The organism is Campylobacter sp. P0103 (assembly GCF_002139545.1).
Taxonomy (GTDB): domain Bacteria; phylum Campylobacterota; class Campylobacteria; order Campylobacterales; family Campylobacteraceae; genus Campylobacter; species Campylobacter devanensis.
Genome location: NZ_MJKG01000002.1, coordinates 182,958 through 280,997, shown reverse-complemented (window position 1 = coordinate 280,997; position 98,040 = coordinate 182,958). Strand labels below are relative to the sequence as shown.

Genomic DNA, 98,040 nt, shown 5'->3' with positions numbered 1-98,040 from the left:
TTGGGTATTTTATAATTTTTAGAGTGGAATTTAGATTGGATTGGGTGAGATATTAAAATATTATGGGGTGTAATTAAATTTGTGGGTTTTAGAAATTTGGGGAGGTTAATGGGTTGACTATGGGATAAGAGTGAATTCGATAGTTTTTGGTTTATATACTATATTGGATTATAATAAATTAAAAAGAAAATGAAAAACGGATGTAATTAAAGAAAAAAGCAATAAGAAAATTTAATTATAAATTTTGCTTATTGCTAAAATATTAAAGATGATTATTAATCAAAATCCTCTTCATCGCTACTTGAGCTTAGTAGTGTAACTTTAAGAGCTCCAATACTTGCTCCATCCATTTTAACAACTTCGTATAAACAGTTTTGATCCTCTATAGTATCGCCTACTACTGGTAGACGCTCAAATAAATTAAAGACATATCCGCCAATCGTAAGCTGCTCAGTCTCTTCATCAAAGTGAATTCCCATAATCTCCTCAACACCTTCAAGCTCAAATCTACCATTAAATTCATATGTATCATCGGAGATTTTTTTATAGTTTTGATCTTTATCATCGTGTTCATCGTTGATATCGCCTACGATCTCTTCAATGATATCTTCCATAGTTACTAATCCAGCAGTTCCGCCATACTCATCAACAACTAGCGCAGCTGAGATTCTATCTTTATTCATCATTACAAGAATCTTTGAAATTGAACTATTTTCAGGTACAATAATAAGCTTTCTTACTATTTTATCAAGATTTTCTATCTTGCCATCTAGGTCATTTTGTAATATATCTCTAATGTGAATCATACCCAAAACGCTATCTTTGCTACCATCTATATATGGAAATCTAGTATATTTGCTTTGGCTTACAATTCTCATATTCTCTTCAAAGCTTAATCTTTTATTTAAACAGATCACATCTTTACGAGGCGTCATAATCTCTTTGGCTACTGTATCGCTAAAATCCACAGCATTTTTGATTATTTCGCTCTCCATACTATCTAAAACACCACCTTTTAAGCTCTCTCCGACTATGATTTTAATCTCTTCTTCTGAGTGTGCTAACTCGCTCTCTCTAGCAGGTCTAATACCAATAAGCTTTAAAAACATAGCCGCTACAAAATCAAATGTGCGTATAACAGGAAAAAATATAAGCCAAAAAAAGTATAATGGTCTAGCGACCAAAAGCACGGCTTGTTCGGCTTTGGCGATTGCTACTGATTTTGGTACTAACTCACCTAAGACAACATGTAAAAGAGTGATGAAACTAAAAGCAATAACAAAAGATACCGTGTGTAAAGTAGTGGTATTATCAATATCAAATATAATTTTTAATGGCTCTCTGATGATATCGGCCACAGCTGGCTCGCCGATCCAACCAAGTGCAAGAGAGCTAAGTGTAATGCCAAGCTGCGTGGCACTAAGATAGGTATCTAGGGAATTTGACATTCTTAGAGCGAGTTTGGCATTGGGGCGTTTTTCTTTGACAAGCTCTTCTAAGCGTGATCTTCTAACCTTAACAATACAAAATTCAGATAAAACAAAAAAGCCATTTAAAAGTATAAAAATGGCCGCCAAAATTATCATAATAATGGGGTAAGTATCCAATTCTTTTCCTTAAAAAAATTTAAAATGGCTCAATTATAGCATATTTAGTTGAAATTTAATTTAATTTTGCGAATTTGCATTTATGCCTAAAAGCTCTTTAGTTTCCTCATCGCTCTCATACTCAAATCCACCGCCAAAGGCCTTAAATACGGCAACTACACTATTTGCAGCCTCTAAATTTGCACTTGTTAAACTAAGCTTTGCTGATAATAAACTTCTTTGAGAGTCCAAAAGCTCTAGATGGCTACTATATCCAGCATCATAGCGACTTTGAGCTATATCATAGACCTTTTGTTGGCTAGCGACTAAATTTGCCGTGCTTTGGGCTTTTATCATTGAGTTTTTTCTACTATCTAGAGCCGTTCTAATCTCGCTAAAAGCATTTTTAACCGCTTTATCATAGGCTAAAAATGATGCGTTTTGTTCTAAATTTGCAAGCTCAACACTATTATATGTTCTTCCAAAATCAAGAAGTGGCCCAATAAGACTTCCGCCTACGCTCCAAATAGATTTATTAACGCTTATTAGATTATCTAAATCTGCACTTGAATATCCAAAGATACCAGTAAGTGATATTTTTGGTAGCCACTGAGTTCTAGCTACACCAACTAGATAATTGCTCGATTTTAGCCTCTCTAACGCACTTGCGACATCAGCCCTTTTTAATAATATATCTGAACTAATCCCACTTGGAACTTGTGGTAAATTTGGCAATCTAGTTGCGACATTTATATCAGAGTATAAAATTTCATCTAGACTTCCGCCAACTAAAATAGCAAGGGCTGAATTTGCTTGTGAAATTTGAGTTTGTAATCCGGCTAGCTGGGCCCTAGCTTCATCTGCGGTTGCTACTGTTTGGGCATATACTAGCTCATCTATTTCACCACTAGCTAATTGCATAGCCCTATACTCTACACTTTGGATATATGAGATTAGGGTATCTTTTAAAATTTGCTCTTGTTCTCTTAATGAAATTAGCAAAAAATAGGCATTAGCCACACTACTTGCTAGGCTGATTCTAGCGCTTTCATAATCAAATTTAGTAGCATTATATATAGCTTCACTAGCATTAGCTTTATTTCTTACTCTACCCCATAAATCCAACTCATAGCTTAATACTGCACTAAGAGAGAATTGTTCAACAGTAGAATTATTATAGCCTTTATCGCTCTTGCTAGCTTCACCTTGCAAAGATATATTTGGTAAATACTCTATTCTATCAAGTCTTAGACTAACTCTAGCTTTTTCTATATTATTTAGTGCTATTAATAAATCACTATTATTTTTTAAAGATTTTTGGATTAGAGCATTTAGCCTCTCATCACCAAAACTCTCCCACCAACTCTCATTGATGCTATAAACATCCATTTGATATCTATACTCTTGCTGTATTTCAATCATATCAGGACGAAGAGAGCAGCCACTTATAATAGCTGCTATTAATATTGTAATAACCTTATTCATCTTTTGCTCCAAATTTAGCTCGTTTTCTATCTAGCCACTCATTGAAACTTTCTAATATATAGAAAAATAGTGGCACAAAGAATATCGCAATAGTAGATGCTGCTATCATACCACCGATAACGCCAGTGCCTAATGCGTGGCGTGATGCTGCTCCAGCGCCGGTAGCTAAGGCCATAGGCAATACCCCAAGAGTAAATGCCAAAGAGGTCATAACAATCGGCCTAAATCTCATCTTAGACGCACTAATGGCAGCGTCTTTTATACTTTTGCCTGCTAAATGCTCTTGCATCGCAAACTCAACGATCAAAATCGCATTTTTGGCTGCTAAACCTATTAAAAGAAGTAACCCAATCTCAAAATAAACATCGTTGCTAAGCCCTCTTAAATATGTAAATGCTAACGCTCCAAATACAGAAAATGGCACAGCTGTTACAACTGCTAGTGGCATTAGCCATCTCTCATACTGTGCTGCAAGAATCAAAAATACAAATATAAGTCCAAACGCAAAAGCTTGAGCGCCTTTGCCAGTACTGCTAACTTCTTGATATGCCGATCCTGCCCAGCCTATATTATACTCTTTACCAAGCTCCTCTTTAATGATTCTTTCAATCTCTTTAATAGAATCACCTGAAGTGTATCCAGGTCTTGGCTCACCCATAATCTTAGCTGCTGGGAAACCATTAAATCTATCAACATTATCAGGCCCCAAACCTCTTGTAAGAGTCATAATAGAATCTAATGGTACTAAATCACCGCTTCTACTACGTACATAAAGCAACCCTAAATCTTCAGGCGAATCTCTATAACTCTCATATGCTCTAATATTTACTTTATATGTTTTACCAAGAATATTAAAATCATTTACATAATACTGACCGATAGTTGAATTTATCGTATCAAATATATCGCTAAATGAGATTCCCATCATCTTGATTTTCTCTCTATCTAAAGTTAAATTATATAGAGGGAAATTTGTATCTAGCGTAGTTCTAACTTGAGTTAAAACCGGACTTTGATTTGCTTTAGCCACAACTCTTTGCACATCAGCTTCTATTTGATTATAGTTTTTACCTGTGATATTTTGCGCATAAAGCTCAAATCCTCCAGTCATTGATAATCCCATAATAGGAGGTGGAGTCGTAACAAAGGCTAATGAGTTTCTATCAGAACCATATAGAGTTCCCATAAACTGCCCTGCTATTGTCGCAGCTGCATTCTCTTTACCTGGACGCTCATCCCACGGCTGAAGTGTGATAAACATCATACCAGCATTTTCTCTAAGCGATCCAGCCATCATATCATAGCCTGTTAGTGTAGTAACACTTTTTACATTTGGATTTTTAGATACTATACTCTCTATAAACGCAGCATCTTCAAGCGTTCTAGGTAGAGTAGATGCTGGAGGTAGATTGATAATAGTTAATACACTACCTTTATCCTCAGCTGGTACAAGCCCGCTAGGAATAACCTTAAATAGCTCAATCATCATAAATATAATAATCGCTACACTAATCAAACTAATAATAACATGACGTAAAATCTTAGCTACACCAGCAGAGAAAATCCTAGTCGAAAAATCAAAAAATTCATTAAATTTACGAACAAACCAAAATGGTGGTTTCTCTTTTTTGCGTAAAATTATTGCACAAAGCGCAGGTGTAAGAGTAAGTGCTACTAACCCAGAAATACATACAGAGACAACTAGTGTAAGCGCAAACTGCCTTTGTATCACGCCTACAAAGCCCTCCATAAATGCAACCGGAATAAATACCGCTGAAAGTACCAAAACGATAGATATCACTGGTGCCATAATCTCATCCATGGCCTTGATAGTTGCGTCTTTTACACTTAAATTTGGCTCTTCGTGAAGTATCCGCTCGACATTTTCTATAACAATAATAGCATCATCAACGACAATTCCAATTGCTAAAATAAGTGCAAAAAGTGTAATTAAATTTACCGAAAATCCCATTACATAAATTCCAGCAAACGCACCTAAAATTGATACTGGAACAGTAAGCAGTGGAATAAATGTGGCCCTAATATTTCCAAGGAACATATAAATAACAATTACAACTAAAATAATAGCCTCTATAAAAGTCTTAACAACCTCGTCAATTGAAACTTGAACAAACTCAGTCGTATCATAAGCCACTCTATAAGTCATATCTCCTGGAAAATTATCTTTTAACTCTTCAACTCTGGCTTGAACTGCTTGGGCGGTTTCTAAAGCATTGGCTCCACTTTGTAAAAATATAAGTACTGGAACCATACTACCGCCATTAAAGCGTCCAGAAAATGCATAACTTTGAGCTCCAAGCTCAACATTAGCAACATCTTTTAACCTAATAATATTTCCGTTTAAATCAGCTCTAATTATGATATTTTCAAATTCACTAATTTGAGTTAGTCTTCCTTCTGGCTTAATAGAATATACATATGGATTTCCAGTAGCCATAGGTTGTTCGCCTATCTTTCCAGCTGCATATTGTGAGTTTTGTTCTTTGATAGCATTAATTACTTCATTAACAGTCATATCATAATGCTTTAATAAATCTGGCTTTATCCATACTCTCATAGAGTACTCTTTATTACCAATTACAACAGCATCACCTACACCCTTAACGCGTTTTAACTCATCGGCAACATTGATACTTACATAATTAGATAGCTCAGTATCGTTCATCTTTTTACTTGGGTCATAAAAAGCCAAAACCTCTAAGATATTACTACTTCTCTCATCTACTTTTACACCGACTCTACGAACTTCTTCTGGAAGTTTTGATAAAATTGGACTTACTCTATTATTTACATTAACTGAAGCAGTTTGAGGATCTGTGCCAATCTCAAAGAAAATATTTAAGCTCATTGTACCAGCTGAACTTGATGTACTTTGCATATATATCATATCATCAACGCCATTTATAGCCTCTTCTAATGGAGCTGCAACTGCACTTGCGATAGTTTGAGCATCTGCGCCACTATATGTAGCTTGCACCACAATTTGTGGTGGCGTAAGCTGTGGATACTCCTCTATAGCAGCATTTTTAAGACCGATAAGACCTGCTAAAACTATAATAATAGATATTACGCAGGCAAAAACTGGACGATTGATAAAAAATTTAGAAAACATCTACTCGCCTTTTGTTTCTACTATTTGGACTGATGAGCCATCTTGAATCTTTTTAAAATTATCCAAAATTACCTTATCTCCATCTTTTAATCCACTTGATACAACAACACTAATGGCATCTTGAGAGGCTATTTTAATAGCTCTTTTTGATACTTTGCCATTTTCTACTACATATACAAACGGATTTACTAAATCTTGTAATACTGCAATTTGTGGGATTTTAAATCCATCTTTTTGATAAAATCCATATACTTTTACAGCAGCAAATACGCCTGGGCGAATTTGAGTTTGATTATTATCAAATTTAGCTTTTGCTTTTACAGTGCCGCTTTTTGAATCTACTACGCTATCAAGAAAGCTTATAGTTCCATTATACTCATTACCATTGGCTAACTTTATCTGCACTGTTGAATGTAGCTGTTTCCACTGTCCACTTTTGCTTTTTTCATCAATATCAAGCCTATCACGATCTGATATTCCAAATTCAACAAATATTGGATTTAGTTTTGTGATTCGAACTAAATCATTATCAGTAGTGCTAACATATGAACCAACATCTTTAAGTGTATCGCCAATAACTCCATCAAAAGGTGCAGTCACCACAGAGTAATCTAAATCAATTTTAGCGTTATTTAAATTTGCTAAAGCTGAGCCGTATGCGCTACTAGCTGCGTCAAATTCCTTAGCCGATATTGCATTTTTAGCTTTTAGATTTACTGCTCTATCATATTGAGCTTTAGCGTTTTTAAAATTTGCTAATCTATCATTATAGATTGCTCTATATTTTGATTCATCAATTTGATATAGTTTATCGCCTTGCTTAACCATACTACCTGGAGTAAAAAACTGCTTTTCAATAGAGCCAGTTACCTTGCCTTTGATTATTACATCCATCTCGCTTACAACTTGACCATTAAATTCAAGATTAATAGGAATATCGCCCATTTTTGCTACAGTTACACTTACTGGAAGTGCTCGAGCGGCTTGTGGAGCATTGCTTTTTTTGCTATCACTGCAACCTACTATCATCAAAGCAGCAAAGCCAAGAGTTAAAAATTTGCCAAATTTATTCATAATAATAACCTTTCAAATTGCGTATTTGAACTGAATTAAATTTCGACATTTTACAAAAATTTTGTTAAGAAAAAATTAATATGGTAAATTATTTTTGATATTCATTATCTAAAAGGAGAGCAATTAGTCTCCTTTTAGGTGAATTTATTTTGATTGTATAGCTTTTTCTAGCTCAATTTGCTTAGGATATACAAAGATAGTTTTACGATCAACACTAATTGTCTCCTTAGCATCTTTGGCATATGCATTAATTGTAATATCTATTGGAGTATCTCGTCTTGTATCATCTACTAGCGTCTGTGTTGTGCTTAATACCACAATTACTTTTTTCTTGCCACCAGCTTTTAATTTAATAGGCTCAAGTGGTCTATCGATTTTAATTCTAGTCTCATTGATATCAAAATAGTATGAATGCTCAACATTATCAGTATTTTGTATTAAAAATGTATATGCATTTTGCACTTTTGGTGTATTATCATCAAGCACCTTAATACTATAAAGTTGAGTAGCCCTATTTATATTTAATAACATATGCTCTTTTTTGGTTGTCATTAACCCTAGTGCAATCACAGCAATAGATAATGCAATCATATAGCCAATTGTTCTAAATCTAAAATATTTAACCTTACTTCTAGTTTTAATAGCCTTAGCGCTAGTCCAATTAATTAAGCTCTCTTTGCCTAGTTTGCCCATTACCTCGCTACAAGCATCACTACATTCAAGACAATTAATACACTCAAGCTGCATACCTTTTCTAATATCTATATGAGTTGGGCATACTCTTACACAAGCCTCACAACCTATACACTCAGCACCTGGAGTAGTTGGCTTTTTACCTAATTTTGTATGGCCATCATATAATTTACCTCCACGATTTTCATCATAAATCACCTGAATTGTATCATTGTCAAACATAACGCTTTGCACTCTAGCATACGGGCAAACATATATACAAAAATTCTCAGCCAAAAACACCACATCAAAAACTAAAAATGTTGTAATACCTATTAAAATTCCAACTAAAAGCTTATGCTCGGCTGGATTAGCAAGATAAGTAAAAAAATCCTCAGGTGGCACAAAATACCACATAAAATTACTAGCAGCTACAAATGCAAGAGCTGCCCAAATAATTACTGAGATAGTTTTTTTAATGATATTTTCATCAAATTCTTTTTGTTTATCTTTGATATTTTTGCGAATTTTAAGAATTTTAGTACAGATCAAATCCCTATAAATTACACGAAAAATTGTCTGCGGACAGCTCCAACCGCACCAAACTCTACCGCCCAAAGTAGTGAGAAAAAATATACTTAAAAATAAAATAATAAGTAAAAAAGGCATCAAATAGAGCTCTTGCATATCAAAAGCAGTAAAAAATAGATGGAGTTGCTTTTTATCAAAACTAAGCAAAAATAGATGATTGCCATTAATGCGGATAAATGGAAGCACCAAAGCGACAATCGTAACGATCAAATACCCAATATATCGCCGTTTGGTATAGTGTGTAGGCGTACAAGACATTGATAATTCCTTATTGATTTTTGGCGTAATTATAACCTTATTATATTAAAATATAGTTAAATCAAATTTTATTATTTGTTTAAGAAATTTAAATTTAAGTTATTTTTGGCTATAATTACCGCTCAAATTTTAACGAAAGGTGGTGAGGATCGTGCCAGGAGTTAAGGTACATCCAAATGAGTCTTTTGATGAAGCATATAGACGCTTTAAAAAACAAACTGACCGTAACTTAGTAGTTACTGAAGTTCGTGCTAGACGCTTTTTTGAGCCTATGACTGAAATTCGTAAAAAACAAAAAATCTCAGCTCGTAAAAAAATGCTTAAAAGACTTTATATGCTTAGACGCTATGAGTCAAGACTCTAATGCCATAAAGATCGCTTCGGCGGTCTTTTTATTATTTAAATAATCCATATAAATTAAAACTTTAATATATTTTTTATAATTCATGGCGGACAGAGAGGGATTTGAACCCCCGAAGGCTTTCACCTTACACGCGTTCCAGGCGTGCTCCTTCAACCACTCGGACATCTGCCCAAAACAATAAGTAAAATAAATACTGGTTAAAAACGGATAAAACACCCACTCAAAAGAGCGAGTGTCTTTACAAAAAGGAGGTTATTTGTTTAGGAACTTTAATTATATAATTAATTTTTTAATATATAATAAATATAAGATAAAGTGAAAATAATTAAGATAAAATTTGATATAATCAATCAAAAAGGATCAAAATGCTAACACATTTAAATGAAAAAAATATACCCAAAATGGTAGATGTAGGCGATAAAGATACCACCAAAAGAGTCGCAATCGCTAGTGGCACTATCACAATGTCGCAAGAAGCTTACACAGCTATTAAAGAAAATACTGGTAAAAAAGGTCCTGTTTTACAAACTGCAGTAATAGCTGCTGTTATGGGGGCTAAACGCACTAGCGATTTAATCCCAATGTGCCACCCTCTTGCTTTAAATTCAGTCGATATCGATATAGAAGATATGCCAAATTTGCCAGGTTTTAAGCTCATTTCTAGGGTTATAACTCATGGCAAAACAGGCGTAGAGATGGAAGCTTTAAGCAGTGTTAGTATCGGGCTTTTGACTATTTATGATATGATAAAAGCTATTGATAAATCCATGGTAATTAGCGATATAACCCTAGAATCTAAAAGTGGCGGTAAAAGTGGAGAATATAGGAGAAATGATGGCTGAAATTTGCGATTTTAATAATAAAAAACCAGAAATAATCTATCCAATATTTTGGGAATATAAGGTAATATTTGATAGTTTAAGCGATGAAAAAAGCATTATAAAAGAGTGCGTAGGCGATAGAGAATACAAACTTCAAAGCTCTCACACTAGCAAAAATGCTAAATTCAAAAGCTTTAATCTAAGCGTATTAGTAAATAACAACACAGAGCGTTTAGAGCTATTTACTCTACTTAAAAAACACTCTAAATTTGTATTATAACTCTAGCCAATCGGCTAGAGCTTATTTGATCATATCTTTAGCGATATTAGCTACATTTGTAGCACTAAATCCAAAATATTTAAATAGCTCATCAGCTGGAGCCGAAGCACCAAATGAGCTCATTCCAAGCACATTATCAGCAAATTTATACCACTCAAGCGCACTTGCTGCCTCTACGGCTAAAATTTTAGTATTAGGCGAAAATATACGCTTAATATAATCACCATCTTGCTCGCATAAAAGCTCAAAGCAAGGCGCAGAGACGACATTTACGCCAATACCGCTATTTTCTAATAATTTAGATGCTTCAAGGCATAATCCAACCTCACTACCGCTAGCTACTAGTGTAATTTGCGGATTTTGGCTCTCTTTGATGAGATAAGCACCATTTGCCACGCTACCAAATTTAGGCTCATCTAATGGATTTAATCCCTGTCTTGAACAGACAAAAGCACACGGCGCATTGAGCCTAAGCGCAACCTTCCAACACTCTACATTTTCCACGCCATCAGCTGGGCGGAATGTATAGAAATTCGGCATTGCCCTAAATGTACTAAGCTGCTCAATTGGCTCATGTGTTGGGCCATCTTCACCTACTCCGATACTATCATGCGTCCAGATAAAATAGTGTTTAAGCCCCATTAACGCCGCAAGTCTAGCTCCAGCTTTAAGATAGTCGCTAAATATAAAAAATGTCGCACTAAATGGGATGAAAATTCCATACCTAGCATAGGCATTACAGATCGCAGCCATAGCGTGTTCTCTGATACCAAAGTGTAGATTTTTGCCGTTTGGATAGTCGCCAAAGCCCTTTAACTCTGTTTTATTACTAGGTGCTAAATCCGCACTACCACCTATAAAACCTGGCAAAGCAGCGGCGATAGCATTTAAAATTTTACCATTACTATCTCTTGTAGCTATCTTTTGAGCGTTAAAAACAGGAAATTCTATCTTGCTAAAATCAGGATTTAAGAGTGAATTCAACAACTCTTTTTTATCTTGACTTAACTCGCTTACTTTCTTATCCCATAAAGCATTTGCCAAATCACCCCTTTCTAAGGCTAGATTAAACCAAAATTTTACATCATCATCTACAAAAAAACTCAAATTCGGGTCAAATCCCGCCGCTTCTTTAGCCTTAGCGATAATTTCAGCACCAAGCGGAGCGCCATGAGCGTGGTGGCTGCCTTCTAGCTCGCCAGCACCTTTAGCGATTTTGGTTTTAGCAATTATTAGATATGGCTTTGTTTTGTTTTTAGCTTCATTTAGGGCAAATTCGATCTCATCATAGCAATGACCATCTATCTTAGCAACTTCAAATCCAGCCGCTTCAAATCTAACCTTAACATCTTCAGCCCAAGCTATAGATGTATCGCCTTCTATTGTGATCTCATTGCTATCATAAATTATTACAAGGTTATCAAGATTATGCTTGCCAGCTAATGCACAGGCCTCGTAGCTAATCCCTTCTTGTAAATCGCCATCACCACATAGACAATAGATCTTGTGATTTATGATATCGCTACCTAGCAAATTCGCAGCCGATTTAGCCGCCATAGCAAAGCCAACAGCATTTGCCACGCCCTGGCCAAGTGGCCCAGTAGCAATCTCTACTCCTGGAGTCTCGATCTCTGGATGGCCTGGAGTCTTAGAGTGGAGTTGGCGAAATGCCTTTAAATCATCCAAGCTAATATCATATCCACTAAGATATAAAAAGCTATAAACCAAGCTACTAGCATGACCGCCGCTAAAGATCAATCTATCTCTATTTAACCAAGATGGATTTTTGGGATTGTGATTTAGATGAGTGCTTAAAACCGCAATTATATCAGCTAGCCCCATTGGTGCGCCTGGGTGACCTGAATTTGCTTTTTGTACCATATCGGCACATAAAAATCTTATTGTATCGGCCTGTTTTTTATACATTTTTATCCTTTTAGGTATTTGTTTATTAAGTTTGAAACCAACTCTTTTACATCTTGATTTTGAATTTGATTGATAATTTGCTTTTCTAGCTCATCTCTAGCTTCTATGGCTTTATCAACACCAAGTAAATTTGTAAATGAGTTTTTGGAACTATCATTATTTGTAGGTTTTCCAGCTTTATCGCTACTACTTGTAGCATCTATTATATCATCGTGAATTTGAAATGCAAGACCTAGTTTTAAACCGGCCTTATATATATCATTAGACTCTTCATCACTTGCACCAGCTACTATTGCACCAATTTGCATACTTGCAGCAATTAATGCACCTGTTTTATGCAGATGTAAAAACTCAAGCTCATCTAAGCTTAATTTTTTATTTTCAAAATAGCAATCAATGGCTTGACCAATTACCATTCCATCAAGGCCGCCATTTTTACTTAATACTTGTATGCATTTTATAGCAATGTGTGGTGGTAAATTTGAATTTGCTATCACTCTAAAAGCTTCAGTATTTAAAGCATCGCCAACCAAAATAGCCGTAACCTCATCATATTTTACATGCAAGGTTGGCACACCACGGCGAAGATTAGCATTATCCATCGCTGGAAGATCATCGTGAATGAGCGAATATGTATGCAAAAGCTCCACAGCTAAAGCTGCTGCATATGGATCGCACAATGGATTAATGGCCTTTGCAGTGCCTATAACTAATTGGGCACGAAAATGCTTTCCTCCAGCTTTTAAAACCCAAGCAAGAGCCTCATTAAAATATGGATGAAAACTCTCTACGCTAGGCAAATTTGATTCTAGATACTCTAGAAAGCTCATCTATTTACTCGCACAAAAAACTGAAAATCATCTCTAGAAACCAAAATATATACTAATCCACTTTTATTTTTCATTAACTCATCTATTTTAGAAATACTTTTAATTGCTACGCCATCAATTTGCATAATCTTATCACCAGCTTTTAGTCCTAATTTTGCAGCTTTTGAATTAGCCTTAATGCTTGTAATAACTAATGATTTATTCAAGCTAGCACCAAATTCAGATGAAAATTTAGACTTTGGCTGTGTTTTTTTAATTGCAGTTTTATTGCTCTCAGCTTCTTTTATATCTAAATTTTTAACTGTAATATTTGCCATTTTTACATCGTAGCTTAGTGGTTTTCCATCACGCTTTATCTCAAATTTAAGCACCGAACCCTTATCGGCAAATAGCACCATCTCATTTATTTCTCTTAAATTTTTTGGCGTTTTGCCATTTACTGAGACGACTATATCAGAGCTTTTAAGCTCCTTGCCTGAACCAAATGGATTTACACTTTGAACTTTTATAGTAGCATTATCTTCGCTAAATTTAACTCCAATATCACCATAATACACATCGTCATATCGCATAAAATGCTTTAAATATCTATTTGGAATAAATTTATCATCGCCTAGGCTAATTCCTACCATTGAAGCGCAATCGCATACTAGCATTCCAACCTTGCCTGTTTTAAAGCTAAGCTCATCAAATTGACCTAATTCGCTACCAAAACTCTTAATATGCCCCATATTTGTAATGTTTTCTTGTAGCGTCATAACCCACATATCTTGCTTACTATCGAGTTCATCAAGCATAAATGCACCACGCAAAGAAAACCCTGGTCTAACCAAATATAGCCCTAAATATGGGTCAAATTTAATATAATCCTTTTTATTTAGTGGATTTGCCTTATCATAAACAACAGCAGCATATTCGCCATTTAAAGAGATTGCTGTTTGATCTTTGTAGTTAAACTGCGACTCACGCATTTTATCATAAATCGCCGTTCTATCAGCGATTGTCGGCTCTGGGGCGGCATGCAAAATCGCTCCAACCACTAAAATAGCAGCCAAAATCTTTCTCACCTTATACCTCCAAAACCGCCAAGTAAAGATGCGGCTGCATTTTGCTTTTCATCATTAGCTAGTTTAATAGCATCATTCACAGCTGAAATTAGCAAAATTTGCAAGCTATCCTTATCTTCAAGCAAAGAATCATCTATACAAATATCTAGAATTTCAGCCTTGCCATTAATCTTAACACTAATTAATCCACCGCCTGATTTACTCTCAAACTCTTTTGCAGCAATCTGTGCCTCAAATTCGCTTGCTTTTTGCTGGGCTTGAGCCAACATTTCACCCATTTTTGAAAAATCAAAATCCTTAAACATATTTAACCTTTAAATTTTGGCGATTATAACAAATGAGCCATTAAATTTGGCTTTTTTAGTCATCTATTTTATTATTTGAATCTACATGAACAATAGTTGGTTTAAATTTTTTAGCCTTTTTTACACTCATTGTAGCATAACTAACTATTATAATAATATCACCTATACAAACCTTTCTAGCAGCTGCTCCATTTAAACATATTTCGCCCTCTTTTTCCCCTTTTATCACATAAGTTGCAAATCTCTCACCATTATTTACATCTAAGATTTCAACCTTTTGAAATTCGATTAAATTTGCAGCCTTCATCAGATTTTCATCAATTGTAATAGAGCCTACATAGTTTAAATTTGCATCAGTTACTGTGGCTCTGTGAATTTTGCTAGCTAGCATCTGTATTTTCATTTTTATCCTTTATTGCTTAATATTTCTTTTACTATTTTTTGATCGCTAAATGGATACTTTATCCCATTTATCTCTTGATAATCCTCATCTCCCTTGCCTAAAATGAGCAAAACTTCGCCATTTTGTATATCTATTGCCCTTTTAATGGCCTCTTTACGATCGGTAATTTTAATGGTATTTGGCGGCATTTTAGAAGCGACTTGTTCTATTATTGAATTTGGATCTTCGCTACGAGGGTTATCGCTTGTTACGATTGCAACCTTAGCATATTTTGCAACTATTTGTCCCATTATAGCTCGCTTACTTTTATCTCTATCACCACCAGCACCAAAGACTACTATCAACTCTCTTTCTGTTATGGAGCTTAAAACTTTTTCTATCCCATCTGGTGTATGTGCAAAATCTACAATAATATCAGGAGATACTATCTCCATTCTACCAGCTACTCCACTAAAGCCTTTTAGAGCATTGCAAATAGATTGCATGTCTAAATTTAGCAACTTCTTGCTTGCAGCAATAACGCCAAGAGCATTATAAAGATTAAATTTGCCATGCAAATTTAGGCTTAAATTTGCTATTTCGCTCTTGCTTTGTATAGTTGCTATTATGCCATCTTTTAGCTCAAAATTACTAGCGATTATGTTGCCGTTTTTTAATGAGTAGGTAAGTGCATTTAAAGTATTATAGCTAATATTTTTATCGTCGCAATTTATAATTTTATCGCTTGAATCTGATAAAAAGCTTGATTTTACTCTAGCGTACTCATCGAAGCTTTTATGAAAATCTAAATGGTCTTGACTTAAATTCGTAAAAATTTTTAAAGCAAATTCTAGCCCTTCAATACGATTTTGCACTATAGCATGAGAGCTAACCTCCATTATAAAATATTTACAATCACATTCAACTGCTTCTTTTATATAGCTTAGAGTCTCTAGAATCTGACTAGTTGTCAACCCTTTTTTAGCAATCTGCCTACCATCTACAAATGATCCACATGTCCCGCTAATAGCACATTTATAGCCTAAATTTGAGAGGGTATGAGCAAGTAAAAACGCCGTTGTAGTCTTGCCATTTGTACCTGTAATTCCAATAATTTTTATACGTTCTTTAAGTCCTAAAATCTCTATAGCTTGTCGTGGGCTAATTAGTTTTGCTCCAGCATCTAGTGCATCATCTGCATATTTTGAATTTGAATTAGTAACTACAAAATAAGCCCCAGTCGTAACATCATTAGAATTATCAGTTAAAAATCCATTATTTAAGGCTATTTTCATCTTTATCCTTAATCTTTTCTAGCATAATTGCTAAGCGCTCATCTCCTGCAAACATCTTAGTTGAACCCTCTAAATACTTTAGTCCAATTTCCGTAAATCCATTATCTACAAGGAAATTTACCAGCTCAAAAAGCTCATCTTTATGCATAATTATGATTTTAGTTGAAAATAAAATGCTCTCAAATAGACTTTTAAAATTATTTTCATTTAACAAATTTTTAAAATCAGCATAAGTAATAGCATTTTGGCTTTCAATCTCCATATTGCTCTCTTGGGCTGAGCTTTGCATAATCTCAATCATCTCATTAAATATTTGCGTATTGTCATCTTGAGCTGGATCAAAGTATATCGCAAAGAGCGAGAAAGCATCATTTGGATTATCCTTTGCTATATCGCAAAACTCAATAAATGCAAGCAACTCATCGCTTGGCAATTTATTATACGCCATGCTAAGGCTTATTTTAGCTAGCTCAAATTGACCTTGCTTAAATAATTTTATCGCAATTTCTTTGTAATTTTGCTCCATCTATTCCCCTGGATATAGCATAAATTTAAAAAAATTTTGACTAATTATACACAAAATATAAAAAATTTAGATTAAATAGAGCCTATTTTTAGGCTCTATTAATAGAATTTATAAGTAGTTCTAAAGTTTGTGCTATAGCTTTTATCATCGCTATTTACATCGACTCCTAGGTTTAAATCTCAACTTAGATTTAGTTGCACTAGTAGATGCTATAACCACACACGCCAAAAGGGATAATTCAAAATTTACCATTTTCACTGCTTAAAACTAAAAGTACAGCAAAATCTCCACTATCTTTTATAAAATATAATAAATTTTATTTCAATTTAGTTTGAAACATTGTAAGATTTTACATCTTTGATATATCAAATTCTTGACCGATTGGAATATTTACTACTGTCAATTCTGGATGAATATCGTTGCGAATCTGCTTTTCAATCCCAAATTTAAGCGTCTGACCACTTGCAGAACAGCCGTTACAATGTCCTATTAATTGCACATACACAACTCCATTTTTAATCCCCAAAAGCTTCATACCGCCACCATCACGCTCAAGCATAGGCATTACAACTTTAAGGCTCTGCCAAACTGGTTCATATAGCTCCTCATCGCTAAATGGTATCATTTTTATCCTTTTGTATTTTTAATAATTATATAGCAGTATAAAAAATTTAGATTAAATGGAGCCTATTTCTAGGCTCTATTTATTAGAATTTATAAGCAGCTCCAAAACTTGTGCTATATATTTTATCATCGCTATTTACATCAGCTCCTAGGTTTAGATTTAAACTTAGATTTTTGGTTGCATTATATGCAATTCCAGTATCAAGTGCAAAATTTGTATGTTTTTTATCATTGCCTTTGATATTAAATCCAGCACTTGAACCTGCAAATGAGCTTCTAGTAAATCCTTCATCATTGATTAAGTCTCTTTTAATTTTAGCATTAGCATATATTGAAATTTCATCAAAGTTTTTAACCATTTCAAGACCTAGTTTAGCTTTTAAATTCTTAACTGTATTGCTCTGTACTTTTTGAAAGTCTGCTCCGGTTTCATCTTTTAGAGTGTAGTTTTGAGTTTTAGAATATAGATAATCTGCTCCAATATATGGTTTAATACTTGCATTATCATTGATGGCAAATCTATAACCATAATCTAATCCTAAAGCAATATATGATGAGTTAAAATTAGACTGCAATATTTTATTTGTCCCAAAGATATTTTGAGTATAGCTTAAATCATTTTTACCATAACCTCCAGCTATATTAAAGCCAAATTCATTATTATCTAAAAAATATCTAGAATAAAGGCCAAGTTCATAGACATCGCTATCAAGCTTGATATTTTCAGTTTTGGAATTTGTATATGAGAAGTAACCACCAATTAGCAAGTCATCTATCATTCTATCATAGCCTAAAATTGCGCCGTAGATTTTTGGATTTGTGCCATCTTTAAAGTCGCCTTTAGCACCTAAGGCATTTAGATAAAATGAGTTTTGATACGCAGCCATCTCATCAGCCATCATTGAAAGAAGTACACCGCTACTAACATCAGCAAATTTTTGCCCCTCAAGAGATTCGATGAAATTTGCAAGTTGGCTCGCATTTGAGCGAGTTGTAACATTTGAAATTCTTTTGCCTACTTCATTTTTTGTAGCCAAGTTAAATGTATTTATCAAATTTGAAGTAGCATTTATAGAGTCTTGCGAGTTCTTTTGAATAGCTTTGGCGGTTTTAGATATTATTTGAGCAGCTTCTTGATTGCCCTGTGCAGCTTGAGCAGCTAGCTTTATGCCCTCAGTTGCTATTACACCATTGCCTTTAGTATCTTCTATAGTAAATAGCGATGTGATAATATCTAAGTCTTGGGCGGTTAAATTTATGCCTAATGCTTGAGCAGATTGAGCTATAAAATCGATTTTATCGTTAATTGGTTTGTTTTGCATATCACCAGACATTAGAATAACGCTATTAATATATGTTGAGCGTTGAGCTAACCCGACTTTAGAGTTAATAGGTAAAATAACGCCATGATGATCGTTGGTATGAAGGATAGTTAAATGATGAATTTCATCATTTTTTGTTACGCTACAACCAGCAAATAAAATTATTAGAGCAGATATTATAAATATAATCCCATTTGATTTTTAAAATGTATGGTTTGTAAATTTAGAATACTTAATTAAGCAACTTGCTAGGATCTCTCCTAGCAAATAATTTTATTCAGATACTAGCTCGATATAAGCCATTTCAGCTGCGTCACCTTTTCTGGTGCGTGTTTTGATGATTCTAGTGTAGCCACCATTTCTATTTGCATATTTTGGTGCGATTTGAGTAACTAATTTGTTAGTAGCTTCTTTATCTTGTAAAGATGCAAATACAAATTTATGAGCGTTAAAATCGCCTTTTCTAGCTCTTGTAATTAATTTTTCTACGTAGCTTCTTAGCTCTTTTGCTTTTGGCAGTGTAGTTTCAATTCTACCAGCCTTAACGATTGCGATCGTAAGGTTTTTAAGCAAAGCAGCACGGTGAGAGCTAGTGCGGCCTAGTTTTCTATATCCGTGATTGTGTCTCATTATCTTTCCTTCGCTTTTATGATTTTAACTCAGCTATCTTTTTTCTGAGTGATTCTTTGCTATCGCCTAGCTTATTCTCGCTAAATGGATAGCCAATTTCAGCCATTACAGCCTTAATCTCATCAAGAGATTTTTTACCTAAATTTTTAAGCTCTTTTAACTCGCTCTCTTCCATCAAAGCAAGCTCACCGATAAATTTAATCTCAGCCTTATCTAAGCAGTTAAAACTTCTAGCTGATAGATTTAAATTTTCGATGCTCTCTAGTAATTTTGAATGCTCACTAGAACCTTGAGATGATGTCATAGCCATATTTACGTCTATACTTAAAATATTATTAAATATTGCCATTTGCTTGTACATAGCCTCAATTGAGTTTTTAAACGCCTCTAAAGGTGACACCTGACCATCAGTAGTTATAGTTAAAACTATTTTTTCATAGTCTGGATTATCCTCAACTAGGACATTTTCAATCTCATAAACTGCATGTTTAACTGGTGTAAAAAACGCATCAAGAGCGATATAGCCACTCTCTACACTCTCTCTAATCTCTTCACTAGGAACATAACCGATACCTTTTTCTATTACCAGTGTAAATTTAAGCTCAGCATCTTCATTGATTGTTGCTAGATATGCTTCAGGATTTACTATACTAACGATATCGTTACATAAATCAGCACCAGTTATCTCTTTTGGCCCTTTGAAGCTATACTCGATAACTTCATGTTCTGAGTCATTTTTTAGCTTAAATCGTAAATTTTTGAGATTTATGATAAATAGTGTTACATCTTCTAGCATACCACGCATACTATCGAATTCGTGCGATACGCCCTCGATTTTAACAGCAGTTGGAGCAAATCCAACTGTACTTGTATAAAGTAGTCTGCGAAGCGGATGAGCTAGAGTAACTGCATAACCAGTTTCAAATGGATATGCTACTATTTTAGCTACATTTTCACTTACTGGGATAACCTCTATATCAGTAGGCATGTAAGCTGATGTTGTTATCTTTCTCATCATACTCTCCTTATTATTTAGAGTAAAGCTCGACTATATATCTTTCCTCAACTGGAATGATAACCTCTTCTCGTTCTGGAATTCTAGTGAAAATTCCATATTTTTTATCTTTTTCTACATCAACCCAAGCCACCATGCCTGTTTGATTAGTAAGCTCTATAGCACGAACGATTTGTGGGTTTTCTTTGCTTTTCTCGACAATTTCTATCTTTTCACCGGCTCTTACTCTGTATGAAGGGATATCAACTCTTTTGCCATTTACTAAGATATGGCCGTGAGTTACTAGCTGTCTTGCGAATCTTCTAGTAGATGCAAAGCCCATTCTATAAACTACATTATCAAGTCTTTGCTCTAATAAAGAGATAAGAAGTGCACCAGTATTTCCCTCTCTTCTTGCGGCTTCGGCAAATAATCTTCTAAATTGTTTTTCACTTACGCCATACATAAATTTAGCTTTTTGTTTCTCTCTTAATTGTAAGCCATATTCGCTTACTTTAGCTTTTCTTTGTCCATGTTGGCCTGGAGCGTATGGTCTTTTTTCTAATGCGCTCTTGCCAGCTAGTCTTCTTTCGCCTTTAAGTGCAAGAGATACACCTAGGCGTCTTTCTAATTTTTCAACTGGTCCTCTATATCTTGCCATTATAATTCTCCTAAATTCTATCTACAATTACACGCGGCGGCGTTTTGGTGGTCTGCAGCCATTGTGAGCTAGAGGAGTTATATCTTTTAGATATAGCACCTTAATTCCTTCTACTGCGCCGATACTTTTAACTGCTGTTTCTCTACCACTACCTGGGCCTTGAACTTTGATGCCTACTTCTTTAATGCCATGCTCTTTAGCTTTATTTAATGCATCTTCTACAGCTTGTTGAGCTGCGTATGGGGTTGATTTTTTGCTACCTTTAAAGCCTAAGCCACCAGCACTACTCCAAGCAATAGCATTACCCATCTCATCAGTAACCGTAACCATTGTATTATTAAATGTAGCAGAAACATATACAATGCCTCTAGCTATATTTTTTTTAACTACTTTTTTCTTAATTACTTTTCTCTTTGCCATATTTTATCCTTATTTAGTAGCAGCGCCAACAGTTTTTCTTCTGCCTTTTCTAGTTCTTGCGTTTGTTTTTGTTTTTTGACCACGCACTGGCAGACCTTTTCTGTGTCTTAAGCCTCTAAAGCTACCTAAATCCATTAAAGCCTTAATATCCATAGCTACACTTTTTCTTAGGTCACCTTCAACCATATAGTGCTCTTGGATCTCTTTTCTGATCGCAGCGGCTTCATCTTCACTTAGCTCATAAACTCTCTTGTCATAAGAGATACCTACAGCATCAAGAATTTTTCTTGAAGTATATAGCCCTATACCATAGATATATGTAAGGCCATACTCAACTCTTTTTTTCTTTGGTAAATCAACACCTGCAATACGAGCCATACCTTATCCTTGTCTTTGTTTATGTTTTGGATTTTCGCAAATTACATGAACTATGCCTTTGCGTTTGACAATTTTACATTTGTCACACATCTTCTTTACAGAAGGACGAACTTTCATCTGAGTCTCCTAAAAATTATTTACCACTTTTACTAGACTGCACTTAGGTCTAAGAACACGCCTAAACCAACTATTTTCAAAACAAGTGGCACGCTTTGAAAACACTTCTTTATCCAGTTTGGATGCAAAGCGCAAAATTGTATCTAAAATTGGCTTTAAAATTTATAAATTTGAATTTAAATCAAAATGGGATTACGCTTAACAGAGCCGTAGCCCTGTTAAAAACTTAAGAGTTTAAAAATTTCTCTAAATCCGCTTTTGGATCTTCGCTGATTAGTGATAGATTATATTTTTCTACTAAGAAATTTAATATCTCACTATTTAAAAATTTTGGCAAGCTAGGCCCTATATGGATATTTTTTACACCTAAATATAAGAGTGCTACTAATATTATTATAGCTTTTTGTTCCATCCACATTAACACTATTGAAAGTGGCAAGTCATTGATAGCTATTCCTGTAGCTTCGCTTAAAGCCATAGCTATTTTTACTCCGCCATTGCTATCATTACACTGACCCAAATCTAAATATCTTGGGATATTTGTCCCTTCAATTAAGCCAAAATCTATATCATTAAATCTAAATTTACCACAACTTGAAGTCAAAATCACACAATCCTTTGGCACGCTAAGAGCTAGCTCTCTATAATACTCTCTACCCTTGCCCGGCGCATCACATCCTGCTATAACAAAAAATCTACGAATTTTACCACTTTTAATTGCCTCTAAAATCTCACCAGCCATAGGCAAAACAGCCTTATAGTGATGGCCTGTGCTGATTACTTCATCGCTATCAAAGCCGCTTACATCATCAAGCTCTAAAGCCTTATTAATTAATGGAGTAAAGTCGTCGCCATTAATATGAGCTATGCCTTTAGTGCTAGCAATATCATATCCAAACAATCTATCGCTATACTTGGCACTTTTGCGAAGTGGGACAATACAATTTGTAGTCATCAAAATAGCCCCGTTGAATTTATTAAAAAGCTCAGTTTGGTCAAACCAAGCTTTACCTAAATTCCCTTTTAAATGAGGATACTTTTTAAGCTCTGGATAGCCATGAGCTGGAAGCATTTCAGAGTGAGTATAGATATTGATCCCTTTGTCTTTGGTCTGTTCTAATAGCTCTTTTAGCGCATGAAGATTATGTCCGCTTACTAAAATAGCTTTGCCTTCTGCTCTGTTTTGAGTGATTTTTACAGGAGTCGGAATACCGAATTTGCTTGTATGAGCATTGCTTAGAATATCCATAACTTCTACTCCGGCTTTGCCTACTTTTAGCAATTGTTCAATATGCTGATCAAAGTTAAAATTCATATTTGTAAGTGTAAAATACAGGGTTTGAGCCATTACATCATCTACATTTTTTGTATTAGCCCCTAATTCATTTGCGTGGTGGCGATATGCGCTTAGACCCTTTAGGGCAAATATCATCATATCTTGTAGTCTTGCTAGCGTGGCGTCTTTACCACAAGTTCCCATACTTTGCCCTTTAGAGCCACATCCATCATTAGCACTCATCTCGCATTGATGACAAAACATCTCTAAATCCATAAAAATCCTTTAAAATAAATTAAATTTGGATTTTATAGAATTTTTATATTTTTGTATGTAACCGCTTCACACAACTAAACAAATTTCACCTCTTGATAGGGTTAAAAATCCATTTTTTTCTAGCTGTTTGAGGTTTTTAGATACGCTCTCTCTTGTTACGCCTAGATGATTTGCTATTTGCTGATGAGTTATTTTTATGCTGTTATTTATAGCATTTTTATTGATAAATTCAATCAGCCTATCACGAAATGGTATGGTTTTACTTTTTGAGGCTACTTCTATGCTCTTAGCAAATTGCTTGGCAAAAATAGTCAAAATATACTCACTAAGCTTAGGATATTTCTCCCTTAAATTTCTAAAAATATTATCTGGGATTGCGATAATTTCTAAATCACCAAGAGCTTGAAGATTTAATTCTAATTGAAGTGATTTTTGAGTACAAATTTGGCATATTACCCATTCATCACCCTTTTCAAGGGTGAGAATTGTCTGTTCTTGAGAGCCAAAAATAGTATAAACTCTAAGAGACCCAGAGCCTATCATCAGCAGTCCATAATGGCTCTTTGCAAGGGGGCTACCATCGCTAAATTTTTTAATTTGTAAAGATTCTTCTATCTCATCTAAATCTTGCGAAGATACGCCAAATCTTTTAAGCTTATCTTTTAAAATCTCTATCATAGATTATTTATAACGATATGTGATTCTGCCTTTATCTAGACTATATGGCGTAAGCTCCACTTTAACCCTATCACCTGGCATTATTTTGATATAGTGCATTCTCATCTTGCCTGCAATGTGGCATAAAATCACATGCTTATTATCTAATTCTACTTTGAAAGTGGCATTTGGTAGGGCTTCAACTACATTACCATCAATCTCTATAACATCATCTTTTGCCAAATTTATTCCTTTCGTTATTATCAGCTATTACAAATTTAAAGAAAATTAAATTGAATTTAAATTTCTTTAAACTCAAAGCAACCTTTAGCTAACGCTACTTAAAATTTCAGCCTTGCCATTTATCACAGCTACGCAGTGTTCATAATGGCTAGTGCGCATACCATCTACGCTAGTAACAGTCCATTTGTCTGCGGCAATCTTTGGGGTGCCATCTTTTTGACAAATCATCGGCTCGATACAAAAGACCATACCATTTCTAATCTTTGGCCCAGCTTTTGGGGTTGTCCCTTCTAAATAATTTGGAATTTCAGGCTCTTCATGTGGTTTGCGACCTATACCATGACCGCAAAAGCCCTTTAAAGGCACATACCCACGAGATAGTATAAATTGCTCTAACTTATAGCACAATTCTTTAAAATGCATACCAACCCTAATCTCATCAATAGCATAATACAAAGCATCTTTACTACAAGCTATCAAATCTTCATCACTTTTTGAGATATTGCCTACTGGATATGTCCTAGCACTATCACCAAAAAATCCATTTAAATTTGAACCAATATCAACTGAAACTATATCGCCATCTTGTAAAATATAGCCATTTGGAATTCCATGAATTACAACCTCATTTACGCTGATACAAGCTGTATTTGGAAAGCCGTAAAGTCCTTTAAAAGCAGGTTTAGCCCCAGCAGAAACTATCATATCTTCGCAAATTTTGTCAATTTCAAGTAGCGAAATTCCAGGCTTAATAATAGTATGGAGATGATCTAGAGTAGCTGCGACTATCTTATTAGCCGCACGCATACTCTCTATCTCTTTTGGAGTTTTTATACCTATAGCCATTTTATAACCCAACCGCACTTAGAGTTTGATATTTACTCATATAAACTTGAGCCTCTATCTTTCTCATAGTATCAAGCGCTACTTGAACTACAATCAATACAGATGTACCACCAAAATAGAAAGGAACTCCCATAAATTTAACCAAAACCCAAGGCAAAGTAGAGATAAGACCAAGATATATAGAACCAGTTAAGGTAAGTCTGCTAGCTACTTCATTTAAGAAGTTAGCGGTGCTTTCACCAGGTCTAACACCGGGAATAAATCCACCTTGTCTTTTTAAATTTTCGCTTATGTCTTTTGCGTTAAATGTGATTGAAGCATAAAAATATGCAAAAAATAGAATAAACAAAAATGTTAAAATATTGAAAAAATAGCTATTTGGATTTAAAAAATCATTGATAGCTAATATAAACTCATTTGTACTTGCTTGTAAAATTGTCCCTGGGAACATCAAAATAGCACTAGCAAAAATCGGTGGAATAACGCCACTTAAATTTACTTTAATAGGGATGTAATTCATTATTCTCTTATTTTGATTTTGCATAACAGTTTTACGAGAATATGAAATCGGCACCCTTCTTTCGCCCATCTCTACATATATTACCACACCAACAGTAGCTAAGATAATCAAAGCAATTGCTATAACTACTAAGAAATTTAACTCGCCGGTGTTGACTAGATCAATTGTCCCGCCAATAGCACTTGGAATACCACTTACGATACCAGCAAAGATTATAAGACTGATACCATTACCAATACCTCTTTGAGTGATCTGCTCACCTATCCACATAAGCAACATCGTGCCAGTTAGCATAGATACGCAGCTAATTCCGATAAATAAATTCATATCTATCATTATCGCACTAGATCCATCTTTACCAGTTAGACTTTGTAATCCGATACTTACCCCAATTGCTTGTATCACGGTAATTACTATAGTAGCATAGCGGATAATCTGCATATATTTTTGCATACCATCACGCTCTTTTTTCATCTTGCCTAAATTTGGAAATGTAGCAGCTAAAAGCTCCATAATAATTGAAGCTGTAATATAAGGCATAATGCCTAGCGAAATAATGCTTAGACGCTCAGCAGCGCCGCCGCTAAACATATTAAACATACCAAGTGCATTTGAGCTATTTGAAGTAAAAAATTCCCTAATAACATCAATATTTACACCAGGTACTGGCACATAAGCCAGCACCCTGTAAGCAAACAAAAATCCAAGCGTAATTAATATCTTGTTGATTAATGCTCTGTTCATTAGTTAATTCCAGTTGCCTTTATATTCTCATCTTTTATTTTACTTGCTAAATCTTTAGCACCAGCACCAATGAGCTTAACTTTTTTAATGCTGTTTGAGAATTTATGTACTGTTTTAAGAGTATCGAGCGTAATTTCGCTTAACTCTTTAATAGCAGGATTTTTATCAACGCTAATCGCATATGGTTTTTCAAATTTAGAAGTAAAGCCTACTTTTGGTAGTCTTCTTTGAAGTGGTTGTTGGCCACCTTCAAAGCCTCTTTTTTCGTTATAACCTTTTCTAGCTGTTTGACCTTTGCCACCTTTTGTAGCTGTTTTACCCCAGCCACTACCTTGACCACGACCGATTCTTTTAGTGTTGCGAGTTGAGCCAGCAGCTTTTTGTAAATTTTCTAGTCCCATGCTCTCTCCTTAACCTTTTAGCATACTTAATGCTTTAATTGTAGCACGAACGACATTTGCAGAGTTGTTTGAACCAAGAGATTTAGTAAGTATATTTTTGATACCTGCCAACTCTACAACTGGACGAGCACCACCACCAGCGATAACTCCGGTACCTTCGCTAGCTGGTTTTAGTAGAATTCTACTTGCGTTGTATTTAACTTCGATATCGTGAGGAATTGTATTGCCTTTTAATTTGACTTCTACAATGTTTTTAAACGCATCATCAGTAGCTTTTCTCATCGCATCTGGCACCTCTTTGGCTTTACCAAATCCAAATCCAACACGACCTTTTTTATCACCTACAACAACAAGAGCTGTAAATCTAAATCTTCTACCGCCTTTTACAACCTTAGTAACACGACCGATATCGACGATTACTTCTTCAAATTCTTCTCTATTATACTTTTCCATCAACAATCCTTGCGTTATAGCTTAATGCCATTTTCTCTTAGAGCTTCAGCAAATGCTGCAACTACACCATGATAAAGATAGCCATTTCTATCAAATACCGCTTCTTTAATTCCGGCTTTTTCTAGTTTTGAAGCAATATCTTTAGCTAGCACTGCCGCACCGGCTTTATTTGCTTTTATGCCTAGTTTTCTGCCATCACTAGCACAAAGCGTAGTAGCGTTGATATCTTCTATCGCTTGGACATATAGAGTTCTATTAGATTTGAATATAGAAATTCTAGGGCAAGACGCAGTACCGCTAATTTTAGCTCTTATTCTTCTTTTTCTCTTAATTCTTAGAGATAATTTTCTTTTTAATACATTTGCTACCATTGCTTACCCTTATTTCTTAGATGTTTTACCGGCTTTGCGGATTATGCGCTCTTCAACATATTTGACACCTTTACCTTTGTAAGGTTCTGGTGGTCTAAAGCCTCTTACTTCAGCTGCTACTTGGCCTACTACTTGTTTATCACTACCCTTAATAGTGATAATGTTTTTCTCAACACTTACTTCTACACCTTCAGGAAGCTCATAATTAATAGGGTGAGAAAAGCCTAATGCTAGCTCTAATACTTTGCCTTTTGCTGCAGCTTTATAACCAACACCATTGATCTCTAACTGTCTAGTAAATCCAGCAGTTAAGCCAATTACTATATTATTAGCCAAAGCACGATATGTACCCCAGTAGGCTCTGCTTTGTCTATCATCGCCCTTGCTAGCAAAAGTGATAAGACCATCTTTAACTTCTACATTTACATTGCCTTTAGTGTCTAGTTCTTTAGTAGCGTTGCCCTTTTTAAACACTAAAACTGCACCATTTAAACTAACATCTAAACCGCTTGGGATAGATATTGGCTGTTTTCCAATTCTTGACATATTTTTCCTTTTTACTTGTCTAGGGTATTTCTACGCTATGCGAATGGATACCCAATACCATAAAAAGATTAGCCTTTGAAATTTAAAAAGGCTAATTCCACTCTTACCAAACTGTACAAAGCACCTCACCGCCAACACCAGCTTTGTGTGCTTCATCATTGCTTAAAACACCTTTACTTGTGCTAACGATAATTGTCCCATAACCATTTTTAAATCTTTTAATCTCGTCTTTGCCTTGATAAACTCTACGGCCTGGTTTTGAAACTCTTTTTAGCTCATTGATAACACTTCTACCACGCTCGTCATATTTTAAAACTACATTAATGAATTTTTTATTATTCTCTTCAATAACATTGTAGCTTTCAATATAACCTTTTTGTGCTAGAATTTTTAAAGTCGCCTCAACAACATTTGAGTGTAGAAGTTGAGTAGTCTCTAATCTTCTCATAGCCGCATTTCTAATGCGTGTTAATCCATCTGAAATTAAATCATTTATCATCTTGCTTCCCTTACCAACTTGCTTTTTTAAGACCTGGTATTAGTCCTTCGTTAGCCATTTTTCTTAGGCACACACGGCAAATTCCAAAATCTTTATAAACAGAGTGTGGGCGACCACAAATTTGACATCTAGTGTATCCACGCACGCTAAATTTAGGTTTGCGTGCTGCTTTTGCTATCATTGATTTTTTTGCCATATTACTTTCCTTTTGCAAATGGAATGCCAAAGAGTTCAAGTAGCTTGAACGCTTGTTTGTCATCGTTAGTTGTTGTAACTATAGTTATATTCATACCATGTGTTCTTAGAATTTGATCAAATACAACTTCTGGAAACATTAGTTGCTCATTTAAACCAAAGTTATAATTACCACGACCATCAAATCCATCTCTAGGCAAACCACGGAAGTCTTTTACCCTAGGAAGTGCGATGCTAATTAGCTTATCTAAGAATGCATACATTTGCTCTTTTCTTAGAGTTACTTTTATACCCACTGGGAAGCCTTCTCTTACTTTAAAGCCAGCAACTGATTTTTTAGCATTTGTAACAACTGCTTTTTGACCGGCTATTAAAGATATTGTATCAGCCATATTTTGAAGCAATTTTTGATCCTTAGCACCCTCGCCAGCTCCGACGCTAATCACAATTTTCTCAATCGCTGGAATAAGCATAGGATTTTTGATATCAAATTCTTTAACCAAAGCCGGTTTAATACTCTCTGCGTATTTAGTTTTTAATCTCATACTTAGCCCTCAACTTTGCTTACATTTGAAATATCAATAGGCATCTCTTTGCTTATAAAGCCACCATTTGGATTTTTCTCGCTTGGTTTTACAGCTTTTTTAGCAACTTTTACACCCTCTACTATCACTTGACCTTTTTTAGGAAGTACTGCTAAAACTTTAGCAACTTTGCCTTTATCATCACCTGCGATTACTTTTACTTCATCGCCTTTTTTGATTTTATATTTTACTGCCATTATAGAACCTCCGGTGCAAGAGATACGATTTTCATAAAATTCGCATATCTTACTTCTCTACCCACTGGGCCAAATATACGAGTACCTACTGGCTCTCTTTTGTTATCAAGTATAACAGCAGCATTTTCATCAAATCTAATTAAAGATCCATTACCTCTTTGAACCTCTTTTTTAGTCCTTACTACTACTGCTTTTACCACTTGACCTTTTTTAATTTTGCCATTTGGTAGAGCTTTCTTAACTGAGCAAACGATAACATCACCTAGGCTTGCATATCGTCTTTTGCTACCACCTAAAACTTTTATACACATTAACTCTTTTGCGCCACTATTATCTGCTACTGCTAGTCTTGTAAAACTTTGTATCATTATTCAACTCCTGTTTTCAAAACTGATTGTAAGCGGAATTTTTTTCTAGCACTTAGCGGTCTGCACTCAACAGCTGATATAGTATCTCCCACTTTTAGCTCATTTTTTTCATCATGAACTAGATACTTTTTAAAGCGTTTTACGAATTTATGATATCTTGGGTGCATAACTCTTCTTTCAACTAATATAGTTGCAGTTTTATTCCCAGCTATCGTTACTACGACACCTTGAATTTCTCTTTTCATTTCTACTGCCATCATTTACCCCTTACTTCGCAGCACTAATTGCAGTATTGATCCTAGCGATATCTTTTTTAGCTTCACGGATCTCATTTGGGTTAGTTAGCTGCATAGTTTTTAGCTTTTGTCTAAGTGTAAATAAAAGCACCTTTTTCTCTTTTAACAAAGCGTTAAGTTCGCTTAAATTTTTTCCACTTATATCAGTATATTTCATTTTCGCTCTCTCTTGTTACAAACTTAGTTTTAAATGGTAGTTTGTGCATAGCTAATGTCAGAGCCTCTCTAGCAAGCTCTTCAGATACTCCAGCCATTTCAAATATTATTCTACCTGGTTTAATATTCATAACCCACTCTTCAACACCACCTTTACCTTTACCCATACGAGTTTCTAATGGTTTTTTGGTTATTGGTTTATCTGGAAATACTCTAATCCAAGTTTTAGCCTGTCTTTTAACATGACGAGTATATGCTTGACGAGCAGATTCTATTTGACGAGAGTTGATTCTACCAGCTTCTACAGCTTTTAATCCAAATTCGCCAAGTGCTAGAGCTGTACCACGAGTTGCGTAGCCACGATTGCGGCCTTTCATCATTTTACGATATTTCGTTCTTTTTGGTAATAACATTATTTACCCCTTCTAGCGCGTTTTGCTTTTTTAGAAGTTGTCTCTTCACTCTTATCAGCTTGGATACCTTTTTGAAGTACTTCGCCTTTAAATATCCATACTTTGACACCTATATTGCCATAAGTTGTGTGAGCTTCAGCAAAACCATAATCTATTCTAGCTCTTAAAGTATGCAAAGGCACACGACCTTCAAGATACCACTCTGTTCTAGCCATTTCAGCACCGCCTAAGCGACCTGCTACGCTTACTTTAATACCTTTGGCACCAGCTTTTTGAGCACCTTGGATTACCTTTTTCATAGCACGGCGGAATGCTACACGACGCTCAAGTTGCATTGCTACATTTTCAGCTGCTAATTGAGCTGAGCTTCCTGCTTTACGCTCTTCTTTGATATTGATAGCTACATCTTTATTAACTAATTTAGCAACTTCTAGTCTTAAATTTTCTACTTCGCCACCTTTTTTGCCGATGATGATACCAGGACGAGCCGCAACTACTGTAACTCTTAGTTTTTTAGCTGTTCTTTCAACTAAAATTTGGCTAACACCAGCGTAATATAGCTTAGCTTTTAGGAATTTTCTTATTTTATAGTCTTCGCCTATGTTTTCTGGAAGAGTTGCTTTTGATGGAAACCATCTAGACTCCCAGTTTCTGTTTATACCTAGTCTAAGACCTATTGGATTAACTTTTTGTCCCATTTTATGCTTCCTTCTCTGTTTTTGCTGGTCTAGCTACTTCTACTAATATATGGCTAGTAGGTTTGCGAATTCTACTTGCGCTTCCTCTTGCTCTTGGGCGGAATCTTTTTAAGACAGGACCTGCATCTACTCTACAACTTTTCACAACTACCTCTTCAGGCTCAAATCCGCCATTAGCTACAGCTGAGCTGATAGCATTTGCGATATATTTTGCGCCACGATTTGGCATAAAGCTAAGGCTAGCTAATGCTAATTCAGCATTCATGCCTTGAACTTCATCAGCTATTAATCTAGCTTTTGTTGGAGATAGTCTGATGAATTTAATAATCGCTCTACTCATAACTTCCCCTTATTTACCTATTTTTTTCTGAACAGAGCCTTTGTGACCCTTAAATGTTCTTGTTGGAGCGAATTCGCCTAGCTTGTAACCTATATGATTTTCTGTTATATATACAGGGATAAAGCTTTTGCCATTATGCACATTAAATGTCAAACCTATCATTTCAGGTGTAATTGTGCTTCTTCTTGACCAAGTTTTGATTGGTTTATTATCATTAGCGGCTTTTGCAGCGATGACTTTTTTCATTACATGGTCATCTACAAAAGGACCTTTTTTTAGCGATCTAGCCATCGTTATTTACCCTTTCTTCTAGAAATTATAAGTCTATCACTAGCTTTTTTACGGCGAGTTTTAGCACCTTTAGTTGGTTTGCCCCATGGAGTAACTGGGTGGCGACCTGAATTTTTCTTACCTTCACCACCGCCGTGTGGGTGATCTACTGGGTTCATCGCACTACCTCTAGTTTGTGGGCGGATACCTCTATAGCGATTGCGACCTGCTTTACCGATAGTTACATTTGCCCAATCTTCATTACCAACTACGCCAACTGTAGCCATACATTCAGCTAATACTTGTCTCATCTCACCGCTTGGTAATCTTAGGATTACATATTTTTCTTCTTTACCCATAAGTTGAGCATATCCACCCGCACTTCTTGCCATTTGGGCACCTTTGCCTGGTTTTAGCTCGATATTATGGACGATTGTACCAACTGGAATGCTTTTTAACTTCATAGCGTTGCCTGGTTTTATATCAAGACCGGCTTCGGCTGCACTGATAACATCACCTACATTTAAGCCACTAGGGCGGATAATATATCTTTTTTCGCCATCTACATATGAGATTAGAGCGATACGGCAATTTCTATTTGGATCATACTCAATAGCTTCAACCTTGCCTGGAATTCCAAATTTACGACGCTTAAAGTCAATTATACGATATAATTTTTTAGCACCTGCTTCTTTATGGCGACTTGTGATTCTACCATTGTTATTTCTACCAGCTGCGGCAGGAATTTTAACAAGTAAGCTTCTTACACTAGCTTTAGCTGTGATATCTTCGCTGCTAAGACTTGTCATAAATCTTCTACTTGGGGTATAAGGTTTAAAACTTCTTATTGCCATCTTATGCCTCCTGACTTGCTAGGCTTACGCCATCTGGTAATTTGACATAGAATTTTTTATAGTCGTTTCTTACGCCAACTCTACCTCTAAAACGCTTAACTTTGCCGTCTATTCTAAGTGAATTTACTCTAAGTGGCGTTACACCAAAATACTCTCTTAATACCTCTTTTAGGCCATTTTTAGTCATTTTTGGTGAAGTTTGGATTACTACTACACCTTGTTCTTGAAGGCCAAGAGTTTTTTCTGTATATACTATAGTTTTGATATCTGTTATATCTGCCATTTTTAGCCCTCTTTTACTATTGATTGTAGTGCTGATTTCTCTGCTATAACCGCACTATAGACTGAGACTAAATATGCATTTACTTCACTAGCATCAATTACATAGCAATTTGCTAGGTTTCTAAATGCTAAAAGAGTCTTAGCATCAAGCTCATTTTTGATGATTAACGCATCTCTAACGCCTAGTTTTTTGATGATAGCTGCTGCGTCTTTTGTTTTGCCACTTTCGATAGCGATGCTATCTACTGCGTAAAATTTGCCATTTGCTACTTTTTCGTTTAGAGCAAATTCAAGCGCTAATCTTTTTTGTTTTTTATTAACTTTTTGATTATAATTTCTATTATTTTTAGGACCAAATGCCACAGCACCGCCAACCCAAACATTTGTTCTAGTTGAACCAGCTCTTGCGCCACCACGGCCTTTTTGACGCCAAGGTTTTTTACCGCCACCACTTACATCTGAGCGACCTTTTGTGTGGGCTGAGTTTGCTCTCATACTAGCAAGGTAGCTTTTGACATAGAGATATAAATTGTGCGAATTCACTTCAGCGTAACTAGCTGGAAGCTCTAATTCACTTGTTTTTTCAAATTTATCATTTAAAACTGCTATTTTACTCATTTAACTATCCTTACTCTACCCATCGCACCATTAAATCCCGGAACTGAGCCTTTTAATACTAAAATTCCATTAGCACTATCAAAGCTTACAACTTCGTTTTTAACGGTAGTTTTTTCATTACCATAGTGTCCGGCCATCTTTCTACCTGGTTGGACACGGCCTGGCCATTCGCAGTTACCTATAGAACCTGGTCTGCGGTGAAATCTCGAACCATGACTCGCAGGACCACCTGAAAATCCATGTCTTTTTATAACACCTTGGAAGCCTCTACCTTTTGTATTAAAGCTAACTTTTAAAACTTTTGCTTCATTTAGTGGAGTAGTATCTAAATCCCCAGCTTCGCTATTTGCTACGCTTAGAGTCGCAAATTGGTTAAATTCACTACTTAAACCATATTTTTTTTGCTGACCTTTTATGGCTTTGTTATTTGCTTTTGTGTGTGCATAAGCTACGATAGCTCTGCTATTTTCGCCTACTTCGCATACTTTAGCTGGTAAAAGTCTAAGCAATGTAACAGGAGTGCTTGGGTTTGAGATAGTTCTGCTCATACCTATTTTTTCTACGATATATTCCATCATCTCTTCCTTTTATGCTTACTTGCCCATAGCGCGAACTTCGACATTAACTTCTGGAGCTAAGTCAAGCTTTGTTAGGCTATCAACTGTATCAGGCGTAGCTGCTACGATATCTAGCATACGAGCGTGAATTCTCATCTCAAATTGCTCACGAGAATCTTTATTTACATGTGGAGATTTTAACACTGTGTAGCGTTTAATCTTTGTAGGCATAGGTACTGGCCCACGAACATCGGCACCAGTGCGTTTGACAGCTTCTACGATGGCTGCAACTGTGCGGTCTAGAACTCTGTGGTCATAAGCTTTTAGCTTAAGCCTAATTCTTTCCATATTTTTTCCTTTAAAAATAACTTATCGCCAACTTGCGACCTTTTGATATAATGCTCTTGCAGAGGCTTATTATTAATCTCTCAAGCATGCAAGCAAAGCTTACGCTCCTCATCAAAAGACGCGAATTATACCTAAATAAAGTTTTAAAATCAAATTTTAAGGCTATTTTGTTAAAATTTATCATATTTTTTTCCTTTTTATAAGGAATATTTTAATAATTAATGGTAAGATATGAATTTAATAATTATCCTTTTAGTTTTTAAAATTAGATTTTTAAATTATTAAAATATTAATAAAATACCAACCATAATTATAAAAAATAATAGTGGGTTGTATTTCTAAAATAAGCAACCTGGTTTGGCTTGTTTATTGTAGAATTCTAAAAAAGTATCACTATCTTTTAATACATCGTCTAAAATACCAAGTTGCTTTATGCCTTTAAAAAGAGCTACGCTTTTAGCTTGACAAGAGAATGATTTACTTGGATTAAATTCAATATCAGTAAAATAATCATAGCCATCAAGCTCATCTGATAGCGCCTTATTTTGTATTAATGCAGTAATATATAGCCAATCATAAAAATATGTAGTAGGATTTATGCTATACTCTTTATCAAACAATCTAAATCCTTTAAAATAACCACTATCTTTTAATTTGCCATATTTCTTAGGATGTATCTCATCTTCAAAAATTATTTCCTCAAATGGACCACCTTTTTCAAAATATTTAGAACCTTGAAAAAATCTTTCAACCGTAGTTTTAACATTATGCATTCCGTTATTTAGTACAAGTTGCAAATTAAATGCGCTAAGCTTTTGTCCCAAATAATTTGGACTTGCTTTACTAATCTCCAAAATTTTTACATTACCGTATTTTTCCAATATTGTATTATGCATACTATTAATGCTTTTAAGCTTTTGCTCCTTTGCAAAACCGCTAAAATAAGTAAATGAAATATTATCGCTTCCAACTATTGAATTTAAATTTTTAGTTACGTAAAAGCAAGGTCTAGTCGCTGTCGCCATATTTTTCTCCTTATTATAAATCACTTTCTGTTAATTCTTTTTCATATGTTATATACTCAATTGGTATATGCCTTTTTACCATTACTTCAGCCTGTGAAACTGAATGCTCTTTTGTTCCTTTTTTATAGCCTCTATTGCTAGTTAAAATATTAAAATCTAAATTTAATATCTCTTCTTTATTAGTAATATTATAAATTTTTGCATCATTTCCAGTCGAATTCATATGAGTAAAATATATAGTATTATTATCTATATTTTCCAAAAGTTGCTTTACATCTATTGATAATAATATAATTCTTTTACCACTTTTTAAGCTACCAAAGGTCATTGGGGTGATTTTTTTAAAAGAAAGCTTTATAAAATCTTGAGTATTTTTTCTTACATCAAGCTGATGCGATAAACTACTAGACATAAAATCTACATTATAATTATTTTGTTTTACATAGTATAAACTGTATAACCCCCCCCTATTCTGTATGCTTTTCCAGTTTTTTAGAGAAGTAACGTGATATAACTTTGTAATGCCTTTGGATTTTAGAATATTTACAATAGGATTATTTGAATATATTGAATGCTTTCTTATTTTCCTTAAAAAAACCTCTTCCTCTTTAGGATCAACTTTAACAAAAGTTTTAATAATGCTCTCTTTTTTAGACTTATTCTCTGACTGACTTGGTTTTAAATCTTGCAAATTATTTTGCTTTTTATTCTTGGAATACGAACTAGATGATCCGAATAAATGTATTATTATATCTAATAAATATATTATTATACCTATTATTATAAGTAAATATACAAAAATTTCCACATACACTCCCTATGACAATTATTTAATACCTGAAATTATACAATATTTAGTTTTAATACTTAGTTTTTTGTAATTAAATTCTTTTTATATTTCAAATTTAAGAGATTATATAGCTACTCTTACCATATTTTATAAGTTTGTCACTTTTAATAAGCTTATTAAATATGGTTGAGACACTTTGGCGTTGGGCACCTAAGAGATTTGTGATAAGGTTGCAATAGAAAATGGAATCTCAACGAGCTTTTTATCTCGCACCATCATATGCTGTTCATCTGCTAAGTTATGCAAAAAGCTTACAATCCTGCTTTCTAAACTACCAAATACTATATCAGCTACAATCTGGCGTGTCATTATCGTAGTGTGAATGAGAGAATTTATCATTGCCATACTAAATTTCTCATTTTCAAAAAGCCCTTTTACATCACATAGGTTTAACTCCATTGCCTCAGAATCGCTTAAAAACTCCAAAACACTATCGCTATCGATTAAGACAATTGATCCTTTATTGATAAAAATTTATGATAAATTCATTTGCGCCATTTATATAGCTTAGCTTTGCTTGGCCGCTTTTTAGGATTATAAATTTAATATTTTGTGTGTAAATTAACTCAGATTTATAATATTTAGCCTGACGAAATAGAGCTAAATCCTCACTGCTAAGCAGCTCAAAATCGGCATAATTATCTTAATCAAATCTACCAATATTCATCGCATGCCACCATTTAAATTTTTCAAATTTAGCATAAATTTAATCTCCCTCTTTCCAAGAGAGAGATTAAGATTATTAGCTATTTTTTTGCACCTTTTTACCTGTAGTATATAGGTGATGTGCATACCAAGCATCATAGCTGTATCTGTATTTGGTCTTGGAGCAATCCATTCTTTTACTATAGATTACTAGGAAGCATTGGAGCAAGACTTAAAGCTGCGCCTAGTTTTAAAAATTCTCTTCTATTGGTTTTCATTTGATATCTCCTTTTGAAGCTTTTTGTAGATATTGAATTATTAGCCACTCATCTTTTTTATCAATTGGAGTACGAGATAGCATTGATTTAAATAGCGATGGCCACTGATTTGGATTATATTGACTCTCTTTGTACAAATGATGGTAGATTGAACAGCTCTCTTGATATCTACTTAGCTCTATCTAGCATAGGTTTTAGATCTTTTTCTAGGTTATCTTTTGCAGTATAGGCTATTACTTCGTCCCACTTGCCAGAATCATTAGCTTTTACGGTAATATTACCAATAGTTACGCCATTTATCATTAGATTTTTAATACTACCAGCGCTAACCACATCGTTAAATATTTGAGTATTATTAACTTCAACTCTTACACCAGTTTTATCTGATACGCCATTCATCATCTCAGCTTGCATCATTACCATTAGATATGGCTTGACCTAAAGAGCTAGAGAGTGAAAATATCTACTGTGATTGATTTAAATGAATATATAAAAATAAATTAAAAGCCTAGCTAGCAAATGCTAGCTAGATAGAATTATTTAAGTGTAGAGATATAGTCATTAACTGCTGCCATATCAGCATCGCTTAAAGTAGCCATTTGACCTTTCATGATAGCACCCATGCCAATTTTGCCTTTACCATCATTTAGGGCACCAGCTTTATAAGCTTTCATATCAGCCAATCTTTGAGCTGGATCTGCATCAACTAGAGCTGGAACTTTATTTAGATATTTTTTCTCAGCTTTAGCACCATGACAAACTGCACATTTTTTGTAAATGTCAGCACCATCAGCAGCGAATGCGCCAACACAGGTTAATGCAACTAATAGAACTATTTTTTTCATTTTATATCCTTTTTTGAGAGATTTTAAAAGAGTATTATAGTGGCAATATTCTGAATTTTAGATTAAATACTAGAATTAAATTTTTAATTTTTAGTTAGCGATTATTGGATAAATTCATCTATATTAAGTGAATTTAAACTAAAAATAGATAAAATCAACCTATGGAAAAGATTAAAGCACTATTTTTAGATCGTGACGGGGTGATAAATAAAGATCCTGGTTATGTTTATCGTATAGAAGATTTTGAGTTTATGCCTGGAATTTTTGAGGCTTTGGCTGGATTTATGATGCTTGGATATGAGATTTTTGTAGTTACAAATCAATCTGGAATTGGTAGGGGATATTATAGTGAAGATGATTTTGCAAAGCTTAGCAAGTATATGATTGATGAGTTTAAATCTTATGGTATTGAGATTAAAAAAATATACCATTGCCCTCACACTCCAAGCGATGATTGTAATTGCAGAAAGCCTAAACCTGGAATGATATTGCAGGCTTTAGATGAATTTAATATTAGTTTAAAAGATTCATTAATGATAGGAGATAAGCCAAGCGATTTAGAATCAGCACGAAGAGCTGGAGTAGAAAGAGGCTATTTAATCGGCGATGAATTTAAAAGCGTATTAGAAGTTTTAGAGCATATAAAAGGACAAAAATGAAGATATTAATAACTGGTGGAGCTGGATTTATAGGATCAAATTTGGCTAAATATTTTATGGATAAACATGAGGTTTTAGTAGTGGATAAATTTCGCTCTAATGAAACTTTTAGTAATGGAAATTTAAAAAGTTTTGGTCATTATAAAAATTTGATCGGATTTAAAGGCCAAATTCATTGCGGAGATATATGCGATAGAGATACTATTAAAAAGATGAGAGAGTTTAAGCCCGATGTGATATATCATGAGGCTGCTATATCTGATACAACTGTGGCTGAACAAGATGAGATAATGAGGGTGAATTTAAATTCATTTAAAGATATTATTGATATTGCTTATGAAAATGGCTCAAAGCTAATATATGCTAGTAGCGGTGCTACATATGGAGATGCACCAAGCCCACAAAGTGTAGGCAAAGGCGAAAATCCTGGCAATGTATATGGATTTTCAAAGCTTATGATGGATGAAATGGGGCGTGAATTTAATGCTAAAACTGGACTTCATATTGTAGGGCTTAGATATTTTAATGTATATGGAGATGGAGAGTTTTATAAAAATAAAACTGCCTCTATGGTATTGCAGTTTGGGCTTCAAATTTTAAGTGGAAAAGCACCAAGGCTTTTTGAAGGTAGCGATAAGATAAAAAGAGATTTTATATATATACAAGATATAATCTTAGCCAATGAACTAGCTATAAATGGAGATAGTGGAGTCTATAATGTCGGCACGGGCAATGCTAGAAGTTTTCAAGATATTGCTGATATTTTACAGCGTGAGATTGGCGTAAATTTAGGTAATGAGTATATTGCTAATCCATTTGCATCACAGTATCAATTCTTTACACAAGCTGATATTGAACCTACAAGAACTGGATTAAAATATGAGCCTAGATGGAGCTTAGAAGATGCTATAAAAGACTATCTACCAGCAATAAAAAGAATTTATAATAGTGAGTTTAAATAATGGCTAAGGTTTTAGTAGTTGGGGATTTAATGATTGATCACTATATCTGGGGTAGTTGTGATCGCATAAGCCCAGAAGCCCCAGTGCAAGTAGTAAATATCAAAAATGAAACTAAAAGGCTTGGCGGCTGTGGCAATGTAGTATCAAATTTGATCGCTCTTGGTGCAGAAGTAGGCGTAGTAAGTGTAGTTGGCGATGATGATTTAGGTAAAGAAATTTTAGAGCTTTTAGATGCTCGTGGAGCTAAGGCTGAGTTAGTTTTATCTCAAAGTGGAAGAAAATCTAGCCAAAAAAGTCGTATAATGGTATCACATCAGCAAGTAATTAGGCTAGATACTGAGAGTATAAGTGATATAAATTGTGCTGACGAGATTGTCAGTAAATTTGCAGATATTTTAGCTAGTTATGATATTGTTTTGCTAAGTGATTATGGTAAGGGTGTATTGAGTAATTACTTAACCAAGCAGATAATATCAATTGCTAAAAATAATCATAAGATGGTATTAGTAGATCCAAAGGGTAAGGATTATAGTAAATATAAAGGTGCGACACTTTTAACCCCAAATAAAAAAGAAGCAAGCGAGGCGTTAGGATTTTCTATAGATAGCGATGAAAGCTTGGAATTGGCTTTAAAAAGTATGAAATTAAACTATGAATTAGAGTACTCTTTAATCACTCTTAGCGAAGATGGGATTGGGCTTTTAAGCGATGAGGTTAAGAAATTTCCAGCTCTTGCTAAAGAGGTTTTTGATGTAACCGGTGCTGGTGATAGCGTACTAGCTACTTTGGGTTATTGCTTAGCTAGCAAGATGAGCATAGAAGAGGCGATAGATAATGCAAATTTGGCCGCAGCAGTAGTTGTAGGTAAGGTAGGAAGTGCAGATGCAAGCTGGGGCGAAATAGAGAATCTAAAGAGTAAAAAAATTGGTTTTGAGCGTAAAATTGTCAAACTTGATGAGCTTTTAAAGGTTGATAGAAGTGGTAAAACTTTAGTATTTACTAATGGCTGCTTTGATATTATGCATATTGGTCATATCAGCTACTTACAAAAGGCTAAAATGCTTGGCGATATATTAGTAGTAGGGTTAAATTCAGATAATTCAGTAAGAGAGTTGAAAGGCAAAGATAGGCCAGTAAATGTGCAATATGATAGGGCTGCGATGTTGTGTGCGATGGAGTTTGTCGATTTTGTCGTGATATTTGATGAGCTAACTCCACATGAGTTAATCAAAGCAATTAAACCTGATATATTAGTAAAAGGTGCAGACTATAAAGACAAAGAGATAGTAGGTAGTGAATTTGCTAAAAGAGTTGAGTTAATAGAGTTTATTGAGGGCAAAAGCACCACAAAAATAATAGAAAAAATCAAAAAATAAGAGGCTAAAATGAGTATATTTACAGATGAATTAAAAGCACATTTAGAGGTGGCAAATAGAGTTTTGTCCATAGATGAAGCGGTGATGAGTGTAGCAAACATAGTAGTAAAAACGCTAAAAAATGGTAATAAAATTTTAATTTGTGGTAATGGAGGAAGTGCAGCTGATGCGCAACACTTTGCAGCAGAACTAACTGGTAGATATAAGAGTGAGAGAATCTCTCTTCCAGCAATTGCATTAACTACTGATACTTCAGCGCTTACTGCAATTGGTAATGACTATGGATATGATGAAGTTTTTGCAAGACAGCTTAGTGGCGTAGGAAATAGCGGAGATTTACTAATAGGTATAAGTACAAGCGGTAATAGCAAAAATGTATTAAAAGCATTTGAGATTGCAAAACAAAAGGGCATTAAAACCATCGGATTAAGCGGCAGAGATGGTGGAGCAATGAATGAGTTATGCGATATAAATGTAATTGCGCCTTCTAATGATACAGCTAGAATTCAAGAGATGCATATCTTAATAATTCACACTATTTGCGCTGCAGTAGATGGAGCGTTTTGAGTTTAAATTATATAATTTGTCTAGCTAGCTCTAATGCAAGGGCTGGCTTTAGCTCTTTCATACACTCATGAGAGCCTAGCGGACAGACTCTTTTCATACATGGCATACATGGCAAATTTAGATGTGCTAGTCTTGCTTTTGGGTTATTATATGGGCTAGTTCTAGTAAAGTTAGTTGGGCCAAATAGTGCAACTGTTGGCACCTTAAAAGCAGCTGCGATATGCATTGGTCCGCTATCATTAGTAATAAAAAGCCCAAGTCCAGCAATATAACTAGCTAACTCTTTTATACTAGTTTTACCACAAAGATTTATATGCGATATACCGCTTTTAGTCAAAATATAGCTAATCTCATCACAAATCTCTATCTCGCCATTTCCACCAAAAATCAAAATATCAAATTTATCTGCTAACTCCATAGCAACCTGAGCAAAATAGCTAGGATACCATCTTTTAGCACTTCCATATGTTGCGCCTGGATTTAGCCCTAGAGTCGGCCTAGTATAAATTTGTGGGGTAAAGCTTAACTCCATTTCATTGGTTAAAATACCAATATTAAGGGCTTTTGAACTAAAATTTAGATAATCAACTACTAAATGGTCACTTTTATTAATTGGCCTATATACTCCACTTTTTGGAGCGTGAATAAAAAATGCCAAAGCCTTTGAGGCTAGATGACTTCTAAAGCTGATAAATGCATCAAATTTAGGCTGGGATTTGGCTAATTTATATAGATATGCTAGGCGAAATTTGGATTTTTTGGACTCATCTATTATAATATCGCCAAGATTAGCAAATAGAGCCGTACTAGCCGCAGAGCCAAAAAATGTTAGCTTTGTATCTTTAAAATTTGCCCTAATATTTGCAATAGCAGCACTACTCATTACCCCATCGCCAAGCCATGTTGGCAACTCAATGAATACTCTCACCAATAACCTTTAAAATTTCATTTAGATTCTTTTCAACGCTAAATTCGCGTGCTAATTCGCTATTTTGTCCTGAAATCTCTAAAAGTAGATCATGATCTGTTAGCAAAAGATTTATATATCCATCTATACTTTGATCACTAGCATCCTTCATAATAAACTCGCTACCTAAAATCTCACTAGCTCCATTTTGTTCAGTAGTAAAACACGCACAACCATAGCTAAGCGCTTCTAAGAGTTGATTGCTAAATGAGTTATAATGCGATGGCAAAACAAATATATCAGCTGCTTCATAGTAGTGATTCATTATAGTTTGAGATGGGCGGAAAATAACTGTAACACCAAGATTTTGGGCAATTTTTCTATATTTTAAAACAGTTTTATCGCTACCGATAATAAGTGCATTTACCTTGGTCTCCAAACGACTTAAAAGCTCAATAAATTCCCTAGCTCCATCAATCCTAAAATTATCTGATACAAATAGTATAATTGGCAATTCCATATTAAGCCCAAGCTCATTACATAAACGCATCTTGGCTCTGCCTTTTTGGATTTGAATTGGAGGTGTGATTCCTGGATAAATGGTAACTAATTTATTTGGGTCTAGATTATAAACAGTCTCTAATCCAAAGCGAGTTAGATTTGAATTTGCTATAATTTTAGTAGCGTTTTGGACACATTTTTTCTCAATTTGACCAACGATGAAATTTGAAAAGCTTAAAAACCAAAATTTATAAAGCTTTTTATAAATTTTTTGTACACCATCATTAGCTAAATATATATCAGCACTATCAAATCTATCTAAACAGATATAAAACTCATTGCCCTTTTGCTTTTTGGCTATATTATTGATTTTAAGCGACCCCAGTAGGCTAGTTTTATCTTTAATGCCACTATAATTTTTAGATATAGTAGTATATTTAAGCGAATTTAAAGCAGCTTTTAAGCGCTCGATAAACCTCTGATTTTTGCTAGAAAAGCTTATTTCTAAGATTGATATATTTTTCATTTTTTGATTTTAACATAGCTAGGCTTATAAATTGGTTTATTTATTTAAATTTTGTTGACTTTGTGTAATAAAATGGTTTTTTATTTCATTTTTTATCCAGTTAATATCTAAACTATTTAAACATTCACTCACACCAGAATTATTGCACCCTTCTAGACCGCATGGGACACACTTTAAATTATTTTGAATTACAGTGTGAATACCCATTTTTTGAATCCCTCCTTTGCTTTGATAGAGGCTTTTGGATTTTGAATTATCCCATGGACCCCAAGCAGATGTATAACTAGGCCCAAAAATAGCTATACACGGCACATCATTGGCTGCAGCCATATGCATTATAGCAGTATCAGTACCGATATATAGCTTTGATTTAGAGCTTAAAAATGCCACTTCATCTAAGCTTAAATTTCCCATAAATACAATTGGGTTTGAGCTACAAAGTGATAAGATATTTTTCATTTTGCTTATCTCATTTGGATTTTTATCACAGGTTAGCACAACTCTTTTATCTAGCTCAATTTCGCAAAAATCAATAATTTTAGCTACTGCTTCATTGCTTAAACACTTATAATCAAACCTAGCCATAGGATGAATATGGATAAAATAATCTGGCAAATTTAAATCATAATTATTAAAATATAAATTTACTTTAGTAGTGATAATATCTTTACCCAAAGCATTAATGGCAGATAAATTTTGCATTACGATATGGCCGTTTGATTTGGATTCGTGAGTTATGAGTTTGTTTAGAATTTGGTTTGTGCCTTTGCGTGATACTATGGTTTTAGCTCCGCTAAATTTAGCTAAGAATATCCCACGATCGCTAGTTTCAGTATTTATTACTATATCAAATTTCTCTTTTCTTAACTCTAAGGCGTATTTTAACTCAAGCCAAATTCGCTTAAATATATTAGATTTTTTAATAGTGCCTCTATCATAGATATGGATTTTATCAATTTGTGGATTATTTTGTATTACTGCTTGAGTTCCTTGATTTAAAGCAAAGTGTATAGAAGCATTAGGATAATGAGTTTTAAGATTAGCAACTAATGGCGTAGTTAAAAGCACATCGCCTATAAATCTAAATTTAATAATTAAAATTTTCATTTGTAAATCTCTGGGTAGAACTGTTTAAATTTCTTATGCATCCAAAAGTACTCATCTGGCTTGCTTTTTATCATATCTTGAGTAGCGCTACTTTGGGCTTGTGTGGCTTGTTTGATTTTATCGCCATTTAGTTGATTGATATCTATTGGGTCATAAAAGCTAATCTCATTTTTATCGCCAACTCTTTTGATAAAAGCTGGGATTATTATTGCATTAAGCTTAGTAGCAAAGATACTAGCAGCATGTGTGTGCGAGATACGATTAGAAAAAAACTCGCACTCTACTCCATCTCTAATATCTACATTTTGATCAACTAAAATGCCAAGAAGCCTTCTATTTTGCAATGCTTTCATAATCGCTCTTGCGCCACCACTTTTAGGAATTACTTCTATATTAAATTTACTTCTATTTTTGCTTAAAATTCTATCCATCACAGGACTATCAAGGTTTCTGCCTACAATGCTTACAGGGCCAAATTTAGCTGCCATCGCAAGGCTAAAAAGCTCCCAATTGCCATAATGTGCAGTGGTGATGATAATTGGACGATCTTTGAATTTATCTAAAATTTGAGCATTTTTAAATTCAACTTTAGATAAAATTTGCTCTTTTGTGTTATTTTGATTGCGTAAAAACTCCACGCCAAAGTGGGCAAAATTGCGATAAGTTTGTAAAATAATCTCTTCTATATTCTCAAATTTACACATTTTTAGATTGGTTCGCATTATATTTGTATGTTTTTTATCAAATTTGTAAAAGCATTTTGCAAGTAGATCAAAAAATATATTTTGAATAGCTTTTGGAGTGTAGATTGCGATAAATCTAAGCATATAATATAGCCATAAATATAAAAAATCAACCATTTAAAAGCTCAGAATTTAAAATATTTTTTGCTAAATTTGCTATATTAATTGGTGATATCTCATTTATGCAGTAATCGCTCTTATCTATATTTCTTGCATCGATTTTTTTGCCTGTATCAATAGTATAATTTATAGGCGTGATAAAGCTATTTCTATGGCTTGGTCGATTTCCAAAAAGAGTGATACTAGCTCTATTTTGAGCCCAAGCTAGATGAGTTATACCGCTATCATTGCCAATTACAAGTCCTACGCTTTGCATAAAATCTATTACCTTAGATAAACTCATAGGACTAAGTACTTTAGCATGGGTATTATAAGCAATTTTACTAGCAAGTTCATACTCTTTAGCATTTGCTGATATGATATTAATCTCATAATCTTTTAGCAAATTTATAACTTCATTAAACTTATCATAGCATTTGCTCATTTCGCTTGCAAATGGTGCTATTAAAATAGTTTTAGATGGTTTAGGCTTTATATTTGAGATGAAACAAGCAGATTTTTGCTTGATATCATTATCATTAAAGCTAAAGCCCAAAGCAGCGCTAGCAAGAGCTAAATTTCGCCTTATAATATTCTCATTATAATCAATTTTAAACTTACTCTTATAAAATATAGAAGCTAGTGGCTCTTTTATGCTATTTTTATCAAATCCAGCTATATTGCTACCTAAAACTTTAGCTACAAGGGCTGATTTTATAAGGCCTTGAAAATCTATAATAAGATCAAAATGATTACTAAATTCTCTAAGAATTTTAAAACTTTTAATAAATTTTTTATCCTTTAAAGGAAGTGTGATAACATCAACGCCATCTAAAAGATGAACAATACTACTAAATTTTTCATCTACAAACCAGCTAATTTTAGCATCTTTAAAATGCTTTTTGATAAATTGCACAACAATGCTTGTATGAACTATATCACCAAGAGCTGAGAGTCTAATAATTGCTATTTTCAACTAATTTTCCAAGATTTTTTGCTATTATTTTATCTAAATTTGATTAAAAGTTGGTAATTTATGAGCGGTTATATATGCGTATTTGATTGTGAGACTGTGCCTGATTGTGATTCTTTAAGAGAGGCTTATGGTTATGAAGGTGATGATAAGAGTGTAGCACAAATGGCACTTGAGGCGCAAAAAGAGCAAAGTGGAAGTGAGTTTTTGCCAGTTTGTTTTCATAAAGTAGTAACTATTAGTGCAGTAATAGCTGATGAGTTTGGTAGATTTAAAAGAGTATCTACGATTGCTGGAGATAGTGAAGAGAAAAAAATAGCTGAATTTATTAAATTTATAAATGAGCATAATCCTAGACTTGTGAGTTATAATGGTAGAGGCTTTGATCTGCCTATGCTGATGATAAGAGCGATGCGTTATAATATAGAAGCTAGTGAGTATTTTAACACCAATGATAGAGCTAATGGCAAGGATAAATGGTGCAATTATAGAAGTAGGTATGATGGAGTTTTTCATCTTGATTTGCTTGATCATATTAGCGATTTTAAGACTGTAAGCGGGCTAAAGCTAGATCTACTTTGTGCTAGTTTAAATCTGCCTGGTAAATATGATGTTTGTGGCGATGAGGTGATGAACTTATACTATAATGGAGAGCAAGATAAAATTGATGAATATTGTGAATCTGATACGCTAAATACATATTGGTTATTTTTAAAATATGAATTATTGCGTGGCAGGTTAAATTTAGATGATTATGCTAATTATTTAAGCTTGATGAATGAGTATCTAAACACCCAAAAATCAGATATGAGTTATAGCATAGTATTTGATAGATATATAAAAAATGAACTTGATAGATTAGGGCGTAGATGATTAGGATATGTTTATTAATTTGGCTAGTTTGTTCTAGTGCTTTTTCTTCTGTAATGCTTCTTAAAGAGTATAAAGATGAAAATCTAACCGGATGGATGATGAGCGAAAAATATGATGGTGTGCGTGCTATTTGGGATGGCAAGGAGTTAAAAAGTCGTAATGGTAATATAATTAATGCACCATCTAGCTTTATAGCTCAATTGCCAGATTTTGCACTTGATGGAGAGCTGTGGAGCAATAGAGGAGAGTTTGAGCTAATTGCTTCTATAGTACTAGATAAAAATCCTGATATTAAAGCATGGCAAAATATTAAGTATATGGTATTTGATCTACCTAAATTTGATGGAAATTTAAGTGATAAAATGGCCTATTTAGAAGAGTTTTTAAGCCTAAATCCAAGTAGTTTTATAAAAGTTGTAAAGCAAACTTATATTCAAAACAATCTCCATGCTTTTGCCTTTTTAGATGAGATTGTAAGCAAAGGTGGCGAAGGTATAGTAGTTCGTGATCCAAATGCATCATATATAAGTGGCCGAAACGATAAAATACTAAAATTAAAAAAGTGGCATGATAGTGAGTGTCAAATAGTAGCTATAAATAATGGTAAAGGTAAGTATAAAGGTGCTATGGGTTCAATAGATTGTGTAGATATTTTTAGTAAAATTAAATTTAAAATTGGATCTGGATTTAGTGATGAAATACGAAAAAATCCCCCAAAAATAGGCACCATAATCACATATAAATTTCAAAATCTAACCAGTAATAATAAGCCAAGATTTCCAGTATTTTTACGAATTAAAAGAGGTGAATAGATGAAAAAAATTATATTTTTATGCGTATTGATCGTTAGCTTAAATGCGCTAATACTATATGAGCCAAAAACAAAAGAGCAAAAAGAGGGTTATAGATATGGTCAGACGATGCGAATGCTAGGTATGGGCAAATGGGAGTGTGATAGGAAATTTAAAAATATCGATAATGAAAAACTAGAGTGGTGCGAGTATGGTTGGGTTGATAAAAGTGAGGAGATAGATGCTAGAAAGCTTGATTAATGGTATAAAGCTTGTCAATTTTACTAGCTTAGATACTAAAGAGATAAAGATGATTTATAATTGGCGAAACAACCCTAAAATTGCTAGGTATATGATAAATAAAAGTATAGAGTGGAATGAGCATATAAGATTTATAGATACTCTTAGTAGTTCTAATGATAAAATATATTTTTTAGTTTATAAAGATGATTTAGCAATTGGAGTGATCTCATTTGTAAATATCTCTAAAAGCTCTTGCGAATTTGGGATATATGCTAGTCCAGATTTGCGTGGTATGGGCGATTTACTTATGGAAGTGGTTATAGATTATGCGTTTAATAGGCTGTGTGTTAAAGAGATTTTAGCTAAAGCTTTTATAGATAATTTAAGAGCTATAACGCTTTATAAAAAATTTGAATTTAATATAATTAAAAAGGATAAAGATATGGTATATTTTAGCCGCCAGTGGGGGGGGGTAGGGCTTAATATACCTATTTTTTGCCAAGAAAGGCTCTTGGCATGAAGATTGCAATTCTTACTACAGCTAATCAATGGTTTGAGCCATATGCATTAAAATTGCAAGATCTATTAAGACATCGTAGATTTGATAGCCAAATTTATAATTTTCATGAACGAATTAGTGGTTATGATGTTGTTTTTATACTTAGTTATCATAGAATAATTGATAAAGAGTTTTTGATTAAAAATCGCCATAATATTGTTATTCATGCTTCTGATTTACCAAGAGGTAGTGGCTGGTCGCCAATGTTTTGGCAGATTTTAGAAGGTAAAAATGATATAGTTTTTACTCTTTTTGAGGCTAATAGTGGCGTTGATAGCGGAGATTACTATCTTAAGGAGACTTTGAAATTAAGCGGCCTAGAGTTAAATGATGAGCTTAGAGAGTTACAAGCTAATATGTGTATTGAGATGAGTTTGAAATTTATAATAAATTATAAAAATCTAACTCCAATCAAACAAATAGGAGAGCGTACATTTTACCCAAAACGCAGTCCAAAAGATAGTCAGCTTGATCCAAATTTAAGCTTAAATGAGCTTTTTAATCAATTAAGAATTGCTAGCAATGATGAGTATCCAGCATATTTTTATAAGGATAAAAAGAAATTTATTTTAAAAATTTATAGTCAAGATGAGAATTAAATTGGTTATAATATTGCAAATTTAAGGAGTAGAAATGAATATTTTGATAACTGGTGGTGCTGGATATATTGGTTCGCATGTATTAAAAGCTTTATTAGAGCGTGCAGCTGATAAGATAACTGTAATTGATAATTTTTATAGTGGTTCACAAGATGCATTAGTAGCACTTGAGAGTGTAGGTAAATTTGATTTTATCAAATGCGATTTAGCTGATACTGCTCATCTTAAAGAGATTTTTGCTTCGCATAAATTTGATGCTATTATACATTTTGCTGCGTATATAGAGGTATTTGAGAGTATGCAAAATCCATTAAAATACTATCTAAACAATACTGCAAATACAGCAAATCTTATTAATCTTGCGGTGGAATTTGGCGTAGAGAAGTTTATATTTAGCTCTACAGCTGCAACTTATGGTGAGCCAAAAGATGGAGTAGTATGTGAAAATAGCCCACAAAATCCTATAAACCCATATGGTACATCAAAGCTAATGAGTGAGCAAATTTTAAAAGACGCAGCCGCTGCAAATAGCAAATTTAAGTATGGAATTTTAAGATATTTTAATGTCGCAGGCGCTTCAAGTGACTCTTTAATTGGCCAAAACTATCCAAACGCAACTCATTTAATTAAAGTTGCTACACAAACAATAACTGGCAAAAGAGCAAATATGAGTATTTTTGGGCGTGATTATGATACTAAAGATGGAACTTGTATTAGAGATTATATTCATATCGAAGACCTTGCTAGTGCACATTTATCGGTTTTGGATTATTTAAATAGCAATGATAGTGATATCTTTAATGTCGGATATGGGCATGGATTTAGTGTACTTGAGGTTATAAATACTGCTAAGAAAATAAGCGGTGTGGATTTTGAAGTAATAGATGCGCCAAGACGCTTAGGCGATCCTGCTGTGCTTATAGCAGATTCATCTAAGCTTAGAAATCTTACATCTTGGAAGCCTAAAAAGGATAATCTAGAGACTATAATCGCTTCAGCACTTGCATGGGAGAAAAAGATTTAAATTTGTTATATATTGCGATCTTGCTTGCAAAAGTGATAAATAATTTTAAATTTTTAGCTCCAGCAAAGTTGGAGCTAAATCTCAAATAATATAATGGCTTTACCATCTTTGTGATAAAAATAAATTTTTATCTATTTTCTAGCTAAATTTGGCTATGATTCTAGCCAAATTTAGTATTTAAAATGATTAATTACAACCGCAATGTCCGCAGCAACTAGCTACTGGATGAAGCTCATCGATGTAGAATTTAACTGAGTTTAATCCCTCTTTTTTAGCCCACTCATACGCTGTGCTTACAAAATCCCAGTTGATATTTTCATAAAATTTTTCTAAATACGCTGGACGAGCATTGCGACTATCAATGTAATACGCATGCTCCCATACATCAACTACAAGTAGTGGCACTAGACCATCAGTTACTGGAGTAGCAGCATTTGAAGTATTTTTAATCTCAAGTTTGCTTGTAGCTGGGTTATAAACTAGCCATGTCCAGCCTGAGCCAAAAAGTGTAGTAGCAGAGCTGATAAATTCAGCTTTAAAATCATTAAAATCACTATTTAAAGCTGCTTCTAATTCGCTACTTTTGTCACTTTTTTTAGCTATACAATCCCAGTAAAAATCGTGATTATACACTTGTGCAGCATTATTAAATAATCCGCCTTGTGAATTTACAAGTACATCATACAAACTAGCTTTAGCTAGGTCGCTATCTTTTGTAAGATTATTGTAATTATTTACATATGTTTGGTGGTGTTTGCCATGGTGATAATCACAGGCTTCTTTACTCACTACTGCGTTGGAATTTGGGTCAAATGGTAGGTTTCTTAACTCTAACATATTTTATCCTTTGATTAAATTTGAGATTTGAAATTATAGCCTAAAATATTAAATAAGAGTATAAAACTCTTAAATAAATTTACAAATATTGCGAAATTTAAATATCACAACTCTTTTATAGTATCAATAAACTCATCTACGAGTAAAGAGCCTTCAATTTTACTATTTTCAAATACCATAAAATAAAAGTATTTATCCCCAGCTTTATCCGCCCACTTTGAGCCTAATTTTAATTTTATTTTACTATCATCGTTTGTTCTATCATCGCCTTTTACTTCTACCATTATGATATTTTCATTTTCGGTACAAATTATAAAATCTGGGTAATGATTGATAAAAGCATTTATACAAAATCCAGGTTTTATATCTTTATTTCTATGCCACCACTTTATGTTATCTAACGATACAATCTCGGTTAGTACTTTATTTTCCAACGAATTCAAATTGTCTATTTCTTCTTCGTAAAGAGATTTATCACGCAAAGAGTTTAGTTTTGAAGCTTGTATTGTTGGCTCAAAGCTAAAAGTATTTTTTATTTTGATATTGCCTTTATTTAGCAAATCATAAAATACTTTTTCCCTATACTCACTTTTTAACTCATTGATTTTATTTCTTATTTTTAGTGCATATGCGTCTATTTCATCTAATAATTTTGCTTTTCTTTCATCGCTTAGATTATTTACTATACGCTCTATATAGTTTTTTAAATCATTTTCGTTTAAAGCATTATCATTTCTTAACTTACTAAAAATCAAATTTATACTTTGGCGAATTCTAGTTTCATCATTGGCTGTTTTTAGATACTGCTTAAAATACTCTCTTTGTATTTGTGTTATTTTTTTATATTTTGGAAAATTATCATCTTTGCTCAAATACACTCCAAAAATATTGCTTTCTGCTAAGTCAAAATTGATTTGTATATCTTTATCTGCTAATTTAAAATCTTTTTCCAAATCTTCTTTTTCTAGCACCTTGCTATTTAATTCTTCAAATAAAATAGAGCCACTAGGCAAAAGCTTTACAAATTGAGGTATTTTTTCAACTTCAAATTTTATCTTGCTAGCTTTCACTTCTAAATCTCCAAAATAATCCAAATTTGATGAAGTCTTCTCTACTTCTTTATCGTATTCATTAGCCTGTGTTTTAGCATTTTTGAGTATATTGTTAGTTTTATTTCCTAACTCTATATTTTTTGCGATATTTTGGGCATTAACATCAGCAGATAAAAACTCACTATTTTTATCTTCATCGCTATCATTTTCATTGTTAGCATATTCAAGGATATCTTTTAGCTCTTGTGGCTTTTCTGCCATCTCTTCTAGCTCTCTAAAATCCTTTTGCCTATAATCATCTTTACTAAACCCAGCTCCATTTAATCCAGCTATTACACTTTTAGCAGTTGTATCAAAGTCATTTGAGCAAGTAAGCACATAGCTCATATTCAAATCTTGGTTTTTGTATTTTATAGCGTTTGGCTGCCGAAGTACTCTACCTATTAATTGCTCTACATCAGCAGTAGAGTTTTTTATTAGCAATACTAGCTAAAATATACACATAAGGACAATCCCAGCCTTCTTTTAGCGCATTTATAGTGATGATATAGCGTATTTTACAATCTTTATCTAATAAATCAATTTTATCTAGTTCGTTGATTTTAGCAGTTTTTATCGCTATTTGTTCTTCATCTATACCGATATTTACTAATTTCTTTTTTATTTTTTCAAAAGTCTGCGCATCTTCATTTGCTCCACTTTGTGCTTGAAATAGCACTATTGGGCGTAAATCAGCGTTTTCACTCTTTGCTATTGCTTCTAGTCTGTTTTGTATAACTATCGCATTGTCTATAACACTTGCTACATTTACAAAGTTGCATAAAATTACTGGTAGCTTTACCATGTTTTCTTGCTTTAATTCTGTGGCATTTGTATAGTGTATGATATTTGAGCTATCCTTTGGTGTGGCAGTAAGCTCATAAATAAAACTAGCATTTAAATTTTCAAGCATTTCAAAGCTTAAATCACTCTTTGCGTTGTGGCTCTCATCTACTATCACTATTGGCTTAAAGTTTCTTATTACATTTATTACGCTCAATTTCTCTACATCTTCTAGGTTTTCTCTATCATCTAAAAAACTATCAAAATCAAGCAAAGAGCCATTTTGTTGATACATTTTGCGCATTTCTTTATTGTTTATTCTTAGACTAGCAAAGCTTAAAACTGCGATATTTAGGCTTTTTAGATTACTTTTATTTAGCTTAGTTAGTAAATCATTTGAGCTAAAAATTTCTACATCGCTATTAAAATCAGCGTTTAAACGCTCTCTATAAGGGTGTTTAGGGTTTTTTAGATTTTTTATGGTTTGAGTTAGTATTGCTTCACTTGGCACTAGCCATATCACAAATATTTTATCTATTTTTGATACTACATCGCTTATTACTTTTATGCTAGCACAAGCTATAAAAGTCTTACCGCCACCGGTTGGCACTTTAGCACAAACATTTGGCACAGCTTTTATTTTATTGTGGTATTTACCAGCATTTACACCCATGTCTTGCCAGTATTTATTCCAGCCTTCTTTTATGCCATAGCTATCTAAACACTTCAAATAGCTTTTTAAATCATTTATAGCCTTTTTTTGATATGATTTTAGCTCCATTTTTATACCTTTTTAATATCTCTTGGAATTTTTTTGAAAGTTATATTGTATTTCATCATAGTCTCATCACTAAGCACACATACATCAGCATAAATCACATAACTACTAGCCTTTTTTAACTTTGCTAAATACTCAAAATCTAGTGTAGTTACTTCATCTTTTTTGTAAATAAAATAATAAGCCACTCCATTGCACTTACCTAAAAAATCGCTATCATTTTGTTCGCATTTTTCTTTTGTCTCGCTAAAATAGATATATTCTCTTATCTTTTCTATGCTTACTTTTTCATTTAGATTGCCATTTTCTAGCAGCAGTCTATCTCCAAGCTCATAAAAGCTAAAATCCCCACCAGTAGCGGAATTCTCTGGCTCTTTGCCATAGCCTTTTATCACTCTTCTTACACGCTCGGCTGTGATATTTTCAGCATAGTCTTCCATCTCTACTAAAATAAACTTACGATTTCCGCCATCTTTTTTATTTAGCTCTAAAACTGCATGAGCAGTAGTGCCAGAACCAGCAAAGCTATCTAGTATAATGGAATTTTTATCGGTAGATAATTGAAGCAATACATATATTAGTTCTTTTGGTTTTGGGTAATCAAAAGCTTTTGAATCAAGAATTTCTTTTATTTGTATTGAACCATTTTCAGTTCTATATTTTTTATCAACTAAAACATTTTTAATCATTACAAGTTCATCTCTATATTTTTCAACAATCATAAACGAACCATCTTTTTTCTTTTTCGCTTTAATATTAATATTTAAATTTTTTCTAGACCTTTCTTCTTTTCCCCAACGCCATACAGTTTGAATTCCTTGAGATTTTAAAGGCATTACTTCAATAGAAAAATTTTCATCTTTTTCCAAAGCAATATCATATAAATCAAATTCATCTTTTTTATTTGGATTTACAAAAAATGGATAGCATAAATTTGGTCTATTAGTATCATTAAATTTAACATTACGATTTCTTAATTCCCTTAATTCAAATGGACTTATTTCATCTTTCATTGTGAATATATGTTCATCATCATTTATTTTAAATAATGTAGTGTTTGAGCTTTTTCTATAAACTAAAACATACTCCGAAGTTTTAGCTATTCCGCCATAATCTCTACCGCCTGGATTTACTATTACTGTCATTATACTTATAAAATTATTTAATCCAAACACTTCATCACAAAGCAATTTTAAATTTGCCATTTCATTATCATCTATGCTGATAAAAATCACACCATCATCGCTTAAAAGCCTGTGAAGCAGCTTTAATCGTGGCAGCATCATACATAGCCATTTATCATGCCGTGAAAGGTCGTCCTTTGCTACTACTTCGCCTAGCCATTTTTTGATTTTTGGGCTATTTACATTATCATTATATACCCAGTTTTCATTGCCGGTGTTATATGGCGGGTCTATGTAAATACATTTAATTTTACCCTCATACTTTGGCAAAAGGGCTTTTAGAGCAAGTAGATTATCGCCTTTGATTATCATATTTTCGCTTGTATCATTTCTAGAATTAAAAGTATATTTTTTCTCTAGCGTGTGATAAGGTGGATTGTATCTTAAAACCTCATCTTTTCCTACCCAGTTTAAAGTTGGCATATTACTCCTTTTTTATCTCTGCTCTGTTCCATCAAGCAATGGGACAAATACACACTCATCTAGAATTTTGCTAATGATTTGGCCATTTGATTTTTTGTATTGTGTGGGGATGATTTTGTCTATATTTGCTATGATTTTTAGAGTCTCGATACTCATCTTGATAAACTCATCAAATTTATCTATATTTTAGTTTATAAATTTAAACTCATCAAAATAGTGATAAATTATATTTTTATATAGATCAGCGGATATTAAATTTTGTTTTCTAGGCTTAAAGGCCGGTAGCGATAAATTTTTATAATTTATCGCTAAATTTCTCCACTTATTGCTTTTCATAAAATTATAATTTCACTCTTAAAATCTAATCCCAGCCCTAATAGCAGTATTTATACTATGTGTATCTTTGGTTATCTCGCTTGAGACTAAAAAGTTTATAAATTTATTACCCTTTTCGATATTAGCATCAGCACCAAAATAGACACTATCGGTATTTAGCTTAGTTGTTTGTGTCCAGAGATTATTTTTGGCATCTACAAAATACTCTGTACTACTAAAACTATCGCTATTTAATCGCCTTGTATAAAAGGCAAAGCCATTTAAAGTAGCAAAAAGATTGTTTTGGGTAGCGATATTGTAAGCTATATTGCCACCTAGACTTAAATTTAAGCTATTTATAGATATATCTTTATACCCTTTAGCCAATATACCGCCACTCTCTTCAAATCCATCTTGCTTAGTATATATATAATTTAGCATAGATATCGGCGTCCAAACAAAGCTATCATTTATCTCAAAATCTTTTGATAGACCAAGCCCAGTTGAGACAAAATAGCTATTATAATCGGCTTTTAACTCATCGCTTAAGGTTAGGATATAACGACTAGTATCATTAAATCCCATACCGATATCCACACTAGCTATTAAATTAAAATCGCCAAAATCTTTTAAACCAGCTAAACCCACAGATATTAACTTGCTTGTGATATCTGAGAATCCATAATCCCCTTTTTGGTGAGAATAGTTCAAAAACGCACCCAATTTCACATCATCGCTTACCCATTTGTTGGTACCTAAATTCACAGAATATGTATCGATATTATAGTCATCGCCTTTAAAATATGAGTATGAAACCCTACTGAAAATCTCGCTTTTACTCAAAGCTGCGTTATAACTCTCTAAGATATCATAGACCATACTATCAGTCATATCGCTATTTATAAGAGCTAATTTCGAATTCTTAGCTATAGTAGCGACCTTTGTAGCGCCACTTTGAAGAGTTGCAAATGGTAATGTTTGTTGTCCTAAAGTTCTACCTGTGAAGGTCGCAGCTTCTCCTGCGGATCTTGAGATATCTTTTGAATTTACACTTGATAGAATTTCTTTTTTACGATTATTGCTTGTTGTATCTAATTCTGTAAAGAATTGTTGATATTTTGGGCTTAAATTCGCTGAATTTCTAATCTGTATCAATGACTTAGATACTGCCAAGTTTGTCGCTTGTGAGGAGTTTGTAGGTTTATAGGCATCTTCTTTTATTTCTACTATTATAGTGTTGCTATTGCCGGAATTGTTGTTTTGGTTACCGGATTGATTTCCAGATTGGTTTCCAGATTGGTTGCCGGAATTGTTTCCAGAATTGTTATTTTGGTTACCGGATTGATTTCCAGATTGGTTGCCAGATTGATTTCCAGATTGGTTGCCGGAATTGTTGTTTTGGTTGCCAGATTGATTTCCAGAATTGTTGCCGGAATTGTTATTTTGGTTACCGGATTGGTTTCCAGAATTGTTGTTTTGGTTACCGGATTGATTTCCAGATTGGTTACCGGAATTGTTGCCAGAATTGTTGTTTTGATTTCCAGATTGGTTGCCGGAATTGTCGTTTTGGTTGCCGGATTGGTTGCCGGATTGGTTGCCGGAATTGTTGTTTTGGTTACCGGATTGGTTGCCAGATTGATTTCCAGAATTGTTGCCGGAATTGTTATTTTGGTTACCGGATTGATTTCCAGATTGGTTTCCAGAATTGTTGTTTTGGTTACCGGATTGGTTGCCAGATTGGTTGCCGGAATTGTCGTTTTGGTTGCCAGATTGGTTGCCGGAATTGTTGTTTTGGTTGCCAGATTGGTTGCCAGATTGGTTTCCAGAATTGTTGGTATTTTCACTTGATATTATTGTATTATTGTCTTTTAGTTTAAAATTTAAAGTGCTTGTACCTAGGACTGAGATATTAGTAAATTTATCTAAATTTCCATTCTCACTAAGCTTATCAAAATCAATTTTAATCTCTTGCCCAGTTTTGAAAAACTCCCCACTAAGCGGGATATAAACCAAATTTCCGCCCTTGATATCATAGTTTATAGCGATGATATCGGAGTTTGCTTGGTTATTAAAATTTATGTGTAGGCTTGCATTTTGGTTTTGGGTATATGTGCCATTTACATTTAAAACGCCGATTTGCCCGGCGCCACCAGGCATCACAATACCGCTTTCATTGGTGAGATTTTTGGCTATTGTTCCAGTTCCGCTTATCAAACCACGATTTCTAGCATAGACATCGCCACCAGTAAGCATACCAATTATTCTAGCCTCACCGCCATTGATAGCGTATAGATTTTGCTTAGCGTTAGTTTCGCCCGATATTAGGATTTGACCGCCATTATCAGCATAGAGAGCTGAATTCTCCGCTGTTACTCTATCAAATTCCAAAATCCCGCCACGAGCTATCGTAGGGCCATAATAATTTAGAGTATTTTGGCTAAATGTCAAAGTCCCATCGCCAGTTTTGATAAATCCAGCTTGTAGAGTAGATAAATTCACATTTACTCTATCATCGCTTTTAAGGGAGTTTGTAGCGTCATTTAGATGGTATTTATCATCCCATTTTATCTCATCTATACTGTTTGTGAAGGTGCCATTTAGTCCATTTGTATCGATGGTATAAAATCCATAATATTTATTATCAAAATTCTGTATATCACTAGGATTTAGGCGATTTATATTTAGTGCTGCTAAGCCATTTAGAGCCTTACTAGCATCCAAGATACCACTACCTATGAAATCTTCTTTGCTTAGTTTCATCACTGCTACCGAATTTGCTTTGAGACCACTGCTAGCATCGGCATCGCTTTTTAACAAATGTTCTATTATATAGTTTGCTATGCTTTCATCATTTTGGCTTGATTTAAATCCAGCTGCTACTAAATCTTTTTTGACTTGTTCCCAGTCTATACCGCTACCATTTGTTGGCACTTCATGACCAATATAAAAAATGCTATAAAATTCAGACAAGCCAGTTTTGCCGACATTTTTGGTTACTACCAATTTTGGAGTCTCTACATTTTTATTAGCCGTAGTTAGCAAAATATCGCTGATTTGTGAGCCATTTAAAAATGGAAATTTCTGCTCTACCAAAGCCGCCACCCCGCTCACAAGTGGCGCAGCGAAGCTAGTCCCAGAATCTGTGATAGTGGTGGTTAGGTCTGTTTGTTCTTTATACCCATTATTAGCATCATAATATGTATAGCCATATCTACCATTAGCTGTTACTATGTTTTGAGCCGGTGCCATAATACCATAAAGCGAGGCTGATCCAGCAAAAAAATTGCTATAAGTATAGATCCCTTGCTTATTAATTAGCTCATTTAGGATTATTCCGCTTTTTTTATTGCCTGTGCCTTGGCTCCATTTATCGGCTGCGGCTTTCCACTCATCATCAGTGATTCCACCGATTGTTATCTTGTCATTTTGGATAGTGATTTTATCAGCGTTCAAGCCCCCAACAGTCAAAAGCCCACGATAGCTCTCATCATAACTTGGCAAAACAGAATTCGCCCTAGGTGAGCTAAAACCATCATTTCCTACGCCAACGATATTTAATATCCCTTGCTCTTTAGATAGTTCAGCTAAGGCTTGAGCCCTTTGCAAACTTATATCACTTTGTGTGAGCTTTTGGAATTCATCATAGCTTATAGCGCTGCTATTTTGGCTATTTGGGGCTATAGCCTCTAGGCCATTGCCCCATTTGCGATTTATAAGAGCAAATCCATTGCTAACATAGCTATGATTTATCACCTTTACGTCACTATCTATCATCTTTTGGATATCGGCTTTTATATCGCCTGTGTATAATGGGCTTGGATTTAGATATGCTAGGCCGTAGAATGTCGCACCATTTGCCACGCCCATTAGATCGCTACTATTACCCACTATGAGAGATGATACTTGAGTGCCATGAAGCATAGTAATCTTATCACCACCAGCGAAGCGATCTGGGTCTATGCTGTTATTTATCGAATTTATCAATTTATTTTGGATTATTGGATTTTTGGTATTAAAGACGCTATCTACGACGCCGACCACCACGCCGCTGCCATCTATATTTGGATTTTCTGCTTTGGCATTATGGAGATTTATAACGCTATAAACCTTATCATTGGCCTGCGCTAGGGAATTTGTAGCTGATAATAAAACAGAAGCACAAACTAATGATAGCGTGATTTTTGAGATTTTTTTCACGAATTTTCCTTAAAAATATGATAAATAATTTTGCCTAATAATTAAAATTATCACTTTTTATCACTTTAAATTCGCTTAAATTCATTTAAATTACATTAAAAATTATAAATTTTAAACCACTTTTGTGTATAGCTCAAATATCCATAATATAATTTCCATTTAAGTAATTTTATAATATTGAAAATATATAATAATCAAACTAATAAGGAGATAGAATGAATAATGTAAATAATACCCAAAAAAATATTGAGAAAAAAAATAAAGAAACATCTCGTATGATTACTCGTGAAGAGTTTGAAAAAACTAGACAATATGGATTAGAAAAACTAAAAGACCCAGAAATTAGAGCCGTATTTATGCGTTTAAAAGATAAATAATGTATTATTTTGATTTGCAATGTGCTATTGATTTTCACGATGATATAATCAGTGAAATAGGTGGTTTAGAAAGATACAATAAAACTCAAATAGGATACCTAAATTCAGCATTAGAGCAGATACAAAATGATGATTATTATCCAACTTTTTTGGATAAAATGACTCATATAATTTTTTCTTGTGTAAAATTTCATCCTTTTTTAGATGGCAACAAAAGAGCTGCAATTTATCTTGGTTGTCATTTTGCTAAAGTAAATGGCTTAGATTGCCCAAATCGATATTATACCAAAATGGAAAATGTAGTTGTTAAGATTGCCGAAAATTCCATATCAAAAGATGATTTAAAAGATATTCTTTCTGTAATTCTCACTTAAAAATCTCCTAAACAAAGAAATAAACAATGAAATCAAAAGAAGGGCTTTTAGAGTAGATTATCCCCTTTTGATTATCATATTATCACTATTTTTAACATTAAAAGTATATTTTTTTTCTCTAGCGTGTGATAAGGTGGATTGTATCTTAAAACCTCATCTTTTCCTACCCAGTTTAAAGTTGGCATATTACTCCTTTTTTATCTCTGCTCTGTTCCATCAAGCAATGGGACAAATACACACTCATCTAGAATTTTGCTAATGATTTGGCCATTTGATTTTTTGTATTGTGTGATATATTGTTTATTATCCTTAGCTACTGGTGCGACTAAAATTCCATCATCTTTAAGCTGATTAAATAGCCTATCAGGCACACTTTGGCAAAAGCAACTAAGTATAATCCTATCATAAGGCGCATAGCTTCGCCAACCTAAATTCCCATCATCAAATCGTATAAATACATTATTTATCCCTAAATTTTTCATCAAAGATTTAGCCGAATTTGCCAACGCCTCAATCCTCTCCACACTAAAAACACGCCTTGCGATCTTAGCCAAAATCGCCGCTTGATATCCGCTACCGCAGCCAATTTCTAGTATATTATCGCAATTTTCGGCCTCTAGTGCCATTGTCATCTTAGCTACAGTTAGCGGTGAACTAATCCACTGATTTGAACCAATTGGATGCGCATCAAGCTTAAAAGCATTGATAGATACAGGCACAAAAGGCGTCCTAGGCGTACTGCTAAAGGCCTTATAAACCAAGGGGCTAAGCTCTACTAAATTCGCTATCTCATCGCTCATTTTTTGACATTTTGCTGCTTCTAAACTATTCATCATCTATCCATTTTTCTAAATTTTTTAATCAAATTAATATCAAATTTAGCCACATCTGCCTTGCTACCATCAGGGGCAAAAACTGCACTAAATTTCAAATCCACATCGCTACACGCTAAAGTGTAACAACGATTTTGCAGAGCCAAAGCCTTGCATAAAGTCTCATAATGCTCACGCCTGCTTTGCCCCCACATTGCTGGTACTAGTATAACATCAGCGCCACGCAATCTACTCCAAAGATCTATAAATCTAAGCTCAAAACAGATCAAAACGCCAACTTTTATCCCTGCTATTTCTCGTATGAAAATCTCATCTAAATTTCCAAATTTAAAAATTTTATCCTCACCATTTGGCTTAAATAATTTATATTTTCTTTGTTTAAACTCAAGCCCATTTGAACCTAAAAGCCTAAACTCATTATACCCATCAAACTCGCAGCTATATCCTAGATATGCACCACTTTTTAAAAAATTGGCTAAATTTTCATCCAAATCCAGCCAAAACATCCTATCAAGTCTCTCATAGCCGCTAACACACAGCTCACCACAAAGCGCTAAATCCCCACTTTTAAGCGAACTAGCAAATTCGCAAAGCTCACTAGCTCTACGAACTGCTCCTAAAGAGCTTAAAACTTGCGTTTTAAGATTAGAAATCATCAAAGCTTAGGCTACCTTTGCTATAATTTGTAACCTTGCTTTCAAAGAAATTTGATTTTTGGTCATTAAATTTAGCAAAATCATCAACCCATTTTATCGGATGAGTTACATTATATAGCTTTTTAAGCCCAATTGATGTAAGTCTATCATCTACTAAATACTTTATATATTGCTCGATTATATCATCTGTAAAGCCCATTATTTGATTTTGAGTAATATATTTACCCCATTCAATCTCTAAAGCTCCAGCCTTTTGAAACATATCATAAATTTTAGCCTCAATTTGTGGAGTAAATAGATCTGGACGCTCCTTGCGAACTGAGTTTATCATATTTTGAAATAATAACAAATGAGTTATCTCATCTCTTTGGATAAACCTTATCATTTGAGCGCTTCCAAGCATCTTTCCAGCCCTTGCCAAAGCATAAATCGCTGTAAATCCACTATAAAAATATACCCCTTCTAGAATTTGATTTGCTACCATAGCTAAAAGTAGCTTTTCATCAGTTACCTCTCCAGCTAACTCTTCATAAACACTTGAGATATAATCATTTTTACGCCTTAAAACCTCATCATGCTTCTCCATCTCATAGATTAAATCTGTATTATCACAGATCGCTTCTACCATCACAGCATAGCTTTTAGAGTGATTTGCCTCTTCGTAGGCTTGACGGGCTAGAACAGCATTTATCTCAGGAGCAGTTATATATGGGTTTATATTATCGGCTAGATTGTTTGTCTGAAAACTATCCATAGAGATAAGCTGGCTCCACACTAAATCATACATACGCTTTTCAGCTGCTGTGAGATTACAAGCATAGTCACGCACATCATCAGTAGTATCAACCTCTTTTGGAAACCAAGTATTTGCCTCCATAAGATCCCAAAGTTTAAGCGCCCAAGTATATTTGGCCTTTGTGAAATTCAAAATCCCATGCGGATTGCCATTAAAAATTTTACGCTCACCTAGCGTCTCATTTGATGCTGGATTATATATCTTTTTTCTATGCATTTTCTATCCTTTATCTAAATTTATAAATTAATCATACTCCTTAGCCCTAGCCCTGATATCATCAAAGCTAAATTTGCGTAAAATTTCACCATCTTTAAATACCTTAGTTAGCCAATTTTGCCTACCATTTAACTCATCAAATCTTATAGTTTTATATAGGTCATTCTCTTTAATGAGTGCTAAGCGACCTGATTTTGAGCGTTTTTTGGGATCTGTAACTGGATCTTTATATACATCTCTCCACTTTATCCCATCGCTACTTACGGCATTTACCTTCATAGCAAACCTTAGAGTATCTCTATTTAAGTGTTGAAGCAACGCCCCACCCATACCAAAGACAATATTATCACTACTAATTTTTCTAAATTTAAGCTCATTTAAGATATCTTCTATACTTTGCGGATTTATCCCATCGCCATATATAAGCCTTATATGATCTGGCAAGACCTTATAACCTTTGGAATTTACGCTATATCCTGCTAGGCTCATCATCTTCTCTATACACTCACTAGCCATTGTCACAGGATTGCCACTATCTGGGCGAAGAACCACCTTGCCACCTAGCTTTTTAACCTTATCAAAGAGTTTGCCCCACAAATCAATAGCATTTAAGGTATCATAGCTATCAATCACACAAGCAAAAATCCCATCGCCATAGCTTTGTACCATATTCTCATAAGCTTGAAATTCCCCATCCTTGCCCCATGAAGTCATCGTGCTATGCTCACTAGCTGGTATGCTAAATGCCGCCATATCCGCACCATAATATTTTTTGGCAAATAGTGCGCCTGTGATGGTATCAGAGCCTTTGAAATTCACCATATGAGCGCTCCCACCAATACCAGCACTCTCAAAGCTACTAACCCCCCTAGCACCAAAATCATGTAAGGCAAAATCGATATTTTCAGGTGTTCCGCTCTCTTTTAAAAAATGTAAGATATTTTGCTTACAAAAGTAGCTATTAGTCGCTACAGCCACAGGATACCAAATTGAACGCAAAATCGCCGTCTCAAAATACCCCACAAGCCACGCTAAATTCGGATCTGTATTTTTAATCTGTAAAAGGACATTTTCAGTTTGTATAATGCTACCTTCGGCCACCGCCTCTATCTCTAAAGGCAAAACCCCACCATGATGCTCTACTATATATTTCCAGCCATCTTTATTACATTTCATCCCATGTGCTTTGATAAACTCATCAGCCTCATCTATATCATCGTAGCTTATCTTTTGACTTAGATACTCCATCAAAAATATCTGTAATCCATAAAATAACAAGCGATTCCACCGCCCACCACGAGACTCAATATATGAGCTTATAAATTTAATATCTTTTGGGTATTGCAAATAGTGTGAAATTTTGTAACTATCGGTATTTAGTATTGGATTCATATCTGCCTCTTTTGTAAAATTTGGCTTGTATTTTATCAAATTTAATTTGAATTTTGGGCATAATCAACTACAAATCCACTAAATAATTAAACCAAATTTAACCAAAATAGCCACAACTGCAGCGGTGATAAGCCCAGCAAATCCGCCAGCTACCATATCATCGCTCATTACGCCAAGACCGCCTTTGAGATTGCGATCTAGCCTACCAATGATACTAGGCTTAGTAATATCTAAAATTCGAAAAAAGACAAAAGCCAAAATCACACTAACCCATCCAAATTTATCCGTCCCAAACTGCTCCCAGCTAGATAAAGCTATAGATATTGCCACCCACACACCAGCAACCTCATCAATGACTATAGAGCTATCATCGTGTGTGCCACTCTTAGCCTCATAAGAGTCAATCACGCTAATACTAGCCAAAAATAGCAATATACTGCCCATAAATAGCGTCTCAAGCCCGATATAATAATATATCGCCACGCCTGCTATACTCCCAGCCAAGCTACCCCAAGTCCCAGGCGCTGGCCTTAGCAATCCAGAGTAAAAAAATGTTACAAATAACTTTTGCATTTTCATCCTTATGTAAGCGAAGTAGTCTGATATAAACTCATTAAATCTAGATAAAAATCATTTTGAGTGCGATCTTCTAATAACCCAACATTAGGGAATAGATCATTACAAATTTTTTGGAAATTTTCAAATCTATTTGGAAATAGCGTGCTTAATATCATAGCTGAAATCTCCTTTCGCATTAAAATCGCAGGCGGCAAAATCCCACTAAATAAAAGCTCTTTTAGCGTATCTGATTTATACTTGATATGATGGTGTTGGCCATGCGGACAAGTCTTGATACTCACAATCGTTCTACACTGATTACAATAGACCAATTCAGGCATAACTATAAGCTCTATATCCAAATTTTTTGTTACGCTATCTAAGATTGTATTTGGTTGATTATGGTCATAAAACATTCCGATACCGCCGTGATTTTGCCCTACTACTAACTTTGTCGCACCAAAGTTATAAGCGGCTAAGCACTCCAAAACCGGATTTATATGATTGCTAAATAGATAGGTATTTTCAAAAGGCACTATAACCACACGCTCATTAGGCAAGAAATTGCTTACGAAATATTCTAAGGTTTTTAGCCTTAATTTAAAATCCAAATTTCGCCTATTTTCAAGGGTACAAATCAAGAAAATTATAGTGATATCAGCCTTATCAATAGTCATTCTCACTAGCCTTTCATGAAGTCTGTGGAATGGATCAGCTGTGAGCATTAGAGCGGTTACTTTTTGATAGTTATTTTCCTTTATTCTATTTAGAACATTTTCTTTAATCTTAGCTAAATTATTATCATAAATTTCAAATTCGCCGCTAACTGCGTATTTACCTGTTTTATTATCTTCATCAAGTTCAATCTCTCTAGCAGCAAAAATACTATTATAAGGATTTTCAAGCTTATAAACAGATGAGACAACCATATGACCAACTATATTTCCATTTAGTGCAAATTCAAGTTTTTGACCCTGCTTTATAGCTCTAATTACAGCTTGATTTCGCCTACCAAATGGAGCAAATGTATAAGCATATGGCATAGGCTCACCTCTAAAATATCCAGTTTGATAGACGCTTTTAGCCTCATTAGCATCCATAAGCCTTTTAAATTTACCTAAAATTTGATTTTTGATAAGACCTAAGGTGCCATATGTATCTTGATTGATATTTATAATATTACTTCTGTCTGTAGATATCATGCCTTTTTCTTCTTTCCCATATTGATTTGCGTGATATTCCAAGTTTTTTTGATATCTCAGTATCTGGCAAGATATCTTGATACAATAAAATCATTTGCTTAACATACTCATCAATTGATAATATATCACTCATCATAGCAGCACGCGGCTCACCTAGCATCATAAAATTAAATCCTATATGATCACTTGCGCTATGAACGATAGTTGGCGTACCTCGCAAAGAATCAAGCATATTAGCCCTTGCATCTAAGCTAAGCTCATCAATATTTCTAATATATATAAAGCTATTTGGCAATAAAGCCTTAATATCAAAGCCAAGCTTAGCATCTACAATTTTACAATTTAATCCACTCTCTTTAGCATAACTAAAAACAAAACCATCGCTAATTTGAATTTTACTAGAGCTAATAATCAATGGTAGCTTAATCTTTTTATGGTCTAAGCTAGCTGGTTTATTAACTATCATAGCCGATTCTAGCATAATGCGGTAAGTTTCATTTAAAGTCTCATATCGCTTAAAAGACTCAAAAAATTTAATCTTTCTAACAAGCTCTTCTATCATAAATGGCTTTTGGATATAATCACTCACCCCAGCTTTAATGGGATTTAGCACGGTATCAGAGCTAATGTAGCTAATTAATAAAATTATAATTGAATTTTTGTGATTTTCTATAACCTTATAAAATTCATTAGCCCCAAAGCTAGTAGAGAGCAAAACTACATCATATTTATCATCCCTTAAAGCCTCAAATGTATGAGTAGCAATCTCACAGCTATAGCCAAATTCAGATAACTTACTAGCGATACTTTGAGCTAGGTAAATTTCGTTTTCTACTATTAAAACTCTCATATCCTAGTCCAATCAAAATATTTTAAATTCGCATTTGCTATCACAGCTACCCCTTCGCTACGCCCTGTAAAACCTAACTTCTCGCTTGTTGTGGCTTTGATATTTACTCTAAATCTACTTATACCCATCACGCTTGCTAAGGTTTGAGCCATCTCATCTTTATATGGAGAGATTTTAGGCTTTTCACAAATGATAGTCAAATCCACATTTACAATCTCAAATCCAATAGAACGGATGAAATCCACACTTCTTTCAAGCAAAATTTTAGAGTCAATGCCTTTAAATTTCATATCATTATCAGGAAATAACTGCCCGATATCAGGCGCACTAGCCGCCCCTAAGATCGCATCACAAAGTGCGTGTATAGCTACATCGCCATCGCTATGAGCCTTAAAAGCTCTATCAAATTCTATTCTCACACCGCCTAAATTCAGATGATCACCATCGCAAAAGGCATGAACATCAAAGCCATTACCACAAAATATATCAGATGAAGGCGGATCAAGATTTATAAGCTTCAAATCATCTTTATATGTAAGCTTCCTAGCTCTCTCATCACCAGCAATATACCATACCTTACCGCAGGTAGCAGCGATAGCCGAGCTATCATCTGTGTAAATTTTGTCGCTATTTAAAGCCTTTTTTAATACCGCAGTTTTGGAGAGTTGTGGGGTTTGAATTCGCTTTAATTCATCTCTATTTATATACTCACTACCATAAGCAACTGTGTCGCTGACCTTTAGAACTGGCACGATACAATCAGCCAAATTCGCATTATCTATCAACCGCTTTATCAAAGCTTGACTTATATCCACTCTAGCTATATCACTTACCATAACATAATCGCTATTTATATGATTAAGAGCGTTTTTAAGGCTCTCTTGCCTAGTGGCGCCACCTTGGATGAATTTGATATTAGTAGCGAATTTAGACATATATTCGCACTCATTACTAACTACAATAATCTCTTTAAAATTATAATTTGAGCTTATATTTCTAGTCGCTTTTAGCCACAATGGGGTATCGCCGCTGCGTAGCCACTGCTTTTTAACAGGCAATCCAAACCTTGTAGAGCTTCCCGCACCTAGCATTATTAAAGATATATCAATCAAAATAGATCCTAAATTTAAAATTATGTTACGAAATTATACATAGTTTTAAATTTCATTTGACTGAAATTAACATAAATTTTAATCCAAATTTGGCTAGTTAATCACCAAATTATAGATATTTTAATCAAATATAAACCAAATTTACTTACAAAAGCCACTTAAAAACTATATTTAAGATATATTAAATTTAAGCTTTTTAATGTGTAATCTCTACTCAACAATATTATAAAAGCTAAATTTGTAACACAAATAGCTCAAAATAGTCTAAATTTAATGAAAAAATTATATAAATCAAATTTAAATGAATAAATTATTTAAGAGTTGTTTTGTATTTAATTAAATATTGTAGAATTCACTTTTAAACGCTTAAAAAAGGATAATAAATGAGAAAAGAGTGGTGTCAAAAACGCCAAAACGACGCTACCCCAACTCAAATGTATTACGCCAAAAAGGGCATAATCACTGAAGAGATGGAGTATGTAGCCAAGATAGAAAAGCTTCAAGCAACCCAAATTCGAGACCTAGTCGCAAGTGGAAAGCTCATAATCCCATCAAATATCAATCATCATCATCTAATCCCGATGGCAATAGGCAGAGCTGTAACTTGTAAAATCAACGCAAATATCGGATCAAGTGCGATAATCAGCAATATAAATGAAGAGATAGAAAAGCTAAATGTATGCTTAAAATATGGAGCCGATACCGTGATGGATCTAAGCACTGGTGGGGATTTAGATGCTATTAGAAAGGCTATAATAGCCAACTCAACCGTCCCGATTGGCACCGTGCCTATATACCAAATCATTCACGATATCAAGGATTTAGACAATCTCACACCACAAATTATGCTAGATTGTATCGAAAAACAGGCTAAACAAGGCGTTAGCTACTTTACTATCCACGCTGGATTTTTGCTTGAGTTTATGCCATTAGTGGCTAAACGCAAAATGGGAATTGTCAGCCGTGGCGGTAGCTTGATGGCTAGTTGGATGATGAAACATCACAAAGAAAATCCATTCCACACAGCCTTTGATGATATATGCGATATCTGTGCTAAATATGATGTGGCTCTATCTTTGGGTGATAGCTTGCGTCCTGGCTGCTTGGCTGATGCGAGTGACGCGGCTCAAATGGCTGAGCTTAAAGAGCTTGGCAATCTAACTAGAAGAGCCTGGGCTAAAAATGTCCAAGTAATGGTAGAAGGCCCTGGCCATGTGCCATTTAATCAGATTGAATTTAATATGAAAGAGGAGCAAAGACTTTGTGATGACGCGCCATTTTATATCCTTGGGCCACTTCCAACTGATATAGGCGCTGGATATGATCATATCACAAGTGCTATTGGTGGGACTATGGCTGCATATCATGGTGCTAGTATGCTATGCTATGTAACGCCAAAAGAGCATTTAGGCCTACCAAACGCAAAAGATGTAAGAGATGGGATAATAGCACACAAAATCGCTGCCCACTCTGCTGATATCGCCCTTAATAGACCAGGAGCGATCGATAGAGATCACGCTATGAGCGACGCTAGATATAAATTTGAGTGGAATAAACAATTTGAATTAGCCCTAGATCCTGATAAGGCTAGAGAGCTTCATGATGAGAGCTTGCCTCAAGATGTCTTTAAAGAAGCTGAGTTTTGCTCTATGTGTGGGCCGAAATTTTGCGCTTATAAAATTAGCCAAGAGATAGCCAAAACTAGCTGTGAAAGCTACCCTACAAATGAGAGCAAAGATATATAAAACAAGGAAAATTTACGCCGCTACTATCTTGATAATTTTAGCGGCGATATCTATTTTATTAGCGAATTTTTTAAGTGCTTTTGGGATTAGCGCTTTGATAATTGCTGTGATTTTGGGTGCTATTTTAGCCAATAGTAGCCAAAAAAGTGCGAATTTGATAGCTAGAAGTGGGATTTTGGCTATATCTACAAAGCAAATTCTAAGACTAGGCATTGTCTTATATGGATTTAAAATCAGCCTTGATGATGCGCTTAGTATCGGCTATGCTGGGATTTTAAGCGCTTTTATCATTGTTTTTAGTAGTTTTATTGTTGGATATTTTATCTGTCGTATTTTTGGTATTGATAAGAAACTTTCAGTCTTAATAAGCTCTGGATCTAGCATCTGCGGTGCGGCTGCTTTGATGGCTACTCAAAGTATTGTTAAAGCTTCACCAAACGCCGTGGCCATCGCACTTTGCTCGGTTGTGATATTTGGTAGTTTAGGGATGTTTGTATATCCATTTGTCCTTAGTGAAGCTCAAAATCTCAAAGCTGGATTTATAATCGGTGCTAGCTTACACGAAGTAGCGCATGTAGCTGGTGCTAGTGCCTATAATGAAGTAGTAGCCAATAACGCAATTATAATAAAAATGCTAAGAGTTCTAATGCTAGCGCCATTTTTGATAATTTTAAGCCTTGCTAGTGGATTTTTCATCGGCGAAAAATCAAGCATTAGGGCGAATTTCCCATATTTTGCTCTATGGTTTTTTGTAGCGTTGCTCTGCTCTGGATTTATAAATCCGCAAGTTAGAGAATTCATATCTTTAATTGATAATTTCTTGCTTAGTGTTGCGATGAGCGCTCTAGGGCTTACAATCACCAAAAAAGCTTTGAAAAATGCTAATTTAAAGGTATTTATCGCTTCTAGTTTGATATTTTTGTGGCTTATTGTTTTGGCTTTTGTCTTAGCAAATTTGCTATTTTAAATTTAAGAAATTTTTTAATATCTTTTTACCTTGAGCTTGTAATATAGACTCAGGGTGAAACTGCACCCCATAGCAACTATATTTTTTATGTTTGATAGCCATTATAATGCTTTTATTCTCCACTTTTATATCCGCTAAGATATCAAATTCAGCCGTATTTACAACTCGCAATGAGTTGTACAAAGCGATTTTTAATGGCTTTTTCACCCCTTTAAAAAGCGTGGATTTTTTAAATTCACACTCCACGCTCACTCCATGAAAAGGGCGTGGCATCCGCACCACTTCTGCGCCAAAAGCCTTAGCCAAACATTGATGACCTAAGCATATACCTAAAATCTGCTTTTTAGTCCCAAGAGCCTTGATAATATCCATACAAACTCCAGAATCATCAGGCGTGCCAAAGCCTGGCGAAATGATGATTTTATCAAATTTATTAGCATATTTTATAGCTTTTTTGGCTTTAGCAAAATCATTTTTGACTACCTTGACTTTGGTTCCTAACTCCTTTAAATAATAGACTATATTATAGGTAAATGAGTCGTAATTATCTATTAGTAAAACTCTCATAACTCCACCTTGATAGCGCCACGAAGTGAGTTAATAGCGTAAATTTCTTTAGCATTTTTTAAATCATCTAAACCCAAAATCGCCTCTTTTATCTCGCCAAATTTCAGTAGCCTTTTGCGCAAAGTCCCATCTAGCATACCACAATCTAATTTTGGTGTTAATAGCTCACCACCGATATTTAAGACGATATTTGAGCGACTCCCCTCGCATAGCTCATCTCTTTCATTAAGATAAAAAATATCAAAAAGCCCATCATCTATAATCCGCTCATCTCTTAGCGTGGTTTTGTGATACAATAGATCATTACAAGAGTTTAGGCGGTTTTGGCTAATTGCGATTTTATGGGATTTAAGTGGGGGAATTTGAGTTTGAGTTATCTGATATTCGCCATTTTTATTAAGGGTTAAATTCACTCTTAAATCCACATTATCAGCCCTTAAATTAGCAAAAATATCTGTAAATTTATCTATACTCTCAAATCCGCCATTAATCCCACCAACTATATCGCTAAATTTCAATCTCTCTTCATCCATCTCGCAAAGCTCAAATCCCATAGGCAATTTAAATCCTAGCAATCTAGCACTATTTATCAATCTTTTTAAGTGATTTTGTAACAAAAATATCTTATCTCCACATAGCAACATAGTCTCAAAAAGATTAAATTCAATTTTTGGTCTTAAAAAGCTACTTTTTAGCTCCAATTCAGCAAATTCATCATCGCACTTTGAGTCCCATACCACGCCACTCCCAACGCCATATCTATAATATTCATCTTTAGCCCATTTCTGAAGCGTTCTAATCGGCACGCTAAATTCCGCCCTTTTATCACTAATCACCCCCATCGCACCGCAATAAACCCCACGATCTCTAGCTTCTAAACGCTCTATAATACGCATTGTGGCAAGTTTTGGCGCACCAGTAATCGACCCACAAGGATAAACCGCTTCAAAAATCTTATTTAAATTTCTGCTCTTAAGCCTTGCTTTAAGCGGCGAAATCGCTTGAAATAGCGTTTTTAGCTTGATGATTTTCATCGGCTCTTTTAGCTTTAATGAGCCAATTTTGATAATCTTACTCATATCATTACGGAGCAAATCAACTATCATCAAATTTTCACTTCTATTTTTTGGGTCGTTTTTAAGCTTATTTTTTAAAACCCTATCTTCATCTTTATTTTGACCCCGTTTTATAGTGCCTTTCATAGGCGCAAAGGTGATTTTCTTGCCTTTTAATTTAAAAAACAGCTCTGGCGAAAATGATATTATCTCACAAAATTCACTCTTAAAATAGCCAAAATATCTACTCTTTTGCCTACTTAAAAGTGAGGTTATAATCTCCTTGCTACTAGCTTTGGTGGATATTTGTAGTTCATTTGTGAAATTTATTTGATAACTATTGCCACTGGCTAATTCATCTTTTATTTGATTAAATGCTTTTTCATACTCTTTTTTGGATAAATTTTTTACAATTTGCGGATAAAAATATGGCTTAAATATAGAGAATTCAAAGCTTTTTTTAGGTTTGAAAATCTCTTTATTTTTATAACCTTTAAAGTGCGCTATAGGGTAATTTGACGCTGTTTTGCTAATATCATAAATTATATAACCTACAAAATATAAATTTTTTATCTTTTGTATAGTTTTTAAAGCTTGATTAAGCTCATCTTTATTAAAGCAGATAAATTCGCTTTTTAAATCACGATATAAATATTTACCAAAAATGCTAAATTCACTCATATAATTCTCTATTTTAATTTAAAAAATTTTAGCCAAAGATTTATAATTTTTAGCTAATATACCTAAATTTTAAAAAGGACTAAAAATGGATGAAAAAATTCTAGACAGACTAAAAAGCGTGATTTACCCAGGCTTTAAAAAGAGCATTGTAGAATTTGGCTTTGTTAAATCCACAGATCCAAAGATCATAGTAGAGATCACCTCAGCCAAACCTGAAGTCGCTCAAACTATCAAAAATGAGATAGAAAAGCTAAATTTAAACAAAGAGATAGAGATCATCGCCCCAAAACCTCAAACCCAGCAATCAAATTCACAAAGCGGCAAAAATATCGCCCCACAGATTAAAAACTTCGTAATGGTAAGCAGCGGCAAAGGTGGCGTAGGTAAATCCACAACTACTTTAAATTTAGCCATTAGCCTAGCCAAACAAGGCAAAAAAGTAGGGCTATTAGACGCTGATATCTATGGGCCAAATATCCCAAGAATGCTAGGTGTCCAAGGCAAACAGCCCGAAGTCATAGGCCAAAAGTTAAAGCCACTTCAAACTCACGGAATCGAGATGATGAGCATGGGGCTTTTGATAGAAGAGGGTCAAGGATTAATGTGGCGTGGCGCTATGATTATGAAGGCTATAACTCAGCTTTTAAATGAAGTTGAGTGGGGAGAGCTAGATATCTTGCTTCTTGATATGCCTCCAGGCACCGGCGATGCACAAATCACCCTAGCCCAAAGCGTGCCAGTAACAGCTGGAATTTGCGTTACAACTCCGCAAACAGTCGCCCTAGATGACTCCGCTAGAAGCCTTGATATGTTCGAAAAGCTCCATATTCCAGTGGCTGGCGTGATAGAGAATATGAGTGGATTTATCTGCCCTGATAATGGCAAAGAGTATGATATATTTGGCAAGGGTGGAGCTGATGCTTTAGCTAGTGAGTATGATACCACGATACTAGCCCAAATTCCTATAGAACCATCTGTTAGAATAGGTGGTGATAGCGGAAGGCCAGTTAGCTTTTATGAGCCAAATTCAATTAGCGCTAAAAGATATGAAGAGGCCGCTACAAAGCTATGGGAGATTATAGAAGATATCAACGCAAACGGCGGTGCTGATAACTCAGCTATTCAGCCTGATATGAGTAGATCTGGCTGTCATTAATCAAATTTGAAAGGATAAAAAATGAAATACAAAGAGATCACAAACGAGAGCATTGCTAAGCTTATGGAGAGCTTTTATGAAGCTATTAGAGAAGATGAGAGCGGTCTTGGCGAGATATTTAATAACAAAATCGGCACAAGCGAAGAGGCGTGGGACGCTCATAAAGCTAAGATTGGTGAATTTTGGAAAGGGATGCTCATAGGTCAGAGCGAATTTAGAGGCAATCCTATGCAAGCCCATATGAATCTTGATCCATTTCCGCCTGAATATTTTGATAATTGGCTAAATTTGTTTAAAGAGAGCTTAGATAGCATTTATGAGCCTGAAATTGCTGATATGATCTTAATGCGCGCTCAAATGATCGCAAATAGATTTAAATCGGTTTTATACTCATAAATTATATCCAGCCAAATTTGGCTGGATATAGCTAAATATTATCTGCTATTCAAATTTAAAATCAAAATAATTTTTGCTCTTAAATAGATTAAACATATCTATAAATTGCTTGGAATCAAACTCAAAATTACTATAAATACTATAGGTCATTTTGCAATATGATATTTTATAACCAGAATCTTTAAATCCGTGATTGTTATAAAATTTACTGCGTTTGACTCTTTGTAAGTAATCAGTAGCTTTTGGATCTAAACTCTCAATCTCTAAGACGATTTGGCTAAAATTTGATTTTAAAATTTCTAAAATTAAACCACCAAAACCGCGCCCTTGATACTTAACACAAACTGCTAAAAATGCTAAATAAGATATATTTTCATAGCTATATATAGCAGCATAACCTACAAACTCATTATCATTATAAAAAGAGAAAATAGATAGATTTTCATCATTTGCATATATGTTATTAGATAAATTTATTGGTGCTAATAGCTCATTTGAAGGGAAAACTTCTGAATTTAGCCTTAAAATATCTATAAAAATATCGCTATTTACATCAACTAATCTACAATCCAAGCTCATTTACAAACCTCATCAAACATCGTATTTATCGCATTTTTAAGCATATTATAAACGCTTTGAAAATCACTCATATCACCATAATACGGATCTGGAATTTCAGCCCCATTAAGCCCAAAATCCCCCATCAAAGCTACCTTATTGCCAAGCTTTAAACGCAAAATATTATCATAATTTTGCTTATCCATCGCTATAATCAAATCAAATTTAGAATCACTCCTATCAATTTGCCTACCTTTTAGCATAGAGATATCAACTCCATTTTGCCGCCCGATCCTTATAGAGCGACTATCTGGCGGCTCTGATATATGATAATTGCTAGTCCCTGCCGAATCTATCAAAATATCCAAGCCACGCTCTTTGGCTGCCTTTCTTGCGATGCCTTCAGCCAAAGGCGAGCGACAAATATTACCAAGACATACAAATAAAATTGATTTAACCATTAAGACCTCTTATATTTTATTTTAAAATCAATTATTTTGATTTTGTTGCTTTTGTATGATGAATGTGGCGGATAGCCATCTTTCCATTTATACATTTTTATATCATTCCAATTTTAATTTTTTAAGAATTCTAGAATTCTGCCACCATTTCTAGCCAAAAAGTTTGTAAAACCAAAATATTTCCTTAATTTATAATTAAAATTGTTTTGTGAATTATAACAAAACTAACATTATAATTCTAGGGAATTCTAGAATTCCCTAGTTCTATATTTGCTTTTATATCATAATTCTAGCTAGAATTGCAGACTATTTATTATCTGTTGTAAAAATCATTTAAAACATTAAAATAACTTTTGATAAAGCGATCTCGCCCTCTTCATAAAGGCATGATTTTTTAATCATCACTTTTTTCAATACGAGAGAGATATTTTACTGGTACCTCAAAAGTCATCATTTAGAGATATAAGCACTCCAAAACTCAAAATCATCATCCGCATCATCAACAAGCTTATATCCGCAAAGCTCGTATTCATAGTCGCCTTTTTTACCCTTTCATCAACTAATTCACCGTAGTATTTGCTTTCATCAGACAATAGGATTTGAAAGGAATTATATATATCAAAACAGACACTTTTATGTCGTATTAAAAAATATTTTTATCCAATCTTCTTTTTGTAGCTCAATGCTAGTTTTATTGCTTTTATCACCCTTTTTTCTATTTGCACTACCCATTCCGCCAGGGTGCGCTACAACATAGATTTTGCTTTTGTTATATTTTAAGCCATTTTGTGTTACAATAAAATGATTAAATGATGCAATTTTTGGTACTTCAAGCTCTAATGCTTCTAAAATAATCTCATAAGTCATCTTGCCAAGAGCTATGATATATTTGGGCTCTAGAATTTCTACAAGCTCTTTAAAAATCTCTTTATCTGTAGAAATTTCGGCTTTTGTAATGTGTGCTGAAGTATTTATTTTGCGATATCCTAGCGAAATGTTTGTAAAAAATAAATCGCTATATCGCTTTTTGTCTATATTAGGATAGCCGATGCTGGCAAATAATTCTACTAAATTTTTATCAGTTACAAAAGGTTTTAAACTATCTAAATATTGTATCTTTTCATATTCATTTGGACTTAGTGAATTTATCTTAGAAATGTTTTCTAGTGTTTTTCCACTGTCAAAATCTGTATTGCCCCAGTCTTGCCCCACAAGCAAGATACTTATTTTTGGAGTATCTATTTCATAGCCTAGACCTTGCCAATAAGTCCATAGGTTTATTGCTTTTTTACACTCATCACACCACTTGAAATTTGCGTGTTTTTTATATTCGTAATTTTGTCTTGCTCGTTCTATAAGGGATAAATACTTTTGTTTTTTATCTTTCATTTTTTGCCTTTTCTAAGCACTTTAGTAATTATAACAAACAAAACTAACCCCTTATTTCTTTTATATACCTCTCCATCTCCGCTAGTATATCATCGGCTAGACTGCTAGGCTCTATAACTTTGATATGCGGCAGGTAATAAAAAACAAGCGGTTTTATCTCCATTATATGTGTGATTTGAACTTCTATTTCTATACTGCCATCTTCGTTCTCACACATTATTTGTTGATTTGGCAGTGGTTTTCGCTCAAAGTATTTTTTTGACCACTTTATCTATCCATAGCCTTACGATAAAGCTTTTCTCAGGGTCAAACCAAGCCGAATTAGCACTTTTAATGCGGTTTTCTAGGCTCTCATCTATCTTAAATTTACTAGGTAGAATTTTTATCTCTTTTATACTTTTTAGGTGAAATTTCTTAAGCTTTTCACCAGCCATTGTAAGCAGATACCAAAAGCCATCAAATAGCGCAATTTTAATAGGCGAGAGTCTGTGAGTTTTACTAAAATACAGTAGTTCTATTTCATTGCGACTTGCGATGACACTCTCTAGGTTTTCTATTAGCTCAATGTCTTTTTTCCCTAGCTTCTCAGCGCTTAGACTTACAAAAATCGGATGATTTAGCCCTTCGCTTATACCTTTTAGCAAACCATGAGCCTTTGAGTAGAACTCAGCCCCTACATTTTTTGCCATTTTATCAAGCACGGCTAGGATGATTTGATTTTCGTCTTTTGGGTCAATTTTACTCTCATCTATGCTCCACAGCCTACCATTTCGCACAGCTCCGTATTTGACTAGAACGCCATTTAAATCACGCTGGATGGTGCGCTCGCTCACTCCTAGCTTGTCTGCGATTTGGCTGGTGCTAAGTGGAGTTTTTACGATTAGCTTACAGATTTCATTTATGCGCCAAAAACGCTCATTTGGTTCTTTTTGTATTTCTTTCATGCTTTGCCTTTTTTAATTTTCAAAATTCTAACATAATAATGATATATTTCAAACTTGTAAGATAACAAAAACAAGAAAAGTAGCCAAGAGTAAAAAAGTAAAGCACTAAGCAGGAGTTGAACCTATATCTCCCTATGTTTGCAGTCCGCCTTGACTACATTAGCGCATTAACGCTTTAAGCCATGTTACAGCAAAATATTTTAAAAATAAAGGTAAAATTGTAAATTTTTACCTTTATCCTCAGCTAATTCTAGAATTCCCTATCTCACAAAGCCTAGTTTGCTGCCACTCTCAGTGTTTTTTATCTTTACTTCATCAGCCAAGCGTTTAGCAAAGTCATCGCTATCTTTTATAGGATAAAAGGCATTTGCTCTTTTAACCGCTGCAAAGTCGCCAGGGGCTAAGGCTCTTAGAGAGCTTACACACTCTAAAGCACCAGCACTTATTTCAAGCCCCAAAAGCTCGCATTCTTTTTTAAATAATGCGCTAGCTTGCTCAGGCTTTAAATACCCAAACTCAATTTTCATATCAAAGCGCCTTAAACTCGCTTTATCAAGGCTTTCACAAAGGTTGGTTGTAGCTATAAAAACACCATTAAAGCTTTCCATTTGAACAAGCATTTCATTTACTTGACTTATCTCCCACGAGCGATTTGCGCTGCTTCTATCTTGCAAAAAGCTATCAACCTCGTCAAAAACAAGCACCGCCTTTTTATTTTTAGCCTCTTTAAAGGCATTTGCTATGTTTTTTTCAGTTTGCCCCACATACATACCTAGGATTTCACTAGCTTTTTTGATGATTATTTCGCAGCCTAGCTCGCTAGCTACAAACTTAGCATAGGCACTTTTGCCAGTGCCAGCTACGCCATATAGGCAGATTCTAGCATTTGGTCTTTCTTTTATCCCTGCTACCATAGCTTGCGGGTCTATACTAGTATTTATATAGCTAGTATCGTAGCTTTGCGGCAGTTCTGTGCCCTTGCTTTTTTTAGACTTTTTGCTCTCTATGCGTAGTTTGCCTTGGGCGTTTAGATTAGCATTTATTAGCGTAGTAAAGAGCTTATTTCGCTCTTTTTCATCTGCTACTTTTAGGGTATTTAGCACCTTGCTTGCGCTACTTATTAGAGCTGGGGCGATATCTTTGTTTTTGGCTAGTTTATTTATAGTTTTTTCGCACACAGCCCCTTTTGTGTAATTTTTTATTAGCTCTTTGCGCTTAGTTTTTGGCGGAATTTTAAACTCTATTACCATATCAAATCGCCTAATATACGCATTATCCATGCTATAAACATCATTTGTAAGCCAAAATGTAGGCACTCTATTTTCTTCAAGCGTGCGGTTTATGAGAGCCTTTGAAATATGCCTATCTCTAAAAATATCCTCCACTTCATCAAACAAAATAACGCTATTTTTCGCTTCCAACAGAGCATTTGCGCAAATTAAGCTAGAAAATCTCTCAAGTGAGTTTAGACTATCCCCATCATCATCGCAAAATGCCACCTCAAAAAGCTCTTTTTTAAGCCTGCTAGCAATAACCTTACAAAACTCGGTTTTGCCAGTGCCAGGCAAACCATGAAGTAAGATATTTGCGCCTTTTTGGCAGTTTTTTAAATACTTTAAGATGTCATCAGTCTTTATACTCAAATGCTCATAATCACTTATTTCAAGCTTTGAACTAGAACACTTGCGCAAAATCCCAGCAAAAAGCATATCAATACTAGGCTTTTTAAGCTCTACTAAATTAAAAGGAAAATCATCATCGCAAAACTCTATCAAGTCGTCAAAATCAGGTCTATAGCAACTTTTATTAAGCTTAATTATTTTACAAGAAAGCAGAGCCGAGTTAGACTTTAGCGCAGATTTTACTAGATTTAGCCTTGCTCCAAGCACCTTTGAGATGAAAAAGCTTAGTTCAAAAGTATCCACCTTGATATCTCTCATCAGCTCTTTTAACACTCCTATAGACTTTGATGCAGCAAAAAACTCTAGCAAATCACGCTCAGTTTGACTTAGACCAAGAGTGTTTTTTACTAGCTCTAAGTTTGCGTTTAGGTTAGCATTAGAGCCTATTTTACCAGCCTCATTTAGCTCTTCAAGGCGTCTTAGCTCGTCTTTTAGCATTTTGCTTACCTTTGGAGCGTCTTTTTTCTCCAAATCACAAGGAATCCTAAAAAGCTCACGAACATCATCATTTCTAATCACCAGATCATACACTCCATCGCACTCAAATATCGCTCTTAGTGCCCATAGCTTAATTTTATCTCTTAGACCAGTTGGCGTGTAAACTTTCATTTTAGCTCCTTTGAATTTTTATAGTATTATACAAGACTAAGCAGACATAAATTTGTCGTTTGCAGCATTAGATTTTTTAAAAATATTCCACGCTACGCAGTGTAAGGCACCGCCTAAACTAGCGATTTTTTGGCAGTTTATGCTAGATATTTTTGCCCCCACAAAAGCTCTAGCTATAAATTCCTTTGCTATTTCATCATTAGCACCGCCAAAGCTAGGCATGATGATATGCGAGCCTATTTGTAAGAAGTTTATATATGCCCAGTCGTATTCATAACAAGGCTTGGCAAAGCTCATCTGCTCCACGCTAAATCCATGGAATTCTAGAATTAGCTTTATATCTTGCGCTTCGCTAGGATAGCTATCAGCGTGGCTTGACATTAGAATTTTGTTCTTTCCGAAGTATTTGACAAAGCCATCACTATGTCCGTAAATATCGCCATTTTTATCGCTAGGGTGCGCTCTCCAAGGCAAGAAAATCAGCTTTTTGCCAAGCTCTTTTTCTAAGCGAGCTATAAACTCTTTGTCATTTTTGCTTCTAGAATTCTCAGCAAAAACCTTATCGCAGACCAGCGCATACTCGCCAGCAAAGACGATATTTCCACCATCAAAGACTATATCGCTAGGGCGGAATTCTAGTTTTATACTCTTAGCGATTTTGGCTTGGTCGCTGATATATCGCTCTTTGCCCAGCAGATAATCAGGGCTATATTTGTAGCCCCAAAAGCTATCTTTGCTCAGCTGAACTGGCATGAAATCACGCACCCAGATATCTCTCGTGCCATCTAAAAAATCCCATGCAATGCCAAGCTTATCAAAAAGCCCAGTTAGCTCATCGCAAAAGGGCTTAAAATCACTTCGCAAAAGCCTTGAGATATACACAAAGTTTGTATCAAAATCATTCATTTTTGCGCCTTTTTTTGTGAGATTATAACGGCGTAAAAATGTAGTAAAACTGAAAAATTTCTTATGAATTTCTTAGGGGAAAATTCTAGAATTCCCCTAAGAGAATTCTAGAATTCTAGTAAGTTATTTAGTTTAATTTTACTGTGTAGCGGTAAGGCTTTAGAGCACTATCAGCAAAAGCATTTATTATATTCTCTTTTCCTTTATCATTGTTAATTACATACCTATCTGATAGAATCAACTCAGCTCTTGGAGTTGAATATTTTTTTATTTCTTCTATGCTGCTTTTTATTCTATCAATTTCTTCTTTTCCTATAAAGCCTTTTATTATTTTATTGTTTTCGCATTTCCGTAAAATATGATGACGATAAGTTCTTGTAACAATATCGTTCAGTTTTCGATCTTTTAGGTCATGACCTGACTCTTCTTTTAAAAGAGGAAAATTTACTAAAAAATGCTCCGATTCTTCAAAAGCACTAAATTTATCAAAAAGTTCGTCAACAATATTTTTAGGGGCATCCGTTAGGTTTTTGCTGCTTGAATATCCACCCACTGGCTTTATTCCACGCAGTAAAATTCCGCCAAAAAAGGAATTATTTTCCAAAATCGCCTTATCGTCTTCAAAACTTAAATTGCTACCAAAACTTATATCTACGCCACTATCGTGAAAAAACCAATCGCCTGCCTCACAATTTCGTGGATAAGTGATAATATCCTCATGTCCATCGCAATAAAGGTAGAATTCTATATCCGTAATATAGTATTCTCTTATGCCTTTTACTATTTTTGTTTTTGTTAGTAGAATTTTGGCAATTTCATCAAATTTTTCTTCTAACCCATTAACTCCATTTTCTAGCAAAGACTCTTTCGTTAAAAGCTCTTTTAATTTAACTTTACTCATTTTCTTCCCTTTTTAGTTTTTGTGATTATAGCTAATTTTGTAGCTTTTTTATAAACCCAAGATATATCTAAAAAGCCTAAAAACCGACACACATTGTCGCTTTGTTTTGCTATAATTTTATATTAAAAAAGGAACAACAATGCAACTACTAAAATCATTTTTCAAAGCACATGAGCAAGACGATATCTATTTTGACCATAACGATTTAAAGGACTTTTTAGATATCGGCGGACTTTCTTATATCAAAGAAATCAAAGCAAATGAGCAAAGCATAGTCTTAAAAATCAAAGAGCTTTTTGATATAGAGAGCGAACTTTACAATCTAAAAAGCGCAAAAATAGCATTTATCCACATTAGCACTCGCCCTGATTTACCATTTGAGATAGCGCAAAACACCATAGAAACGATAAATGAGTGCTTAGGCAACAAGATTGATGATGTCTATATCGGCACAAACACAAGCCAAGAGCAAACAAGCGATACAATCACTTGTGGTATCATGCTAGGCGGAATAAAACAAAGAAAATAGCGCAATTTTATCGCAAAACTCTTGCTTTTTGGCTAAAATTGCGCTATAATTAAAATGATTTATGGGGAGACGCCTCCCCACTTTTACTCCACTAAGTTAATTTCAAATCCTTTTAAAATATCATCTAAAAAGGTTATGAGTTTGTTTGGATTTATACGCTTAATAGCAAAATCATTATTTTCAAAATCAACCTTTGCGCTTAGCCTGGGCAAACCATTTTGTTGTATTTTTAATAGATTTTCATTATGAAAAGCACGATTTCTTATATTTTATTATAAAAATTTTAGCAGGTGTATAATTTGCAAATTATACACCTTGTTAGCAAATAAATAGCGTGAGTAATTATCACACTATTTATTTATCGCTTCATAGATAAAATAACAGCGTGGTAAGTAATCTTTTTGCATTTTTTATCGTTTAGTAAGTAGGTAAAACCTTTACAATTATGAAACATGCGACACTAAATTTTAAGATTTGCTGGCTTATCTAAGGGCTGATTAAAAGCCCTAGCTCCATTAAACATGCTTTCTGTGTTTTCTACACTACTTACATCCCAGTATCCAATAAGGATATTAAAACAAGCGCATCTCTTAAGCTCTATATAGCTATTTTGCTAAAACTCTAGCTAAAAAACTTCTCTATATCAGCTTCTATTTTTGGCGCAGCAGTTGTGGCTTTTTCTATGTAGCATTTGTTAAATGCGTGGTCTATATCGCTTTTATCAAGGTTGTTTAAAATGCTATTTTTAGCAAAGCGCGCAAAGCTTGCCACATCTAGCACTTGACCACTCGTGCCTATACATACAAAAAGAGAGTCCTCAGCATATCGTAAATCTTCTAGCTCGTGGTATAAAGTAGCATAAAAAGGTGCTGCTTCGCCAAACATAACGATATTGTGGCGAAACTTCTTACACCCACATTTACAAATATGCTCTCTAGCATTTATAGCCTCGTAGCCGATATATTCTATTTTTTTGCAATGCTCACAGTAAATCTCAGGCAAAAATCCGTGTAAATGAACGACATCCATGCAGCCTGCCCGCTCTAACAAATCATCTACATTTTGCGTTAGTACTGCGATTTGCTCAGGGTATTTTGCCTTTATACGAGCTATCATGCGGTGAGCCTCGTTTGGCTCACAGCCAGCTAACTGAGCCCTGCGCTTGTCGTAAAAATCTAGCACTTTTTGCCTATCTTTTTTAAAACCCCTAGCCGAGCAGACCTCTTCTATATCATACTCTTCCCAAAGTCCGTCAGAGTCTCTAAAGGTCCTTAGCCCACTCTCAGCCGATAATCCAGCACCACTTAAAATAAGCACTTTTTTCATCTTTACTCCCTAAAAATACTAATAACTCTAGCCAAAATTCCAGACTATTTTTATAGCTGCAAATACCTATTTTACCAGCTCTTTTAGTCCTTCGAGCACCTTTACCATCGCCAGTGTATCAAGTCCGCAATAAGCTAGTAGCTCTTTGCGTTTTTTAGCGATTTTCTCATCAAAGCTCGTGCCCTCCCACTCAATGCGCTCTCCGCCTTTAAATAGCTCGCACGCTAGCTCACCAACTTCATTTCCACGCTCAAAAACAGCCTCCAAGCTAGCATTTGGCGCAAACACACTCTCATCGCCCTTGCGGTGCTTACTTAGCCACAGCAGCTTAGGACACTGCATATCATTTATATATAGAGATTTTGAGATGCCCATTTTTCATCCTTTCATTTTATTATACCAGCTAGGAACGGCGCAATCACAGCCACCAAACATATCATCAGGCTCAAAGAGCGAAGTCATATCGGCAATAAGATTAGTATCGATATCGCCTAGATACACGCTCTCATCTTTTACAAGAGCTTTTAGCTGGGCTAAACTTTTTGGCCGATATTTTTCCATCTAGAATTCCTTTGATTTTATAAATTTTATAGGAATTCTAACATATAAAGCAGACTATTCATTGTCGGTTTTTTGGCTTTATGAGAATTTTAGATTAGGAATGAGCATTTAAAATACTCATTCCTAATGTTATTTATTCAAACTTATAATTTTTTTTGCCAATCTATACATAGCTGTTTCGTAAAGCTCATTTTGATATGGTTTTGTATGTGGCTCTAAGGCTTTTAGAAACTCCTTGCGCATTGCTTCTTCAAAATCTGTTTTTGGCTTATTATCTTCAAAATATTCTTTAAAGAAGCCATAAATATCGGTATATGTTAGAATTTTGTATTCAATGTCCTTTGAAGTCTTATATATTTTTTCGCTGTTTTCCGTTGCATATTCTTTTACTATATTGTGATGGTTTGGTAAAAGTAAAATACATTTAACTTCTCTTTCTTTTTCTTCATTATCTTTTTCTTTGGCAACACCATAATATTTATCGAGCTGGCTTGTTATTTCGTTTGTTTCTTCATCTTGCTTTATACCATTTATACCAGATTTAATTTTATTTTCTATCACGATAGCATTTTTGTCATCTTTTATGTAAATATCTATATTTTCATATTCTCTAAAAATCCTAGTATTTTCTTTGTCTATTTCCGTGTTGGTAAATTTTTGGCAAAATTTAGCTAACAACTCTCTATCTTCATCAAGCCAGTAGCTTATCCAGCTCGAAAATGCCAGTTCATCATTTTGTTTGCCTATAATTTTCATAAAACTTAAATTTTCATTTTTTACAAGGCTTTCAAAATCTTCAGCCTCTAGATTGATTTTTTTAATATTATCGTCCCAGAATTTATCATTTTCAATAACTTTAATAAGTTTTTCTAATTTTACTTTATCTTTATTTTTCCCCAAAAGTAAGCCATCATACAAATACTGAGTATTTCTTGTAAAAGTATAAGGGATATAACATATATTTTCATATTCTCCATCCTTCTTTTCCTCATTCTCATCTCTAGTAATGTATATTTTTTCCTTTGCTAACTTCACTTTTTTGGCTCTAAATGAAGTATAAAATGCTGTTTTTTTATACTCTGTTCCATCCGATTTTTTTGTATTTTTACTTTCTAATATTTCAGTAAGTAATGCGCCACCATATCGTATATTATTGTTTTCTATCCATTCTTTTTGCGCTTTTATTTTATCGTTTTTATTGTTATTCTTACATTTTAAAAATTCTTTACTACAAATACACTCTAATCCAGTAGCATAGCCTATGACTTCTAGAAATTTTTTTTGTATACCACTTCTTACTAAAAGAATATAATCATTCTCTTTAAGCTCATTTGTTTTACTAACTTCACCATAAGGTGTTACATAAATATAATGCTCACCATTATCCGCCTTAAAAAGACATACTGCTTCGTGACCAATATTTTTATCTAAATACTCACCAACAAAAACTTTGTTTAGCAATATTTTAGTCATTTTCTCTCCTTAAAAGATTTAGTTTTAGAATTTCAAAAAATTTTATGATTATAGTAAAACTATAACTTTTTTAAAGTATCAATTTTAACAAAACAAGCAGACTATTTAAAGTCTTTTTCTAGCTCTCTTTGTATAAACCACTTAAATTCCTATCTTCTTCCATTTTGTCTGCTATCACTTTAAATACATCACTTAGCGTGGTATTGCTTGGCTCTGGGGTTTTAAAATACGAGCTTACATCGTAGTTATCGCTCCACAGCGAGCGAGCAGTTTGTCCGGTGACAGAGCCGATTACTTGCCTATTTGCGCTTATTATCTCATCGCAGAGCCGCTCATAAAACAGCGCCTTAGCGTGAGTAAAAGCAAAGTCCTTTATCCAATCAGGCAGAAAAATCAGCTCTTTAAGCAAAGCCAAATTTATCTCGCATTGCTTATCAAAATTGATTATATCGCACTTTTTGGCAATGCCATAGAACTCGCTACTCTCATCAAAAGCATCATAAATTTTAAATCTATTTATTCCGTAAATATACTTGCCACCGCACTCATACTTGCAAGCTACCCTTTGGGCGATAGGCGAGATAGGCAGGCTTACTGATTTGGCAAATGCGATAAAAGTAGTGGCAAAAATATTCTCGCCGCTATCGTCCTTGCCCCTGCCAAAAGCTACGGCAAATTCTATATCTCCACGCTTTCTAAGCTCTTTTAGCTCTTTTGGGTATTTTTGGTTTGGTTCTTTGCTAAACACGCTAAAAATAGCAATTTTTTCTTCTTTGATTTTTGCGATGATTTCATCTTTTTTGTCACTATAAAGCCTAGCAAAAAGAGCCTTTGAAATGCGCCTTTTAATCTCATCTTTGTGTGAGTTTCGCACCCAAAGAGCGTCGCTTTTGATAAGTTCATTTATTTGGCTTAGCATTTGCGCCTTCGCAGCTTTATCCATCGCTTTGAATTTGCTAGAATTTTCTAAGAATTCCAAGTAGTTTGTAAGATTTGTATCCATTTTATTATCCTTTCTGCCGATACATTTTTTGCATTTTGGCAATTATAACATAATTCTAGCTAGAATTGCAGACTATTTATTGTCGTTTTTAAATTTATCATTTAGGCAAATTGTGCTTATAAATGTTTAAGATTTCAATATTTTCATTTATTTCAAAGATAATTACATAACCCTTAAAAATAAAATCACGGATATTTTCATCATTTGCTATGAAGTTTTTTCTATGCTTATAGGGCATAAAAGCGATTGTTTGATTTAAGGTTTGTGGCAAATTCTCTAGCTCTTTTTGGGCTGTCTTGTGCGATGAAATCTACTATATTCGCTAAGGAATTTTGAAATTTCTTACTATAAATTATTTTCATTCGTATTTTGCTATTGTTTTATCTATATTTGCCCACATTTCATCAGCGTTTATAAACTCTAATTTTCCAGCTTTTTTGTCCTTTAAAAGCTCTTTAAAATCATCTTCATCGTTTTTGCTAAGCCCACTATTTTGCACAAAAATCGCACTTGGGTCAATTTTTTTTAGCACATCTTTTATTGCGTTTATCGCTACTTTTTCTAAGCTAGGATCGATTTTAACGCTAAATTCAAGCATATTATTCCCCTTAAATAAAAATAGTATTATATCAAAATACAACTAGAATTCTAGTTTTTAGCAAATTCTAGAATTCTAGCTATAAAAGGCTCATAGTCCATCACTCTATGAGTGGTGTGAGTGATGAATATTTGCGCCTTAGAGCCAAAAAGTGCTTTTACTTTTATATCATTTTGAGCTAAAAGCTCATCATCAGCAGATACAAAAATAAGCGCATTTATAGGCTTATCAAGCACCAAATCAGGCACACTAGGGATACGAAAGCGAGGTGTTAAAGATGGATTAAAAAGCACAGATTTTAGCCCCAAATCCATACCAAAACGAGCTGAGAGATATCCACCAAGCGATGAGCCAATTAGCGTTAGACTATCATTTGTGTGAATTTGCAAATCTAGAATTTGCGACTTTAAATCAGCGTAAATCTCATCATAAGTGGCATTACTATCCCAGCCAAGTGGCTCTAAAACTTCGCCCCTTGCCCCTAAAAGCTCTTTTAGCACCTTTCCACTTCTGCCGTTTTTATTTGAGCCATATCCGTGAATATACGCAAACATTGATTATCCTTTGGTTTTAGGTTTTACAAGTAGAATTCTAGCTAAAATTACAGACTATTTATTGTCGGTTTTTATTTTATAATCAATTATTTCGCTTTTAGTGCTTATGCGTGATGGATGCTTTGGTAAGCCTTTTTGTGTGGTTCCAAGACATTTTATTTTATGTCCATCAAAAAGCTTTAAAATATCTTTTAAGCAAGGTTCTTTCAAATATTTACGCTTATTTAAAACATCACCATAGCAAAGCAAAATATCACTATTTTTAAACTCGGCTAATATAGCTTTGATTTTTTCTAAATTAGTTTTATGAATTTTTTCATCAAAGTCTTTTAGTTCATCTGGGTTAGTAGATATTAGCGGATATAAATTTATCATCGCATAGCCGTCATAGCCATTGTTTGCTAAAATAGAACAAATATTACTCATAGTCTTGTCAGACTCATTGCTTTTTGCTACGCTAGGATTCGCCCCTATACAAATCATTGTTTTATTGCCTTTTTTGCCAAGCACATATCTACAATGCTCATCTATTATACAAATATCAGGCTCAAAGCCATCTTTCCATTTATACATTTTATATCCTTTTAATTTTAATTATCTTAGGAATTCTAGAATTTCCTAGAATAAAACCTAGAATCCCCTAAAACCTTCTAGAATTCCTTAATTTTAACTTAAAAAATTGAGCGCCTTTCTTGCGACTCATTCAGCCAAAGGCGAGCGACAAATATTGCCAAGACATACAAACAAAATTGATTTAACCATTAAGACCTCTTTATATTTTGCTTTAAAATATCATTTATTTGATAATCTTTGCTTTAGCACTTAAATGCTCTATTTTTAATTCATAAATATTGATTTTACTTAGCGATCCAATCGCCGCAGTATCAAAATAATCCATATAATTTGGCGTATATTTTTTACACAATAGCTCCAAAGCTTTTATCTTTTGACTCTCATTAGTAACTTCATAAGCCTTGGTTTTGGCTATGGCACTTTGATATTCAGTAGTAAAAACCCTACTCCCAAGCTCACTAGCACTATCTTTGATACTCTCACAATACTCATAACTAGGTGTGGGGACTCTGTTATGGCTAACAGCGACTAGCTCTACTATTTTACCATCTTTATATAATCTAGCTTTTGAGCCAGTTTTTGCTCCGTGGATATAAATACTCATACCATCTCTAGCTATAGAAATAGGGATACTAAATATCTCATTATTTTCATCTATACAACTAAGAGTCGCATACTGACACTCATCGATAATCTTCAAGGCAATCTCTTGATCTAATTCACGATCACTTCGACGCATAATTATTCTTTTATTAAATTTCTTGTTCAAAAAAATCAGCGTCTATTTTATAAATTTTCTTGATCTCTTTGACTTCCACGCCAACTTCATATTTTAGCATCAAATCAGTAAGTCTGTATTTATCTATCAAAACTATAGAATAATTTTGATGTTCTTTAGCAAATTCTATAGCTTCTTTTGTAAATGTTGAAGTAGTTATAAAAAGCCCTTTTGTTGTTGGTTTATTTGAAAGCGCTCCTGCAAATGCTTGAAGCGCATCACGACCGATTTTACCCTTATCATAACGTTTAGCTTGTATATAAATTTTAGAAAATCCAAATAAATCTTCATTTATAATACCATCTATCCCGCCATCTGCACCATTTTGGGTTAAACTAGAGCCACCCACGTCATAGCCTATCTTTTTCATAAGCTCCAAAGCCAAATTCTCAAAAAATCTAGGCTCACGCTCTAAAATTCGACTAATGATCTCATCTTTCACTTCTAAATGTATCTCTTCGATATTTGCTTCTAGGTTTTCATCTGGAGTTTGGATATCGTCTACTAAATTTTGGTTTGTCGGCGTCTTGTCATAAAACCATTTATTAAATTTATTTTCATCTTTGCTAAGTTGTATTCCAAATTCAGTAATTTTGTACTCGCCTCTCATGATGCGATTTATACTACCATTTGTTTTATCAGAACCCATTAAATAAGTAATAGCCCAATCTGCCCTATTTTTATATAATTGCTGTCCTCGTTTTGTAGTTTTTTCCAAATCCTCTTGACTAAATTTATAATAATCAGCTACAAAAGCATAAACATCTTGACGAGTAAAAACATCTTTACTCATAGCAAATTTCAAAATTACAAAAGCCATTTCATTAAATTTTGGAACCATCTTACTTAATACCTCACTCCATTTTGCTTTAAAAAATCTCTTAAATCATCATATTCAGAATTAGTAAAATACCGCCATTTCCCCTCGCTTAATTGATCTAAGCTAACCCTACCAAAGCTAACTCGCTTTAGATCCATAACCTCTAAATCAAAATAGCCAAAAAACCTTCTTAACTCTCTATTTTGTCCCTCATTTATGATGACTTTTAGCCTCGTGTAGCCACCACTTTGGCTTATGATTCTATAGGCTAAAAATGGTTTAAATTCCATTGAAATTTGCTTTGTTTTAGCATGAGCTCCTTTGGTAGCATCCTTAGCAAAAAAGCCTTCACGCATCGCATTTATCACTTGTTCTGTGATATTGCCTTTAATTTTTAGGTAGTACTCACGCTCTATATCGCTATCCATAAGAGCCTGAGCAATCACAGGAGCGTCAGTCAAAAGCAAAAGCCCCTCACTAGCAAAATCTAGCCTACCTATACTGATAAATTTAGAAAATCCCCGTGGCAAACTATCATAAATCGTCCTTCTACCACGATCGTCCCTTTTGGTTACTAGCTCGCCTTTTGGCTTGTTATAGACTATGACGCTAAATTCTTTTTTGAGCTTAACTAGCCTTGAGCCGATTTTTACCTTATCACCATCTTTGATATCGGTTGATAAGTCGCTTATAATTCGCCCATTTATACTGACCTTACCAGCCTTGATAAGCTCATCAGCCTCACGGCGTGAGTAGTTTGTATTGTGTGAGATAAATTTATTGATACGCATTTTATAGCCCTAAGCTCGTTAAATCATGAATATGTAAAAGACCTATTGGTTTTTGATCTTTTTGTATTATGAGAATTTGAATCTTATACTCTTCTATTAATCTAAATGCATCATATGCTAACATATCTGGATTATCTAGAGTTTTTGGATTTTTGGTTGCAAATTCTATAGCCTTAGAGTTAATATCAAAGCCATCTTGTTCTAATGCTCTTCTTAAATCTCCATCGCTTAAAATTCCACTAAGCTTGCCATCATTATCTACTAAAATCACACTACCTAATCTACCTTCGCTCATTGCTGTAATGGCTGATTTTAACGATATATCATCTTTGGCAATTGGTAAATTTGATTTTCTCATAGTATCTTTTACCTTTAGATATAGCCTTTTGCCAAGGCTGCCACCTGGATGAAATGCTGCAAAATCCTCGCTTTTAAAATCTCTAAGCTTCATAAGGCAAACAGCTAACGCATCACCAAGCGCTAAGGTTAGCGTAGTTGATACTGTAGGCGCTGCACCTATTGGACAAGCTTCACGCTCTATATCTATATTTAAATTTACATCACTTAAATTGGCTAAGCTTGAACCTGATTTAGAGATGCCTATGATTTTTATATCTCTTCTTTTAATATGCGGAAGAATAGCTAATAACTCGCTACTTTCGCCACTATAACTAATAGCCAAAACTGCATCATCACTCCCAATCATCCCCAAATCACCATGCATAGCCTCTGTTGGATGGATAAAAAAGCTAGGCGTTCCAGTACTTGCTAAAGTAGCAGCAATCTTAGCTCCAATATGGCCGCTTTTGCCAACTCCAGTTACTATTAGCTTGCCTTTGCAGCTATAAATTAAATTTACAGCTTTTTGAAATTCGCTACCAACTAAACCAGCCTGACGCCTTAACTCATCAGCTTCTAAATTTAAAACTTCACTTGCAATTTTAGCTATATCCATTTTTAACTCCGTTACATCAGATAGACAACTGGTACAATTGTCGGATATTTTTTAAGCTTTCTAAATATATGCTTTCTAATAACTTGGCGAATTTGATTTTCTAACGCCCTTTGGTCATTTAGCATATCATCTTTGACATTAGTTAAAAATTGCAGCAATATCTCTTCAAGCTCTTTACTTAGACTTCTTGCATGTCTTTCGCTTACTAATCCATAGCTAATTACTCTATTATGAATTAGAGTTTTAGCATTTTTATCAATTTGTGAAATGATAGTAACAACTCCAGCCTCAGCTAACTTTTGACGATCAATTACTACATCATCAGCGATCTGTTTGTTTATCTGATTATCTATAAATACCTTACCAGTTTTAACTGTTTTTACTCTTTTGATATGGCGTTGGCAAACCTCAACTTGATCTCCATCGCTCATCAAATATATATTTCTCTCATCAATTCCACAGCTCATCGCTGTCTCTTTGTGTTTGACTATGTGATTATACTCGCCATGAACTGGAAGGAAAAATTTAGGTTTAATCAGCCTTAGCATAAGCTTTTGCTCCTCTTGGGCTGCGTGTCCGCTTACATGAATTTCGCTAAAATCTTGATGAGCCACACTTGCTCCACTTTTTAATAAGAAATTCAAAATCGTTGATACGCTAGTTTCATTGCCAGGAATTGCTTTGGAGCTGATGATTACTTGATCACTTGGCTTGATTTTGATATATTTATGCTCATCAGTTGCCATCCTATATAGAGCGCTCATTGTCTCGCCTTGACTGCCTGTTGTGACTATTAAAACCTCATTATCTGGATATTTGACAACTTCATTTGCATCGATAAAAATCTTGCGATCTAAATTCACATATCCAAGCTCGATAGCCGTCCATAGATTTCTCTCCATACTTCTACCTATCACGCAGACTTTACGGCCATATTTTATACCGCGCTCGATAGCTTGATAAACTCTATGGATATTTGAGCTAAATGTACTCATTATCACCCTGCCCTTAGCGGTAGCAAATATAGAATCAAAGGTCTTTCCAACGCTACTTTCACTCTTTGTAATTCCATCTTTGTAGCTGTTTGTAGAGTCACTTAATAAGCATAAAACGCCCCTTTCACCATAATATGCTAAGCGATTTAAATCCGTTGGATAGCCATCGATTGGGGTGTGATCGATCTTGAAATCGCCTGTGTGGATTATAGTTCCAGCCTTTGTAGTGATAGCTAGTGCACTTGCGTCGATTATAGAGTGAGTGATATGTATAAGCTCAAATTCAAATTCCCCAAGCTCATAGACCTTACGCTTTTCAATCGGGCGAAAATAGCTTCTATAAGACTTTAGTCCATGCTCTTCAAATTTATTGCTTATCATCCCTAATGGAAGTGGCGTAGCATAAATTGGGAATTGAAATTCTTTGAAAAAATATGGCACCGCACCGATATGATCTTCGTGTGCGTGAGTGATGATAATGCCTCTGATTTTGTCTTTGATCTTTCTAACATAGTCAAAATCTGGCACCAAAATATCCACGCCATGCATACTCTCAGTAGGAAAACTCATACCAATATCAATGATAATCGCATCGTTATTTGTCTCGAAAATAGTCATATTTCCGCCGATCTCGCCAAGACCGCCAAGCGGAGTTATAGTGATTTTGTGTTCGGTTGAATTTAGGTATTTGAGTGGTTCAAGACGCAACTCATGACTAGCCTTATTTGCTTCTATGGCGGCTTTCATATCTTTTTGCCACTCTTCGTTGCCACTGATTTTTACTGTTGGATTGCTATTTTTGCGACGCTTTTTAGCTTTTTTGGTTTGCTCTTTTGACTCATCAGTTTTGGTAGCTTCATCAATTTGCGAATTTTGATCCTTAGCTGCGTGTTTCGCCTCTTTTTTTAGATTATCTTTATGATTGCGATATCTTCTTTTTTTGCTAGGTTTTTCACCTAGAGTTTGTGCATTCTCTTCGTTCATTTTTAGCCTCTTTAAATAGTTTTAAATATAAGGCGACACAAAGCTCATGAGGACGAGTAGTAAGCGGTAAATTATGTTTAGCCAAAAAGCTCTCTACAATAGACTTTGAGCAAAAACAAGCTAAATTTTTAAGTAAAGTTTTACGTGGAGCAACAAACGCAGACCTTAAAAACCGCTCAAATTCACCAAGCTCAAAATCATCTACTAAATTTCTATCTTTAATAATTCTAATCACCGCTGAGACAACCTTTGGCTCTGGATTAAACGCAGTTGCAGGCACATCAAAGAGCAACTCTACATCACCCCTAACTCCAGCTAAAATAGCCAAAGCACTAAACTCGCTATCGCCTGGTTGTGCGCTAAATTTCAAGGCTACCTCTTTTTGAATCATAACAACAAGCCCCTTGCATCTGCTATCGCTAAGCGCTTTTAATATCATATTTGTCGCTACATAGTATGGCAAATTCGCTACTAAAAAATAGTCCTGCCTAGATATCTCATGCCAAGATTCAAGGGCATCAATATTGGTTATTTTTAGTTTATGCTGCGAAATTTCACTAGCAAATTTATCTAGCAAAATCTCATAAAGCTCGCTGTCTATCTCAAAACACTCGATTTTTCCACTCAGTTGTACAAGCTTTTGTGTTAAATCACCTAAGCCAGGCCCAATCTCTACGATCCTTTCTAAATCATTGGGAATCGCTTGGATGATTTGACGCTTTATGCTCTCATCGGTTAAAAAATTCTGACCAAATTTCTTTTTTGCACGTATCATAGGTAGCTATTTTAGCTAAATTTGACTGAATTTATAGTAAAATAAAAATAAAAAGTTTTAAAAATGGAAAATTTCGCTAAAAGAATCATACCTTGCTTAGATGTAAATAATGGAAGAGTTGTCAAAGGTGTTAATTTTGTAGGGTTAAAAGATGCTGGTGACCCAATCGAAGTAGCCAAAAGATATAATGATGAAGGCGCTGATGAACTATGTTTTTTAGACATTACAGCTAGTAGCGATGGAAGAGATACCATAGTACATGTAGTAAAAGAGGTCGCAAAACAACTATTTATCCCTCTTACTGTAGGTGGTGGAATTCGTAAAATAGATGATATATCAAGGCTATTAAATGTTGGCTGTGATAAAGTCAGCCTAAACTCATCAGCTGTTGATAATCCAAATTTAATTTATGAAGCTGCTAATAAATTTGGTTCTCAATGCATTGTAGTTGCTATAGATGTCAAAAAAAATAGCAATGGTAGTTATAATGTATTTGTTCATGGAGGACGAAAAGATACCGGACTAGATGCGATACAATGGGCTAAAAGAGTCTATGATTTAGGTGCTGGAGAGATACTTTTAACCTCTATGGATAGCGATGGAACCAAGGCTGGATATGACTTAAATATAACATCGGCCATATCAAACTCAATCCAAATTCCAGTCATTGCTAGTGGAGGAGCAGGCACAATGGAGCATATTTTGCAAGCTTTTCAAAATGGAGCTGATGCAGCGCTTGCAGCTAGCATATTTCATTATAAAGAGATTGAAATTATGAAATTAAAAGAATTTTTAAAAGATAATGGAATCGGGGTTAGAATTTGAGTCAAAATAAGCTTAATAGCAATACTTTGATAGTTTGTGCTGGAGAAATGGAGAGTTTTCAATTTGCTACAACAATTGGAATTGGAATGGTTGAATCAGCAATAAATTTAACTAAAATTTTACTTAATTTAAAACAACTACCAAAAAAGATTATATTTATTGGAAGTTGCGGAATTTATGGCAATGAAAATTTGCTTAAAATTTACCAAAGTTCTTTAGCATTTAACTATGAAATTAGTGGAATTATAGGGCTTAGCTACACTCCTATCAAGATAAATTTGCCTAATGTTTCACAAAAAACAATTTTAATAAATTCATCAAACTTCATTACAAATTCAGCTGAAATTTCAAAAAAATTTAAAAATTTAGGTTTCACAGCTGAAAATATGGAAGCTTACAGTATACGATGTGTAGCAAATTTATTCAAAATAGATTTTGAATGCATTCTATGCTCCACAAACTACTGCAATGAAAATGCACATGATGATTTTATTAAAAATTATCCACAAGCCAAAGAAATAATTACAAAATATCTAAAATCAAAAGGAATTATATGAAAAATTTGCTTGATTATACTCAGGCGGAGCTGTCTGAATTTATCCAGCCAAAATTTAGAACAAAGCAAATTTACGAGTGGATATATAAAAAAAATGCAAGATCATTTGATGAGATGAGCAATCTACCAAAAGATATTAGAGAAAGATTAAAAAATGAATTTTATATCGAACCACTAGAGATGATCAAAAATGAGATTAGTAGCGATGGAAGTATAAAATATCTTTTTAAACTTAAAGATGGCAAAACAATTGAAAGCGTTCTTTTGCCTATGAAAGATGAAATTTTGGATCAAAATGGCAAAGTAGAAAAACACGCTAGATACACTATCTGTGTCAGCTCTCAAGTGGGTTGTAAGATGGGATGTAGCTTTTGTCTAACGGCTAAAGGTGGATTCATCCGTAATCTAAGCGCTGGTGAGATCGTAGGACAAATTCTATGGATAAAAAGAGAAAATAAAATACCATATGAAAGAAGAGTAAATATCGTATATATGGGTATGGGAGAGCCTCTTGATAATCTAAATAATGTATCAAAAACTATAAATATTTTAAAAGATAATGATGGTCTAGCTATAGGAGCAAGACGCCAAACTATTAGCACAAGTGGGTTAGCTACACAGATTAAAAAGCTTGGCGAAATGGATTTGGGCGTGCTTTTGGCTATATCTTTACACGCTGTTACAGATGAATTAAGAGAGAAATTGATGCCAGTAAATAAGGCTTATAATATCGCTAGTGTGATGGATGCTGTGCGTCAATTCCCTATAGATATGAGAAAAAGAGTTATGTTCGAATACCTAATAATGGATAAGATAAATGACAACCTTAGCGACGCAAAAGCCCTTGTAAAGCTACTTCACGGGATTAAAGCAAAGGTGAATTTAATCCTTTTCAATCCACATGAAGGTAGCCCATATCAAAGACCATCGCAAGAAAATGTAGAAAAATTCAGAGATTACCTTCAATCTCGTGGCGTTACATGCACAATTCGTCAAAGCAAGGGGCTTGATATAAGTGCTGCATGCGGTCAATTGAAAGAGCGAAGTAAAGG

The 98,040-nt window shown here is 34.3% G+C and carries 117 protein-coding genes, 1 tRNA gene and 1 pseudogene; 23 read left to right on the top strand and 96 right to left on the bottom strand.

Translation table 11 applies throughout. From position 1 onward, the window contains the following. Positions 1–275: 275 nt before the first annotated feature. From CIGNP103_RS04210 to ccoG, 5 genes are all read right to left on the bottom strand, one after another. Positions 276–1,586: a hemolysin family protein gene (locus tag CIGNP103_RS04210; RefSeq protein ID WP_086233644.1), complete on the bottom strand. Its 1,311-nt coding sequence runs from the start codon at positions 1,584–1,586 to the stop codon at positions 276–278. 81 nt (positions 1,587–1,667) lie between these two features. Next, positions 1,668–3,071 carry an efflux transporter outer membrane subunit gene (locus tag CIGNP103_RS04205; protein WP_086241526.1) on the bottom strand — a complete coding sequence of 468 codons (1,404 nt, stop codon included), beginning with the start codon at positions 3,069–3,071 and terminating at the stop codon, positions 1,668–1,670. Next, complete coding sequence (locus tag CIGNP103_RS04200) at positions 3,064–6,204, bottom strand: efflux RND transporter permease subunit (RefSeq protein WP_086241527.1); 3,141 nt, start codon at positions 6,202–6,204, stop codon at positions 3,064–3,066. Before CIGNP103_RS04200 ends, CIGNP103_RS04205 begins: the two co-directional genes overlap by 8 nt. After that, positions 6,205–7,278 carry an efflux RND transporter periplasmic adaptor subunit gene (locus CIGNP103_RS04195; RefSeq protein WP_086225425.1) on the bottom strand — a complete coding sequence of 358 codons (1,074 nt, stop codon included), beginning with the start codon at positions 7,276–7,278 and terminating at the stop codon, positions 6,205–6,207. Between the two features lie 144 nt (positions 7,279–7,422). After that, a complete protein-coding gene (ccoG, locus tag CIGNP103_RS04190; RefSeq protein ID WP_086235439.1) occupies positions 7,423–8,799 on the bottom strand; it encodes a cytochrome c oxidase accessory protein CcoG in 1,377 nt (458 codons plus the stop codon). 151 nt (positions 8,800–8,950) lie between these two features. Here ccoG and rpsU point away from each other — a divergent pair, with 151 nt between their 5' ends. After that, complete coding sequence (rpsU, locus tag CIGNP103_RS04185; RefSeq protein ID WP_002848116.1) at positions 8,951–9,163, top strand: 30S ribosomal protein S21; 213 nt, start codon at positions 8,951–8,953, stop codon at positions 9,161–9,163. A gap of 83 nt (positions 9,164–9,246) precedes the next feature. On the opposite strand, the gene CIGNP103_RS04180 is transcribed toward rpsU, so the two are convergent. Next, a tRNA-Ser gene (locus tag CIGNP103_RS04180) sits at positions 9,247–9,334 on the bottom strand. Between the two features lie 194 nt (positions 9,335–9,528). Between CIGNP103_RS04180 and moaC the strand changes: the two genes are divergently transcribed. After that, positions 9,529–10,005 (top strand): cyclic pyranopterin monophosphate synthase MoaC, encoded by a 477-nt coding sequence (gene moaC, locus CIGNP103_RS04175; RefSeq protein ID WP_086235440.1) that lies wholly within the window; start codon positions 9,529–9,531, stop codon positions 10,003–10,005. Continuing rightward, a complete protein-coding gene (locus tag CIGNP103_RS04170; RefSeq protein WP_086225421.1) occupies positions 9,998–10,264 on the top strand; it encodes an HP0495 family protein in 267 nt (88 codons plus the stop codon). Before moaC ends, CIGNP103_RS04170 begins: the two co-directional genes overlap by 8 nt. 21 nt (positions 10,265–10,285) lie before the next feature. Here CIGNP103_RS04170 and tkt read toward each other — a convergent pair whose 3' ends face one another. The 45 genes and pseudogenes from tkt to CIGNP103_RS03945 all read right to left on the bottom strand — a co-directional run bounded on the left by tkt (position 10,286) and on the right by CIGNP103_RS03945 (position 38,392). Next, positions 10,286–12,190, bottom strand: coding sequence for a transketolase (tkt, locus tag CIGNP103_RS04165; RefSeq protein ID WP_086268633.1), 1,905 nt, complete (start codon positions 12,188–12,190; stop codon positions 10,286–10,288). A gap of 2 nt (positions 12,191–12,192) precedes the next feature. Then, positions 12,193–13,020: a polyprenyl synthetase family protein gene (locus CIGNP103_RS04160; protein WP_086268632.1), complete on the bottom strand. Its 828-nt coding sequence runs from the start codon at positions 13,018–13,020 to the stop codon at positions 12,193–12,195. Beyond that, positions 13,017–14,087: a DUF7488 domain-containing protein gene (locus CIGNP103_RS04155; protein WP_086244512.1), complete on the bottom strand. Its 1,071-nt coding sequence runs from the start codon at positions 14,085–14,087 to the stop codon at positions 13,017–13,019. The genes CIGNP103_RS04160 and CIGNP103_RS04155 overlap by 4 nt, the downstream gene beginning before the upstream one ends. Beyond that, positions 14,084–14,392, bottom strand: coding sequence for a YbaB/EbfC family nucleoid-associated protein (locus tag CIGNP103_RS04150; RefSeq protein WP_086226570.1), 309 nt, complete (start codon positions 14,390–14,392; stop codon positions 14,084–14,086). Before CIGNP103_RS04150 ends, CIGNP103_RS04155 begins: the two co-directional genes overlap by 4 nt. Positions 14,393–14,447: 55 nt before the next feature. Next, a complete protein-coding gene (gene panD, locus CIGNP103_RS04145; RefSeq protein ID WP_086226571.1) occupies positions 14,448–14,795 on the bottom strand; it encodes an aspartate 1-decarboxylase in 348 nt (115 codons plus the stop codon). A gap of 2 nt (positions 14,796–14,797) precedes the next feature. Continuing rightward, complete coding sequence (locus CIGNP103_RS04140; RefSeq protein ID WP_086229571.1) at positions 14,798–16,069, bottom strand: UDP-N-acetylmuramoyl-L-alanyl-D-glutamate--2,6-diaminopimelate ligase; 1,272 nt, start codon at positions 16,067–16,069, stop codon at positions 14,798–14,800. Then, on the bottom strand, positions 16,050–16,595 hold the full coding sequence (locus tag CIGNP103_RS04135) for a hypothetical protein (RefSeq protein WP_086226573.1): 546 nt from the start codon (positions 16,593–16,595) through the stop codon (positions 16,050–16,052). Before CIGNP103_RS04135 ends, CIGNP103_RS04140 begins: the two co-directional genes overlap by 20 nt. A gap of 349 nt (positions 16,596–16,944) precedes the next feature. Beyond that, entirely contained in the window at positions 16,945–17,220 is a 276-nt protein-coding gene (locus CIGNP103_RS04130) for a NifU family protein (RefSeq protein ID WP_086252325.1), read from the bottom strand. A gap of 82 nt (positions 17,221–17,302) precedes the next feature. Then, positions 17,303–18,553 carry an autotransporter outer membrane beta-barrel domain-containing protein gene (locus CIGNP103_RS04125; protein WP_086268631.1) on the bottom strand — a complete coding sequence of 417 codons (1,251 nt, stop codon included), beginning with the start codon at positions 18,551–18,553 and terminating at the stop codon, positions 17,303–17,305. A gap of 261 nt (positions 18,554–18,814) precedes the next feature. Beyond that, positions 18,815–19,171: a 50S ribosomal protein L17 gene (rplQ, locus tag CIGNP103_RS04120; RefSeq protein ID WP_086225410.1), complete on the bottom strand. Its 357-nt coding sequence runs from the start codon at positions 19,169–19,171 to the stop codon at positions 18,815–18,817. Positions 19,172–19,187: 16 nt separating this feature from the next. Then, positions 19,188–20,186, bottom strand: a complete 999-nt coding sequence (locus CIGNP103_RS04115; protein WP_086225409.1) for a DNA-directed RNA polymerase subunit alpha — start codon at positions 20,184–20,186, stop codon at positions 19,188–19,190. 13 nt (positions 20,187–20,199) lie between these two features. Further along, complete coding sequence (gene rpsD, locus CIGNP103_RS04110) at positions 20,200–20,826, bottom strand: 30S ribosomal protein S4 (RefSeq protein ID WP_086225408.1); 627 nt, start codon at positions 20,824–20,826, stop codon at positions 20,200–20,202. A gap of 27 nt (positions 20,827–20,853) precedes the next feature. Next, complete coding sequence (gene rpsK / locus CIGNP103_RS04105) at positions 20,854–21,246, bottom strand: 30S ribosomal protein S11 (RefSeq protein WP_086225407.1); 393 nt, start codon at positions 21,244–21,246, stop codon at positions 20,854–20,856. 9 nt (positions 21,247–21,255) lie between these two features. Then, on the bottom strand, positions 21,256–21,624 hold the full coding sequence (gene rpsM / locus CIGNP103_RS04100; RefSeq protein WP_086225406.1) for a 30S ribosomal protein S13: 369 nt from the start codon (positions 21,622–21,624) through the stop codon (positions 21,256–21,258). Positions 21,625–21,627: 3 nt separating this feature from the next. Next, a complete protein-coding gene (rpmJ, locus tag CIGNP103_RS04095; RefSeq protein WP_002848032.1) occupies positions 21,628–21,741 on the bottom strand; it encodes a 50S ribosomal protein L36 in 114 nt (37 codons plus the stop codon). 226 nt (positions 21,742–21,967) lie between these two features. Next, on the bottom strand, positions 21,968–23,293 hold the full coding sequence (hcp, locus tag CIGNP103_RS04090) for a hydroxylamine reductase (RefSeq protein WP_086268630.1): 1,326 nt from the start codon (positions 23,291–23,293) through the stop codon (positions 21,968–21,970). Positions 23,294–23,359: 66 nt separating this feature from the next. Beyond that, on the bottom strand, positions 23,360–23,971 hold the full coding sequence (locus CIGNP103_RS04085) for a Crp/Fnr family transcriptional regulator (RefSeq protein WP_086229576.1): 612 nt from the start codon (positions 23,969–23,971) through the stop codon (positions 23,360–23,362). Between the two features lie 3 nt (positions 23,972–23,974). Then, positions 23,975–24,193 carry a translation initiation factor IF-1 gene (infA, locus tag CIGNP103_RS04080; RefSeq protein WP_009649712.1) on the bottom strand — a complete coding sequence of 73 codons (219 nt, stop codon included), beginning with the start codon at positions 24,191–24,193 and terminating at the stop codon, positions 23,975–23,977. Between the two features lie 84 nt (positions 24,194–24,277). Next, complete coding sequence (map, locus tag CIGNP103_RS04075) at positions 24,278–25,039, bottom strand: type I methionyl aminopeptidase (RefSeq protein ID WP_086225403.1); 762 nt, start codon at positions 25,037–25,039, stop codon at positions 24,278–24,280. A 1-nt stretch (position 25,040) separates the two neighbouring features. Further along, complete coding sequence (gene secY / locus CIGNP103_RS04070; protein WP_086232673.1) at positions 25,041–26,303, bottom strand: preprotein translocase subunit SecY; 1,263 nt, start codon at positions 26,301–26,303, stop codon at positions 25,041–25,043. Continuing rightward, positions 26,303–26,704: a 50S ribosomal protein L15 gene (rplO, locus tag CIGNP103_RS04065; protein WP_086225401.1), complete on the bottom strand. Its 402-nt coding sequence runs from the start codon at positions 26,702–26,704 to the stop codon at positions 26,303–26,305. Before rplO ends, secY begins: the two co-directional genes overlap by 1 nt. A 9-nt stretch (positions 26,705–26,713) precedes the next feature. After that, complete coding sequence (gene rpsE, locus CIGNP103_RS04060; protein ID WP_086225400.1) at positions 26,714–27,157, bottom strand: 30S ribosomal protein S5; 444 nt, start codon at positions 27,155–27,157, stop codon at positions 26,714–26,716. Positions 27,158–27,171: 14 nt separating this feature from the next. Next, complete coding sequence (gene rplR, locus CIGNP103_RS04055; RefSeq protein WP_086234754.1) at positions 27,172–27,528, bottom strand: 50S ribosomal protein L18; 357 nt, start codon at positions 27,526–27,528, stop codon at positions 27,172–27,174. 9 nt (positions 27,529–27,537) lie between these two features. Further along, positions 27,538–28,074: a 50S ribosomal protein L6 gene (gene rplF, locus CIGNP103_RS04050; RefSeq protein ID WP_086226581.1), complete on the bottom strand. Its 537-nt coding sequence runs from the start codon at positions 28,072–28,074 to the stop codon at positions 27,538–27,540. A gap of 103 nt (positions 28,075–28,177) precedes the next feature. After that, the gene (gene rpsH / locus CIGNP103_RS04045; RefSeq protein WP_086225397.1) at positions 28,178–28,573 is read right to left on the bottom strand and encodes a 30S ribosomal protein S8; all 396 of its coding nucleotides are present in this window, start codon (positions 28,571–28,573) and stop codon (positions 28,178–28,180) included. Between the two features lie 10 nt (positions 28,574–28,583). Further along, on the bottom strand, positions 28,584–28,769 hold the full coding sequence (locus CIGNP103_RS04040) for a type Z 30S ribosomal protein S14 (RefSeq protein ID WP_038452543.1): 186 nt from the start codon (positions 28,767–28,769) through the stop codon (positions 28,584–28,586). Position 28,770: 1 nt separating this feature from the next. Then, the gene (rplE, locus tag CIGNP103_RS04035; protein ID WP_086225396.1) at positions 28,771–29,313 is read right to left on the bottom strand and encodes a 50S ribosomal protein L5; all 543 of its coding nucleotides are present in this window, start codon (positions 29,311–29,313) and stop codon (positions 28,771–28,773) included. 2 nt (positions 29,314–29,315) lie between these two features. Beyond that, positions 29,316–29,549 (bottom strand): 50S ribosomal protein L24, encoded by a 234-nt coding sequence (gene rplX, locus CIGNP103_RS04030; protein WP_086225395.1) that lies wholly within the window; start codon positions 29,547–29,549, stop codon positions 29,316–29,318. Continuing rightward, positions 29,549–29,917, bottom strand: a complete 369-nt coding sequence (gene rplN / locus CIGNP103_RS04025; protein WP_086237495.1) for a 50S ribosomal protein L14 — start codon at positions 29,915–29,917, stop codon at positions 29,549–29,551. The genes rplX and rplN overlap by 1 nt, the downstream gene beginning before the upstream one ends. After that, complete coding sequence (gene rpsQ, locus CIGNP103_RS04020) at positions 29,917–30,162, bottom strand: 30S ribosomal protein S17 (protein WP_439099121.1); 246 nt, start codon at positions 30,160–30,162, stop codon at positions 29,917–29,919. Before rpsQ ends, rplN begins: the two co-directional genes overlap by 1 nt. A gap of 22 nt (positions 30,163–30,184) precedes the next feature. After that, complete coding sequence (gene rpmC, locus CIGNP103_RS04015; RefSeq protein WP_086225392.1) at positions 30,185–30,370, bottom strand: 50S ribosomal protein L29; 186 nt, start codon at positions 30,368–30,370, stop codon at positions 30,185–30,187. Further along, complete coding sequence (gene rplP, locus CIGNP103_RS04010) at positions 30,357–30,782, bottom strand: 50S ribosomal protein L16 (RefSeq protein ID WP_086225391.1); 426 nt, start codon at positions 30,780–30,782, stop codon at positions 30,357–30,359. The genes rpmC and rplP overlap by 14 nt, the downstream gene beginning before the upstream one ends. Beyond that, positions 30,782–31,480, bottom strand: a complete 699-nt coding sequence (gene rpsC / locus CIGNP103_RS04005; protein WP_086244951.1) for a 30S ribosomal protein S3 — start codon at positions 31,478–31,480, stop codon at positions 30,782–30,784. The genes rplP and rpsC overlap by 1 nt, the downstream gene beginning before the upstream one ends. A gap of 7 nt (positions 31,481–31,487) precedes the next feature. Beyond that, positions 31,488–31,820 (bottom strand): annotated as a pseudogene (gene rplV / locus CIGNP103_RS04000) (50S ribosomal protein L22); the annotation flags it as partial. A gap of 9 nt (positions 31,821–31,829) precedes the next feature. Further along, positions 31,830–32,111 (bottom strand): 30S ribosomal protein S19, encoded by a 282-nt coding sequence (gene rpsS, locus CIGNP103_RS03995; RefSeq protein WP_086225388.1) that lies wholly within the window; start codon positions 32,109–32,111, stop codon positions 31,830–31,832. Positions 32,112–32,113: 2 nt separating this feature from the next. After that, positions 32,114–32,944 (bottom strand): 50S ribosomal protein L2, encoded by an 831-nt coding sequence (gene rplB, locus CIGNP103_RS03990; protein WP_086226585.1) that lies wholly within the window; start codon positions 32,942–32,944, stop codon positions 32,114–32,116. A 1-nt stretch (position 32,945) separates the two neighbouring features. Beyond that, on the bottom strand, positions 32,946–33,227 hold the full coding sequence (locus tag CIGNP103_RS03985; protein WP_086225386.1) for a 50S ribosomal protein L23: 282 nt from the start codon (positions 33,225–33,227) through the stop codon (positions 32,946–32,948). Between the two features lie 2 nt (positions 33,228–33,229). Then, complete coding sequence (gene rplD, locus CIGNP103_RS03980; RefSeq protein ID WP_063997497.1) at positions 33,230–33,844, bottom strand: 50S ribosomal protein L4; 615 nt, start codon at positions 33,842–33,844, stop codon at positions 33,230–33,232. After that, positions 33,841–34,419, bottom strand: coding sequence for a 50S ribosomal protein L3 (gene rplC / locus CIGNP103_RS03975; protein ID WP_086225385.1), 579 nt, complete (start codon positions 34,417–34,419; stop codon positions 33,841–33,843). Before rplC ends, rplD begins: the two co-directional genes overlap by 4 nt. Positions 34,420–34,437: 18 nt before the next feature. Further along, positions 34,438–34,749, bottom strand: coding sequence for a 30S ribosomal protein S10 (gene rpsJ / locus CIGNP103_RS03970; protein ID WP_002847957.1), 312 nt, complete (start codon positions 34,747–34,749; stop codon positions 34,438–34,440). Positions 34,750–35,087: 338 nt separating this feature from the next. Continuing rightward, complete coding sequence (locus tag CIGNP103_RS03965) at positions 35,088–35,774, bottom strand: DarT1-associated NADAR antitoxin family protein (RefSeq protein ID WP_086268628.1); 687 nt, start codon at positions 35,772–35,774, stop codon at positions 35,088–35,090. Positions 35,775–35,787: 13 nt separating this feature from the next. Further along, positions 35,788–36,582 (bottom strand): DarT ssDNA thymidine ADP-ribosyltransferase family protein, encoded by a 795-nt coding sequence (locus tag CIGNP103_RS03960; RefSeq protein ID WP_180381796.1) that lies wholly within the window; start codon positions 36,580–36,582, stop codon positions 35,788–35,790. Between the two features lie 192 nt (positions 36,583–36,774). Further along, positions 36,775–37,050 (bottom strand): hypothetical protein, encoded by a 276-nt coding sequence (locus tag CIGNP103_RS03955; protein ID WP_086268626.1) that lies wholly within the window; start codon positions 37,048–37,050, stop codon positions 36,775–36,777. Positions 37,051–37,715: 665 nt separating this feature from the next. After that, entirely contained in the window at positions 37,716–37,970 is a 255-nt protein-coding gene (locus CIGNP103_RS03950) for a hypothetical protein (protein ID WP_141082229.1), read from the bottom strand. Positions 37,971–38,083: 113 nt separating this feature from the next. Beyond that, positions 38,084–38,392, bottom strand: a complete 309-nt coding sequence (locus CIGNP103_RS03945; RefSeq protein WP_086225302.1) for a c-type cytochrome — start codon at positions 38,390–38,392, stop codon at positions 38,084–38,086. A gap of 161 nt (positions 38,393–38,553) precedes the next feature. Here CIGNP103_RS03945 and gmhB point away from each other — a divergent pair, with 161 nt between their 5' ends. Genes gmhB through gmhA form a run of 4 tightly spaced genes read left to right on the top strand, consistent with a single transcriptional unit; the run spans position 38,554 to position 41,956 of the window. Beyond that, positions 38,554–39,051, top strand: coding sequence for a D-glycero-beta-D-manno-heptose 1,7-bisphosphate 7-phosphatase (gene gmhB / locus CIGNP103_RS03940; RefSeq protein ID WP_086225301.1), 498 nt, complete (start codon positions 38,554–38,556; stop codon positions 39,049–39,051). Next, complete coding sequence (rfaD, locus tag CIGNP103_RS03935; protein ID WP_086233548.1) at positions 39,048–40,013, top strand: ADP-glyceromanno-heptose 6-epimerase; 966 nt, start codon at positions 39,048–39,050, stop codon at positions 40,011–40,013. Before gmhB ends, rfaD begins: the two co-directional genes overlap by 4 nt. Continuing rightward, entirely contained in the window at positions 40,013–41,389 is a 1,377-nt protein-coding gene (rfaE1, locus tag CIGNP103_RS03930; protein WP_086226592.1) for a D-glycero-beta-D-manno-heptose-7-phosphate kinase, read from the top strand. Before rfaD ends, rfaE1 begins: the two co-directional genes overlap by 1 nt. Positions 41,390–41,398: 9 nt before the next feature. After that, positions 41,399–41,956, top strand: a complete 558-nt coding sequence (gene gmhA, locus CIGNP103_RS03925) for a D-sedoheptulose 7-phosphate isomerase (RefSeq protein ID WP_086253553.1) — start codon at positions 41,399–41,401, stop codon at positions 41,954–41,956. Between the two features lie 7 nt (positions 41,957–41,963). Here the strand turns inward: gmhA and CIGNP103_RS03920 are convergent, their stop codons facing one another. The 5 genes from CIGNP103_RS03920 to waaC are packed head-to-tail and all read right to left on the bottom strand — an operon-like array spanning position 41,964 to position 46,815. After that, positions 41,964–42,884, bottom strand: coding sequence for a glycosyltransferase family 9 protein (locus tag CIGNP103_RS03920; RefSeq protein ID WP_086268624.1), 921 nt, complete (start codon positions 42,882–42,884; stop codon positions 41,964–41,966). Then, the gene (locus CIGNP103_RS03915) at positions 42,868–43,890 is read right to left on the bottom strand and encodes a glycosyltransferase family 4 protein (protein ID WP_086268623.1); all 1,023 of its coding nucleotides are present in this window, start codon (positions 43,888–43,890) and stop codon (positions 42,868–42,870) included. The genes CIGNP103_RS03920 and CIGNP103_RS03915 overlap by 17 nt, the downstream gene beginning before the upstream one ends. Positions 43,891–43,926: 36 nt before the next feature. After that, on the bottom strand, positions 43,927–44,997 hold the full coding sequence (locus tag CIGNP103_RS03910; protein ID WP_086225295.1) for a glycosyltransferase family 9 protein: 1,071 nt from the start codon (positions 44,995–44,997) through the stop codon (positions 43,927–43,929). Next, a complete protein-coding gene (locus tag CIGNP103_RS03905; protein ID WP_086268622.1) occupies positions 44,994–45,857 on the bottom strand; it encodes a lipid A biosynthesis lauroyl acyltransferase in 864 nt (287 codons plus the stop codon). The genes CIGNP103_RS03910 and CIGNP103_RS03905 overlap by 4 nt, the downstream gene beginning before the upstream one ends. Then, on the bottom strand, positions 45,850–46,815 hold the full coding sequence (gene waaC, locus CIGNP103_RS03900) for a lipopolysaccharide heptosyltransferase I (RefSeq protein WP_086232660.1): 966 nt from the start codon (positions 46,813–46,815) through the stop codon (positions 45,850–45,852). Before waaC ends, CIGNP103_RS03905 begins: the two co-directional genes overlap by 8 nt. A gap of 60 nt (positions 46,816–46,875) precedes the next feature. Between waaC and CIGNP103_RS03895 the strand changes: the two genes are divergently transcribed. From CIGNP103_RS03895 to galE, 6 genes are read left to right on the top strand one after another with little or no spacing between them, the layout of a single operon-like run. Then, on the top strand, positions 46,876–47,685 hold the full coding sequence (locus CIGNP103_RS03895; protein WP_086241542.1) for a 3'-5' exonuclease: 810 nt from the start codon (positions 46,876–46,878) through the stop codon (positions 47,683–47,685). Continuing rightward, positions 47,682–48,497 (top strand): DNA ligase, encoded by an 816-nt coding sequence (locus tag CIGNP103_RS03890; protein ID WP_086268621.1) that lies wholly within the window; start codon positions 47,682–47,684, stop codon positions 48,495–48,497. The genes CIGNP103_RS03895 and CIGNP103_RS03890 overlap by 4 nt, the downstream gene beginning before the upstream one ends. Then, positions 48,498–48,737, top strand: coding sequence for a hypothetical protein (locus tag CIGNP103_RS03885; protein WP_086228654.1), 240 nt, complete (start codon positions 48,498–48,500; stop codon positions 48,735–48,737). After that, positions 48,718–49,239: a UDP-4-amino-4,6-dideoxy-N-acetyl-beta-L-altrosamine N-acetyltransferase gene (gene pseH / locus CIGNP103_RS03880; RefSeq protein WP_086268620.1), complete on the top strand. Its 522-nt coding sequence runs from the start codon at positions 48,718–48,720 to the stop codon at positions 49,237–49,239. Before CIGNP103_RS03885 ends, pseH begins: the two co-directional genes overlap by 20 nt. Next, a complete protein-coding gene (locus CIGNP103_RS03875; protein WP_086268619.1) occupies positions 49,236–49,877 on the top strand; it encodes a formyltransferase family protein in 642 nt (213 codons plus the stop codon). Before pseH ends, CIGNP103_RS03875 begins: the two co-directional genes overlap by 4 nt. Before the next feature lie 34 nt (positions 49,878–49,911). Further along, entirely contained in the window at positions 49,912–50,901 is a 990-nt protein-coding gene (gene galE, locus CIGNP103_RS03870) for a UDP-glucose 4-epimerase GalE (protein ID WP_086228652.1), read from the top strand. 186 nt (positions 50,902–51,087) lie between these two features. Here the strand turns inward: galE and sodB are convergent, their stop codons facing one another. The 6 genes from sodB to CIGNP103_RS03845 all read right to left on the bottom strand — a co-directional run bounded on the left by sodB (position 51,088) and on the right by CIGNP103_RS03845 (position 60,509). Beyond that, entirely contained in the window at positions 51,088–51,738 is a 651-nt protein-coding gene (gene sodB / locus CIGNP103_RS03865; RefSeq protein WP_086244938.1) for a superoxide dismutase [Fe], read from the bottom strand. A 104-nt stretch (positions 51,739–51,842) separates the two neighbouring features. Continuing rightward, positions 51,843–53,273 carry a hypothetical protein gene (locus CIGNP103_RS03860; RefSeq protein WP_086268618.1) on the bottom strand — a complete coding sequence of 477 codons (1,431 nt, stop codon included), beginning with the start codon at positions 53,271–53,273 and terminating at the stop codon, positions 51,843–51,845. Further along, entirely contained in the window at positions 53,248–54,393 is a 1,146-nt protein-coding gene (locus CIGNP103_RS03855) for a DEAD/DEAH box helicase (protein ID WP_086268617.1), read from the bottom strand. Before CIGNP103_RS03855 ends, CIGNP103_RS03860 begins: the two co-directional genes overlap by 26 nt. A gap of 2 nt (positions 54,394–54,395) precedes the next feature. Further along, on the bottom strand, positions 54,396–55,997 hold the full coding sequence (locus CIGNP103_RS03850) for a site-specific DNA-methyltransferase (RefSeq protein ID WP_086241549.1): 1,602 nt from the start codon (positions 55,995–55,997) through the stop codon (positions 54,396–54,398). Between the two features lie 12 nt (positions 55,998–56,009). Then, positions 56,010–56,153, bottom strand: a complete 144-nt coding sequence (locus tag CIGNP103_RS08125) for a hypothetical protein (protein ID WP_180381795.1) — start codon at positions 56,151–56,153, stop codon at positions 56,010–56,012. A 198-nt stretch (positions 56,154–56,351) separates the two neighbouring features. Next, a complete protein-coding gene (locus CIGNP103_RS03845; protein WP_086268616.1) occupies positions 56,352–60,509 on the bottom strand; it encodes a S8 family serine peptidase in 4,158 nt (1,385 codons plus the stop codon). 215 nt (positions 60,510–60,724) lie between these two features. Here CIGNP103_RS03845 and CIGNP103_RS08120 point away from each other — a divergent pair, with 215 nt between their 5' ends. Together CIGNP103_RS08120 and CIGNP103_RS03840 are read left to right on the top strand one after the other, a co-directional pair. Beyond that, a complete protein-coding gene (locus CIGNP103_RS08120) occupies positions 60,725–60,886 on the top strand; it encodes a hypothetical protein (RefSeq protein ID WP_179187366.1) in 162 nt (53 codons plus the stop codon). Continuing rightward, on the top strand, positions 60,886–61,260 hold the full coding sequence (locus CIGNP103_RS03840; RefSeq protein WP_086241551.1) for a type II toxin-antitoxin system death-on-curing family toxin: 375 nt from the start codon (positions 60,886–60,888) through the stop codon (positions 61,258–61,260). Before CIGNP103_RS08120 ends, CIGNP103_RS03840 begins: the two co-directional genes overlap by 1 nt. 197 nt (positions 61,261–61,457) lie before the next feature. Here CIGNP103_RS03840 and CIGNP103_RS03835 read toward each other — a convergent pair whose 3' ends face one another. From CIGNP103_RS03835 to CIGNP103_RS03800, 8 genes are all read right to left on the bottom strand, one after another. Continuing rightward, entirely contained in the window at positions 61,458–62,093 is a 636-nt protein-coding gene (locus tag CIGNP103_RS03835; RefSeq protein ID WP_086241552.1) for a protein-L-isoaspartate(D-aspartate) O-methyltransferase, read from the bottom strand. Further along, positions 62,093–62,749, bottom strand: a complete 657-nt coding sequence (locus CIGNP103_RS03830; protein ID WP_086229601.1) for a carbon-nitrogen hydrolase family protein — start codon at positions 62,747–62,749, stop codon at positions 62,093–62,095. Before CIGNP103_RS03830 ends, CIGNP103_RS03835 begins: the two co-directional genes overlap by 1 nt. Further along, on the bottom strand, positions 62,739–63,761 hold the full coding sequence (locus tag CIGNP103_RS03825) for a ribonucleotide-diphosphate reductase subunit beta (protein ID WP_086229602.1): 1,023 nt from the start codon (positions 63,759–63,761) through the stop codon (positions 62,739–62,741). Before CIGNP103_RS03825 ends, CIGNP103_RS03830 begins: the two co-directional genes overlap by 11 nt. A 27-nt stretch (positions 63,762–63,788) precedes the next feature. Then, positions 63,789–65,153, bottom strand: a complete 1,365-nt coding sequence (locus CIGNP103_RS03820) for a nicotinate phosphoribosyltransferase (RefSeq protein ID WP_086228643.1) — start codon at positions 65,151–65,153, stop codon at positions 63,789–63,791. Positions 65,154–65,231: 78 nt separating this feature from the next. Beyond that, positions 65,232–65,726 carry a phosphatidylglycerophosphatase A family protein gene (locus tag CIGNP103_RS03815; RefSeq protein ID WP_086226614.1) on the bottom strand — a complete coding sequence of 165 codons (495 nt, stop codon included), beginning with the start codon at positions 65,724–65,726 and terminating at the stop codon, positions 65,232–65,234. Positions 65,727–65,734: 8 nt separating this feature from the next. After that, on the bottom strand, positions 65,735–66,913 hold the full coding sequence (locus CIGNP103_RS03810) for a sulfate adenylyltransferase (protein ID WP_086238486.1): 1,179 nt from the start codon (positions 66,911–66,913) through the stop codon (positions 65,735–65,737). Next, positions 66,891–67,763: a response regulator gene (locus CIGNP103_RS03805; RefSeq protein ID WP_086226616.1), complete on the bottom strand. Its 873-nt coding sequence runs from the start codon at positions 67,761–67,763 to the stop codon at positions 66,891–66,893. The genes CIGNP103_RS03810 and CIGNP103_RS03805 overlap by 23 nt, the downstream gene beginning before the upstream one ends. Continuing rightward, positions 67,760–68,875, bottom strand: coding sequence for a bifunctional 2-C-methyl-D-erythritol 4-phosphate cytidylyltransferase/2-C-methyl-D-erythritol 2,4-cyclodiphosphate synthase (locus tag CIGNP103_RS03800; protein WP_086229606.1), 1,116 nt, complete (start codon positions 68,873–68,875; stop codon positions 67,760–67,762). The genes CIGNP103_RS03805 and CIGNP103_RS03800 overlap by 4 nt, the downstream gene beginning before the upstream one ends. A 383-nt stretch (positions 68,876–69,258) precedes the next feature. Between CIGNP103_RS03800 and thiC the strand changes: the two genes are divergently transcribed. Both thiC and CIGNP103_RS03790 read left to right on the top strand, forming a co-directional pair. Continuing rightward, a complete protein-coding gene (gene thiC, locus CIGNP103_RS03795) occupies positions 69,259–70,620 on the top strand; it encodes a phosphomethylpyrimidine synthase ThiC (RefSeq protein WP_086226618.1) in 1,362 nt (453 codons plus the stop codon). After that, positions 70,601–71,587, top strand: a complete 987-nt coding sequence (locus tag CIGNP103_RS03790; protein ID WP_086268615.1) for a YeiH family protein — start codon at positions 70,601–70,603, stop codon at positions 71,585–71,587. Before thiC ends, CIGNP103_RS03790 begins: the two co-directional genes overlap by 20 nt. On the opposite strand, the gene CIGNP103_RS03785 is transcribed toward CIGNP103_RS03790, so the two are convergent. Beyond that, positions 71,579–72,154: an anthranilate synthase component II gene (locus tag CIGNP103_RS03785; protein WP_086268614.1), complete on the bottom strand. Its 576-nt coding sequence runs from the start codon at positions 72,152–72,154 to the stop codon at positions 71,579–71,581. The two genes, CIGNP103_RS03790 and CIGNP103_RS03785, sit on opposite strands and share 9 nt — an antisense overlap. Further along, positions 72,151–73,890, bottom strand: a complete 1,740-nt coding sequence (locus tag CIGNP103_RS03780; RefSeq protein WP_086268613.1) for a bifunctional chorismate-binding protein/class IV aminotransferase — start codon at positions 73,888–73,890, stop codon at positions 72,151–72,153. Before CIGNP103_RS03780 ends, CIGNP103_RS03785 begins: the two co-directional genes overlap by 4 nt. A gap of 85 nt (positions 73,891–73,975) precedes the next feature. On the opposite strand from CIGNP103_RS03780, the gene CIGNP103_RS03775 reads away from it, so the two are divergent. Together CIGNP103_RS03775 and CIGNP103_RS03770 are read left to right on the top strand one after the other, a co-directional pair. Then, positions 73,976–75,046: an Mrp/NBP35 family ATP-binding protein gene (locus tag CIGNP103_RS03775; protein WP_086229610.1), complete on the top strand. Its 1,071-nt coding sequence runs from the start codon at positions 73,976–73,978 to the stop codon at positions 75,044–75,046. A 21-nt stretch (positions 75,047–75,067) separates the two neighbouring features. Beyond that, on the top strand, positions 75,068–75,442 hold the full coding sequence (locus CIGNP103_RS03770) for a group III truncated hemoglobin (RefSeq protein ID WP_086229611.1): 375 nt from the start codon (positions 75,068–75,070) through the stop codon (positions 75,440–75,442). Between the two features lie 45 nt (positions 75,443–75,487). Here the strand turns inward: CIGNP103_RS03770 and CIGNP103_RS03765 are convergent, their stop codons facing one another. From CIGNP103_RS03765 to CIGNP103_RS03730, 8 genes are all read right to left on the bottom strand, one after another. Further along, positions 75,488–76,021 carry a GNAT family N-acetyltransferase gene (locus CIGNP103_RS03765; protein WP_086268612.1) on the bottom strand — a complete coding sequence of 178 codons (534 nt, stop codon included), beginning with the start codon at positions 76,019–76,021 and terminating at the stop codon, positions 75,488–75,490. After that, a complete protein-coding gene (locus CIGNP103_RS03760; protein ID WP_086241559.1) occupies positions 76,018–76,461 on the bottom strand; it encodes a low molecular weight protein-tyrosine-phosphatase in 444 nt (147 codons plus the stop codon). The genes CIGNP103_RS03765 and CIGNP103_RS03760 overlap by 4 nt, the downstream gene beginning before the upstream one ends. A 633-nt stretch (positions 76,462–77,094) precedes the next feature. Then, a complete protein-coding gene (locus CIGNP103_RS03755; RefSeq protein ID WP_086241560.1) occupies positions 77,095–77,850 on the bottom strand; it encodes a uracil-DNA glycosylase family protein in 756 nt (251 codons plus the stop codon). A gap of 43 nt (positions 77,851–77,893) precedes the next feature. Continuing rightward, positions 77,894–78,067 (bottom strand): WYL domain-containing protein, encoded by a 174-nt coding sequence (locus CIGNP103_RS08385; protein ID WP_086268611.1) that lies wholly within the window; start codon positions 78,065–78,067, stop codon positions 77,894–77,896. 28 nt (positions 78,068–78,095) lie between these two features. Then, positions 78,096–78,794, bottom strand: a complete 699-nt coding sequence (locus CIGNP103_RS03745; RefSeq protein WP_086268610.1) for a helix-turn-helix transcriptional regulator — start codon at positions 78,792–78,794, stop codon at positions 78,096–78,098. Between the two features lie 260 nt (positions 78,795–79,054). Next, positions 79,055–81,085 (bottom strand): AAA family ATPase, encoded by a 2,031-nt coding sequence (locus CIGNP103_RS03740; RefSeq protein WP_086268609.1) that lies wholly within the window; start codon positions 81,083–81,085, stop codon positions 79,055–79,057. 36 nt (positions 81,086–81,121) lie between these two features. Next, complete coding sequence (locus tag CIGNP103_RS03735) at positions 81,122–81,991, bottom strand: agmatine deiminase family protein (RefSeq protein ID WP_086268608.1); 870 nt, start codon at positions 81,989–81,991, stop codon at positions 81,122–81,124. Between the two features lie 127 nt (positions 81,992–82,118). Continuing rightward, on the bottom strand, positions 82,119–82,892 hold the full coding sequence (locus CIGNP103_RS03730; protein ID WP_086241564.1) for a hypothetical protein: 774 nt from the start codon (positions 82,890–82,892) through the stop codon (positions 82,119–82,121). A gap of 139 nt (positions 82,893–83,031) precedes the next feature. Here CIGNP103_RS03730 and CIGNP103_RS03725 point away from each other — a divergent pair, with 139 nt between their 5' ends. After that, the gene (locus CIGNP103_RS03725; RefSeq protein ID WP_086241565.1) at positions 83,032–83,421 is read left to right on the top strand and encodes a hypothetical protein; all 390 of its coding nucleotides are present in this window, start codon (positions 83,032–83,034) and stop codon (positions 83,419–83,421) included. A gap of 460 nt (positions 83,422–83,881) precedes the next feature. Here the strand turns inward: CIGNP103_RS03725 and CIGNP103_RS03720 are convergent, their stop codons facing one another. The 16 genes from CIGNP103_RS03720 to rsmA form a co-directional block, all read right to left on the bottom strand. Continuing rightward, complete coding sequence (locus tag CIGNP103_RS03720; RefSeq protein WP_086268644.1) at positions 83,882–84,022, bottom strand: BspA family leucine-rich repeat surface protein; 141 nt, start codon at positions 84,020–84,022, stop codon at positions 83,882–83,884. Between the two features lie 20 nt (positions 84,023–84,042). Continuing rightward, on the bottom strand, positions 84,043–84,747 hold the full coding sequence (locus CIGNP103_RS03715; protein WP_086268607.1) for an SIR2 family NAD-dependent protein deacylase: 705 nt from the start codon (positions 84,745–84,747) through the stop codon (positions 84,043–84,045). Between the two features lie 66 nt (positions 84,748–84,813). Next, on the bottom strand, positions 84,814–85,122 hold the full coding sequence (locus CIGNP103_RS03710) for a hypothetical protein (RefSeq protein WP_086268606.1): 309 nt from the start codon (positions 85,120–85,122) through the stop codon (positions 84,814–84,816). A 3-nt stretch (positions 85,123–85,125) separates the two neighbouring features. Continuing rightward, a complete protein-coding gene (locus tag CIGNP103_RS03705; RefSeq protein ID WP_086268605.1) occupies positions 85,126–85,308 on the bottom strand; it encodes a hypothetical protein in 183 nt (60 codons plus the stop codon). 129 nt (positions 85,309–85,437) lie between these two features. Then, complete coding sequence (locus CIGNP103_RS03700; RefSeq protein ID WP_086268604.1) at positions 85,438–86,781, bottom strand: PD-(D/E)XK nuclease family protein; 1,344 nt, start codon at positions 86,779–86,781, stop codon at positions 85,438–85,440. Between the two features lie 118 nt (positions 86,782–86,899). After that, positions 86,900–87,784, bottom strand: a complete 885-nt coding sequence (locus CIGNP103_RS03695) for a hypothetical protein (RefSeq protein WP_086268603.1) — start codon at positions 87,782–87,784, stop codon at positions 86,900–86,902. Between the two features lie 358 nt (positions 87,785–88,142). Beyond that, positions 88,143–88,382 carry a hypothetical protein gene (locus CIGNP103_RS03685; RefSeq protein WP_086238470.1) on the bottom strand — a complete coding sequence of 80 codons (240 nt, stop codon included), beginning with the start codon at positions 88,380–88,382 and terminating at the stop codon, positions 88,143–88,145. A gap of 50 nt (positions 88,383–88,432) precedes the next feature. Then, positions 88,433–88,936, bottom strand: coding sequence for a YqiA/YcfP family alpha/beta fold hydrolase (locus CIGNP103_RS03680; protein WP_086235488.1), 504 nt, complete (start codon positions 88,934–88,936; stop codon positions 88,433–88,435). A gap of 54 nt (positions 88,937–88,990) precedes the next feature. Further along, entirely contained in the window at positions 88,991–89,509 is a 519-nt protein-coding gene (locus CIGNP103_RS03675) for a DUF1643 domain-containing protein (RefSeq protein WP_086268602.1), read from the bottom strand. Between the two features lie 126 nt (positions 89,510–89,635). Then, the gene (locus tag CIGNP103_RS03670; protein ID WP_086268643.1) at positions 89,636–89,698 is read right to left on the bottom strand and encodes an arsenate reductase/protein-tyrosine-phosphatase family protein; all 63 of its coding nucleotides are present in this window, start codon (positions 89,696–89,698) and stop codon (positions 89,636–89,638) included. A gap of 34 nt (positions 89,699–89,732) precedes the next feature. Continuing rightward, the gene (locus CIGNP103_RS03665) at positions 89,733–90,248 is read right to left on the bottom strand and encodes a pyridoxamine 5'-phosphate oxidase family protein (protein WP_086243323.1); all 516 of its coding nucleotides are present in this window, start codon (positions 90,246–90,248) and stop codon (positions 89,733–89,735) included. Positions 90,249–90,261: 13 nt separating this feature from the next. Continuing rightward, positions 90,262–91,128: a restriction endonuclease gene (locus CIGNP103_RS03660; RefSeq protein WP_059434219.1), complete on the bottom strand. Its 867-nt coding sequence runs from the start codon at positions 91,126–91,128 to the stop codon at positions 90,262–90,264. A gap of 5 nt (positions 91,129–91,133) precedes the next feature. Then, positions 91,134–91,898, bottom strand: coding sequence for a pseudouridine synthase (locus tag CIGNP103_RS03655; RefSeq protein WP_086268601.1), 765 nt, complete (start codon positions 91,896–91,898; stop codon positions 91,134–91,136). A 1-nt stretch (position 91,899) separates the two neighbouring features. Then, the gene (locus tag CIGNP103_RS03650) at positions 91,900–92,853 is read right to left on the bottom strand and encodes a KpsF/GutQ family sugar-phosphate isomerase (protein ID WP_086253587.1); all 954 of its coding nucleotides are present in this window, start codon (positions 92,851–92,853) and stop codon (positions 91,900–91,902) included. 11 nt (positions 92,854–92,864) lie between these two features. After that, positions 92,865–94,832 (bottom strand): ribonuclease J, encoded by a 1,968-nt coding sequence (locus CIGNP103_RS03645; RefSeq protein ID WP_086241573.1) that lies wholly within the window; start codon positions 94,830–94,832, stop codon positions 92,865–92,867. Continuing rightward, the gene (gene rsmA / locus CIGNP103_RS03640; protein WP_086241574.1) at positions 94,801–95,607 is read right to left on the bottom strand and encodes a 16S rRNA (adenine(1518)-N(6)/adenine(1519)-N(6))-dimethyltransferase RsmA; all 807 of its coding nucleotides are present in this window, start codon (positions 95,605–95,607) and stop codon (positions 94,801–94,803) included. The genes CIGNP103_RS03645 and rsmA overlap by 32 nt, the downstream gene beginning before the upstream one ends. Positions 95,608–95,670: 63 nt before the next feature. Here rsmA and hisF point away from each other — a divergent pair, with 63 nt between their 5' ends. The 3 genes from hisF to rlmN form a co-directional block, all read left to right on the top strand. After that, the gene (gene hisF / locus CIGNP103_RS03635) at positions 95,671–96,432 is read left to right on the top strand and encodes an imidazole glycerol phosphate synthase subunit HisF (protein WP_086241575.1); all 762 of its coding nucleotides are present in this window, start codon (positions 95,671–95,673) and stop codon (positions 96,430–96,432) included. A 26-nt stretch (positions 96,433–96,458) separates the two neighbouring features. Then, positions 96,459–96,989 (top strand): phosphorylase family protein, encoded by a 531-nt coding sequence (locus tag CIGNP103_RS03630; protein WP_086241624.1) that lies wholly within the window; start codon positions 96,459–96,461, stop codon positions 96,987–96,989. Then, a partial coding sequence (gene rlmN / locus CIGNP103_RS03625) for a 23S rRNA (adenine(2503)-C(2))-methyltransferase RlmN (RefSeq protein ID WP_086268600.1) occupies positions 96,986–98,040 on the top strand: 1,055 nt, incomplete at its 3' end. The genes CIGNP103_RS03630 and rlmN, both read left to right, overlap by 4 nt.

Excerpts from the sequence above, each read along its gene's own strand:
- CIGNP103_RS04210 (WP_086233644.1), bottom strand. The coding sequence starts at position 1,586 with ATGATAATTTTGGCGGCCATTTTTATACTTTTAAATGGCTTTTTTGTT.
- CIGNP103_RS04205 (WP_086241526.1), bottom strand. The coding sequence starts at position 3,071 with ATGAATAAGGTTATTACAATATTAATAGCAGCTATTATAAGTGGCTGC.
- CIGNP103_RS04200 (WP_086241527.1), bottom strand. The coding sequence starts at position 6,204 with ATGTTTTCTAAATTTTTTATCAATCGTCCAGTTTTTGCCTGCGTAATA.
- CIGNP103_RS04195 (WP_086225425.1), bottom strand. The coding sequence starts at position 7,278 with ATGAATAAATTTGGCAAATTTTTAACTCTTGGCTTTGCTGCTTTGATG.
- ccoG (WP_086235439.1), bottom strand. The coding sequence starts at position 8,799 with ATGTCTTGTACGCCTACACACTATACCAAACGGCGATATATTGGGTAT.
- moaC (WP_086235440.1), top strand. The coding sequence starts at position 9,529 with ATGCTAACACATTTAAATGAAAAAAATATACCCAAAATGGTAGATGTA.
- CIGNP103_RS04170 (WP_086225421.1), top strand. The coding sequence starts at position 9,998 with ATGGCTGAAATTTGCGATTTTAATAATAAAAAACCAGAAATAATCTAT.
- tkt (WP_086268633.1), bottom strand. The coding sequence starts at position 12,190 with ATGTATAAAAAACAGGCCGATACAATAAGATTTTTATGTGCCGATATG.
- CIGNP103_RS04160 (WP_086268632.1), bottom strand. The coding sequence starts at position 13,020 with ATGAGCTTTCTAGAGTATCTAGAATCAAATTTGCCTAGCGTAGAGAGT.
- CIGNP103_RS04150 (WP_086226570.1), bottom strand. The coding sequence starts at position 14,392 with ATGTTTAAGGATTTTGATTTTTCAAAAATGGGTGAAATGTTGGCTCAA.
- panD (WP_086226571.1), bottom strand. The coding sequence starts at position 14,795 with ATGAAAATACAGATGCTAGCTAGCAAAATTCACAGAGCCACAGTAACT.
- CIGNP103_RS04140 (WP_086229571.1), bottom strand. The coding sequence starts at position 16,069 with ATGAAAATAGCCTTAAATAATGGATTTTTAACTGATAATTCTAATGAT.
- CIGNP103_RS04135 (WP_086226573.1), bottom strand. The coding sequence starts at position 16,595 with ATGGAGCAAAATTACAAAGAAATTGCGATAAAATTATTTAAGCAAGGT.
- CIGNP103_RS04130 (WP_086252325.1), bottom strand. The coding sequence starts at position 17,220 with ATGATACCATTTAGCGATGAGGAGCTATATGAACCAGTTTGGCAGAGC.
- CIGNP103_RS04125 (WP_086268631.1), bottom strand. The coding sequence starts at position 18,553 with ATGTCTGGTGATATGCAAAACAAACCAATTAACGATAAAATCGATTTT.
- rplQ (WP_086225410.1), bottom strand. The coding sequence starts at position 19,171 with ATGAGACACAATCACGGATATAGAAAACTAGGCCGCACTAGCTCTCAC.
- CIGNP103_RS04115 (WP_086225409.1), bottom strand. The coding sequence starts at position 20,186 with ATGAGAAAGATAACAACATCAGCTTACATGCCTACTGATATAGAGGTT.
- rpsD (WP_086225408.1), bottom strand. The coding sequence starts at position 20,826 with ATGGCAAGATATAGAGGACCAGTTGAAAAATTAGAAAGACGCCTAGGT.
- rpsK (WP_086225407.1), bottom strand. The coding sequence starts at position 21,246 with ATGGCAAAGAGAAAAGTAATTAAGAAAAAAGTAGTTAAAAAAAATATA.
- rpsM (WP_086225406.1), bottom strand. The coding sequence starts at position 21,624 with ATGGCTCGTATTGCAGGTGTTGATTTACCAAAGAAAAAAAGAGTTGAG.
- rpmJ (WP_002848032.1), bottom strand. The coding sequence starts at position 21,741 with ATGAAAGTTCGTCCTTCTGTAAAGAAGATGTGTGACAAATGTAAAATT.
- hcp (WP_086268630.1), bottom strand. The coding sequence starts at position 23,293 with ATGGATTTAGAGATGTTTTGTCATCAATGCGAGATGAGTGCTAATGAT.
- CIGNP103_RS04085 (WP_086229576.1), bottom strand. The coding sequence starts at position 23,971 with ATGATAGAGATTTTAAAAGATAAGCTTAAAAGATTTGGCGTATCTTCG.
- map (WP_086225403.1), bottom strand. The coding sequence starts at position 25,039 with ATGGCTATAGGTATAAAAACTCCAAAAGAGATAGAGAGTATGCGTGCG.
- secY (WP_086232673.1), bottom strand. The coding sequence starts at position 26,303 with ATGAACAGAGCATTAATCAACAAGATATTAATTACGCTTGGATTTTTG.
- rplO (WP_086225401.1), bottom strand. The coding sequence starts at position 26,704 with ATGGGACTAGAAAATTTACAAAAAGCTGCTGGCTCAACTCGCAACACT.
- rpsE (WP_086225400.1), bottom strand. The coding sequence starts at position 27,157 with ATGGAAAAGTATAATAGAGAAGAATTTGAAGAAGTAATCGTCGATATC.
- rplR (WP_086234754.1), bottom strand. The coding sequence starts at position 27,528 with ATGGTAGCAAATGTATTAAAAAGAAAATTATCTCTAAGAATTAAGAGA.
- rplF (WP_086226581.1), bottom strand. The coding sequence starts at position 28,074 with ATGTCAAGAATTGGAAAACAGCCAATATCTATCCCAAGCGGTTTAGAT.
- rpsH (WP_086225397.1), bottom strand. The coding sequence starts at position 28,573 with ATGATAAATGATTTAATTTCAGATGGATTAACACGCATTAGAAATGCG.
- CIGNP103_RS04040 (WP_038452543.1), bottom strand. The coding sequence starts at position 28,769 with ATGGCAAAAAAATCAATGATAGCAAAAGCAGCACGCAAACCTAAATTT.
- rplE (WP_086225396.1), bottom strand. The coding sequence starts at position 29,313 with ATGAGATTAAAAACTAAATACGCAGAGAGTATTAAACCGGCTTTGGTT.
- rplX (WP_086225395.1), bottom strand. The coding sequence starts at position 29,549 with ATGGCAGTAAAATATAAAATCAAAAAAGGCGATGAAGTAAAAGTAATC.
- rplN (WP_086237495.1), bottom strand. The coding sequence starts at position 29,917 with ATGATACAAAGTTTTACAAGACTAGCAGTAGCAGATAATAGTGGCGCA.
- rpsQ (WP_439099121.1), bottom strand. The coding sequence starts at position 30,162 with ATGAAAAGAGAAATTCAAGGTGTCGTAGTAACGATAGCTGGGAATAAA.
- rpmC (WP_086225392.1), bottom strand. The coding sequence starts at position 30,370 with ATGAAATATACTGATATAAGTGGAAAAAATTTAAGCGAACTTAACGCT.
- rplP (WP_086225391.1), bottom strand. The coding sequence starts at position 30,782 with ATGTTATTACCAAAAAGAACGAAATATCGTAAAATGATGAAAGGCCGC.
- rpsC (WP_086244951.1), bottom strand. The coding sequence starts at position 31,480 with ATGGGACAAAAAGTTAATCCAATAGGTCTTAGACTAGGTATAAACAGA.
- rpsS (WP_086225388.1), bottom strand. The coding sequence starts at position 32,111 with ATGGCTAGATCGCTAAAAAAAGGTCCTTTTGTAGATGACCATGTAATG.
- rplB (WP_086226585.1), bottom strand. The coding sequence starts at position 32,944 with ATGGCAATAAGAAGTTTTAAACCTTATACCCCAAGTAGAAGATTTATG.
- CIGNP103_RS03985 (WP_086225386.1), bottom strand. The coding sequence starts at position 33,227 with ATGGCAGATATAACAGATATCAAAACTATAGTATATACAGAAAAAACT.
- rplD (WP_063997497.1), bottom strand. The coding sequence starts at position 33,844 with ATGAGTAAAATAGCAGTTTTAAATGATAAATTTGAAAAAACAAGTGAA.
- rplC (WP_086225385.1), bottom strand. The coding sequence starts at position 34,419 with ATGGAATATATCGTAGAAAAAATAGGTATGAGCAGAACTATCTCAAAC.
- rpsJ (WP_002847957.1), bottom strand. The coding sequence starts at position 34,749 with ATGGAAAGAATTAGGCTTAAGCTAAAAGCTTATGACCACAGAGTTCTA.
- CIGNP103_RS03965 (WP_086268628.1), bottom strand. The coding sequence starts at position 35,774 with ATGGCGACAGCGACTAGACCTTGCTTTTACGTAACTAAAAATTTAAAT.
- CIGNP103_RS03950 (WP_141082229.1), bottom strand. The coding sequence starts at position 37,970 with ATGGTAATGATGCAAGCTGAGATGATGAATGGCGTATCAGATAAAACT.
- CIGNP103_RS03945 (WP_086225302.1), bottom strand. The coding sequence starts at position 38,392 with ATGAAAAAAATAGTTCTATTAGTTGCATTAACCTGTGTTGGCGCATTC.
- gmhB (WP_086225301.1), top strand. The coding sequence starts at position 38,554 with ATGGAAAAGATTAAAGCACTATTTTTAGATCGTGACGGGGTGATAAAT.
- rfaD (WP_086233548.1), top strand. The coding sequence starts at position 39,048 with ATGAAGATATTAATAACTGGTGGAGCTGGATTTATAGGATCAAATTTG.
- rfaE1 (WP_086226592.1), top strand. The coding sequence starts at position 40,013 with ATGGCTAAGGTTTTAGTAGTTGGGGATTTAATGATTGATCACTATATC.
- gmhA (WP_086253553.1), top strand. The coding sequence starts at position 41,399 with ATGAGTATATTTACAGATGAATTAAAAGCACATTTAGAGGTGGCAAAT.
- CIGNP103_RS03915 (WP_086268623.1), bottom strand. The coding sequence starts at position 43,890 with ATGAAAAATATATCAATCTTAGAAATAAGCTTTTCTAGCAAAAATCAG.
- CIGNP103_RS03910 (WP_086225295.1), bottom strand. The coding sequence starts at position 44,997 with ATGAAAATTTTAATTATTAAATTTAGATTTATAGGCGATGTGCTTTTA.
- CIGNP103_RS03905 (WP_086268622.1), bottom strand. The coding sequence starts at position 45,857 with ATGGTTGATTTTTTATATTTATGGCTATATTATATGCTTAGATTTATC.
- CIGNP103_RS03895 (WP_086241542.1), top strand. The coding sequence starts at position 46,876 with ATGAGCGGTTATATATGCGTATTTGATTGTGAGACTGTGCCTGATTGT.
- CIGNP103_RS03890 (WP_086268621.1), top strand. The coding sequence starts at position 47,682 with ATGATTAGGATATGTTTATTAATTTGGCTAGTTTGTTCTAGTGCTTTT.
- CIGNP103_RS03885 (WP_086228654.1), top strand. The coding sequence starts at position 48,498 with ATGAAAAAAATTATATTTTTATGCGTATTGATCGTTAGCTTAAATGCG.
- pseH (WP_086268620.1), top strand. The coding sequence starts at position 48,718 with ATGCTAGAAAGCTTGATTAATGGTATAAAGCTTGTCAATTTTACTAGC.
- CIGNP103_RS03875 (WP_086268619.1), top strand. The coding sequence starts at position 49,236 with ATGAAGATTGCAATTCTTACTACAGCTAATCAATGGTTTGAGCCATAT.
- galE (WP_086228652.1), top strand. The coding sequence starts at position 49,912 with ATGAATATTTTGATAACTGGTGGTGCTGGATATATTGGTTCGCATGTA.
- sodB (WP_086244938.1), bottom strand. The coding sequence starts at position 51,738 with ATGTTAGAGTTAAGAAACCTACCATTTGACCCAAATTCCAACGCAGTA.
- CIGNP103_RS03855 (WP_086268617.1), bottom strand. The coding sequence starts at position 54,393 with ATGGAGCTAAAATCATATCAAAAAAAGGCTATAAATGATTTAAAAAGC.
- CIGNP103_RS03850 (WP_086241549.1), bottom strand. The coding sequence starts at position 55,997 with ATGCCAACTTTAAACTGGGTAGGAAAAGATGAGGTTTTAAGATACAAT.
- CIGNP103_RS08125 (WP_180381795.1), bottom strand. The coding sequence starts at position 56,153 with ATGAGTATCGAGACTCTAAAAATCATAGCAAATATAGACAAAATCATC.
- CIGNP103_RS08120 (WP_179187366.1), top strand. The coding sequence starts at position 60,725 with ATGAATAATGTAAATAATACCCAAAAAAATATTGAGAAAAAAAATAAA.
- CIGNP103_RS03840 (WP_086241551.1), top strand. The coding sequence starts at position 60,886 with ATGTATTATTTTGATTTGCAATGTGCTATTGATTTTCACGATGATATA.
- CIGNP103_RS03835 (WP_086241552.1), bottom strand. The coding sequence starts at position 62,093 with ATGAATAGTTTAGAAGCAGCAAAATGTCAAAAAATGAGCGATGAGATA.
- CIGNP103_RS03830 (WP_086229601.1), bottom strand. The coding sequence starts at position 62,749 with ATGATTTCTAATCTTAAAACGCAAGTTTTAAGCTCTTTAGGAGCAGTT.
- CIGNP103_RS03825 (WP_086229602.1), bottom strand. The coding sequence starts at position 63,761 with ATGCATAGAAAAAAGATATATAATCCAGCATCAAATGAGACGCTAGGT.
- CIGNP103_RS03820 (WP_086228643.1), bottom strand. The coding sequence starts at position 65,153 with ATGAATCCAATACTAAATACCGATAGTTACAAAATTTCACACTATTTG.
- CIGNP103_RS03815 (WP_086226614.1), bottom strand. The coding sequence starts at position 65,726 with ATGCAAAAGTTATTTGTAACATTTTTTTACTCTGGATTGCTAAGGCCA.
- CIGNP103_RS03810 (WP_086238486.1), bottom strand. The coding sequence starts at position 66,913 with ATGATATCTACAGACAGAAGTAATATTATAAATATCAATCAAGATACA.
- CIGNP103_RS03805 (WP_086226616.1), bottom strand. The coding sequence starts at position 67,763 with ATGAGAGTTTTAATAGTAGAAAACGAAATTTACCTAGCTCAAAGTATC.
- thiC (WP_086226618.1), top strand. The coding sequence starts at position 69,259 with ATGAGAAAAGAGTGGTGTCAAAAACGCCAAAACGACGCTACCCCAACT.
- CIGNP103_RS03790 (WP_086268615.1), top strand. The coding sequence starts at position 70,601 with ATGAGAGCAAAGATATATAAAACAAGGAAAATTTACGCCGCTACTATC.
- CIGNP103_RS03785 (WP_086268614.1), bottom strand. The coding sequence starts at position 72,154 with ATGAGAGTTTTACTAATAGATAATTACGACTCATTTACCTATAATATA.
- CIGNP103_RS03780 (WP_086268613.1), bottom strand. The coding sequence starts at position 73,890 with ATGAGTGAATTTAGCATTTTTGGTAAATATTTATATCGTGATTTAAAA.
- CIGNP103_RS03775 (WP_086229610.1), top strand. The coding sequence starts at position 73,976 with ATGGATGAAAAAATTCTAGACAGACTAAAAAGCGTGATTTACCCAGGC.
- CIGNP103_RS03770 (WP_086229611.1), top strand. The coding sequence starts at position 75,068 with ATGAAATACAAAGAGATCACAAACGAGAGCATTGCTAAGCTTATGGAG.
- CIGNP103_RS03765 (WP_086268612.1), bottom strand. The coding sequence starts at position 76,021 with ATGAGCTTGGATTGTAGATTAGTTGATGTAAATAGCGATATTTTTATA.
- CIGNP103_RS03760 (WP_086241559.1), bottom strand. The coding sequence starts at position 76,461 with ATGGTTAAATCAATTTTATTTGTATGTCTTGGTAATATTTGTCGCTCG.
- CIGNP103_RS03755 (WP_086241560.1), bottom strand. The coding sequence starts at position 77,850 with ATGAAAGATAAAAAACAAAAGTATTTATCCCTTATAGAACGAGCAAGA.
- CIGNP103_RS08385 (WP_086268611.1), bottom strand. The coding sequence starts at position 78,067 with ATGTGTGAGAACGAAGATGGCAGTATAGAAATAGAAGTTCAAATCACA.
- CIGNP103_RS03745 (WP_086268610.1), bottom strand. The coding sequence starts at position 78,794 with ATGAAAGAAATACAAAAAGAACCAAATGAGCGTTTTTGGCGCATAAAT.
- CIGNP103_RS03740 (WP_086268609.1), bottom strand. The coding sequence starts at position 81,085 with ATGAAAGTTTACACGCCAACTGGTCTAAGAGATAAAATTAAGCTATGG.
- CIGNP103_RS03735 (WP_086268608.1), bottom strand. The coding sequence starts at position 81,991 with ATGAATGATTTTGATACAAACTTTGTGTATATCTCAAGGCTTTTGCGA.
- CIGNP103_RS03730 (WP_086241564.1), bottom strand. The coding sequence starts at position 82,892 with ATGAGTAAAGTTAAATTAAAAGAGCTTTTAACGAAAGAGTCTTTGCTA.
- CIGNP103_RS03725 (WP_086241565.1), top strand. The coding sequence starts at position 83,032 with ATGCAACTACTAAAATCATTTTTCAAAGCACATGAGCAAGACGATATC.
- CIGNP103_RS03715 (WP_086268607.1), bottom strand. The coding sequence starts at position 84,747 with ATGAAAAAAGTGCTTATTTTAAGTGGTGCTGGATTATCGGCTGAGAGT.
- CIGNP103_RS03710 (WP_086268606.1), bottom strand. The coding sequence starts at position 85,122 with ATGGGCATCTCAAAATCTCTATATATAAATGATATGCAGTGTCCTAAG.
- CIGNP103_RS03705 (WP_086268605.1), bottom strand. The coding sequence starts at position 85,308 with ATGGAAAAATATCGGCCAAAAAGTTTAGCCCAGCTAAAAGCTCTTGTA.
- CIGNP103_RS03700 (WP_086268604.1), bottom strand. The coding sequence starts at position 86,781 with ATGACTAAAATATTGCTAAACAAAGTTTTTGTTGGTGAGTATTTAGAT.
- CIGNP103_RS03695 (WP_086268603.1), bottom strand. The coding sequence starts at position 87,784 with ATGGATACAAATCTTACAAACTACTTGGAATTCTTAGAAAATTCTAGC.
- CIGNP103_RS03685 (WP_086238470.1), bottom strand. The coding sequence starts at position 88,382 with ATGCTTGAATTTAGCGTTAAAATCGATCCTAGCTTAGAAAAAGTAGCG.
- CIGNP103_RS03680 (WP_086235488.1), bottom strand. The coding sequence starts at position 88,936 with ATGTTTGCGTATATTCACGGATATGGCTCAAATAAAAACGGCAGAAGT.
- CIGNP103_RS03675 (WP_086268602.1), bottom strand. The coding sequence starts at position 89,509 with ATGTATAAATGGAAAGATGGCTTTGAGCCTGATATTTGTATAATAGAT.
- CIGNP103_RS03665 (WP_086243323.1), bottom strand. The coding sequence starts at position 90,248 with ATGCGTCGAAGTGATCGTGAATTAGATCAAGAGATTGCCTTGAAGATT.
- CIGNP103_RS03660 (WP_059434219.1), bottom strand. The coding sequence starts at position 91,128 with ATGGTTCCAAAATTTAATGAAATGGCTTTTGTAATTTTGAAATTTGCT.
- CIGNP103_RS03655 (WP_086268601.1), bottom strand. The coding sequence starts at position 91,898 with ATGCGTATCAATAAATTTATCTCACACAATACAAACTACTCACGCCGT.
- CIGNP103_RS03650 (WP_086253587.1), bottom strand. The coding sequence starts at position 92,853 with ATGGATATAGCTAAAATTGCAAGTGAAGTTTTAAATTTAGAAGCTGAT.
- CIGNP103_RS03645 (WP_086241573.1), bottom strand. The coding sequence starts at position 94,832 with ATGAACGAAGAGAATGCACAAACTCTAGGTGAAAAACCTAGCAAAAAA.
- rsmA (WP_086241574.1), bottom strand. The coding sequence starts at position 95,607 with ATGATACGTGCAAAAAAGAAATTTGGTCAGAATTTTTTAACCGATGAG.
- hisF (WP_086241575.1), top strand. The coding sequence starts at position 95,671 with ATGGAAAATTTCGCTAAAAGAATCATACCTTGCTTAGATGTAAATAAT.